93 protein-coding genes and 1 pseudogene (2 of these 94 running past the window's edge) are annotated in these 115,343 nt (G+C 70.5%); 53 read left to right on the top strand and 41 right to left on the bottom strand.

What is annotated here, in order from left to right:
* From ABEA24_RS12615 to ABEA24_RS12520, 20 genes are all read left to right on the top strand, one after another.
* Positions 1-942: the 3' portion of a sugar ABC transporter ATP-binding protein gene (locus ABEA24_RS12615; RefSeq protein ID WP_345430935.1), read on the top strand. 570 nt of this gene lie to the left of the window's left edge; the window shows 942 of its 1,512 coding nt (coding positions 571-1,512); its start codon lies beyond the left edge, outside the window; it ends in the stop codon at positions 940-942.
* Entirely contained in the window at positions 943-1,962 is a 1,020-nt protein-coding gene (locus tag ABEA24_RS12610) for an ABC transporter permease (RefSeq protein ID WP_345430934.1), read from the top strand.
* Entirely contained in the window at positions 1,952-2,995 is a 1,044-nt protein-coding gene (locus tag ABEA24_RS12605) for an ABC transporter permease (RefSeq protein WP_345430933.1), read from the top strand. The genes ABEA24_RS12610 and ABEA24_RS12605 overlap by 11 nt, the downstream gene beginning before the upstream one ends.
* 27 nt (positions 2,996-3,022) lie before the next feature.
* Positions 3,023-4,096 (top strand): rhamnose ABC transporter substrate-binding protein, encoded by a 1,074-nt coding sequence (gene rhaS, locus ABEA24_RS12600; RefSeq protein WP_345430932.1) that lies wholly within the window; start codon positions 3,023-3,025, stop codon positions 4,094-4,096.
* 56 nt (positions 4,097-4,152) lie between these two features.
* Entirely contained in the window at positions 4,153-4,473 is a 321-nt protein-coding gene (locus tag ABEA24_RS12595; protein WP_345430931.1) for an L-rhamnose mutarotase, read from the top strand.
* Between the two features lie 19 nt (positions 4,474-4,492).
* Positions 4,493-5,656, top strand: coding sequence for an L-rhamnose isomerase (gene rhaI / locus ABEA24_RS12590; RefSeq protein ID WP_345430930.1), 1,164 nt, complete (start codon positions 4,493-4,495; stop codon positions 5,654-5,656).
* A gap of 5 nt (positions 5,657-5,661) precedes the next feature.
* Positions 5,662-7,083, top strand: coding sequence for a BNR repeat-containing protein (locus tag ABEA24_RS12585; RefSeq protein WP_345430929.1), 1,422 nt, complete (start codon positions 5,662-5,664; stop codon positions 7,081-7,083).
* 49 nt (positions 7,084-7,132) lie between these two features.
* Positions 7,133-9,184, top strand: coding sequence for a bifunctional aldolase/short-chain dehydrogenase (locus ABEA24_RS12580; protein ID WP_345430928.1), 2,052 nt, complete (start codon positions 7,133-7,135; stop codon positions 9,182-9,184).
* Between the two features lie 94 nt (positions 9,185-9,278).
* Positions 9,279-11,873: an alpha-L-rhamnosidase-related protein gene (locus ABEA24_RS12575; protein WP_345430927.1), complete on the top strand. Its 2,595-nt coding sequence runs from the start codon at positions 9,279-9,281 to the stop codon at positions 11,871-11,873.
* A gap of 102 nt (positions 11,874-11,975) precedes the next feature.
* Complete coding sequence (locus ABEA24_RS12570) at positions 11,976-15,164, top strand: family 78 glycoside hydrolase catalytic domain (RefSeq protein ID WP_345430926.1); 3,189 nt, start codon at positions 11,976-11,978, stop codon at positions 15,162-15,164.
* Between the two features lie 69 nt (positions 15,165-15,233).
* Positions 15,234-16,640 carry an L-fucose/L-arabinose isomerase family protein gene (locus ABEA24_RS12565; RefSeq protein WP_345430925.1) on the top strand — a complete coding sequence of 469 codons (1,407 nt, stop codon included), beginning with the start codon at positions 15,234-15,236 and terminating at the stop codon, positions 16,638-16,640.
* 43 nt (positions 16,641-16,683) lie between these two features.
* Complete coding sequence (locus ABEA24_RS12560) at positions 16,684-18,750, top strand: family 43 glycosylhydrolase (protein WP_345430924.1); 2,067 nt, start codon at positions 16,684-16,686, stop codon at positions 18,748-18,750.
* A gap of 24 nt (positions 18,751-18,774) precedes the next feature.
* On the top strand, positions 18,775-22,710 hold the full coding sequence (locus ABEA24_RS12555) for a family 78 glycoside hydrolase catalytic domain (RefSeq protein ID WP_345430923.1): 3,936 nt from the start codon (positions 18,775-18,777) through the stop codon (positions 22,708-22,710).
* Positions 22,711-22,972: 262 nt separating this feature from the next.
* A complete protein-coding gene (locus ABEA24_RS12550; protein ID WP_345430922.1) occupies positions 22,973-25,363 on the top strand; it encodes a glycoside hydrolase family 3 C-terminal domain-containing protein in 2,391 nt (796 codons plus the stop codon).
* A 67-nt stretch (positions 25,364-25,430) separates the two neighbouring features.
* The gene (locus ABEA24_RS12545; protein WP_345430921.1) at positions 25,431-28,469 is read left to right on the top strand and encodes a glycosyl hydrolase; all 3,039 of its coding nucleotides are present in this window, start codon (positions 25,431-25,433) and stop codon (positions 28,467-28,469) included.
* Positions 28,470-28,573: 104 nt separating this feature from the next.
* Positions 28,574-30,625 (top strand): alpha-L-rhamnosidase-related protein, encoded by a 2,052-nt coding sequence (locus tag ABEA24_RS12540; protein WP_345430920.1) that lies wholly within the window; start codon positions 28,574-28,576, stop codon positions 30,623-30,625.
* A complete protein-coding gene (locus ABEA24_RS12535) occupies positions 30,622-33,123 on the top strand; it encodes a glycoside hydrolase family 127 protein (RefSeq protein WP_345430919.1) in 2,502 nt (833 codons plus the stop codon). Before ABEA24_RS12540 ends, ABEA24_RS12535 begins: the two co-directional genes overlap by 4 nt.
* A complete protein-coding gene (locus ABEA24_RS12530) occupies positions 33,120-36,272 on the top strand; it encodes a family 78 glycoside hydrolase catalytic domain (RefSeq protein ID WP_345430918.1) in 3,153 nt (1,050 codons plus the stop codon). Before ABEA24_RS12535 ends, ABEA24_RS12530 begins: the two co-directional genes overlap by 4 nt.
* Positions 36,273-36,370: 98 nt before the next feature.
* Positions 36,371-39,037, top strand: a complete 2,667-nt coding sequence (locus ABEA24_RS12525) for a family 78 glycoside hydrolase catalytic domain (RefSeq protein ID WP_345430917.1) — start codon at positions 36,371-36,373, stop codon at positions 39,035-39,037.
* Between the two features lie 215 nt (positions 39,038-39,252).
* Positions 39,253-39,777, top strand: coding sequence for a hypothetical protein (locus ABEA24_RS12520; protein ID WP_345430916.1), 525 nt, complete (start codon positions 39,253-39,255; stop codon positions 39,775-39,777).
* A 323-nt stretch (positions 39,778-40,100) separates the two neighbouring features.
* Here the strand turns inward: ABEA24_RS12520 and ABEA24_RS12515 are convergent, their stop codons facing one another.
* The 4 genes from ABEA24_RS12515 to ABEA24_RS12500 all read right to left on the bottom strand — a co-directional run bounded on the left by ABEA24_RS12515 (position 40,101) and on the right by ABEA24_RS12500 (position 42,499).
* Positions 40,101-40,571 (bottom strand): hypothetical protein, encoded by a 471-nt coding sequence (locus tag ABEA24_RS12515; protein ID WP_345430915.1) that lies wholly within the window; start codon positions 40,569-40,571, stop codon positions 40,101-40,103.
* A 44-nt stretch (positions 40,572-40,615) separates the two neighbouring features.
* Positions 40,616-40,969, bottom strand: coding sequence for an NlpC/P60 family protein (locus tag ABEA24_RS12510; protein WP_345430914.1), 354 nt, complete (start codon positions 40,967-40,969; stop codon positions 40,616-40,618).
* A 130-nt stretch (positions 40,970-41,099) separates the two neighbouring features.
* A complete protein-coding gene (locus ABEA24_RS12505; protein ID WP_345430913.1) occupies positions 41,100-42,272 on the bottom strand; it encodes a hypothetical protein in 1,173 nt (390 codons plus the stop codon).
* Positions 42,269-42,499, bottom strand: a complete 231-nt coding sequence (locus ABEA24_RS12500; protein ID WP_345430912.1) for a hypothetical protein — start codon at positions 42,497-42,499, stop codon at positions 42,269-42,271. Before ABEA24_RS12500 ends, ABEA24_RS12505 begins: the two co-directional genes overlap by 4 nt.
* Positions 42,500-42,572: 73 nt before the next feature.
* Here ABEA24_RS12500 and ABEA24_RS12495 point away from each other — a divergent pair, with 73 nt between their 5' ends.
* Entirely contained in the window at positions 42,573-43,511 is a 939-nt protein-coding gene (locus ABEA24_RS12495) for a LysR family transcriptional regulator (protein WP_345430911.1), read from the top strand.
* Between the two features lie 17 nt (positions 43,512-43,528).
* Here the strand turns inward: ABEA24_RS12495 and ABEA24_RS12490 are convergent, their stop codons facing one another.
* Positions 43,529-44,074 (bottom strand): hypothetical protein, encoded by a 546-nt coding sequence (locus ABEA24_RS12490; protein WP_345430909.1) that lies wholly within the window; start codon positions 44,072-44,074, stop codon positions 43,529-43,531.
* 239 nt (positions 44,075-44,313) lie between these two features.
* On the opposite strand from ABEA24_RS12490, the gene ABEA24_RS12485 reads away from it, so the two are divergent.
* Complete coding sequence (locus ABEA24_RS12485; RefSeq protein WP_345430908.1) at positions 44,314-44,724, top strand: helix-turn-helix transcriptional regulator; 411 nt, start codon at positions 44,314-44,316, stop codon at positions 44,722-44,724.
* Positions 44,725-44,732: 8 nt separating this feature from the next.
* Here ABEA24_RS12485 and ABEA24_RS12480 read toward each other — a convergent pair whose 3' ends face one another.
* On the bottom strand, positions 44,733-45,137 hold the full coding sequence (locus ABEA24_RS12480; RefSeq protein ID WP_345430907.1) for a DUF4145 domain-containing protein: 405 nt from the start codon (positions 45,135-45,137) through the stop codon (positions 44,733-44,735).
* 480 nt (positions 45,138-45,617) lie between these two features.
* On the opposite strand from ABEA24_RS12480, the gene ABEA24_RS12475 reads away from it, so the two are divergent.
* Together ABEA24_RS12475 and ABEA24_RS12470 are read left to right on the top strand one after the other, a co-directional pair.
* Entirely contained in the window at positions 45,618-46,217 is a 600-nt protein-coding gene (locus tag ABEA24_RS12475) for a DUF6879 family protein (protein WP_345430906.1), read from the top strand.
* A 17-nt stretch (positions 46,218-46,234) separates the two neighbouring features.
* Complete coding sequence (locus tag ABEA24_RS12470) at positions 46,235-47,002, top strand: DUF6082 family protein (RefSeq protein ID WP_345430905.1); 768 nt, start codon at positions 46,235-46,237, stop codon at positions 47,000-47,002.
* Here ABEA24_RS12470 and ABEA24_RS53495 read toward each other — a convergent pair.
* Together ABEA24_RS53495 and ABEA24_RS12465 are read right to left on the bottom strand one after the other, a co-directional pair.
* Positions 46,944-47,111: a DUF397 domain-containing protein gene (locus ABEA24_RS53495; protein ID WP_425551188.1), complete on the bottom strand. Its 168-nt coding sequence runs from the start codon at positions 47,109-47,111 to the stop codon at positions 46,944-46,946. The genes ABEA24_RS12470 and ABEA24_RS53495 overlap by 59 nt on opposite strands.
* 2 nt (positions 47,112-47,113) lie before the next feature.
* Positions 47,114-47,935: a helix-turn-helix domain-containing protein gene (locus ABEA24_RS12465; protein WP_345430904.1), complete on the bottom strand. Its 822-nt coding sequence runs from the start codon at positions 47,933-47,935 to the stop codon at positions 47,114-47,116.
* A 143-nt stretch (positions 47,936-48,078) separates the two neighbouring features.
* On the opposite strand from ABEA24_RS12465, the gene ABEA24_RS12460 reads away from it, so the two are divergent.
* Positions 48,079-48,387 (top strand): hypothetical protein, encoded by a 309-nt coding sequence (locus ABEA24_RS12460; protein ID WP_345430903.1) that lies wholly within the window; start codon positions 48,079-48,081, stop codon positions 48,385-48,387.
* A 62-nt stretch (positions 48,388-48,449) separates the two neighbouring features.
* Positions 48,450-48,809 carry a hypothetical protein gene (locus tag ABEA24_RS12455; RefSeq protein ID WP_345430901.1) on the top strand — a complete coding sequence of 120 codons (360 nt, stop codon included), beginning with the start codon at positions 48,450-48,452 and terminating at the stop codon, positions 48,807-48,809.
* On the opposite strand, the gene ABEA24_RS12450 is transcribed toward ABEA24_RS12455, so the two are convergent.
* Positions 48,806-49,780, bottom strand: coding sequence for a cytochrome P450 (locus ABEA24_RS12450; RefSeq protein WP_345430900.1), 975 nt, complete (start codon positions 49,778-49,780; stop codon positions 48,806-48,808). The genes ABEA24_RS12455 and ABEA24_RS12450 overlap by 4 nt on opposite strands.
* A 390-nt stretch (positions 49,781-50,170) precedes the next feature.
* On the opposite strand from ABEA24_RS12450, the pseudogene ABEA24_RS12445 reads away from it, so the two are divergent.
* From ABEA24_RS12445 to ABEA24_RS12435, 3 genes and pseudogenes are all read left to right on the top strand, one after another.
* Positions 50,171-50,503: pseudogene (locus ABEA24_RS12445) on the top strand (transposase); the annotation flags it as partial.
* Between the two features lie 237 nt (positions 50,504-50,740).
* Positions 50,741-51,586 carry a GNAT family N-acetyltransferase gene (locus tag ABEA24_RS12440; protein WP_345431430.1) on the top strand — a complete coding sequence of 282 codons (846 nt, stop codon included), beginning with the start codon at positions 50,741-50,743 and terminating at the stop codon, positions 51,584-51,586.
* Between the two features lie 245 nt (positions 51,587-51,831).
* Positions 51,832-52,113 (top strand): hypothetical protein, encoded by a 282-nt coding sequence (locus ABEA24_RS12435; protein ID WP_345430899.1) that lies wholly within the window; start codon positions 51,832-51,834, stop codon positions 52,111-52,113.
* Between the two features lie 133 nt (positions 52,114-52,246).
* Here ABEA24_RS12435 and ABEA24_RS12430 read toward each other — a convergent pair whose 3' ends face one another.
* Positions 52,247-52,813 carry an SMI1/KNR4 family protein gene (locus ABEA24_RS12430; protein WP_345430898.1) on the bottom strand — a complete coding sequence of 189 codons (567 nt, stop codon included), beginning with the start codon at positions 52,811-52,813 and terminating at the stop codon, positions 52,247-52,249.
* Between the two features lie 416 nt (positions 52,814-53,229).
* On the opposite strand from ABEA24_RS12430, the gene ABEA24_RS12425 reads away from it, so the two are divergent.
* Positions 53,230-53,379 carry a hypothetical protein gene (locus ABEA24_RS12425; RefSeq protein WP_345430897.1) on the top strand — a complete coding sequence of 50 codons (150 nt, stop codon included), beginning with the start codon at positions 53,230-53,232 and terminating at the stop codon, positions 53,377-53,379.
* 32 nt (positions 53,380-53,411) lie between these two features.
* Here the strand turns inward: ABEA24_RS12425 and ABEA24_RS12420 are convergent, their stop codons facing one another.
* A complete protein-coding gene (locus ABEA24_RS12420; protein WP_345430896.1) occupies positions 53,412-53,996 on the bottom strand; it encodes a DUF6879 family protein in 585 nt (194 codons plus the stop codon).
* 189 nt (positions 53,997-54,185) lie between these two features.
* Here ABEA24_RS12420 and ABEA24_RS12415 point away from each other — a divergent pair, with 189 nt between their 5' ends.
* A complete protein-coding gene (locus ABEA24_RS12415; RefSeq protein WP_345430895.1) occupies positions 54,186-55,343 on the top strand; it encodes a hypothetical protein in 1,158 nt (385 codons plus the stop codon).
* 212 nt (positions 55,344-55,555) lie between these two features.
* Here ABEA24_RS12415 and ABEA24_RS12410 read toward each other — a convergent pair whose 3' ends face one another.
* Positions 55,556-56,338: a DUF1963 domain-containing protein gene (locus ABEA24_RS12410; protein WP_345430894.1), complete on the bottom strand. Its 783-nt coding sequence runs from the start codon at positions 56,336-56,338 to the stop codon at positions 55,556-55,558.
* Positions 56,339-56,721: 383 nt separating this feature from the next.
* Here ABEA24_RS12410 and ABEA24_RS12405 point away from each other — a divergent pair, with 383 nt between their 5' ends.
* Positions 56,722-57,687 carry a DUF8094 domain-containing protein gene (locus ABEA24_RS12405; protein WP_345430893.1) on the top strand — a complete coding sequence of 322 codons (966 nt, stop codon included), beginning with the start codon at positions 56,722-56,724 and terminating at the stop codon, positions 57,685-57,687.
* A gap of 141 nt (positions 57,688-57,828) precedes the next feature.
* On the opposite strand, the gene ABEA24_RS12400 is transcribed toward ABEA24_RS12405, so the two are convergent.
* Positions 57,829-58,602, bottom strand: a complete 774-nt coding sequence (locus ABEA24_RS12400; protein ID WP_345430892.1) for an IclR family transcriptional regulator — start codon at positions 58,600-58,602, stop codon at positions 57,829-57,831.
* A 73-nt stretch (positions 58,603-58,675) separates the two neighbouring features.
* On the opposite strand from ABEA24_RS12400, the gene ABEA24_RS12395 reads away from it, so the two are divergent.
* The 4 genes from ABEA24_RS12395 to melA all read left to right on the top strand — a co-directional run bounded on the left by ABEA24_RS12395 (position 58,676) and on the right by melA (position 62,662).
* A complete protein-coding gene (locus ABEA24_RS12395) occupies positions 58,676-59,623 on the top strand; it encodes a zinc-binding dehydrogenase (protein WP_345431429.1) in 948 nt (315 codons plus the stop codon).
* Positions 59,620-60,468, top strand: coding sequence for an MBL fold metallo-hydrolase (locus tag ABEA24_RS12390; protein ID WP_345430891.1), 849 nt, complete (start codon positions 59,620-59,622; stop codon positions 60,466-60,468). Before ABEA24_RS12395 ends, ABEA24_RS12390 begins: the two co-directional genes overlap by 4 nt.
* Before the next feature lie 135 nt (positions 60,469-60,603).
* Positions 60,604-61,356: an SDR family NAD(P)-dependent oxidoreductase gene (locus ABEA24_RS12385; RefSeq protein WP_345430890.1), complete on the top strand. Its 753-nt coding sequence runs from the start codon at positions 60,604-60,606 to the stop codon at positions 61,354-61,356.
* 13 nt (positions 61,357-61,369) lie between these two features.
* Positions 61,370-62,662: an alpha-glucosidase/alpha-galactosidase gene (gene melA, locus ABEA24_RS12380; protein WP_345430889.1), complete on the top strand. Its 1,293-nt coding sequence runs from the start codon at positions 61,370-61,372 to the stop codon at positions 62,660-62,662.
* Positions 62,663-62,713: 51 nt separating this feature from the next.
* On the opposite strand, the gene ABEA24_RS12375 is transcribed toward melA, so the two are convergent.
* The 8 genes from ABEA24_RS12375 to ABEA24_RS12340 form a co-directional block, all read right to left on the bottom strand.
* Positions 62,714-63,553, bottom strand: a complete 840-nt coding sequence (locus ABEA24_RS12375) for a carbohydrate ABC transporter permease (protein WP_345430888.1) — start codon at positions 63,551-63,553, stop codon at positions 62,714-62,716.
* Positions 63,550-64,506, bottom strand: coding sequence for a carbohydrate ABC transporter permease (locus tag ABEA24_RS12370; protein ID WP_345430887.1), 957 nt, complete (start codon positions 64,504-64,506; stop codon positions 63,550-63,552). The genes ABEA24_RS12375 and ABEA24_RS12370 overlap by 4 nt, the downstream gene beginning before the upstream one ends.
* Positions 64,503-65,786 carry an ABC transporter substrate-binding protein gene (locus ABEA24_RS12365; protein ID WP_345430886.1) on the bottom strand — a complete coding sequence of 428 codons (1,284 nt, stop codon included), beginning with the start codon at positions 65,784-65,786 and terminating at the stop codon, positions 64,503-64,505. The genes ABEA24_RS12370 and ABEA24_RS12365 overlap by 4 nt, the downstream gene beginning before the upstream one ends.
* Before the next feature lie 461 nt (positions 65,787-66,247).
* Positions 66,248-66,634, bottom strand: coding sequence for a hypothetical protein (locus ABEA24_RS12360; protein ID WP_345430885.1), 387 nt, complete (start codon positions 66,632-66,634; stop codon positions 66,248-66,250).
* Positions 66,635-66,914: 280 nt separating this feature from the next.
* Positions 66,915-67,712 (bottom strand): alpha/beta fold hydrolase, encoded by a 798-nt coding sequence (locus ABEA24_RS12355; protein ID WP_345430884.1) that lies wholly within the window; start codon positions 67,710-67,712, stop codon positions 66,915-66,917.
* A gap of 114 nt (positions 67,713-67,826) precedes the next feature.
* Positions 67,827-68,753 (bottom strand): carbohydrate kinase family protein, encoded by a 927-nt coding sequence (locus ABEA24_RS12350; RefSeq protein WP_345430883.1) that lies wholly within the window; start codon positions 68,751-68,753, stop codon positions 67,827-67,829.
* Between the two features lie 84 nt (positions 68,754-68,837).
* Positions 68,838-69,260 carry a PPOX class F420-dependent oxidoreductase gene (locus tag ABEA24_RS12345; protein WP_345430882.1) on the bottom strand — a complete coding sequence of 141 codons (423 nt, stop codon included), beginning with the start codon at positions 69,258-69,260 and terminating at the stop codon, positions 68,838-68,840.
* Between the two features lie 129 nt (positions 69,261-69,389).
* Positions 69,390-70,571 carry a cytochrome P450 gene (locus tag ABEA24_RS12340; RefSeq protein ID WP_345430881.1) on the bottom strand — a complete coding sequence of 394 codons (1,182 nt, stop codon included), beginning with the start codon at positions 70,569-70,571 and terminating at the stop codon, positions 69,390-69,392.
* 194 nt (positions 70,572-70,765) lie between these two features.
* Between ABEA24_RS12340 and ABEA24_RS12335 the strand changes: the two genes are divergently transcribed.
* The 3 genes from ABEA24_RS12335 to ABEA24_RS12325 all read left to right on the top strand — a co-directional run bounded on the left by ABEA24_RS12335 (position 70,766) and on the right by ABEA24_RS12325 (position 74,578).
* Positions 70,766-71,425: a GNAT family N-acetyltransferase gene (locus ABEA24_RS12335; protein ID WP_345430880.1), complete on the top strand. Its 660-nt coding sequence runs from the start codon at positions 70,766-70,768 to the stop codon at positions 71,423-71,425.
* A gap of 224 nt (positions 71,426-71,649) precedes the next feature.
* Complete coding sequence (locus ABEA24_RS12330; protein WP_345430879.1) at positions 71,650-73,713, top strand: hypothetical protein; 2,064 nt, start codon at positions 71,650-71,652, stop codon at positions 73,711-73,713.
* Positions 73,714-73,810: 97 nt separating this feature from the next.
* On the top strand, positions 73,811-74,578 hold the full coding sequence (locus ABEA24_RS12325) for a hypothetical protein (protein WP_345430878.1): 768 nt from the start codon (positions 73,811-73,813) through the stop codon (positions 74,576-74,578).
* 88 nt (positions 74,579-74,666) lie between these two features.
* On the opposite strand, the gene ABEA24_RS12320 is transcribed toward ABEA24_RS12325, so the two are convergent.
* From ABEA24_RS12320 to ABEA24_RS12305, 4 genes are all read right to left on the bottom strand, one after another.
* Positions 74,667-75,446, bottom strand: coding sequence for an SDR family oxidoreductase (locus tag ABEA24_RS12320; protein ID WP_345430877.1), 780 nt, complete (start codon positions 75,444-75,446; stop codon positions 74,667-74,669).
* Positions 75,447-75,512: 66 nt separating this feature from the next.
* Entirely contained in the window at positions 75,513-76,091 is a 579-nt protein-coding gene (locus tag ABEA24_RS12315; protein WP_345430876.1) for a TetR/AcrR family transcriptional regulator, read from the bottom strand.
* A gap of 47 nt (positions 76,092-76,138) precedes the next feature.
* Positions 76,139-77,002, bottom strand: a complete 864-nt coding sequence (locus ABEA24_RS12310) for a helix-turn-helix transcriptional regulator (RefSeq protein ID WP_345430875.1) — start codon at positions 77,000-77,002, stop codon at positions 76,139-76,141.
* Positions 77,003-77,041: 39 nt separating this feature from the next.
* Positions 77,042-78,451 carry an RNA-guided endonuclease InsQ/TnpB family protein gene (locus tag ABEA24_RS12305; RefSeq protein ID WP_345431428.1) on the bottom strand — a complete coding sequence of 470 codons (1,410 nt, stop codon included), beginning with the start codon at positions 78,449-78,451 and terminating at the stop codon, positions 77,042-77,044.
* A gap of 253 nt (positions 78,452-78,704) precedes the next feature.
* On the opposite strand from ABEA24_RS12305, the gene ABEA24_RS12300 reads away from it, so the two are divergent.
* Entirely contained in the window at positions 78,705-79,631 is a 927-nt protein-coding gene (locus tag ABEA24_RS12300; protein WP_345430874.1) for an NADP-dependent oxidoreductase, read from the top strand.
* A 118-nt stretch (positions 79,632-79,749) separates the two neighbouring features.
* Here ABEA24_RS12300 and ABEA24_RS12295 read toward each other — a convergent pair whose 3' ends face one another.
* From ABEA24_RS12295 to ABEA24_RS12275, 5 genes are all read right to left on the bottom strand, one after another.
* Positions 79,750-80,220 (bottom strand): cupin domain-containing protein, encoded by a 471-nt coding sequence (locus ABEA24_RS12295; protein WP_345430873.1) that lies wholly within the window; start codon positions 80,218-80,220, stop codon positions 79,750-79,752.
* Between the two features lie 35 nt (positions 80,221-80,255).
* Positions 80,256-80,690, bottom strand: coding sequence for an SUKH-4 family immunity protein (locus ABEA24_RS12290; protein ID WP_345430872.1), 435 nt, complete (start codon positions 80,688-80,690; stop codon positions 80,256-80,258).
* A 25-nt stretch (positions 80,691-80,715) separates the two neighbouring features.
* Positions 80,716-82,752 (bottom strand): ABC transporter ATP-binding protein, encoded by a 2,037-nt coding sequence (locus ABEA24_RS12285; protein ID WP_345430871.1) that lies wholly within the window; start codon positions 82,750-82,752, stop codon positions 80,716-80,718.
* Between the two features lie 171 nt (positions 82,753-82,923).
* Positions 82,924-84,657: an ABC transporter ATP-binding protein gene (locus tag ABEA24_RS12280; RefSeq protein ID WP_345430870.1), complete on the bottom strand. Its 1,734-nt coding sequence runs from the start codon at positions 84,655-84,657 to the stop codon at positions 82,924-82,926.
* A gap of 101 nt (positions 84,658-84,758) precedes the next feature.
* The gene (locus ABEA24_RS12275; protein WP_345430869.1) at positions 84,759-85,511 is read right to left on the bottom strand and encodes a DUF429 domain-containing protein; all 753 of its coding nucleotides are present in this window, start codon (positions 85,509-85,511) and stop codon (positions 84,759-84,761) included.
* 167 nt (positions 85,512-85,678) lie between these two features.
* Between ABEA24_RS12275 and ABEA24_RS12270 the strand changes: the two genes are divergently transcribed.
* Positions 85,679-86,170: an LURP-one-related/scramblase family protein gene (locus ABEA24_RS12270; RefSeq protein ID WP_345430868.1), complete on the top strand. Its 492-nt coding sequence runs from the start codon at positions 85,679-85,681 to the stop codon at positions 86,168-86,170.
* Between the two features lie 65 nt (positions 86,171-86,235).
* On the opposite strand, the gene ABEA24_RS12265 is transcribed toward ABEA24_RS12270, so the two are convergent.
* The gene (locus ABEA24_RS12265) at positions 86,236-86,931 is read right to left on the bottom strand and encodes a nucleoside triphosphate pyrophosphohydrolase (protein WP_345430867.1); all 696 of its coding nucleotides are present in this window, start codon (positions 86,929-86,931) and stop codon (positions 86,236-86,238) included.
* 97 nt (positions 86,932-87,028) lie between these two features.
* Positions 87,029-87,979, bottom strand: a complete 951-nt coding sequence (locus ABEA24_RS12260) for a DNA polymerase domain-containing protein (RefSeq protein WP_345430866.1) — start codon at positions 87,977-87,979, stop codon at positions 87,029-87,031.
* Between the two features lie 143 nt (positions 87,980-88,122).
* Between ABEA24_RS12260 and ABEA24_RS12255 the strand changes: the two genes are divergently transcribed.
* A complete protein-coding gene (locus ABEA24_RS12255) occupies positions 88,123-88,761 on the top strand; it encodes an SIMPL domain-containing protein (protein ID WP_345430865.1) in 639 nt (212 codons plus the stop codon).
* Positions 88,762-88,846: 85 nt separating this feature from the next.
* On the opposite strand, the gene ABEA24_RS12250 is transcribed toward ABEA24_RS12255, so the two are convergent.
* Positions 88,847-89,113 (bottom strand): hypothetical protein, encoded by a 267-nt coding sequence (locus ABEA24_RS12250; protein WP_345430864.1) that lies wholly within the window; start codon positions 89,111-89,113, stop codon positions 88,847-88,849.
* A gap of 116 nt (positions 89,114-89,229) precedes the next feature.
* On the bottom strand, positions 89,230-90,522 hold the full coding sequence (locus ABEA24_RS12245) for an MFS transporter (protein ID WP_345430863.1): 1,293 nt from the start codon (positions 90,520-90,522) through the stop codon (positions 89,230-89,232).
* Between the two features lie 59 nt (positions 90,523-90,581).
* On the opposite strand from ABEA24_RS12245, the gene ABEA24_RS12240 reads away from it, so the two are divergent.
* The gene (locus ABEA24_RS12240; protein WP_345430862.1) at positions 90,582-91,547 is read left to right on the top strand and encodes an ArsR family transcriptional regulator; all 966 of its coding nucleotides are present in this window, start codon (positions 90,582-90,584) and stop codon (positions 91,545-91,547) included.
* Positions 91,548-91,596: 49 nt separating this feature from the next.
* Here the strand turns inward: ABEA24_RS12240 and ABEA24_RS12235 are convergent, their stop codons facing one another.
* Both ABEA24_RS12235 and ABEA24_RS12230 read right to left on the bottom strand, forming a co-directional pair.
* On the bottom strand, positions 91,597-92,742 hold the full coding sequence (locus ABEA24_RS12235; protein ID WP_345430861.1) for an epoxide hydrolase family protein: 1,146 nt from the start codon (positions 92,740-92,742) through the stop codon (positions 91,597-91,599).
* Positions 92,743-92,962: 220 nt separating this feature from the next.
* Complete coding sequence (locus ABEA24_RS12230) at positions 92,963-93,499, bottom strand: rRNA adenine N-6-methyltransferase family protein (protein ID WP_345430860.1); 537 nt, start codon at positions 93,497-93,499, stop codon at positions 92,963-92,965.
* A 538-nt stretch (positions 93,500-94,037) separates the two neighbouring features.
* Between ABEA24_RS12230 and ABEA24_RS12225 the strand changes: the two genes are divergently transcribed.
* The 6 genes from ABEA24_RS12225 (at position 94,038) to ABEA24_RS12200 (ending at position 104,842) form a co-directional block, all read left to right on the top strand.
* Entirely contained in the window at positions 94,038-96,809 is a 2,772-nt protein-coding gene (locus ABEA24_RS12225; RefSeq protein WP_345430859.1) for an alpha-L-rhamnosidase, read from the top strand.
* Positions 96,806-98,098 (top strand): ABC transporter substrate-binding protein, encoded by a 1,293-nt coding sequence (locus ABEA24_RS12220; protein ID WP_345430858.1) that lies wholly within the window; start codon positions 96,806-96,808, stop codon positions 98,096-98,098. Before ABEA24_RS12225 ends, ABEA24_RS12220 begins: the two co-directional genes overlap by 4 nt.
* Before the next feature lie 4 nt (positions 98,099-98,102).
* Positions 98,103-99,041 (top strand): carbohydrate ABC transporter permease, encoded by a 939-nt coding sequence (locus ABEA24_RS12215; RefSeq protein ID WP_345430857.1) that lies wholly within the window; start codon positions 98,103-98,105, stop codon positions 99,039-99,041.
* On the top strand, positions 99,038-99,868 hold the full coding sequence (locus ABEA24_RS12210) for a carbohydrate ABC transporter permease (RefSeq protein WP_345430856.1): 831 nt from the start codon (positions 99,038-99,040) through the stop codon (positions 99,866-99,868). The genes ABEA24_RS12215 and ABEA24_RS12210 overlap by 4 nt, the downstream gene beginning before the upstream one ends.
* On the top strand, positions 99,865-104,175 hold the full coding sequence (locus ABEA24_RS12205) for a glycosyl hydrolase (protein ID WP_345430855.1): 4,311 nt from the start codon (positions 99,865-99,867) through the stop codon (positions 104,173-104,175). The genes ABEA24_RS12210 and ABEA24_RS12205 overlap by 4 nt, the downstream gene beginning before the upstream one ends.
* Before the next feature lie 61 nt (positions 104,176-104,236).
* The gene (locus ABEA24_RS12200; RefSeq protein ID WP_345430854.1) at positions 104,237-104,842 is read left to right on the top strand and encodes a hypothetical protein; all 606 of its coding nucleotides are present in this window, start codon (positions 104,237-104,239) and stop codon (positions 104,840-104,842) included.
* A 45-nt stretch (positions 104,843-104,887) separates the two neighbouring features.
* On the opposite strand, the gene ABEA24_RS12195 is transcribed toward ABEA24_RS12200, so the two are convergent.
* Entirely contained in the window at positions 104,888-105,562 is a 675-nt protein-coding gene (locus ABEA24_RS12195) for a FadR/GntR family transcriptional regulator (protein WP_345430853.1), read from the bottom strand.
* 23 nt (positions 105,563-105,585) lie between these two features.
* Between ABEA24_RS12195 and ABEA24_RS12190 the strand changes: the two genes are divergently transcribed.
* From ABEA24_RS12190 to ABEA24_RS12180, 3 genes are all read left to right on the top strand, one after another.
* Positions 105,586-106,842, top strand: coding sequence for a CynX/NimT family MFS transporter (locus tag ABEA24_RS12190; RefSeq protein ID WP_345430852.1), 1,257 nt, complete (start codon positions 105,586-105,588; stop codon positions 106,840-106,842).
* A gap of 85 nt (positions 106,843-106,927) precedes the next feature.
* On the top strand, positions 106,928-108,199 hold the full coding sequence (locus ABEA24_RS12185; RefSeq protein ID WP_345430851.1) for a serine/threonine-protein kinase: 1,272 nt from the start codon (positions 106,928-106,930) through the stop codon (positions 108,197-108,199).
* Entirely contained in the window at positions 108,183-109,106 is a 924-nt protein-coding gene (locus ABEA24_RS12180; protein WP_345430850.1) for an MBL fold metallo-hydrolase, read from the top strand. Before ABEA24_RS12185 ends, ABEA24_RS12180 begins: the two co-directional genes overlap by 17 nt.
* Before the next feature lie 4 nt (positions 109,107-109,110).
* Here the strand turns inward: ABEA24_RS12180 and ABEA24_RS12175 are convergent, their stop codons facing one another.
* Both ABEA24_RS12175 and ABEA24_RS12170 read right to left on the bottom strand, forming a co-directional pair.
* Positions 109,111-109,920, bottom strand: a complete 810-nt coding sequence (locus tag ABEA24_RS12175; RefSeq protein WP_345430849.1) for a M15 family metallopeptidase — start codon at positions 109,918-109,920, stop codon at positions 109,111-109,113.
* A 141-nt stretch (positions 109,921-110,061) separates the two neighbouring features.
* The gene (locus ABEA24_RS12170) at positions 110,062-110,844 is read right to left on the bottom strand and encodes an SDR family NAD(P)-dependent oxidoreductase (RefSeq protein WP_345430848.1); all 783 of its coding nucleotides are present in this window, start codon (positions 110,842-110,844) and stop codon (positions 110,062-110,064) included.
* A gap of 72 nt (positions 110,845-110,916) precedes the next feature.
* Here ABEA24_RS12170 and ABEA24_RS12165 point away from each other — a divergent pair, with 72 nt between their 5' ends.
* A complete protein-coding gene (locus ABEA24_RS12165) occupies positions 110,917-111,372 on the top strand; it encodes a MarR family winged helix-turn-helix transcriptional regulator (protein WP_345430847.1) in 456 nt (151 codons plus the stop codon).
* Positions 111,373-111,409: 37 nt separating this feature from the next.
* Here the strand turns inward: ABEA24_RS12165 and ABEA24_RS12160 are convergent, their stop codons facing one another.
* The gene (locus ABEA24_RS12160) at positions 111,410-112,138 is read right to left on the bottom strand and encodes an SDR family NAD(P)-dependent oxidoreductase (protein WP_345430846.1); all 729 of its coding nucleotides are present in this window, start codon (positions 112,136-112,138) and stop codon (positions 111,410-111,412) included.
* A gap of 87 nt (positions 112,139-112,225) precedes the next feature.
* A protein-coding gene (locus tag ABEA24_RS12155; protein WP_345430845.1) for a DNA-binding protein crosses the window boundary here: on the bottom strand, positions 112,226-115,343 show its 3' portion. 1,628 nt of this gene lie beyond the right edge of the window; the window shows 3,118 of its 4,746 coding nt (coding positions 1,629-4,746); the start codon falls outside the window, past its right edge; the stop codon is at positions 112,226-112,228.

The following is a 115,343-nucleotide window of genomic DNA, read 5'->3' as shown; positions in this document are numbered from 1 at the left end:
CAGGAGCAGGGCTGCGCGCTGCTGTTCATCTCCCACCGGCTGGAGGAGATCTTCGACCTCTGCCAGCGGGTGACGACGCTGCGCGACGGCCGCTACATCTCCACTGAGACGCTCGACGAGCTCACCCCCGACGACCTCGTGCAGCGGATGGTCGGCCGCGAGCTGGACGCGCTCTATCCCAAGCAGGAGACGACACCCGGCGAGACCGTGCTGACGGTGTCCCGGCTGACCCGCGAGGGCGTCTTCACCGACGTGTCCTTCGAGGTACGCGCCGGGGAGATCGTCGCACTGGCCGGCCTCGTCGGCGCCGGGCGCAGCGAGGTCGCCCGCGCGATCTTCGGGGTCGACCGCTACGACGCGGGCAACGTTCAGGTCGGGACGACTCGGCTGCGGGCCGGCAGTCCCACCGCCGCGATGTCCGCCGGGATCGCCCTGGTCCCCGAGGATCGGCGCCAGCAGGGCCTGGTCATGGAGGGCTCGATCGAGCGGAACATCGGCCTGACCCAGCTGCGCTCCCTGCGCCGCGGCCCGATCATCTCCCGGAAGGTCGAACGCGACCGGGCCGCCGACTGGGCGATCCGGCTGCAGCTGAAGTACGCGCGGCTCAGCGACGCCGTCGGCGTGCTGTCCGGCGGCAACCAGCAGAAGGTCGTCCTCGCCAAGTGGCTGTCGACCGAGCCGTCCGTGCTGATCGTCGACGAGCCCACGCGCGGCATCGACGTCGGCACCAAGGCCGAGGTGCACCGCCTGCTGTCGGAGCTGGCCGGGCAGGGCCTCGCCGTTCTGATGATCTCCTCCGACCTGCCGGAGGTGCTCGGCATGGCCGACCGCGTGCTGGTGATGCACGAGGGCCGGCTCGCCGCCGAGATCTCCCGGGAAGAGGCCACCGAGGAGACCGTCATGGCCGCCGCCACCGGCCGTACCCGACAGGAGGCCGCGTAAATGGCTGCCGTAACGGCAGACGCCGGCGGGCGCCGGCTCGTCGACACCGTCCTGCGGGCGCGGGAGCTGAGCATCCTCGCCGCCCTGATCGTCCTCGTCGCCGTGACGACGGCGGTGAACTCCTCGTTCCTGTCGTCGCAGGGCATCAAGGACATCTTCCTCAACGCCTCGATCCTCGCCCTGCTGGCCGTCGGGCAGACGATGGTGGTCGTCACCCGCAACATCGACCTGTCCGTCGGGTCGGTGGTCGGCCTGGTGGCGTTCGCGTCCGGGAAGTTCGTCGCCGGGCACGACCGCAACGTGCTGCTGGTCCTCCTCCTCGGGATGGCCATCGGCGCGGTCTGCGGACTGGTCAACGGCGTGCTCGTCAGCTTCTTCAAGGTCCCGGCGCTCGTGGTGACGCTCGGCACGCTGTACGTCATCCAGGGCCTGGACTACTACTGGGCGCACGGGCAGCAGATCAACGCCGCCGACGTGCCCTCGTCGCTGCTCGACCTCGGCAACGGCAGCGTGCTCGGCATCCCGTACCTGCCGCTCATCACCGTGGTCGTGATGCTCGCGGTCGGGCACTACCTGCGGGCCTACCCGTCGGGCCGCGAGTTCTACGCGATCGGCTCCAACCCGGACGCCGCGCGGCTCGCCGGCATCGCGATCCGCAAGCGGATCCTCACGGCCTACCTCGTGAGCGGCGTCCTCGCCGGACTCGCCGGGGTGCTGTGGCTAGCCCGGTTCGGCACGGTCGTCGCGGACGCCGCGCACGGCTGGGAGCTGCGGGTGGTCGCCGCCGTCGTCGTCGGCGGCGTGGCCATCGTCGGCGGACTCGGCAGCGTGTACGGCGCCGCGCTCGGCGCGCTCCTGCTGACCACGATCGGCAGCGTCCTGGTGGTGCTGAAGGTGAACTCCTTCTGGCAGGACGCCATCGCCGGTCTGCTGCTGCTCCTCGCGATCAGCGTCGACCGCCTGCTCGGCCTGCGCGTCACCCGCGCCCTGCGAAGGAGGAACGCCCGCCATGGCGCCTGAAGCCCCCGCCGCCGAGGCCCGCCCCGTGCCGGCGCGCGCCGAGGCCCCCCGCCCGCTGACCCGGTTCATCCGCTGGGACGTCATCGTCACGGCCCTGCTGATCGTCGTGTTCGCCGGCGGCGCGCTCGGCACCTCGGACTTCGCCACGAGCGACAACCTGTCCTTCGCCCTGGACGACCTCAGCGAGATCGCGCTCATCGCGCTGCCGATGACACTGCTGGTCGTGGCCGCCGAGGTCGACCTGTCCGTGGCCTCGGTGCTGGGCCTGTGCAGCGCGCTGTTCGGCGCGCTGTGGGACGCCGGGTGGGCGATCGAGATGATCATCCCGCTGCTCCTGGTCGTCGGTGCGGTGGCCGGCCTGGTCAACGGCGTGCTCGTCACCCGGCTGGGACTCCCGTCGCTGGCCGTCACGATCGGCACACTGACCCTCTACCGGGGTCTCGCGTACGTCGTGCTCGGCACCAAGGCGGTCGCGCAGTTCCCGCAGAACTACGCCGACCTGGCCACCAAGACCGTGCCCGGAACGCCGATCCCGTACCCCTTCGCGCTGTTCATCCTGCTCGCCGTCGTGACCGCGATCGTGCTGCACGCCACCGGCCTCGGCCGCGCGCTGTTCGCGATCGGCGCGCAGGAGGAGGCGGCGTTCTTCGCCGGGATCCGGGTCAAGCGCATCAAGCTGCTGCTGTTCGTGGTCTCCGGGATCGTGTCGGCGTTCGCCGGCGCCGTCTACACGCTGCGGTACGGCAGCGCCCGCGCCGACAACGGCCTCGGCCTGGAACTGGCCGTCATCGCCTCGGTGCTGCTCGGCGGCGTCGACTTCGACGGCGGCAAGGGCACGCTCGGCGGCGTCGTCGCCGGCGTGCTGCTCATCGGCCTGCTCCGCAACCTCCTCATGCTCCGTGACGTCGCGACCGAGATCCAGTCGATCGTCACGGGTCTCCTCCTCATCGTCTCCGTCCTCACGCCGCGGATCGCGGCATCGGTACGCGAGGCCCGACGACATCACCGCAGCACCTCCGCCGCCTCCTCCTGAATCAGCGCCCGAAGAAAAGGAACCCCCATGATCAAGCGCCCCCTGGCGGCCGTGGCCATCGCCACCGCCCTCGCCGTCGGTGCCGCCGCCTGCGGCGGAACGACGAAGAACTCCTCGTCCGGCGACGACAAGGGTGCCGCGGCGAGCACCGGCGGCAAGGCGGACCCGAACGCGCCCCTCAAGAAGGGCCTTAAGGTCGCCTTCCTCCCCAAGCAGGTCAACAACCCGTACGAGACGATCGTCGACAACGCGGGCATCGCCGGGGCCAAGGAGTACGGGGGCGACGCGAAGGAGGTCGGCCCGTCCGACGCGTCCGCCTCCTCGCAGATCTCCTACATCAACACGCTGATCCAGCAGCGGATGGACGCGATCCTCATCGCGGCCAACGACCCGAACGCCGTCTGTGGCCCGCTCAAGCAGGCGATGACCCGCAAGATCAAGGTCGTGTCGTACGACTCCGACGCGTCCAAGGACTGTCGCGACGTCTTCATCAACCAGGCCAGCTCCGAGGAGATCGGCCGCAGCGAGATCAAGCTCATGTCCGAGCTGGTCGGCGGCAAGGGCAAGATCGCGATCCTGTCGGCGACCGCGAACGCCACGAACCAGAACACCTGGATCGGCTTCATGAAGGACGAGCTGAAGAAGCCGGAGTACTCCGGCATCCAGCTGGTCAAGGTCGCCTACGGTGACGACGACGACCAGAAGTCCTTCCAGCAGACGCAGGGTCTGCTGCAGGCGTACCCGGACCTGAAGGGCATCATCGCCCCGACCACGGTCGGCATCGCCGCCGCGGCCCGCTACATCTCCGGCTCGAAGTACAAGGGCAAGGTCGCCGTCTCCGGTCTCGGCACGCCGAACCAGATGCGCAAGTTCGTCAAGGACGGCACGGTCAAGAAGTTCGAGCTGTGGGACCCGAAGAACCTCGGCTACCTCGCGTCGTACGCCGCCGCCGCCCTCGCCTCCGGCCAGATCACCGGCGCGGAGGGCGAGAAGTTCAAGGCCGGCAAGCTCGGCGAGCGCACCATCGGCAAGGACGGCGAGGTCATCCTCGGCCCGCCGACGGTCTTCGACAGCAGCAACATCGACCAGTACAACTTCTAGGCGACCGGTGGCGGGGCCGCCGGGCGCGGCCCCGCCACGTCGCGGGAGGAGCCCTCGTGCAGCGCGTCTGTTTCCTGCTGAAGGTCAGGCAGGACCGGCTGGATGAGTACCGCGAACGGCATCAGGCGGTGTGGCCGGACATGCTCACCGCCCTGCGCGCGGCCGGCTGGCGCAACTACAGCCTCTTCCTGCGCGACGACGGGCTGCTCGTCGGCTACCTGGAGACCGACGACTTCGACGCGGCGCGCGCGGCCATGGAGCGCACCGAGGTGAACGCCCGCTGGCAGGCGGAGATGGCGCCGTTCTTCGAGGACCTCGAAGGACAGCGCCCGGACGAGGGCCTGCTGCGGCTCGACGAAGTCTTCCATCTCGACTGACGATCGGGGATCACGAACGATGACAACGGACACAGCCCAGGCCAAGGCGGCACTGCGGACGCAGCGCATCGAGACGCCGTCGTGGGCGTACGGCAACTCCGGCACCCGGTTCAAGGTCTTCGCCCAGCAGGGCGTGCCGCGCACGCCGCAGGAGAAGATCGACGACGCGGCGCAGGTGCACCGGTACACCGGCATCGCGCCGAGCGTCGCGCTGCACATCCCCTGGGACAAGGTGGACGACTACGCCGCGCTGGCGGAGCACGCCCGCGAGCGGGGCGTCCAGGTCGGCACGATCAATACGAACGTCTTCCAGGACGACGACTACATGCTGGGCAGCGTCACCAACCCCGACCCGGCGGTGCGCAAGAAGGCGCTGAACCACCTGCTCGAGTGCGTCGACATCATGGACGTGACGGGCTCGCGCGACCTGAAGCTGTGGTTCTCCGACGGCACGAACTACCCGGGCCAGGACGACATTCGCGCCCGGCAGGACCGCCTCGCCGAGGCCTTGGCCGCCGTCTACGAGCGGCTCGGCGACGACCAGCGGTTCCTGCTGGAGTACAAGCTGTTCGAGCCGGCGTTCTACACCACCGACCTGCCGGACTGGGGCACGTCGTACGCGCACTGCCTCAAGCTCGGCCCGAAGGCGCAGGTGGTGGTCGACACCGGGCACCACGCGCCGGGCACGAACATCGAGTTCATCGTGGCGTTCCTGCTGCGCGAGGGGAAGCTCGGCGGCTTCGACTTCAACTCCCGCTTCTACGCCGACGACGACCTGATGGTCGGCGCCGCCGACCCGTTCCAGCTGTTCCGGATCATGCACGAGGTGATCCAGGGCGGCGGGTACACCGACGAGATCGCGTTCATGCTCGACCAGTGCCACAACATCGAGCCGAAGATCCCCGGCCAGATCCGCTCGGTGATGAACGTGCAGGAGGCCACCGCCAAGGCGCTCCTGGTCGACGTCGAGGCGCTGCGGGCGGCCCAGAAGGCGGGCGACGTGCTCGGCGCGAACGCCGTGTTCATGGACGCCTACAACACCGACGTCCGGCCACTGCTCGCCGAACTGCGCGCGGAGATGGGCCTGGCCCCGGACCCGATGGCGGCGTACGCCCGGTCCGGTTACTTCGAGAAGATCCGCGACGGACGCAAGGACGGCCAGGCGGCCGGCTGGGGAGCGTGACGTCGATGCTCCGCAGAGCACTGGCGGTGGCCGCCTGCGCGGCGCTGGCCGGCGGCCTGGTCGACGCCGCGCCGGCGGTGTCGGCCACCCGGCCGGGGCCCTCGGCGCGGGTGGTGCGCGACACGCTGCTGGACCCGTCGGGCATCTACTTCGTCTCCTACGACGGGCTGGTGAACCAGAACCCGTTCCAGATGAGCGGCATCCTCACCTACGGCGGCTACCAGTACGTCGCCTGGTACCACGCGGACCGCTACGTCAAGATCGCCCGGCGGCGCGCGCCGGAGGGCGCGTGGCAGACCATCACGCTGCCGCACCAGCTGACGACCGACGACTCCCACAACGTCATCTCGATGGGGATCTCGCCGCGCGACGGCCGCATCCACATCGCGATGGACACCCACAACACGCCCGTCTTCTACGTCAAGTCCGTGGCCGGGCTGGCGAACCACCCCGCCACGTGGGACGCGAGCGACTTCGGACCGGTGCAGCAGACCCTCGACGGCCTCGACCTCGGCAACATCACCTACCCGCAGTTCATCGTCACGCCCGAGAAGAAGCTGCAGTTCGTGTACCGGACCGGCCAGGGCTCCGGCAACGGCGTCAACCGGCTCGCCGAGTACGACGGCGGGACGTGGCGGCAGGTCGGCACATGGTCGAGCGCGACCGGGAACTACACCGCGAACGGCGTGACCAGCACGACCCGCAACATGTACGTCCACGGCCTGGACTACGGCCCGGACGGCCGCCTGTCCGTCGCGTTCACCTGGCGGGAGGGCAACCAGGGCGTCCTGTGCGCCCCCGGCGGGCTGGACAACCACGACATCGGCTACGTCTACAGCGACGACCGGGGCCGTACCTGGCGCAACAGCGCCGGTCAGGCCGTCGGCGCCACGGGCACCGCGCCGGTGTCGATCGACGCGCCGGGGCTCACGGTCGACCCGATCGGCGTCGACCGCGGACTCATCAACCAGGAGGGCCAGGCCGTCGACTCCGCCGGCGACCCGCACGTGATCGAGAGCTACGTGCCGGCGGAGGCCAAGTCCTGCGTGACGAACTACGTCGCCGACCGTACGGCCTACGGGCGGGACTACCACCTGTGGCGGGACTCCTCCGGGACCTGGCACAAGACGCAGATCCCGGTACCGCTGAACGCCACCGGCCGGTCGAAGATCGTCTTCGACCGGGACGACAACGCCTACGTGATCATGCCGTTCGGCCGGGTCGTCGCCGCGAGCAGGGCGAGCGGCTGGACGGACTGGAAGGTCCTGTACGACGCCAAGACGCTGAACGCGTTCGGCGAGGTCGACGTCGACGCCTCCCGGCTCCGCTCCCAGGGCCTCCTGTCCTTCATGTACCAGCAGAAATCGACCGGGACGACCCCCTCGGCCGTCCGGGTCATCGACTTCCGGATCGGCGCACGCCGGTGACCACCGGCCGTTTCCCGAGCGACCCCACGAAGATTCAAGGAGTGACCTGATGACGGGCAACCCGCCCGAGGTGGACCAGCTGCTCGAGCGTTCGCACGCGCTCGGCTCCGACCCGCGCAACACGAACTACGCCGGCGGCAACGCCTCCGCCAAGGGCGTCACGCAGGACCCGGTGACCGGCGGCGACGTCGAGCTGATGTGGGTGAAGGGCTCGGGCGGCGACCTCGGCACGCTCAAGGAGTCGGGCCTGGCGGTGCTCCGCCTGGACCGGCTGCGCGCGCTGGTGAACGTCTACCCGGGCGTCGAGCGCGAGGACGAGATGGTCGCGGCGTTCGACCACTGCGCCTTCGGCAAGGGCGGCGCGGCGCCGTCGATCGACACGGCCATGCACGGCCTGGTGGACGCGGTCCACGTCGACCACCTGCACCCGGACTCCGGCATCGCGATCGCGACCGCCGCCGACGGCGAGGAGCTCACCCGCCGGATCTTCGGCGACCGGGTCGTGTGGGTGCCCTGGCGGCGTCCCGGCTTCCAGCTCGGCCTCGACATCGCGGCGATCAAGAAGGCCAACCCGCAGGCCATCGGCGTCATCCTCGGCGGCCACGGCATCACCGCGTGGGGCGACACGAGCGAGGAGTGCCAGGCCAACGCGCTGGAGATCATCCGCACCGCCGAGGCGTACATCGCCGAGCACGGCCGGCCCGACCCGTTCGGCGCGGTGATCCACGAGACGCTGCCGGAGGCCGAGCGGCGCGAGCGGGCCGCCGCGCTGTTCCCGCTGATCCGCGGGCTCGCCTCGACCGACCGGCCGCAGGTCGGCCACTACACCGACTCCCCGGAGGTCCTGGACTTCGTGGCGCGGGCCGAGCACCCGCGGCTCGCGGCGCTTGGCACCTCCTGCCCGGACCACTTCCTGCGCACCAAGGTCAGCCCGCTCGTGCTCGACCTGCCGCCGACCGCGCCCCTGGAGGACGTCAAGGCCCGGCTGCGCGAGCTGCACGAGGCCTACCGGGAGGAGTACCGCGCCTACTACGAGCGGTACGCCACCGAGGACTCCCCGGCGATGCGCGGCGCGGACCCCGCAATCGTGCTCGTGCCCGGTGTCGGGATGTTCAGCTTCGGCAAGGACAAGCAGACCGCCCGGGTCGCCGGCGAGTTCTACGTCAACGCCATCAACGTGATGCGCGGCGCCGAGGCCCTGTCCTCCTATGCGCCGATCGCGGAGTCGGAGAAGTTCCGCATCGAGTACTGGGAGCTGGAGGAGGCCAAGCTGCGGCGCATGCCGAAGCCCAAGCCCCTCGCCACCCGCGTCGCGTTCGTGACCGGCGGCGGCTCCGGCATCGGCGCGGCCACGGCACGCCGGCTGGCCGCCGAGGGCGCCTGCGTGGTCGTCGCCGACCGGGACGCCGGCGCGGCGGAGAAGATCGCGGCCGAGATCGGCGCCTCCGCGCTGCGGGCTTCCGACGTCGCGGCCGCGGTGGCCGTGGACGTCACCGACGAGGAGCAGATCGCGGCTGCGCTGCGCGAGGCGGTGCTGGCCTTCGGCGGCGTCGACCTGGTCGTCAACAACGCCGGCCTGTCGCTGTCCAAGCCGCTGCTGGACACCACCGTCGCCGACTGGGACCTGCAGCACGACGTCATGGCCCGCGGCTCGTTCCTCGTCTCCCGCGAGGCGGCCCGCGTCATGGTCGAGCAGGCCCTCGGCGGCGACATCGTCTACATCGCCTCGAAGAACTCCATCTTCGCCGGCCCGAACAACATCGCCTACAGCGCGGCAAAGGCCGACCAGGCGCACCAGGTGCGCCTGCTGGCCGCCGAGCTCGGCGAGCACGGCATCCGCGTCAACGGCGTCAACCCCGACGGCGTCGTCCGCGGCTCCGGCATCTTCGCCGGCGGGTGGGGCGCCAAGCGCGCCGCCGTGTACGGCGTGCCGGAGGACAAGCTCGGCGAGTACTACGCCCAGCGGACCCTGCTCAAGCGCGAGGTGCTGCCCGAGCACGTCGCGAACGCCGTCTTCGCCCTCACCGGCGGGGATCTGACCCACACCACCGGGCTGCACGTCCCGGTGGACGCGGGGGTGGCAGCCGCCTTCCTCCGCTGAACCACCGTGGGGCGGCGCGCCGCCACGCGCCGCCCCCACGGCCGCACATCGGGGTTGCTCAATCCGCCGGATCCCAGAGAGGGAGAGCCCAGGGATGCGACTGGCTTCGAACCTTCGACGAAGACCCTTCCACGTCCTCGCCTGCCTCGCGCTCGGCGCGACGACCACGCTCGTGGCCACCTCGCCCGCGCGGGCCGGCGCGGACACGCGGGCCGCGAACGCGCTCGCCCACCTGCCCGCGCCGAACTGGCGCCACTACGTCCAGGGGACCTCCCACCGCGAGGTGTCGCCGGTCCGGGTCGCCTCCACCGCCGGCGACGTGACCGACCCCAAGGGCCTGGTCGGCGCGGGGACGACCACCCTGCACCGCGAGGCGCCGAAGCCCAAGCCGGCCTGGCCGTCCGGCACCGCGGCCACGGCCTCCTCCTTCCACGCGCCGAACGGCGGCAACGACGGCACGCCCACCTCGTACGGGCCGGGCAACGCCGTCGACGGGGATCCCAAGACGTTCTGGAACGACGAGAACCCCGACACGTATCCGGCCTGGCTGCAGATCACCAGTCCCACCCCGGTGAAGCTGCCGGGGATCACCGTGCTGTCCAACAGCGACGGTGTCCCGATGGACTTCACCGTCGCCACGTGGAACGGCTCGGACTGGGTCACCCAGGCGACGGTGACCGGCAACACCGACGTGCAGCGCGCCGTGACGTTCCCGCAGGAGGTCACGACCGGCCAGGTGCGCATCACGGTCACCAAGGACCAGCCCAGCTCCCGGGGGGACTTCACCCGGATCAACGAGATCTATCCCGGCGTCGTCACCGATCCGGCGCAGTCGAGCGTCACCCTGGACTTCGGCAAGGTCGTCGTCGGCTACCCGAAGATCCGATTCGGTGGTGCCTCGGCCGACCATCCCGGCGTGCGGCTGGCGTTCTCCGAGACCCTGCAGTACCTCACCGACCGCTCCGACTTCACCCGCTCCGACTTCTCCGGCGGCCCGGGCACCGACCAGTACGCCCCGCCGGAGACGTCCACCACCTGGACCGACACGAAGGGCTGCCAGAGCGGTACGAAGGTCTGCGCGGACGGCCTGCACGGCTTCCGGTACCTGAAGATCAGCCTGGACGCCCTCGACAGCGACGCCCCCGCCGCGCGGCCGTACGGCACGGTGAAGATCGAGGACGTCGCCCTGGAGTCGACCGCGCTCCCGGGAGCGGCGGGCACCTACAAGGGCTGGTTCGAGTCCTCGGACCGGGCCCTCAACCAGTACTGGTACAACGCGTCCTACACGAACGAGCTGGTCACCGACACGTTCCGGCCGACCGACGTCGAGCCGCGGAACGCCGACAGCCCGAGCCTGGACGGCAAGCTGGTCCTGCACGACGGCGCCAAGCGCGACCGTGACCCGTACGTCGGCGACGTCGCCGTGTCTGGCCGCACCGACTACCTCACCCACGCGGTGCCCGAGGCCGCCCGCAACGTCCTCGCCGACCTGGCCGACCACCAGCGCGCCGACGGCTGGATCCCGCCCGCGTCGATCGGCAACTACACGCTCCCGCTGTTCGACTACCCGCTGTGGTGGGTGACCTCCAGCTCGGACTACGTGCTCTACACGGGCGACACCGCGTACGCGGCGAAGTACTACCCGAACCTGATCAAGACCCTCGATTCCTGGTACCCGTCGGTCACCGACTCCCACGGGCTGCTGTCGAAGGGCCTGAACGGCACCGGCGGCTACGGCGACTACGCGTTCCTGCCCCGCACCGGCGAGGTCACCTACTACAACGCCCTCTACGTCCAGGCGCTGAACGACGCGGCCGGCCTGGCCCGCGCCCTCGGCCACGGCGCCGACGCGGACCGCTGGCAGCAGCGCGCGCAGACCGTCGCGAAGGCGATCAACACCTACCTGTGGGACGCCAAGACCGGCGCCTACCTGGACTCCGGCACCGGCGAGGTCCGCCACGGGCAGGACGGCAACGGCATCGCGATCGTCGCCGGAGTCGCCTCCCCGGACCAGGCCGGCTCGGCGCTCGCCCACCTCGCCAAGGCGACGGCCCAGCCGTACGGCAACGCCTTCATGGACAACGACACGCTCGTCTCGGACGGCAGCAAACGGGTCTACGCCTTCACCTCCTACCCGGAGATCCAGGCGCGCTTCCTCTCCGGCCAGGCCGACTCCGCCATCGAGGAGATCAAGCGGCTCTACGGCTGGATGACGAACCACGACCCCGGCATCACCGACTGGGAGGGCATCGGCGAGAACGGCTCCCTGTACGAGGGCGCCTACACCTCGATGGCGCACGGCTGGTCGACGGGCGTCGTGCCGGCGCTCAGCAACGACCTGCTCGGCGCCGTGCCGACCGGTCCCGGCTTCAGCACCTGGGCCGTACGGCCGAACCCGGGCTCGGTGACCTGGGCCCGCGGCGAGCTGCCCACCCCGCACGGCGCGCTGCGGGTGACCTGGACCCAGGGACACGGCGCCGTCCTGACCCTGGCCGTCACCGCCCCGGCCGGCACGTCCGGCGACATCGCGGTGCCGACCGGCGGCAAGCGGGTCACCGTGCGCGTCGACGGCAAGGTCGCCTGGGACGGCGGCGCCGCGCTCGCCTACCAGGCGACGAGCGACGGCGGCCACATCACGCTGCACGGTGTCCGCGCCGGCTCGCACACGGTCCAGGTGACGGCCCGGTGACGGGGGAGGCCCGCGGCTGAGCAGACCACGGCGGGCGGCGGCCCCGGCCGCCCGCCACATCGGGGTTGTCCTTCCGCTGGATCCCAGAAAGGGAGCCCGAGAATGCGACGCGTACCAAGGTTCCGCCGACGACCACTGTCCATCCTGTCCGCCCTCACCGCGACCCTCATGACCACGACCGTCGTCGGTGCCGTGCCCGCCTTCGCCCGAGGGGCGTCCTCGCCCGTACGGGTGACGGCGACGACGACCGAACGCGAGACGAACCCGATCGGCATCGACGCCGCCAAGCCCCGCCTCGGCTGGCGGCTGGACTCCACCGCGCGCGGCCAGTCCCAGACCGCGTACGAGGTGGCCGTCGGCACCAAGGCACGCGCGGCCGACGTCTGGGACAGCGGCCGCGTCGCGAGCGGCCAGTCCGTGGACGTGTCCTACGGCGGCCCCGCGCTGCGGTCCGGCCACCGGTACTACTGGCAGGTCCGCGTCTGGGACGCCCAGGGCAGGCCCTCGGGCTGGAGCAGGACGTCGCTCTTCGAGACCGGCCTGGCCCAGCAGGACTGGACGGCCAACTGGATCGGCAGTCCGGACACGACGCCGAGCCTGACCGGCGCCCGCTGGATCTGGTACCCGGAGGGCGACCCGGCGTCCAGCGAGCCCGCCTCGACCCGGTACTTCCGCCGCACCGTCGACCTGGGCTCCGCGTCGATCAGCAAGGCGTTGCTCACCCTGACCGCGGACGACGGCTTCACCCTGTACGTCAACGGCGCGCGTGTCGCGTCGTCGCCGCAGGTCACGGACAGCTGGAAGCAGGGACAGCTCGCGGACCTCACCTCCGTCCTGCATCCGGGCGCCAACACCATCGCGATCCAGGCGGTGAACACCTCGGTGAGCCCCGCGGGCATCGTCGGGCGGCTGCACGTCGAACGCTCCGGCGCGGACCCGATCGACGTCGTCACCGACGGCTCGTTCAAGGCCGCGCAGACCGTGCCGGACGGCTGGGAGAAGCCGGGCTTCGACGACTCCTCCTGGCCCGCGGCCAAGGACGCCGCCGCGTACGGCTCGGGCCCGTGGGGGAGCCAGGTCGTCCAGCCGTCGCCGCCGGTACCATACCTACGGCACGGGTTCCAGCTCGCCAAGCCGGTCGCGGCGGCCCGCCTGTACGTCACCTCGCTCGGTCTGTACGAGGCGCACCTCAACGGCCGCCGGGTCGGCGACGACGACTTCACCCCGGGCTGGACGGACTACAACAAGCGCGTCCAGTACCAGGCCTACGACGTGACCACGATGCTGCACCGCGGGAACAACGCGATCGGGGCGCTGCTTGCGCCCGGCTGGTACTCCGGGAACATTGGCTTCGCCGGTTCGCACATCTACGGGCAGCAGCCGTGGTTCCTCGCCCAGCTCCGCGTGGACTTCACCGACGGCACCTCGCAGACCATCGGGACCGACGACTCCTGGAAGGCGGCCGCCAGTCCGCTGGCCTCGTCCGACATCTACGCCGGCGAGACCTATGACGCCCGGAACGAGCAGGACGGCTGGGACAGCGCCGGATTCGACGACCACGCCTGGCAGCCGGTCAAGGTCAACACCACCGTACGGCCGAACCTCGTCGCCCAGGCCGGTCCTCCGGTGCGGCAGGACACGGTGCTGCACCCGGTGAAGCGGACCGAGCCCAAGCCGGGCGTGTTCATCTTCGACCTCGGCCAGAACATGGTCGGCTGGAACCGCCTGACGGTCTCCGGCTCGGCCGGTACGACCGTGACCCTGCGGAACGGCGAGGTGCTGAACCCGGACGGCACGCTCTACACCGCGAACCTGCGCGGCGCCGTCGACACCGACCGCTACACGCTCAAGGGCAACGGCACCGAGACGTACGAGCCGCGCTTCACCTATCGCGGCTACCAGTACGTCGAGGTCACGGGCTATCCGGGCACGCCGAGCCTGGACGCCGTCGCCGGCGTCGTCGCGCACGCCGACGCTCCCGCCAACGGCACGCTGACCACCTCCGACCCGCTGGTGAACCAGATCCAGCACAACATCGTGTGGGGTCAGAAGGGCAACTTCTTCAGCGTCCCGACCGACTGCCCGCAGCGCGACGAGCGGCTCGGCTGGACGGGCGACATCGCCGCGTTCGCGCCGACTTCGACGTTCAACATGGACGCCGACGGCTTCCTCGCCAAGTTCACCACCGACCTGGCCGACGGCCAGACCGCCGACGGCGCGTTCACCGACGTGGCCCCGGCCGTCGCGGGGGGCTCGGGCACGGCGGGCTGGGGCGACGCGGGCGTGATCATTCCGTTCACCCTCTGGCAGCGCTACGGCGACCTGCAGGTCGTGCGCGATCGCTACCCGGCGATGACGAAGTGGATCGACTACCTGAAGGCGCACAGCACCGGGTTGATCCGGCCCGCCCAGGGGTACGGCGACTGGCTCAACGTCGGCGACGACACCCCGCTCGACCTGATCGGCACCGCGTACTTCGCGCACTCGACCGACCTGGTCGCGCAGATGGCGGACGCGATCGGCGACCACGCCGCCGCGGCCTCCTACCGCACGCTGTGGGGGCAGATCCGGGACGCGTTCGACGCGAAGTACGTCAAGTCCGACGGCACCGTCGGCGGCGGCAGCCAGACCGCCTACGTCCTGGCACTCGCCGGCAACCTTCTGCCGGACGGCCAGGTCAAGCCCGCCGCCGACAAGCTGGTCGCGAACATCGACGCCCACGGCGGGCACCTCACGACCGGGTTCCTCGGCACCGGTGAGCTGCTGCCGACGCTGACCCGTACCGGGCACACCGACGTGGCGTACCGGCTGCTGGAGCAGAAGACGTTCCCGTCGTGGGGCTACGAGATCGACAAGGGCGCGACCACCATCTGGGAGCGCTGGGACGGCATCAAGCCGGACGGCACGTTCAACGACCCCGGCATGAACTCCTTCAACCACTACGGGCTCGGCTCGGTCGGCGACTGGATCTACCAGAACATCGCCGGCATCGCCCCGGCGTCGCCCGGTTACCGGAGCGTCGTCATCCACCCGAGGCCCGGCGGATCCCTGACCAGGGCGTCGGCGACCTACCGGTCCGACTACGGCGAGATCGTGAGCCGCTGGTCGGTCTCCGGAGACCGGTTCACCCTCGACGCCACCGTCCCGGTCAACACGACCGCGGAGGTGTGGGTGCCGGCCGGAAGCGCGAATCAGGTCACCCAGGACGGCGCACGGTTCGTGCGCATGCAGGACGGCAACGCCGTGTTCACCGTCGGCTCGGGCCGCTGGCACTTCAGCACCCGAGCCTGAGAGACCGACGGCGGGCTCGCGGCACCGGCCGCCGCGGGCCCGCCGTCACCAGATCGCATGGAGGATGAGATGACCGACACGAAGGTCCGCGTAGGCCTCGTCGCGGGCGGGCTCGGCGCGTACTGGCCGCAGTTCCCCGACCTGCTGCCGCAGCTCAAGCGGTCCGCCGAACGTGTGTCCGAGCGGATGCGCGAACTCGGGGCGGACGTCGTGGACGTCGGCTTCATCTCCGACGCCCAGGAGGGCGCCGCCGCCGCGGAGAAGCTGCGCGTCGCGGGCTGCGACCTCATCGTGGGGTTCCTGACGACGTACATGACCGCGACGATGCTGGTGCCGATCGCCCAGCGCAGCGGCGCCCCCGTGCTGCTGATCAACCTGCAGCCGACCGAGTCGATGGACCACGCGACCTTCGACACCGGCCAGTGGCTGGCCTACTGCGGCGCCTGCCCGCTGCCCGAGATGGCCAACGCGTTCCAGCGCTGCGGCATCCCGTTCCGCTCGGTGTCGGGCTACGTCGAGGACGAGCGGGCCTGGGCGAAGATCGGCCGCTGGGTGCGGGCCGCGGGCGTACGGGCGGCGCTGCGCCGGGGACGGCACGGCCTCATGGGCCACCTGTACCCGGGCATGCTCGACGTCTCCACCGACCTGACCCTGGTGCCGGCCAACTTCGGCGGCCACATGGAGGTGCTGGAGTTCGACGACCTGCGGGTCCGCGTGGAGAAGGTCACCGACGCCGAGGCCGAGGCCAAGAAGAAGGAGGCCGCGGAGATCTTCGAGCTGGCCGATTCGGTCAACGACGAGGACTTCTCCTGGGCCGCGCGCGTCGCGGTCGGCCTCGACCGGCTCGTCGAGGACTTCGAGCTGGACAGCCTCGCCTACTACCACCGGGGCCTGGACGGCGAGATCCACGAACGCCTCGGCGCGGGCATGATCCTCGGGGCGTCGCTGCTGACCGCGCGCGGCGTTCCGGCCGCGGGCGAGTACGAGCTGCGGACCTCCCTCGCCATGCTGATCATGGACCGGCTCGGCGCGGGCGGCTCCTTCACCGAGCTGCAGGCGCTGGACTTCCAGCGGGGCCACGTCGAGATGGGCCACGACGGCCCGGCGCACCTGGCCATCAGCGATTCCAAGCCGCTGCTGCGCGGCCTGGGCGTCTACCACGGCAAGCGCGGCTGGGGCGTGTCGGTCGAGTTCGACGTCAAGCACGGCCCGGTCACGGCGTTCGGCATCCGCCAGGGACGGGACGGACGGTTCGCGTTCGTCGCCTCCGAGGGCGAGGTCGTCGACGGGCCGCTGCTGCAGATCGGCAACACCACCTCGCGCGTCGACTTCGGCTGCGACCCGGGGGAGTGGACCGACGCCTGGAGCGCCACGGGCATCTCCCACCACTGGGCCCTCGGCACCGGCCACCGGATCGCCGACCTGCGCGCCCTCGCGGACCTCCTGGAGGTGGAACTGATCGACGTACGCGCCTAGGCAGTTCTTTTTCGGGTCGGGGGACTCACGCATAGGAGACGGTGTGGCGAGTTTCTTCGGCATGCGCGCGATTCGCCTCGTGCTCGCGCTGACCATGGCCGTGGGCGGGCTGCTGATCCTCACGGCGCCCGCCGGGGCCGCGGTCGACACGGACCTGACCAGTTTCGACGCGGCCGGGAACCAGGTGGTGCGGTTCGACACCGACGGCAACGCGGTGGACGCGCACGACGGCGCGATCGAGCGGTTCGGCGGCACGTACTACCTGTACGGCACCAGCTACGACTGCGGCTACCAGTGGCAGAACAACGACACGTTCTGCGGTTTCAAGGTCTACTCGTCGCCCGACCTGGCGCACTGGACCGACCGCGGGCACGTCGTGGCGCCCCGCTCGTGCCGGTACTGCTTCCGCCCGCACGTCGTCTACAACAGGGCGACCCGCAGGTACGTCATGTGGGTCAACGACCAGGACGCCGCCGACAAGTTCCGGGTCTACACGAGCCGCACGCCTACCGGGCCCTTCACCGAGCAGCCCGTGCCCGACCTGCCGGACCAGACGCACTGCACCGCCGACCTCGCCGTGTTCGTCGACGACGACGGGACGGGCTACCTCACCTGCAGCAACGCCGGCTGGCACATCGCGGTCATCCAGCTGACCGCCGACTACCTGCGCGCCGCCGGACCGTACGACATCACCGGCGTCACCCGCGTGGAGGCGCCGTCGATCTTCAAGCGGGACGGCACGTACTACCTGACGATGTCGGACCCGAACTGCGGGTACTGCACCGGCACCGGCACCGCCTACCTGACCGCGAAGAGCCCGCTCGGCCCGTGGCGCGGGCGGGACGCGTGGACGGCCGAGGACGGCGCGCTGACCGTGCGCGGCGGGCTGTACGGGCTGTCCCAGCAGGGCGAGGACTGGAGCGACTACACCTTCTCCTTCGACGTCGCGCCGCTGCCCACCACCTCGGGCACGTCGGCGCAGGCCGGGTTCTCGGTGCGGATGAACCGCGACGACTACGGCTACCTGTTCCTGTTGACCGGTTCCGGGACGGCGAACGGGAAGCTGAGCGTGCTGCGCCGGGCCGGGGCCACCACGGCGAGCCACGCCGTGACGCTGAACAAGCCGATCGTCGCGGGGGAGTGGCACCACGTCTCCGTGACGGCGGCCGGTTCGACGCTGACCACATCGATCGACGGCGTGCAGGTGGACACCTACACCGACACCACGTACGCCACCGGCAAGGTCGGCTTCCGCGAGTGGAACGGCGCCAACCTCGAGTCCGCCCGATTCGACAACGCCACGGTCACCTCGGCGGACGGCCGGACGCTGCTGTCGGACGACTTCTCCGGCGACTTCTCCCGGTGGGTCGTCCCCACCAGCGGCATCAAGATCAGTGACAACTCCTGCGGAGGCCAGCCCGCGCAGGTCGCGACGCTGCCCTCCCGCCACGGCGCCCCGACCTACCTGTACTTCAGTGACCTGTGGGACTTCCACACCAACGAGGCGCTGGCCAACTACTACTGGCAGCCGCTCTCGTTCGGTGCGGATGGCGCGATCAATCCGCTGACCTGCGCGAACTCGCGGATCCACCTCGATCCGGGGCACCTCGGGCGGCAGCGGCCGATCCGGGCGCTCGACCAGACCAGCGGCGTGACGGGCTTCCGCACCACCTGCGACATCGCCGGGTCCACCCGGCGTGAGCAGGGCTTCACGGCCGGGCGCACCGGCCGGCTCACCTCGCTCGCCGTGACCGTCTTCAAGGACGGCACCGAGACCGGCCGGGTCCTCCGGACGCCGCCGTCCGACCCGCTCGACGTGCGGCTCGTCGACCGGCGCACCGGCACGACGGTGTGGTCGGCGTCGGTGCCGGCGAGCACGGTCGGCTGGTCCGCCCGCGACCTGACCCTGAAACCGGGCGTCCGGGTGCGGCGCGGCGCCGAGTACGCCCTTCGCCTCGGCACGTCGGCCGCCACCGGCTGCTACGGCGTCGCTTTCAACGACCAGAACCCCTACTCCGGCGGTGCCTCCGCCACCAGCACCGACGGCGGCGTGGACTTCGCCCCCGAACCCGCCCGGGACCTGAAGTTCCACACCTCCGTCGAGCGCTGACAGCACCAGGAGACGAGGAGCCCCATGAGGTTCATCCCGGCCTGCGCGACCGCGGTCGCGCTGGCCCTGACCCCGGGCCTGCCCGCACACGCGGACACCGGCCGGCTGGGCGTCACCGGCCTGCGCACCGACGCGCTGGACACGGCGCTGGGCATCGACGACACCACGCCCACGCTGAGCTGGAAGCCCACCGCGACCGGCCCGAACGAGGCGCAGGCCACCTACCAGGTGCAGGCCGCCTCCGACCCGGACCGGCTGGACCACCCCGATCTGTGGGACTCCGGCAGAGTCGCCTCGACGGCGGTCAGCGCCGTCTACAAGGGCACGGCGCTGAAGTCCCGGCAACGGGTCTGGTGGCGCGTGCGGGTCTGGGACGGCGCGGGTCACGCGTCCTCGTGGAGCCGCGCCGCCTGGTGGGAGATGGGCCTGCTCGCCACGGCCGACTGGTCGGCGAAGTGGATCGGCGACGACCGGTGGGTGAACCACAAGCCCACTCCGGTCACGGTCAAGGTCCCGGCGCAGGACGCCCGCTACGTCCGGGTCGACGTGACGAAGCTCGGGCTGCCCATCACCGAGGGGAGTTCGCTCGTCTCCCGGCTGCAGCTCGCCGAGATCGTCGTCGCCGACTCCGCACACCCGGACGAGGACGTGGCCAAGGGCGCCGCCGTCACCGCCTCCGAGATCGGCAACTACCCCGGCAAGTGGCAACCGGCGTACGTCACCGACGGGTCGCTCACGACAGAGCAGGCGCCGTACGGCTACACCAGCCCCTCGTACAAGTCCCAGGACCCGGGTCACCACATCTGGCTGCAGCTGGACCTCGGGCAGAGCCGGCACTTCGACCAGGTCGTGCTCTACCCGCGCACCGACGTGATGACCGACGACGAGAAGACCCCGAACTTCCCCGTCGACTTCACCGTGCAGACCGGGAACGACGCCGCGAACCTCGCCACCGCCGCGACGGTCACCGGCCAGGAGCCGCCGCCCGCGTACCACACGGACTTCCCGCCGCTGCCGCTGCTGGCCCGGCAGTTCGACCTGGAGAACGGCGTGCGCAGCGCCCGCCTCTACGTCACCGCGCTCGGCATCTACGACGCCACCGTCAACGGCCGGCCGGTCAGCGCCGCGGTGCTCGAGCCGCCGAACACCGACTACCGCAAGCGCGTCGTCTACTCCACCTACGACGTCACGAGGCTGCTTCGCAAGGGCGGCAACGCCATCGGCGTCCGGCTCGGCAACGGCACCTACAACGTCGCCCCCACCGCCGACCGGTACACCAAGTACGTCGGCGCGCAGGGCCCGCCGCGTCTGCTCGCCCAGCTCGAGGTCACGCTGAAGGACGGCACGACGCGGCGGATCGCCACCGACGGCTCCTGGCGCACCGACCTGGGCCCGACGACGTTCTCGCAGTGGTACGGCGGCGAGGACGAGGACGCACGGCGCGACCAGCCGGGCTGGGACCGGCCCGGCGCGGACCTGAGCGGCTGGAAGACCGCTGCGGAGACCGCCGACCCGGGCATCGCCGTCGCCGCGCGGATGTCCCCGCCGATCGTCCCGGTCGGCCGCGAGCACACCGTGCGGATCACCCGGCCGGAGTCCGGCACGTACGTCTTCGATCTGGGCTCGAACGTCTCCGGCTGGCCGGTGCTGCACCTCAGCGGCCCGCGCGGCACGACCATCACCGTCAAGCCGGGGGAGCGGCTCGGTGACGACGGCCTCGTCGACCAGGGCACCATGATCGCCGGCGGCAGCCGGCAGCCGCCGGTCGAGGACCACTACACCTTCTCCGGGAACGGCGACGAGACCTGGCATCCGCGGTTCGTCTACCACGGATTCCGGTACCTCCAGGTGACCGGCCTGCCGTCGGCGCCGGACAAGGACACGGCCGAGGCGATCGTGCTGCGGGCCGGCAACGCGACGGCGGGCACGTTCGCGAGCTCCGACCTGCTGCTGAACGACATCCACCGGATCGTTCAGGCGTCGATCGCGGGCAACATGTTCAGCATCCTCACCGACTGCCCGGACCGGGAGAAGCTCGGCTGGCTCGAGCAGACCCACCTGGTGCAGGGCTCCGTCGCCCGTGACTTCGACGTCGAGGCGTACTACCGCGACTTCCTGCAGAACGTCGCCGAGGCACAGCTGCCGGACGGGCACGTGCCCGACATCGCCCCCGAGTACGTCGTGTTCAGCGGAGCGGCCCGCGACGACCCGAACTGGGGCAGCGCCATCATCCTGTCGGCCTGGCAGCACTACCAGTCGTACGGCGACGCCGAGACGCTGCGCACCTACTTCCCTGCTATGCGGAGGTACTTCGACTACCTGACGTCGAAGGCGAGCGGGAACCTGCTCGACTACGGCTACGGCGACTGGGCCACCACCGACTCCTCCACGCCCGTCGGGCTCGCGGCGAGCTACGGCTACTACCGGGACGCCGTCGCCCTCGCGAAGATCGCCAAACTGCTCGGCGAGGACGCCTCCGGGTACGAGAGCGCGGCGCAGAAGATCGGCGCGGCGTTCAACGCGAAGTACCTCAAGGACGGCAAGTACGGCTCGGGCAGCCAGGCGAGCGACGCGTTCGCCCTGGACTTGGGCGTCGTGCCCGCCGACCAGCGGCAGGCCGTCACCGACCATCTCGTCAAGGGCATCGAGGCGAAGGGCTACCACCTCACCGTCGGGGAGATCGCGCTGCCGTCGGTGTTCCGGGTGCTGTCGGCGGCGGGCCGGGACGACGTACTGCTCAAGGTCGCGCAGCAGGTCACCGCGCCCAGTTACGGATACCAGGTCGTGCACGGCGCGACCACGCTGACGGAGTACTGGGACGGCCCGACCGGCTACGGCTCCCAGGACCACTTCATGCTCGGCGCGATCGACGAGTGGTTCAACGCCGGCCTCGCCGGAATCCGGCAGGCCGACGGCGGAGCCGGCTACACGAACCTGGTGATCCGCCCGGCGGTCGTCGGCGACCTGACCCACGCGAGCGGCACGTACGAGACGCCGCGCGGCGAGGTCGCCAGCTCCTGGCGGCGCGACGGCCGCACGCTGCGGCTCGACGTGACGGTCCCGCCGGGCGCCCCGGCGCGCGTCGAGGTGCCGCTGCTCGGTGGCGACCGGGTGGCCGCGCCCGCCGGCGCGACGTCGATCGGCGCGCAGAACGGCTACGGCGTCTACGAGGTCGGCTCCGGTCACTGGTCGTTCACGGTGACCACCGCGTCCGCCGCCGCCCCCGACCGGACGCAGCTGGCCGTCGAGCCGTCCTTCGGCGTGAACGTCCCGGTCGTGGCCGGTCACCCGGCGTCCGCGCGGTTCCGGATGACCAACCTGGAGGACGACGCGGTCACCGTACGGCCGCGGGCCACGGCGTCGTCCGGCTTCGCGGCGACGGTGTCCGGCGCGCCGGTACGCGTCCCGGCGCACGGCTCGGCCGAGATCCCGGTCGCGCTGAAGCAGGAGGACGCGAACGCCACGTCGGGGACGGTGACGCTCGCCGTCGGCGACGACAGCGCGTCCGCGCCGGTCGCGGTGACCGGGAACCTCGTCCGCCTCGCCACGATGACGGCCTCCAGCACCCACAGCGGCTCCGACCCGGCCTGGACCAATGACGGCGGGACGGACTCGGAGGTCTGGCTGAACGGCGTCGGCGGCTGGAACGACGACACCGCCGCCGAGTGGCCCGACACGCTCACCGCGACCTGGGACGCGCCGGTCACGCTCGGCCGGATACGCGTCTTCACGCTGAACAGCAGCAAGTCGTCCGCCGCGAAGACCGGAATCCGGGACTTCGACATCGAGGCGCGCGTCGGCGACACCTGGCAGACGGTGTCCAGCGTGCGCGGCAGCGTCGCCGGGATAGTCGAGCGCACCTTCGATCCGGTCCAGGCCTCCGCGCTGCGCGTCGTCGTCCGCGACTCGAACGACCACAAGTACAGCCGGGTGATCGAGCTCGAGGGCTACGCCTCCTGAGCTCCAGCGGCCGCGGGCATTTAATTCAGCGAAAGGACAAAAATCATGACTAATAACTTCAAATATCCGCCTTATTGTCCACTTCCTGGAAATGTAGCCATTCCCTCTTCTTTTCGGTGAAATCGCCCCGTACTGTCGACCGCGCGTTCGATGTCGCCGATGACCTGCGTCGTCGGCGACTAGGACGACCCCAGTAACCGGGTGATCGAGCCGCGGATACCGCGCTTTTCGCGGTCCCCGGCTCGGCACGAAGGAGGCACGCATGAGGAGATTCGGCAGAGGCCGCGCCGTCGTGGCGGCGGCGGTCTTCGCCCTGCTGCCCGCGGTCGCCGCGGGCGGCACCGCGGCGGCGACGACCGCGCCGCGGTCGCACGTGGACGGGCTCATCGCCAAGATGACGCTCGACGAGAAGCTCTCGTTCGTGCACGGCGCGACCGACCCGAAGGACCTGGGCGAGGCCGGCTACATCCCCGGGGTCCCGAGGCTCGGCATCCCGGAGCTTCGCCTGACCGACGGGCCCGCCGGCGTGCGGGTGCGCGAGCACGCCACCGCGATGCCCGCGCCGGTCGCGCTGGCGTCGGCGTTCGACCCGGCGCTCGCCCTGCGGTACGGCGCGGTCATCGGCCGCGACGGGCGGGCGCTCGGCCAGGACGTCCTGCTGTCACCGATGGTCAACACGATCCGTGTCCCGTACGGCGGCCGTAACTTCGAGACGTTCAGCGAGGACCCGCTCGTGTCCTCCCGCACCGTCGCCGCCGAGGTCCGCGGCATCCAGTCGCAGGGCCTGATCGCGACGGTGAAGCACTACGCGGAGAACAACCAGGAGACCGACCGGCAGACCGTCGACGTCAAGGTCGACGAGCAGACGATGCGCCAGATCGAGCTGCCCGGCTTCCAGGCGGCCGTCGACGCGGGCGCCGGCGCGGTCATGTGCTCCTACAACAAGGTGAACGGCGACCCCGCCTGCGGGAACGCCGAGCTGCTCAACACCATCCTCAAGGAGCAGTGGGGCTTCGGCGGCTGGGTGATGTCCGACTGGGGCGCCACCCACAGCACCGACGCCATCACCAAGGGGCTCGACCAGGAGATGCCGAGCGGCACCTACCTCGGTGACGCGCTGAAGACGGCGATCCAGAAGGGCACCATCCCCGAGTCGGCGCTCGACGGCGCGGTCAAGCGGATCCTCGGCCAGATGGAGCGCTTCGGACTGCTCCGCAAGCACCCGCCGTCCCGCCCGTCGCGGGACGCGGCCGGCGCGGCTCAGGTCGCGCGGTCCGTCGCCGAGCGCGGCGCGGTACTGCTGCGCAACACCGGGAACGCGCTGCCGCTTTCGGGGAGCGCGGCCAAGGACGTCGCCGTGATCGGCCCGACCGCCCAGACCCCCAAGGTGACCGGTGGCGGCAGTTCCCACGTCACCCCGGACCACGCGGCCGCGCCGATCGACACGATCCGCGCTCGCGCCGGCAAGGACGCCACGGTGACGTACGCGTCCGGCGGCGACCTGACGGGAACGCCGGTCCCCGCCTCGGCGTTCTCCCCGGCTCCGCCGGCGACGGTCCCGGCCGGCAAGACCACCTCCTACTCCGGCAAGCTCACCGTGCCCTCCACCGGCGACTACCGGCTCACGCTCACCGCGGACAACGGCCTGGCGTTCGGCCAGGTCGCCGGGCAGACGCTCTTCTCCGGGAACCTCTTCGGGCAGAGCGGCGTGTGGGTCCACCTGACCGCCGGCACCGTCCCCTTCACCCTCTTCGGCCAGGCCGACGCCGGAAAGGACCTGCACCTGGGCGTCGACTGGGTGACCCCGGACAAGGCCAGGGCGCTCATCCCGCCGGCGGTCGCGGCGGCGAAGAAGGCGAAGACCGCCGTCGTGTTCGCCTACGACGACGGCACCGAGGGCGCCGACCGCGCCTCCCTCGCCCTGCCCGGCTACCAGAACGACCTGATCACCGAGGTCGCGAAGGCCAACCCGAACACGATCGTCGTCCTCAACACCGGCTCCGCGGTGAAGATGCCGTGGCTGTCCGGCACCCGGGCCGTCCTCGACATGTGGTACCCGGGCCAGGAGGGCGCCGCCGCCACGACGGCCCTGCTGTTCGGTGACGCCGCCCCGACCGGGAGGCTCACCCAGACCTTCCCGGCCGACGAGGACCACACCCCGGTCGCCGGGCATCCGGAGCGCTTCCCCGGCGTGAACGGCGAGCAGCAGTACTCCGAGGGCGTCGAGGTCGGCTACCGCTGGTACGACAAGGAGGGCGTCAAGCCGCTGTTCCCCTTCGGGTACGGCCTGTCCTACACGACGTTCGGCTACGGCGGGCTCACCGCCCACCGCGTCCACGGCGGCCTCGACGTCACCGTGACCGTGCGCAACACCGGCCACCGGGCGGGCACCGCGGTGCCACAGGTCTACCTGGGCGCGAGCCCGGACGTCACCGCGCCGCAGGCGGCCCGGGCGCTGGCCGGCTACACGACGGTCACCCTGCGTCCCGGCGAGTCCCGTCAGGTCCGGATCCACGTCGGTGAACGTCAGCTGCAGTACTGGGACACCACCCACCACCGCTGGAGCCTCGGCACCGGCGCCCGGGCCGTGTGGGCCGGGCCGTCGTCGGCCGAGCTCCCGCTCCGCACCACCGTGAAGATCGACAACCGGTAACCCGCCGGTTGCCGGTGGGGAGGGCGGCGTCCGCCCTCCCCACCGGATCCCCTGAATGCGAGGAACGATGCCAGTCAGCGACACCAGCGACGCCGTGGGCGGAGCGGGCTTCACGCGCCGCGGCTTCCTGTTGACGGCCGGGACGGCCGCGGCGGGAGCGGCGGTCGTCTCGGGTACGCCCTTCGGGGCCGTCGCCCGTGCCGGCACGGCCGGCCGGTTCGCCCTGCCCGACGCGGCCGTGGCACCGAAATTCCGCTGGTGGTGGCCTGACGGCAACGTCGACCCCGCCGAGATCCGGCGCGAGGTCGACCAGATCGCCGACGCCGGCTTCGGCGGCGCGGAGATCGCCGCCGTGCACCACAGCATCGCCGACAAGTCGGTGCTGGACGCCGCCGGCCACGGCTGGGGCAGCCCCGCGTGGGTCGACGCCGTGGAGGCCGCGCTCGACCAGGCCCGCCGGCGCGGCGTGACCATCGACCTGACGATCGGCCCGGCCTGGCCCGCCGCCGTCCCGACCATCACGCCGGACAGCCCGGCGGCGGTCAAGGAACTGGCGTACGGCTCGGCGACCGTCGCCGCCGGCGCGACGTACGACGGCCCGGTGCCCGCGCCCGCGATCGCGCCCGCCGCGGCGGTGACCGCCCAGAGACTCCTGCTCGTGCAGGCCGCACGGATCAACACCGCCAACTCCACGCGCAAGGAGACCGGCCTGGACCTCGCGTCCGTGCAGGAGCTGACCGCCACGGTCGCCGACGGGCGGCTGAGCTGGACCGCTCCATCCGACGGCTCCTGGGTGGTCATCGCCCACTGGGAGCGCGGCTCCGGCCAGACCCCCGAGTCCGGCCCGCACACGGCCCCGGCGGCGTACGTCGTCGACCACTTCAGCGCGGCCGGCACCCGGGCGGTGACCGACTACTGGGAGTCCCACATCCTCACCCAGGACGTGCGTCGCCTGCTCCGCCGGGCGGGCGCGACGCTGTTCGAGGACTCCATCGAGATCGAGACCAAGGCGCTGCCGTGGACGCCGGACCTGCCCGCGGAGTTCGCCCGGCGCAAGGGCTACGCGCTGCTGCCGTACCTGCCGGCGATCGTCCAGAAGAGCGGCAACCAGGTCTTCGCCTACGAGGCCGCGCTGACCCGGCACGTCCGCCACGACTTCTGGGACGTCGTGTCCCAGCTGTTCAACGAGCACCACGTCACCGCGCTGAAGAAGTGGGCGCACTCCATCGGCCTGGACCTGCGCGCCCAGCCGTACGGCCTGCAGACCGACGCGATCGCATCCGCGGCGATCCTCGACGTCCCCGAGGGCGAGTCGATCGGGTTCAAGAACCTCGACGACTGGCGCTGCCTCGCGGGCGGCCGGGACATGGCCGGGACGACCGTGCTGTCCGGGGAGATCGGCGCGTACAACGGGGGCGCCTACAACACGACGTGGAAGCGCTTTCTGCTGACGGTCGGCGGGGCGTACGCCGCCGGGCTGAACCGCGCGGTCATCCACGGCTTCTCCTATGCCACCGCCCCGGGCGTGAAGTGGCCCGGCTTCGCCGCCTTCACCCCGTACAACGGCACCATCGGCTACAGCGAGTCCTGGGGGCCGCGCCAGCCCACCTGGCGGCACGCCGAGGACATCTCCGGCTACCTGAGCCGCGTCCACCAGGTGCTGCAGTCCGGCACGGCCCGCGCCGACGTCGCGATCTTCCGGCAGACCGGATACACGGCGACCGGCATCGGCGCGTCCTGGTTCACCGCGAGCGGCGTCCCGCTCGGCTGGAGTCACCAGTTCATCAGCGAGCCGCTGCTGACCCTGCCGAACGCCACCGTCTCCGGCGGCCGCCTCGCCCCGGACGGGCCGCGCTACAAGGCGATCTTCGTCGAGGGCGACTTCTTCGCGGGCTCGGAGTGCACGCTCACCGTCTTCGCCGCCGAGCGGCTGCTGCGGTACGCGAAGGCGGGCCTGCCGATCGTCCTGCTGGGCGACTGGTCCGCGCCGACCGTGCCGGGCCTCGGCTCCGACGCAGGGGGGTGGTGGGGCGCAGCCACGGGGGTGGAAACAGAGAACGGACGCCTGCGCGGGGTGGTCGCCGAGCTCGTGAAGCAACCGAAGGTCCGGGTCGTCGCGGACAAGGCGAACGTGCCCGCCGCGCTCGCCGACCTCGGTGTCGCCCCGGACGTGACGTACGCGCAGAGCTCCACGCTGCTGAACGCCCACCGGTACGACGACGGCGTCGACTACTACTACCTGTGCAACGGGCGGCACGCCGAGACGGTGAAGCCGCCGGTGGCCGCGATCGACCACGCCGTGTCGTTCACGCGCACGGCGAAGGACGCGGTGCCGTACGCGCTCGACCCGTGGACCGGTGAGGCCGAGCGGATCGCGACCTACACCGAGGACGGCGACCGGGTCACCGTCCGCGTGGCGCTCCAGCCGGGGGAGACGACCGTCGTCGCGCTGGCCCGGCCGGGCCGGTTCGGCACGGGCGGCGGGCGGGCGCACGTCACGAGCACCGAGGCCGCCGAGGCCCGGTTCGCCGACGGCGACCTGGTGATCCGCGCGATCGCGGCCGGGACGTACGCCACGACGCTGTCCACCGGCCGGACGGTGCGGACGACGGTCGCGGACGTCCCCGCGCCGATCGTCCCGGGGACGTGGCAGCTGGAGGTCGAGAGCCGGGAGCCGGGCGCGTCCGCCACCGAGACGGCCACGGTGACCCACCGGCTGACCCTCGACGCGCTCAAGGCCTGGCCCGACATCCCGGAGCTTGCGGACGTCTCGGGCATCGGCCGGTACACCACGACGGTCGACCTGCCCGCCTCCTGGACCCGCGCCCACGGCGCGTACCTGCAGCTGGGCCAGGTCTTCGACACCTGCCGGGTCACGATCAACGGGCGGCGGCTGCCGGCGGTCGACCAGATCAACCCGGTCGTCGACGCCGGGCCGTACCTGCGGCACGGCACCAACACGATCGAGGTGGAGGTCGCGACGACCCTGAACAACCGGCTGCGCGTCTCCGACCCCTCGGTCTACGGCGGCGCGCCCCGCCAGGCGTACGGACTGCTCGGCCCCGTGCGCCTCGTGCCGTACGTGCAGGCGGCGATCGCCGGCTGACCCGCCGGGCCGGCGCGGGGATCCTCCGTCTCCCCGCGCCGGTCCGGTTCTCCACCCACGTCCTGTCCCTCTATCCGCCCTGTCCTGTTCTGATGCGAGGTCGCATGAGCTCCTGGAAGCGACGTCACCGTCTCCCTCTCACCGCCGTAGGACTCGCCGCCCTCGTGGCGCCGGTCCTGTCCATCCCGCCCGCCACCGCGAATCCCGCGCCGTCCCGGTCCGCGGCCCGGCCGTGGGACGCCTACAACCTCTCGCCCCGGACCCGCACCGTACGGCCCGTCGCCGTCTACAACACGAACGGCACCGTGACCGACCCGTCCGCCGTGCTCACCGGCCGGCGCACCCGCCTGACCGGTGTCGGCTCGTACGTCACGCTCGACTTCGGCAAGGACGTCAGTGGACTGGTCACGCTGCGCTTCGCCGCCTCCGACGGGGCGCAGCGGGTCGGCCTGGCGTTCAACGAGTCCCCGGACTACGTCGGGACCAACTCCGACACCTCGACCGGCGGCCCCCGCAGCCGCGACGGCGTGCTCGACGTCGACGTGAACGGCGCGACGACCTACACGATGCCCGCCCAGTACCTGCGCGGCGGCTTCCGCTACCTGACCGTCTTCCTGGAGTCCGCCGGGAGCGTCGACCTCGACCGGGTGTCCCTGCACTTCACGCCCGCGCCGACGATGAAGCACCCGGCCGACTACGCGAACCACTTCTACTCCAGCGACCCGCTGCTCAACCGCATCTGGTACGCGGGCGCGTACACGATGCAGCTCAACACGATCGATCCCAAGACCGGCCGGGTCTGGGAGCCACCCGCGGAGCTCTGGAACAACACCGGCGACGTCGGAGTGGGCGACACGATCCTCGTGGACGGCGCCAAGCGCGACCGGACCGTGTGGCCCGGCGACCTGGGCATCGAGATCCCCGCCGCGTACGCCGCCTTCGGCGACACGGTGTCGGCGCGCAACGCGCTCACCACGGTGTACCAGCACCAGAAGGACACCGGTGAGCTGCCGTACTCCGGGCCGATGATGAACAAGTACGGCTCCGACACCTACCACCTGTGGACCCTGTCGGCGACCTACGACTACTACCGCTACACCGGCGACACGGCGTGGCTGGCGAGCGTGTGGGACGCTTTCAAGCACGGCGTCGACTACAGCACCGCGAAGGTCGACGCGAACGGGCTGCTGTCGATCACCGGTACCGGCGACTCGGTGCGCATCCTCGCCAAGGGCGAGAACCTCATCGCCAACGTCCTGCTGTGGCGCGTGCTCAGCACTGGCGCGGAGCTGGCCACCGTGCGCGGGGACACGGCCCTCGCCGCGTCGTACGCGAGCCGGGCGGCCGCGCTGCGCACCGCCATCGACGCGAACTTCTGGGACGACGCCGCCGGGGCGTACAAGTTCTACCCGAACTCGACCATCCACCCGCAGGACGGCAACGCCCTCGCGGTCTGGTACGGCCTGGCCGGCCAGGACAAGGCCCGCCGGATCAGCGCGTCGCTCAAGGGCAACTGGAACGACGTCGGCTCCACCGCGCCGGAGAACAAGGGCAACCCGGGCGTCTTCTCCGGATCCATGGAGGTCAACGCGCACTTCGCGGCCGGCGGCCCGGCCGCCGACCAGGCCGGCGTGGACCTGATCCGGCGTCAGTGGGGCTACATGCTGACCAGCCCGCACGGCACGCAGAGCACCTTCTGGGAGTCCTACCGGGCGGGGGAGTCGTGCGTGTTCTGCAGCACGTACGTCAGCCTCGCGCACGGCTGGGCGACCGGCCCGACACCGGCGCTGAGCTTCTACGTCCTCGGCGTCGCACCCGACTCGCCGGGCGGCCGTACCTTCCACTTCGTCCCGCACCCGGCGGACCTGACCTTCACCGAGGGCCGAATCACCACCGAGTACGGGCCGGTCGACGCCTCCTGGCGCGTCGACCACGGAGCGTTCCGGGCGCGGCTGACCGCGCCGCACGGGACGACCGGCCGGGCGGGCGTGCCGACCTTCGGCGGCAAGGTCCGGGTCTTCGTCAACGGGCGGCTCGCCTGGACCGGCACGCGTGCCACGGCGTACGGCGCGCACGCCGACGGCGACTACGTCTACCTCGAGGGCCTGCGCGCGGGCCACTACACGATCACGAGCGAGCGAGTGGGGGAGCGATGAGCACATCGTTCAGCCGACGCGGGTTCCTCGGCGTCGCGGGCGGCGCGGTGGCCGCCGCCGGCCTGTTGGATCTGCCGGGGCGGGCGGCCGTCGCCGCGACCGGCGGGGGTCCGGCCGTGGCGCCGTTCCCGCTGCGCGGCGTCACCCTGCTGGAGAGCAGGTTCCGCGACAACATGGCGCGGACCTGCTCCTACCTGACGTTCGTGGACCCGGACCGGCTGCTGCACACGTTCCGGCTCAACGTCGGGCTGTCGTCGGCGGTGCAGCCCTGCGGGGGCTGGGAGGCCCCGAACGTCCAGCTGCGCGGCCACTCCACCGGGCACCTGCTGTCCGCCCTCGCCCAGGCGCACGCGAACACCGGCGACGACGCGTACGCGGCCAAGGCGCGCTACATCGTCGGCGAGCTGGCCAAGTGCCAGGCCGCGGCGCCGGGAGCGGGCTACACGACCGGTTATCTGTCGGCCTTCGAGGAAAAGGTTTTCGACCAGCTCGAGGCGGGCGGTCGGCCGTGGGCGCCGTACTACACCCTCCACAAGATCATGGCGGGGCTGCTCGACCAGTACCAGCTCAGCGGGAACCGCCAGGCCCTCGACGTGCTGCTCGGCATGGCCGCCTGGGCCGACGCGCGCACGTCCAAGCTGACGAGCGAGCAGATGCAGTCGCTGCTGGGCGTGGAGTTCGGCGGCATGAACGACGTGCTCGCCGCCCTCTACCTGCAGACCCGCGACCCCGCGCACCTGCGCACCGCCCGCCGCTTCGACCAGGAGGCGGTCTTCGGCCCGCTCGCCGACCGGCAGGACCAGCTGGCCGGCCTGCACGCCAACACCCAGATCCCCAAGATCGTGGGTGCGGTCCGGGAGTACGAGGCCACCGGGGATCCGCGCTACCTCGACATCGCGGCGTTCTTCTGGGAGACCGTCGTCCGCCACCACACCTATGCCATCGGCGGCAACAGCAACGCGGAGATGTTCTGCCCGCCGGACCAGATCGTCTCCCAGCTCGGCGAGAACACCTGCGAGAACTGCAACAGCTACAACATGCTGAAGCTGTCGCGGCTGCTGTTCTTCCACCGCCCGAGCCCGGCGTACATGGACTATTACGAGTGGACCCTGTACAACCAGCTGCTCGGCGAGCAGGACCCCGACTCCGCCCACGGGTTCTGCACGTACTACACCGGCCTGTGGCCGGGCACGCAGCGGCAGGTCAAGGGCGGTCTCGGCGCCGACCCGGGCAGCTACAGCAGCGACTACACCAACTTCTCCTGCGACCACGGCACGGGCATGGAGACGCACACGAAGTTCGCCGACTCCATCTACTTCCAGACCGGGCACACGCTGTACGTCAACCTGTTCATCCCCTCGGAGGTGACCTGGGCGGAGCGCGGGATCCACGTCCGACAGGAGACCCGCTACCCGCAGGAGGACACGACACGGCTGACCGTGCGCGGCGACGCGCGGTTCACCATGAAGATCCGCATCCCCGGCTGGACCCGCCATCCCCGCGTCCGGATCAACGGCCACGAGGCGGGCCGGGCCCGGCCCGGCACGTACGTGACGATCGAGCGGCGCTGGCGCGACGGCGACACCGTCGAGGTCACCCTGCCCATGGCGCTGACCTGGCGGAAGGCCCCGGACAACCCGAACGTCCAGGCGGTCAGCTACGGCCCGGTCGTGCTGGCCGGCGGGTACGGCGGCCAGACGCTGAAGACGATCCCGGCGATCGAGCCGCGCTCCGTGCGCGCAGCCGAGGATTCCCTGCGCTTCACCGCGACGGCGGACGGCACGGACGTCACGCTCATGCCGTTCTCGGAGATCCAGCACCAGCGATACACGGTGTACTGGGCGACCCCGCCGGACCGGTCCCGGCCGCGCCTGATCGCCCGCTACTCCTTCGGGGAGGGGACCGGCACGACGGCGGCGGACGCGACCAGGATGTGGCCCGCCGCGACGCTCGCCGGCGGCGCGACCTGGACCGGCGACGGCGCCGTCGCGCTCGACGGCAAGGACGGTCACGTCGCCCTGCCGCCCGGCTTGATCAGCGGCCTGGACGCCCTGACCATCGCCGCCTGGGTGCGGCCAGAGGAGCTCGCCAACTCCGCCCGCGTCTTCGACCTGGGCTTCCACAAGATGACCTACCTGTTCCTGGCCGTACGGACCGGCACGGGCAAGGCGCGCTTCGCCATGAAGATCGCCGGAATGGACGGGGAGGACTTCATCGACGCCGCCGGCCCGATCCCGGCGGGCACCTGGAGCCACGTCGCGGTGACCATCGCCGACGGCAAGGGCGTGCTGTACGTCGACGGCGCCGAGTCCGGCCGCAACGACGCGCTCGTCATGAGCCCGCTGCTGCTCGGCGCGACCACGCAGAACTACCTCGGCCGATCCCAGAACCCCACCCACCCCTACCTCCACGGCCAGGTCGACGACTTCCGCGTCTACAACCACGCCCTCACCGCCGCCGACGTCGCGGCCCTGCACGCCCAGGGACGGAACGCATGAGTCCGCTACGACGGCTCGCCGCGCCGATCGCCGCGCTCGCCGTGGTGTTCGGCACCGCCGCGCCCGCGCACGCCGGTGAACGCCCCGGCGTCACCGGCCTGCGCGCCGCCGACCTGACCGAACCGCTCGGCGTTGAGGACACGACCCCGCCGCTGACCTGGCGGCTTCGTGATGCCGGGCAGAACGTCGCCCAGACGGCGTACCAGATCCAGGCCGCGACGAGCCCGAACGGGTTCGGCCGGCCCGACCTGTGGGACACCGGCCGGGTCGCCGCCGCCGACCAGCGCGTCGACTACGCCGGGAAGGCGCTCGGCAGCCGCACCCGCGTCTACTGGCGGGTGCGCGTGTGGACGGGCTCCGGCGGCGCGTCGGAGTGGAGCGACCCGGCCTGGTTCGAGACCGGCCTGACGTTGGCGTCCGACTGGTCCGGTCAGTGGATCACCCATCCGGACTGGCGGTTCAAGGAGAAGCAGCCCACCCCGATCGCGGTGAAGCTGCCCGAGACGACCGCCCGGTACGCCCGGCTCAACGTGACGAGGCTCGGCCTGCCGCTCGTGGAGAACCTCCCGGACAAGACCTGGCGGCTGCAGCTCGCCGAGATCGAGGTCCGCGACTCCTCCGGGACGAACCTGGCCGCCAACACCACCGTGACCAGCTCCGACACCGGCAACCAGGTCAACCACAAGTGGCTCCCGCGGTACCTGACCGATGGGACCGAGACGACGAACCAGGAGCTCGCCGGCTGGTCCAGCTCGGCGTACCCATCCGACGACGTCTCCGCCAAGCCGATCACGCTCACCGTCGACCTGAAGTCCGCCAAGGCGTTCGACCAGGTGCTGCTGTTCCCGCGCACCGACGTCCCGGCGGCCGGCGACAAGGTCCCGTACGCGCCCGTCGACTACTCCGTCTCGACGGCCGACGCCGCCGCCGGGCCGTTCACGACGCGGCAGACCGTGACCGGCCAGGAGCCCCCGGCGTCACCGGTCCCGGAGGCGATGCCGATCTTCGCCAAGGACTTCGCGCTGCCGTCCAGGATCCGCTCCGCCCGCCTGTACGTCAGCGGCGTCGGCGTCTACGAGGCCGGGGTGAACGGCCGCAGACTCGGCGACGCCGTGCTCGAACCGGGCAACACCGACGTCACCGACCAGGTGCCGTACGCGACGTACGACGTCACGCGGCTGCTACGGTCCGGGCGGAACGCGATCGGCGTCCGGCTCGGCAACGGCACCGCCAACGTCATCTCCACCGCCGACCGGTACCGCAAGTTCAGCGGCACGCAGAGCGACCCCGAGCTCATCGCCCAGCTCGAGGTCACCCTTGCCGACGGCAGCGTGCGCCGGATCGTCAGCGGCGCCGACTGGCAGACCACGCTCGGCGGCACCACCTTCTCCAACTGGTACGGCGGAGAGGACTTCGACGCGCGCCGTGAGCCGCCCGGCTGGGACCGCCCCGGCGCGAAGCGGCCGGGCTGGGGGTCGGCGACCGCGGTTCCCGGCCCTGGCGGCAGGCGTGCTGATTCCAGCCCCCTAACGGGGGCCCGCCCCCTCCTCGCGGGCCGCCTCGAGGAGCCGGTCCGCGTCCAGGACACCCTCCAGGGCACGCAGGTCGGCTCCGGCGACGGCTACCAGGTCTTCGACCTCGGCCGGAACATCGCCGGCTGGCCCGAGCTGACGATCACGGCCCCCGCCGGGACGACCGTGCGGATGTACCCGGCCGAGAGCCTCAATAACGGCCGGGCCTACCAGCTGACCAGCAACGTCGGCGCGCCGATCTGGGATCAGTACACGACGCGGACCGACGGCGCCGAGACCTGGCACCCGCACTTCGCCTACCACGCCCTCCGCTACGTCGAGGTCCGCGGCCTGCCCGCCGGCGCGACCGTCTCCGTCCGCGGCCTGGCGCTACACGCCGACAACCCCTCGGCCGGTTCGTTCTCCTCGTCCAACGACCTCCTCGACGGGATCCACACCCTGATCCGCCGGGCGGTCGAGAACAACATGCAGAGCATCCTCACCGACTGCCCGAGCCGGGAGAAGCTCGGCTGGCTCGAACAGGACCACCTCGTCTTCGGCGGCCTGGCCTTCAACTACGACATGGCGGCCCAGCTCCGCAAGGTCGTCCGGGACATGGCCGAGGCGCAGACCGACACCGGTCTGATCCCGTCCACGGTGCCGGACTACACGGTGCTGGCCGGGGCGTACCGCGACGATCCGAACTGGGGCGGCGCGTTCGTGGTCGTGCCGTGGGACCTGTACCTCACCTACGGCGACGCCGACACCATGCGCGCCTACTACCCGGCGATGCGGAAGTACGCCTCCTACCTGGAGGCCCGGGCGGTGAACGGGCTGACCGACTACAGCCTCGGCGACTGGATCACACCGGACCGGACGTTCCCGAAGTTCGTCTCCGGGACGTACGGCTACTGGCGGGTCCTCGACACCATGTCCAAGATCGCCGGTGCGCTCGGGAAGACGGACGAGGCAGCGTCGTACCGGGCCAGGGCGGACGCCAGCGCGAAGGCCCTGTCCGAGAAGTACTACGACGCGGCGAGCGGCACGTTCGCCGGCGGCGGCCAGGGCGCCGAGGCGATCGCCCTCGACATGGGCGCCGTCCCGGCCGACCAGCGGCAGCGCCTGCTCGACCACCTGGTGGGCAGCGTCGAGGCGGCCGGGTACCACCTGCAGCTCGGCGAGATCTCACTGCCCAGCGCGTTCCGGGTGCTGCCCGACGACGTCATCTACAAGATCGCGACGCGGACCGACAGCCCCAGCTATGGCTACCAGGTCGTGCACGGCAACACCACGCTCGGCGAGGGCTGGGACGGCGGCAGCGGCCAGTCGCAGGACCACTTCATGCTCGGCTCGATCGACTCGTGGTTCACCGGGCGGCTCGCCGGCATCCAGCAGGCCCCCGGCTCGGTCGGCTACCGCAGGCTGCTCATCGCCCCGGCCGTCGTCGGCGACCTGACCCAGGCTTCGGCCACCTACCGCACGCCGTACGGCGAGGCCCGTACGGCCTGGACCAAGACGGACGACGGCATCCGGCTGAAGGTCACCGTGCCGCCGGGCAGCGCCGCCGAGGTGCACGTCCCCGGCTCCGGCGAGGTGCGCCAGGTCGGCTCCGGGACGTGGACGTTCCGGTCGAAGTGACCGGCGCGTGCTCCCGCCTCACCGGGGGCGGGAGCACGCGGCGCCGGGTGGGAGAGCACGGCGGCCGACCCGGCCGTGATTTCAGAGAAGGAGTGAGGATGAAGAACCGTCTCCCCGCGGCCTTGACGGCCGCAGGAGCCGCGGCCACCCTGGTGGCCGCGCTGACCGCGCCGGGGACCGCCCCGGCGTGGGCGGGGGTGGACCACGCCCCCCTCGCGCCGTCGGGCCTGACCGTCGGCGACCAGACCCGGCCGCTGAACGTCGAGGGCCGTCCGGCCTTCGGCTGGCTGCCCCGCGACGTCGACCCGGGCGAGGTCCAGACCGCGTACCAGATCAGGATCTCCGACGGCCGGAAGACGGTCTGGGACAGCGGGAAGGTCGCCTCGTCCCAGGAGTCGTACGTGGCCGGGCCGGACAACCTGGCGCACGGCACGAGCTTCACGTGGACCGTCCGCACCTGGGACCGCGCGGGCAGGACGTCGCCGTGGGCCAGGGCGGCCGCCTTCGACACCGGCATCGCGGACGCCGACTGGCAGGCGAGCTGGATCCGCCGTACGACGGGGGAGAAGGACGACTACACCTACGCCCGCAAGGAGTTCGCGGTCGGCCGCAGCCCGGTCGTCCGCGCCCGCGTCTACGTCGCCGCGAGCCAGCAGTACGACCTGTACGTGGGCGGCCGGCTCGTCGACCGGGGCGCGGCGTTCTCCTACCCCGGCGAGGGTTACTACAGGACGGTCGACGTCACGCGCCTGCTCAAGCCGGGCGGGACGGCCGCCGTCGGCGCGCTCTACCACTGGTACGGCCCCGGCCAGGGACGCCCGTCGGGCGAACCCGGCCTGCTGATGCGCGTCGTCGTCGACCACGCCGACGGCACCCGCCAGGTCGTCGTCACCGACGGCTCCTGGAAGGTCGGCCGCGCGCAGTGGAAGACCACGTCGTACCGCAACGGCGACGGCCGCGACTACATCGAGGACGTCGACGGCACCGCCGAACCGCTCGGCTGGGACCGTCCCGGCTTCGATGACGCGTCCTGGACCGCGCCGCAGGTGGTCGGCGCCCACCCGGCGGGCGTCTTCACCCACCTCCAGGGCCAGGAGTCCGCGCTCGCTTACGAGACCGTACGCCCGGTCAAGGTGACCAAGCTGTCCTCCGGCGCGGTCGTCGCCGACTTCGGCAAGATCATCCCCGCGGTGCCGCTCCTCCGGTTCCGGAACGGGACGAAGGGCACGGCGCTGACCATGACCGCCGGGTACGTGCTGAACACCGACGGCACGGTGTCCAACTCCAAGCACGACAACCAGGAGACCGACCTCACCTACCGCTACACCGAGCGGGACGGCGACCAGACCTTCCGCGCCTTCACGTACGAGGGCTTCCGCTATCTGCAGCTCAGCGCTCCCGCCGACGACATCGCCGCGGTCGTCCAGCACACCGAGGTCCCGTCCCGGGCCCGGCTGCGCACCTCGAACTCCGGCGTCGACGCCGCGTACGACCTGATGCAGCGCTCGGCGCTGTACGACTCGCAGGAGCAGTTCCTCGACACGCCGACCCGGGAGAAGGGCCAGTTCCTCGGCGACTCGGTCGACGTGTCCCTGGCCACCATGTCCGGCTGGGGCGAGCGCCGCCTCACCCGCAAGGCGATCCGCGAGTTCATCGCCTCCCAGGCGCGCTACTGGCCGGACGGGCGGCTCAACGCCGTCTACCCGAACGGCGACGGAAAGCGCGACATCCCCGACTACACCGAGATGTTCCCGGGCTGGGTGTGGGAGTACTACCTGCAGTCCGGCGACGCGACCACCCTGAACGACGCCTACCCGGTCATGACGGCCGTCGCCGACTACGTCCGCCGCTACATCGACCCGGCGACCGGCCTGGTCACCAAGCTCGCCGGCGGGTCGGGCGCGTACCAGTACGGCATCATCGACTGGCCGAACCGCTACGGCTACGACACCGACACGGTGGCCCGGACCGCCGTCAACGTCCTCGCGGTCGACGTCCTGAACGCCACCGCCCGCGCCGCCCAGACCCTCGGCAAGGACCCCAGCGCGTTCCAGCGCGACGCCGTCCGTTTGAGCAGCGCGATCAACGGCAAGCTGCGCCGCGCCGACGGCGTCTACATCGACGGCCTGGAGGCCGACGGCTCACAGAGCACCCACGCCTCCCAGCTCGCCAACGCCTTCGCCGTCGCGTACGGCCTCACCTCGGACGCCGCGGTGGTCGACTACGTGGCGAGCCTGGGCCTGCAGATGAGCCCGATGACCGTCCACTGGCTGATGACCGCCCTGGCCACCCGCCCGGACGACTTCGTCACCCGCCTCACCGACCCGAACAGCATCGGCTGGGCCAAGATCCTGGCCTCGGGCGGCACGTTCACCTGGGAGTCATGGGAGGCCTCGGACACAGGGGCCAGCATGTCGCACGGCTGGGGCGCGTCCCCGGTGATCGACGTTCAGCAGACCCTGCTCGGCGTCACCGTCACCGCCCCGGGCGCGGCCCAGATCCGCGTACGCCCGCCGGCGTCCGGCCTCGCCTCGGCGTCCGGCACGGTTCCCACCCAGCGCGGCGACGTCCGGGTGTCCTGGCACCGGTCGGGCGGCCGCCTGACCCTGTCCGTCGACGTTCCCGTCAACGTGAAGGCCGAGATCGACCTGCCCACCACCGGCAAGGTTTGGGCGACCGGCGACGCCCGCTCCCTGGGCGTACGCGACGGCCACACCGTGTACGAGGCCGGCTCCGGCCGCGTCACCTTCAGCGCCCAGAGCTGAGTCAGCCCTGACCGCGGACCGCCCGCCTCTCCGACCCGGAGGGTGGGCGGTCCTCTCCATGTCCAGACATCGGTGCGCCTTCTGGGAACCACCCAGGCCACGAGTCCATCTATTTGATCACGCCGGTGGATGCCGCGAATCGCGGATGCCCCAGGGGCAGGCCGAGCCCTGCTTCAGGGCAGGTGCCACCAGCCGGACGATGGGATGGGACACAGATGCGAGAGCGGGACCATGGCGTGCGCGCGTACCTGGCCAGGATCGGGCCGGTCATCGGGGCTTACGTCAGCACACTTCTCGTCGTCTTCCTCATTCTCCACAGCTGGTTCCTGGTGCTCCTCGTTGCGAGCGTCGCGTACCTCATCACGACGGCCGTTCTCGTCGCCCGCAAGCTTCGCCTGGCCGCGCTGACTGCTCTGGGGTGCACTCTTCTGTCCTTCGTGGCCTTCTTGGCGGCGGCGGTGTCCGCCATCCGATGGACCGGCAAGGAACTGGCCGAGGCGAAGTCATGCACCGCCACCGTCCTGGACGTGGACGACGGCCACCGGAGAACTCGTGGGACCTACGACGTCAAGGTACGGGTGGAACCACAGGGCGGCAGCGCACACAACGAGACACTGACCGCCGACATCAAGCCTCTGCGCCTGAGCCGGATCGCCGCGGGGGAGAACCGCTACGCCTGCAAAGAGAGCCGCAAGCGCTCATGGAAGATAAAGATCTATTGGGACAGCCCGGCCAAGTGACCGAGCGAACATGACGCGGCGGCGTACCTGCGCTGTCGCCAGGCCGGCGCGACCGATCCGACCCGTCCTTGCCGTCAATAGTGACGGCGCGAACAGCACAATTGGGACCGGACAGGGTCCGCAGCGGCGTCAATGTGACAACGACGACGGCAATGTGGGCCATGCCCGTGCGCAGCCATCGGAGCTGGACCGACCAAGGCTCGGCCGGCGCCCTCTTTCGCCGAGACTAGTCGGGGTCATAGGCCCGACAGCCCTCGGCGAGCGCTGCGCAATTTCCAGGGGCGACGGCCCCGGCATCCGCCGGGGCCGTCTGTACGGGGCGGTCAGAGGATGTGGTTGTAGCGGTAGGCGGTCCAGCCGATTCCGTTCCGCGGCTGGTCCGTGCTGAGCTGGTAGATCTGGTGCGCAACCGGGGTCGCGCCGAAGTCGTAGGCCCAGTAGGTGCCCGCGCGCTGGTCCGCCCACTTCTCGAAGAGGCGGACGTGACCGGCGGCGCCCGCCGTGCCCGAGCTGAGAATGCCGGTGTAGTCACCGGGCCGCATGGCGGTCCGGGAGACCTGCGTTCCGACGCCCGGCAGCGTCACCCTGGACAGGCTGCTGGTGAGGTGCAGGGCCATCGACACGTAGCCCGAGCAGTCCTGCCGGTACGTGTGGTCCGCGCTGTCCGGGTCCCGGTAGGAACTCGCCCAGTCGTACGGAATGCTGTCCCGGTTGTCGTACCAGTACTTCGCCCGGCTGATGACCTCCGCGCGGGAGATCTCGCCGCCGAGAGTGCTGCCCTTGGCCTCCGTCAATCAACGGGCGTAAGTGGTTCATCCGTCACTCGCTGAGCCGGCACCTACGCCGGCCGAACCTGACGTACGACGCGCTTGATCCCTATCACGCTTCGATACCGGTCTCGCGCGGCAAAATCGTTCATGCGCCACACGGCCGGACATCCGACCTCAGAACTGAGATGAAGAACCTGATCATCACCGACCCAGACACCGACATGAGCACCCCAAGCGTCGCTCGTGGCGTTGAAGAGAATCAGATCCAGCGGTCGGGCGGCCGAGACCCGTGTCGTCGCCCCCGTGTCGGCCCACAACTCGCTTGATCGCAACGCGGGCACCTCAAGCCCGAAGTGCCTGAGCACCTCATACGCGAACAACTGGCAGTTGGCGCCATCAGCGATGCCGGGATGCTCGGCCACCGCCTGCGATCCCGGATACCGGGCTCCGACATACCGGACAACCCAGAACCCGGGCGGAAGTTGAGTCAACAGCCCGCTCACGACACCCCATCCAGGTACTTATCCATGCCCGGGAGCTCCTGCACCGGGGTCACCAGTCGCGTACGGAGTCCACGCCGGACAGAAGGCTCTCTCGGGCCCACGGCAGGTCCCTTCCGAGGGTGTGTTCGGCCTCGGTCATGATGAAGTCGAGGGCCGCGAAGAGCTCTTCACGCTCCACCGTCTCGATGAACGGCGTGCGGGCGTCCAGCGCGTTGAAGCCTTCGCCATAACGGCGCCCGATCTCGAACAGCCGCGACGCTCGATCGTCGGTATCACTTTCGGCGAGCGCCGTCATGACCTCTCGTCGGATCGACTTGTACATCGTCAGCGCCTTCTTGTAACAGGCCTTGCCGATGTGCTCGCGGCCGTCCCAGTCGCGCAGCGGGTTGGCCTGGTTCTCGGCGATCCATTCGGGCCGGCGTGCGGCGGTGATGCGGACCTGGGTGCCGTGACGGATCTGAGGGCGCCAGGTCGAGCGCATCGCGGTGGCGTACACGGCCGGGACGCTGTGCAGATGCAGCGACTCCAGGGCGGGCACGCGTAGGGGCAGCAGGCGGTCCGACACGTCCATGCCGAAGAGGTCGCTGATGAGAATGCTCTTCAGCGACGTCAGCTCGTTGAGGTGCGACGCGTTGGAGAGCAGGCCCATGTCCCCGTGCAGGCGGAGGCGCGTCAGGTCGGGGAAGTGCTCGACGAGCCGGGCGCAGTCGAGGGACGTTATCCGTGTCACGGACAGGCTCCGGATGTGGCGGCGAGGCTCAGCCGGCTCGCTCAGGGCCTGGCTGATCTCGGCTCCGGTGCCGCTCATCGCATGTGGATCGGACCAGTCCCCTCGATCGCCGCCATCCCAGCGCCGTTGACGGGCGAGCTGCTCACCGAGCGGCCATCCGGAGGAGTAGGCGTTGGCGCGCTCGGCACCCAACAGGGGGAGTGAACCGATCACCTTGCAGCCGCGCGGGAGGAGCCATTCGTAGTTGCAGTGCGACAGTTGGCCGTCCCAGCTGTGGTGGGTGAGCCGGAGAGGCGCGACGTCACCGAGGCCGGCCGTTGACGCGGGCTCCGGGCCTGACCAGTCCAGCTCGAGCACGGTCGCCGTCTTCGACGCGGGGTCGAGGCTCGTGATCTGGGCGGCCGTCCACGCACCGAGAGCGTCGGAGAAGGCGGCGACGATGTCGCCGGCCGCGATCGGCCTCGGCGGCGTGGGCGTCGTACGGCTGGTCATGCCTTGGGATGGTAGGACCCGCTGACCGCATTCCGCCCCGGCGCCATGCCGTTCGTTCTGGCGCAGTGGGGGCACTGGATGTCGTGTCCGCCCGCGGTGAGTCCCTTGCCGTCGATGCCGTAGGGAACCAGGACCATCTGAAGCCGTCCGCAGGCGCAGCGGCTCCAGACCACGACGCCCTCGCTGGTGGTGTGCCGGGAAACGATGGTGTTCGTGTTGGTGTTCATGGCAGCAGCATGACCCCGGACGACCGTTGCGGTCTATTGCACGTTTTGCGGGTTATATGTGCAGAATGGTTTCATGATTGACCTGCGCCGGCTTCACATGCTCCGCGTGGTGCACCAGCAGGGCACGGTCACCGCGGCCGCCGAGGCCCTGCACCTCACCCCGTCGGCGGTCTCCCACCACATGCGCGAGCTCGCGCGCGAGCTCAAGGTCCCGCTCCTGGAGCCGCAGGGCCGCGGCATCCGGCTGACCCCGGCCGGGCGCCTGCTCATCGACCACGCCGACGCGCTGCTGGCCCGGTGGGAGGAGACGCAGGCGGCGCTGGAGTCGTACCGGGCGGGCATGACCGGACCGCTGCGCATCGCGGGCTTCACCACCGCGATCAGCGGCCTGATCGCCCCTGCGGCCGGGCGGCTGCGGCACAGCCATCCCGACCTCCTGGTGCAGGTGCGCGAGTGCGACACCGCGGAGAGTCTGGACCTGCTGGTGGCGGGCGAGGTGGATCTCGCGGTCGTGGAGCCCATCGAGGGCGGGCCGTCGCCGGATGACGCGCGGTTCGAGCAGAGCCCCCTGCTGGAGGAGCCGTACATCATGCTGGTGCCCGCCGACCACCCGCTGGCGCGGGCGGTGTCGGTGCGGCTGGAGGACGCGGCGGCCGAGGACTGGATCGTCGCCGACCCGGGCACCTGCGACCACGCCCAGCGGGTGCGGGTGCTGTGCGCGGCGGCCGGGTTCTCGCCGCGGATCGTGCACGCCGCCGCCCACTGGCCGGCGATCTGGGCGCTGGTCGGGAACGGGCTGGGCGTCTCGCTGGTCCCGCGGCTGGCCGAGGGCCCGGCGGGCCAGGCGGTCGTGCGGGTGCCGGTGTCGAGCGAGAACATGCCGACGCGGCGGATCCTCACCTGCGTGCGCCGGGGCAGCCGGCGGAACCCGCTCATCGACCTCGGGATACGGGCGCTGGAAGAGGCGGTGCGCGACCACCAGACCATGGACGACTGGCCTCGATCCGCCTGACGGCTCACCCGCTACGGCTAGGTCGCAATGCTGAGGCAGACGGGGCACGTCGCCGTGCCGTTGAGAGTCACCCAGCCGAAGACAGAGGGCGCGAAGGGAACCGAGCCCAGCTCCTTTCGCACCGCCGCCCGATATGCCCACGCGGCGTCCAGGTAGGGGTGGTAGACGTCGTGGAAGTCGCGAGACGACCAGGAGGCGCCGCCGGCGACGGCTCGTCGTAGGTCACGGAGCCGCTCGTACAGGGTCTGGCCCGCGGCGGCCACGTTCTCGCTGGCGTCGATGAAGAGACGTTCCCGGATCTCATGGATGCCCGCTTCGACGAGCGCGTCCCGGGTGGCCGTGTCCAGGTCGGGCCGGCTGCCGGGGTTCTGCGCGAGCCGGCGCAGCCGGGTGTGGCAGATCCCGGCCGCCACGATGAACTCGACGTACAGGTCCCGGGCCCGGGTCTGGCGGCCGCGCCGGGTCTCGCGGCGGTCGCGCAGGTGGTCGTTCAGAAGAGTGCCGGTGAGTGCGATGACCGCGCCGCTGCCCGTCGCGATCAACGTGGTCCACTCGAACGCCATCGCATCTCCCACGATTCTCGACTGTCGCCGCGCAACCATTACCAGGACATCATGCGGCCGAAGACGGCGATGGACGGCGATGTCGGACAGCCGCCGACGGTCACAGTCGTGGTGCGGTGGATCAGTTCATGCGGGGCGACTGATGGCCCGCGACGGTTTCGCCTGCGGAGACCTCGCTTCCAATGACAGCCTGACGAGGCGTACCATAGATGTTACGCTCATTCTTGGGGGTGAGTGCGATGACCAGCCTGTTCTGGAAGGATCTGGCGACCGACCTGGAGGATCCGGAGTTCCTCCGGGAGTACGTTCGCGAGTCGGTCCGCATCGCGACCGTGGATGCGATCATGAATGCGCTGGACCAGGCGCGGCTTGCCGAGGGCCTGTCCAAGGCCGAGGTGGCCAGGGCCATCGGAGCGGAGCCCGCGGTTGTTCGTCGCTTGTTCGCGGCGGGCAACACCAACCCCAATCCGACACTGGGAACCCTCGTCGACGTGGCCGCGGCCCTGGGACTGCGTATCAAGGTCGAGCCGCTGCCTGACGAGGAGCGGGAAGCGGTCACCGATCCGTTGCGGAGTGGCTCGGTCAGCCCGGCGGCGATCGAGCGGCTCGTCGCGTTCCGGTCCCAGCATGAGTCGACGCAACCTGCCTGAGCGCCGAATCAGCCGAGCGAACGCGGATTGCGCGCCAGATACTCGTCGCTTAGCCGGCGCACCCGGGCGTAATCGGCTGCGCGCACGTCACCCCAGTGGGAATGGACGGCCCGATTACCTGAAATACGGACATGGCCGAATGTCTGACGGACCTTTGGGACCAGGACCCCGGCGTTGGCGAGCGCGCGGATCCGGGCATCCTGCGTATTCCGCTGTACCGGCGTCTGTGTGCGGCTGACCAGCAATTTCGCCAGAGTCTCGGTGAATCGCCTAGCCTTTGCCATGGCGGTATCGGGATCGCTGTACAGGTACGACTCGGCGGCGGCCCCGTCCATCACCACCAGTGGCTCATGCTGCAGCAGGAAGCCGAAGTTCCGCGACCGTGCCGCCAGCTCATCGATCGGTTGCGTCATGACCCTCAGTCACTCCGGGAGTTGCGGAGAACGTTGCAGGATATACCTAGTCGTCGCTTCTGCCCAGTGGTTTCGGAAGCACCCCCGGAAGACCTCCTGAGCTGGGATAGGGGATGATGGTCGCGGCTGCATCCGCGCCGACCCCGATATCGCGAACTGTTCGCCTTGCTTGTCTTCGCATCCAGTGGGATCCTTCGGATAGCAGAGGCCAGGGGGCGGCGATGACTCGGTGGAGCGTAGATCCCGACGCAACGTTCGTGCGGCGACTGGGAAAATCTGCGGAAGAGTTGGGAAACATTAGTCAGGGCAAGACCTGCCCTGACATATGGGAGCTGAGTAACGGCGACATCGCCGTAGTCGGAACAGATATGACAGAGGCCTTCGCAGATCGTCTACCTAGCGATGTATCCGTCGGAGTCAATGAGCGCTTGGTCGTGATCCCGCGTAATATGGCCGTTTCGGCCAAACCGGAACTTCCTGATGCTTGATCAGATAGTCGGCCTGCCCGGTCCCGAGTTGGACCTGGCTTCCTATTCGGATGCCTATGACGAGGCGTACAAGCAGATCACTTTTTGGAAGCTGGAGCGGCGTCAGATCTTCCGAGAGCCGGGCTTTCCGAGCTGGGAGGCCTTCGCGGCGGGTAACTGGGAGCGTGCTCTCGAACTCAATGAGCGCGAACGTGACACCGTGAGAGCGAAGGTAGCGGATGACGACCGCCTCGGAGTCGAGTCGCGAAGGCTTCGGGTCGTGGAGCATCCGGTCACGCCGTACCTTCAGTGGGAGATGCAGTACTTTCGGCTACTGGCTGAGGCGGGCGAGGATCTCCGGGTGGTCGATGCATCCCGGGTCCAGCATCTGGAAGCCGACCGTCCGTTGCCGGAGATCGTGATCCTCGGGGACCGCGTCCTGTTCGAAGTCCTGTATGACGCGGAGGGGACGGCGTCCGGCGCTCGCCGTATCGACGCTCCGGAGGTCATCGCAGAGGCCGGCAGGGAAGTCGCTGACCTGTACACCACTGCCGAACCATTGCTCGACTACTTTGCGCGAGAGATCGCACCGCTTCCTCCGCCGACCCCCTGACGAGGGAAGTCATCGGTATGCGGCGCGGCGCGCCGAGGTCCACCAGGATCTCGCTGGTTGTTACCCTGCTGCTCATTGTGGTGCTGAGCGTTGGCCTGATAGGCGTTTCCCCGCTTGCGCTCGACGTCTTCCACGGTTCGGCGAGCCACTGGAATCGCCTGAGCTCAATCGGCCAGACTTACGGTGCCGCGTCGGCGGTCCTTTCAGTGCTGGCCGTGATCGGTGTCGCCGTGACGCTGGTTCTCCAGGCGCGCGACTCCAGGTCTATCCGGCTGCAGGCGATTCGCGAATCTCATACGCGTCTGCTGGAGATGGCGATGAACGACCCAGAACTGAACAAAGTTTGGGGACCATCTGGACTCTCTGATCCGTTCGTTCAGCAGCGTCAGAGCATGTATGCAAACATGATCGTCTCTCAATGGGAGATGTCCTACGCGACGCGTACGCTGACGGATGACCACCTCAGGCTGCTCGCTGCGGAATTTCTCTCCGGAACCATTGGAAGAGACTTCTGGACTCTTGCGCGCCGTGCCCGTTTGGACACGTCCGAGAGCAAGCTAAATCGACGTTTCCATGAGATAATTGACGAGGAATATCGGCGCTTGCTCAATACGCCAGCGATGCCACCTCCTGAGCCTGGGGAACTACACAACAACGCTCGGGACCGCCGGTGGAATCCTCTCGCCATCGGCCTGGCGGTCGCGGGCCTTGGGATAGTGATCCGGCTTATCCGGCGTCAGAAATATCGTTCGTTTCAGGTCGAGCAACGGCGTGATCGATTGTAGCCAGATCATGGCGCGCGCTCGATAGCTTGGCCACCTCGACGCAGTCTGCACCGCCCTGAGCGCTGCGGGTGCTCTTGCGCCATTGGGTAGCGATGAAGCCGCCTGACATCGTCATCTCAGGTTCTCCAACATCTTCGTGATCATTTTGATGGACTCACTCCGGGGATAGGACTCACCCATGACGAGGTCGAACCGCATGCGGTACTCGTTCACCGTAGTCGGATCCTGCGAGAGTTGATTGACGCCCGGTCCCTCATGGTAAGCGATCTCCGTATCGTCGCCGAGGGTCAAGATGATGAACATCCCGTCGAGGCCGGCTCCGATGATGGATTCGAACGGAAGTACCCGCACGTGGATGTTGGGTGAGCTGATCAGATCGCAGAGTCTGGCCAGCTGTGCCCGCATGACCTCGGGGCCGCCGACCGCACGGTGCAAGACCGCCTCGTCTAGGACGAACCACCCGTGTGCAGGTGTCTCGCGATCGAATACTGCGGCCTGGCGCTCCATACGAGCAGACACCCTCTCGTCGATCGTGGCAGGACTCTGGCCTGTTCTCGTAAGCGCTCGCGTGTAGTCAGCCGTTTGTAGCAGGCCAGGAACGATCTGTGGGGCGAACGCGCGGACGAGGGTGGCCTGTGCCTCCAACTCGATGAACTTGGGAAAACCTGGCAGGAGAACCCGGGTGCGGCGGTGCTTTCGGATCTTCTCCCAGTGCCGGTGAAACATCCCGTTCGCCGCGAAATACGTATCGAGATCTTGCGCGAACGCCTCAGAGGGAGGCTTCTCGCAGGACTCGACCTTTCCGATCCATTGCGGAGTGCAGCCGAGAGCCTCGGCGAGCTTGTTGCGGGAAAGGCCAGCCTCTTCGCGCCGAAAGCGCAACTCATCGGCGAAGGTCTCGAGCAGTGGGTCTTGGTCGCGCTGAGTCGGCATTGGACGTCTCCTGGTTTCCGCACCCACCGATCATGATTCCTGTCATGGGTGCCGTATGGGGGATTGGCGGTTCGTAGCTCACCGTAACCGATCCTGTGATTGTGGTCACTGGAATCCGAACGGCACATCGACGGGAGTCGCGGATGAATCGGTACACATCGGAAGACATTCGTGCATATGCGAAGTGGTTGACCCAGGAATGTCTGGCCGCGGGGCTGAGTGCCGAGGAGTACGGCGCCGAGATCTTCATACATGGAGCGAGTAACCACCTCAGCGAGAGAATCATCTGTAAGCTGGACGACCAGGGCCATCTCCGGTGGCACTGGTCGTGGGGAGTGCCGATCGGCCGCCTCAACGACTCGTCCCAGCTCCTTAGCGTCGACGACATCCAGGAGCTGATCCGGTCGATCAGCAAGGTTGTCTGCGTTCCGCTGCGACGAAGTGGGATGTGACGGTGACTCCCGAACAACGGCTTATGCAGTCGCTTCCGGCGCTCCGCGCACTCGTCGATTCCTTGGCGACGCGATCACCGTCGGAGGCGCGGGAACTGCTTCAGCTCGACTTCCTGGTCCGGAAGTATCCGGCCGCCGCACGGATGAGCCTGCAGCGCCGACTGCGGACCCACACGGATCTGCAAGCGCCGCCGGGATGGTGGCCAGCGTTGGACACGGGCGGGCTGCCGCTCTGGAGGTGGGCCAGCGGCCAGGTCTGCGTGGCGACCACAGACACCGACCAGCTCCGGTTCCTCGAGGTGGCCCTGGCACGGTTCGACGAGATGACCGCCGAAGAGCTCCACGGCTACCTGTTGTGCGGACCGGCCACGAGCGGGATCGAAGGCGAGCCGTACCGCACGGGCGGTGATGGAGAAACCTAAGGTCCCAGCAGGACGGGGAGGGCATCGGTGCCGTGCTGCACGAATCCGCGCGCCCCGTAGTAGAAGCTCGGCGGCGAGTCAGGGTCCAGGCGCACGTCCGGGCAAGCGGCGAGCAGTGCGGTCAGTGCGGCGCGCGCCTCGATCCGGGCCAGCGGGGCGCCCACACAGTAGTGCGGTCCCAGGCCGAACCCGAGATGACCGCCGCGCCGATCCAGGTCGAACCGCTCGGGGTCGGCGAAGGCCTCGCGGTCGAAATGTGCGCCGGCGGCACAGAGATAGACCATACTTCCCGCGCGCAGATCGGTTCCCGCGATCCGCGTGTCCTTCTGTACGAGCCGGTAGAACCCGGCCGACGGGTTGGCCCAGCGGAACGCCTCGTCGACCGCGGCGTCGATAAGGCTGACGTCGGCGCGGACGCGCGCGAGCGACTCCGGGTTGAGCAGCAGCGACGCGAGGGAGGACGACAGCATCTGGATGGTCGTCTCGAACCCGCCGAGCAGCAGACTCACCACGGCGACCGTGACCGTCTCCGGCGTGTACGCGTCCTCGCTCAGGTACGCCCGGATCACCTCGCCCAGCAGGTTGTCCCCGGGGTCCTCCCGCTCCTGTTCGACGAGTCGCCTCGTGTAGGCACTTAGCGCCGAGAAGGCCTCTTGTCCAGGACCGGCGAGTTCCTCGCGCATCGGCGAGCCCAGCCAGGTCACGGTGGCGCGCACCCACCGCAACCCTTGATCGCCGAGTTCGTCGGAGATGCCGAGCAGCGCGAGGAAGACCTCCATTGGGTACCGGGCGATCACCTCGTGGACGAGGTCCACCTTCGACTTGGCGGCCAGCGAGCCGAATACGCGCTCGGCGATCGGCGCCACGATCTCCGCGTACCTGGCGCTGGCCACCGCGCTGAAGAAACGATTGTGGATGCGGCGCTGTCGTCGGTGCTCCGCCCCATCATGGGCGATCATGGCGGAGCTCATCGGGCCCATGCCATAAGGCCGGGTGCTGAACGTGGCCGTATCCCGGAGAGTGGCCGTGACGTCGCCATGGCGTAATACGAGCGGTGCGCCCATGAATTCGTCGAAAATGATCGGATGTTCGCGGCCGAGCGCGGCCAGCCTGCGCCCGAAGGCCGCCGGGGAGTCGGAACGGAAACGGAATACGCTGTCCGCACTGGCGATCATTGGGCTCCCCCTGTCGGCCTGCGCGTCCATTACAACCGCCGCAACCGTTGCCGCACAACGGACCGTGGCGGCAGATAGCGGCCACGAAAGCCACCGATACATGGCCCCTTCGCCAGGACCCCAGCGATCGCACCTACGTCGGCCTGGCCGACCCTGTGAACAAGCCGGTGAGGAAGTTCTGCCGGCGAGCGCGATCTGTCCGGCACCGACTACGTCTACGTATGGGCCGACGGCATCCACCTGCGCATACGCCTCGAGGAGGCGAAGTCGTGCGTGCTCATGCTGATGGGTGTGCGCGCGGACGGCACCAAGGAGCTGATCGCCATGAGTGACGGCTACCGCGAGTCAGCCGCTTCCTGAGCCGACCTGCTGCGCGACTGCCGACGGCGCGGGATGCGCGCTCCCGTCCTCGCGGTCGGTGACGGCGCGCTCGGTTTCTGGAAGGCTCTGGCCGAGGTCTTCCCCGAGGCCCGCCATCAGAGGTGCTGGGTTCACAACCCCGTCGCCCTCGTCCGCGCCGGGGCCCGCTTCGAACGCGGCCAGCTCGTTGAACGGCCGCAGACAACCGCGGCATGAATAGGGTGGCGGACCTGCCTCGCAGTTCGAGATCATCCGGGCATGTCGGATGGCGCGCCAGGACAGGGCCTTCCGGTCGGCTTCGGGTTCCGGCCGTACCGCGGCGACGAAGACCACGGCGCCATGGCCGTGGTGCGGCTGGGTTGTGCTGAACGGGACCGGGTCGATGCCCATTCGGTCGTGGAAGGGCTCCCGACAGCGGCCGAGATCGCCGAAGCCTCTGCCAAGCTGCCGGAGCCGTCCAAGAACCAGATCCTGGTGGTGCACGACGGGAGCGTCGTCGGCTACTCGACGATCCGGTGGTGGCAAGAGCGGGACGACACGTGGCTATATCTGCACCGCGGCTACCTCTTGCCCGAGCATCGCCGCCAGGGCATCGGCTCAGCCATGCTGAGCTGGGCCGAAGAGCGGATCCGCCAACTCGTCGAACAGCATGGAACGGCACGGACGGCAGTAATCGGCGCGAACGCCATGGCCTCCGAGCAGGACGCCACCGCGCTACTGCTCGCAGCCGGCTACCGACGTGTCTTCAGCCTGGTCGAGCTGGAGCTGGGCAATCTACAGCAGTTTCCCGAGCGGGGCAGCGGACTGCCAGCCGGGATACGGACGGGACCGATCGGGACAAGCCACTACCGTGCAGCCTGGCGGACGGTCGTCGATTCGTATGCGGACAGCGGTTTCACTCAGAAATGGCCTTTCCAGGACTTCGTCGACACCGCCGACCCGGCATGCTGGAGGGCCGCCTGGAACGGGCAGGACATGGTCGGCGTCGCCCTCTGCTCCATCCGCCGCCACGACCACACCGTGGGCGAGGTCGAAGAGCTGAGTGTCCGGGCGGACCAGCGACGCCTCGGAATCGGCCGGGCCCTGCTGCTAGACGGGCTGCGAAGCCTTCGCGAGCAGGGTGCAACGACCGCCCGGCTGTTCACCGGCGCGACAAATCCGCACAGGTCCTACGATCTATACGAGAGTGCGGGGTTCCGACGGCAGAACGAGTACGTCCGGTACCGCAAGCCGCTTGCTTGATCGACCGGTCATTGGACTGTCCGGTCAATCCACAGGATTTGACAATTCATCCTTAGCACCTGCTCGTCGACACGAAGGAGCAGACCTTGCGACTCGCTTGCTTCCCGTTCCTGGTAGGCCTGCCAGCATTCGAGCAGACGGTCGTCTACGCGTCGCCTGTCGAGCGGGTGTCCCGTGTGCTGATCGTGTGGGACAGTGCGGCTACCTCGACACAGTCCGCGCCGCCTTGGCCGGCCGCCGCCTAGATGAGCCTGCAACGCCGGCAACGGGCCCAAGCCGACCTGCCCACGCTCCCCGAATGGTCACCGGTGCCGGACACGGGCGGGCTCCCGCTGCGGCGGTGGGCCGACGGCCCGGTCTGCGTGGCGACCGGCGACACCGACCAACTACGTTTCCTCGGCGTGGCTCTGGCGCGGTTCGACGAGATGACCGCTGACGAACTCCACTCGTATCTGCTGGCTGATCTGGCGGCCGCCGATACGAAACGCGGACCGCGTCGTACGGGCGGCGACAGGAAGGGCCGGTAGATTCCTGGTGCTTGAGCAGATAGCCGCGCGGCAAGCGATTAATCGGATACACGCGGCAGGCTCCTCGCGCGAACGAGTACCGCGGACCGGTCGGCGCGCAGTGCTCAGGCTTGCTAATCCGCCCACCACGCGGCTAACGCTTTTGTCTTTCAAGCCTGTGCACGTAGCGCAGCGAAACGTCCCGTAGGTCGATGCTGAGGGGGTAGGGGTCGTGCTCGTCCAGGAGCAGTCTGCGGAGGAACTCGACCATGCCGCAGGGGAAGAGTGTGAAGTCCTCGTCAGTGTGTCGGCCGCAGACCAGGACCGGCCACTGGTCGGGGTCGGGATCAGTGGTCAGCCAGCACAGGATGTCGGGGCCTGAGGTGACGCCCCAGGCGAGGATGTGGTCCGGGTCGATGTCGAGGCCTTCCTGACCGCCCAGCATCTCCCAGATGTCACGGGCGTTTTGCGTCTCCTCCTCGAAGGTCTCATCGTCCAGGTAGATGCTCTCCTTGGGCAACGGCATGAGGATGACGCCCCCGCCACGCCTGTCGGCGGCGTCGAACGAGCCAGCGCCATAGATGGACATGAAGGCCATGTAGTCGCGTGGGAACCGCGTGCCCCATCGCACCTCTGCTGCCGACCAATCGATTTCCTCGTCCGCACCGAGATCTGAAGGCAGGATCTTGGTCAGCGCTGCGATGCCCGTCAGGTCTTCCACGGCAATCCCTTCGTCAACGTGGCCGCGAGCCTACGAGGTCGCACCGACAAGCGCCGTAACAGACGCACTGGCGGGTCGGCGTGCAGGCTCGCTTCGCTGCCCTGCAGGTGGCTTACGGTCATCAATCGACAACTCTGCGCGAAACCCCTGTCACGCCGTCTTTCTGTTCGCGCGGGGGAGCACTCCACTGCGGACGCCGGTGAAGACACGTATTCCGGGGCCAGGTCCGAACTCCGCCAGGTGTCAGGGAGAAGCCTGGTCAATGAGGGCGCCGTGGGAGCCCGTCACAACTCCCTCCGGGCGGGCTTTGAGTCGGCGTTGTTCGCGCCGGGTATGCCAACGTCTTCGCTCACCTATCCGACGCGTCGGACACGGGCGGGCTCCCGCTGTGGCGGTGGGCCGGCGGCCAGGTCTGCGTGGCGACCGGCGACACCGACCAACTACGTTTCCTCGGCATGGCTCTGGCGCGGTTCGACGAGATGACCGCCGACGAACTCCGCTCGTATCTGCTGGCTGATCCGGCGGCCGAAGAGATGAAGCCCGACGATCCACGGCGGACACACTGACCCCGACGGCCGGGGAGGGCTCGCGACGTCTATCAAATCGGCAGAGGGCCGTGCTCAGAGCGACCGGGTCGGATCGATGCCAGATAGGTCTGTAGCGGGACGGCTGATCGGTGGAGCGTCGTAATCGTCTGTTCGAGTGTGGCGATGACCTCCGGTTCATGCGTGAGCCAGCCACCTGTCTGCAGGCCGACCTTGCGGACGCCGTAGTCGTGGATGAGGGTGGTGTGCCGGTTGAACAGGAGGAAGTCGAAGTGGTGCTCGTCCGGAAGGCGTAGAGCCGCATCACAGACGACGACTTCGATGCTCTCGCCCATGTCGGCGCGGATGCGGTAGCTCAGGAGCTCATAGGCGAGATAGTCGGTCAACGGTTCTTGCACGAGGCGCACCCTTGCGTACTCGATGCCTCGCCGGCGGACGTCCTCGTACAGCGGCCGGTCGGCTTCCGCCTCCTGCCGCAGGAGCGTACAAGCGGCCTCGATATCGCCACGCTCGTACGCCGCTTGTGACGCGCTTGCCTCGAGTTCCCGGTACGCCTGCCGGCATTCGAGCTTCAGGAAGCGTGACTCGATCCGCGACCACGCATCCGCGAACGCACTGCCGAACTCGTCGAGATCCAATCGAATGCTCTTTGCGAGCGCCCATGCCGGTGTGCGCATCTGGCCTTCCAAGATTCGTATTTGTGGCCGATTCGTTGGCGCAGCCGCCACTGCATCGATGTTAGGCCGGTGACCGGACCGGTGCGGGTGGTTACCTCCAATGCTCCGACCGTCAGGACGTACGATGATCGCGGACAGGTGGGATGCCGAGTGGACCGGTTGAGTTGGCGGGCAGGGGCCGGAGCCCTTGAGGATTGGCTGGCCGAGATCTTCGATCGCTTCGCCGCATCACCCGAGGGATTCTCGGTGCAGCGCGGCGGAGAGAAAACACCGCGCTTTGGCGGACCGCCGAACGGCTGCGACTACGACCAGAAGATCAGCTACACCTCTCCCCGCACGATCGACGCCCTGGTATCCGATCTCGCCGACGACAACGTGCTGGAGGTGGGCTTTACGGTCCACTCGCCGGATTCGTGGTGGCTGTGGGCGACCCCGCGCGACCGCGTCAAGACCGACTGGATCAAGGTGACCATGCCCGGCACGCGCATGTCGAACTGGCCGCTGCCCGCAACGCTGCGGGACGACCGCGATCTTCGCCGGGTGCTCGTCACGCTCGCCGGGATACTCGGTACGGAACCGCCCGACTACGACCCGGGAAGCGCGCGTGCGCGGTATCCCCAGCCGGTCGAGATCAAGAGACATGTCCGCTCGGACGAGTACTTGCTGTGGGTCACCGGGTGGGGACACGAGACGCTCAGCCTCCGTGGGGAGACCGTTCAGCTTGTGGACGACCTGGTCCGCCTGTTCCATCCACGGGACACGACGCCGCTCCCGCTCCGTTCGCTCGGCGACCTCGCCCACGTGTACGAGACGCTGATGGTCGAACTCGGCCGCCGGTGGGCGATTCAATGGGCCGAGCCGCTGCCGATACCAGGCGACGTCCGCCTACCGCCCGACACCCGTCTCGCCGTGACCAGGACGGTCGGCGCGGAACCGTCCTTGCAGGTCACGGCGGACGAGCTGCTCGTCGAAGCCGATCACCCGGCCCACTCGCTGCGGGAGAGGATCACGCTGCTGCTGTGCCCGCAGCTGTACACGCCCTGCGCGCCGGCCGACCTGCCGGCGTGGCTGCGGTCGCTGGAGAAGGGCGTGTTCGGCAGGTCGGGCATCTGGACGGTACGCGGCCGAGGGTGGCGGCCGCCGCGACATCGGGGCGCCGCCATGGTGGCTCGCGCCCTGCTCGAACAGGGCGTGACCGGGCACGCCTCGGTAGGGCTGGCATGCGCGGAGTTCCTGACCGTACAGGGCCTGCTGCTCGGCGGTGAGCCGGTGGAGCTGGCGGGACGGAGCAGAATCAAGAGCCGGTGAGCGCTGTTCGCCCTGCCGCCACGGACACCGCGCTTTCGGCCGGACCCAATGCGGCTGCCGACCGAGGGGGGCGAATGCTACTTGCGTTCACCCAGCGGGTTGGTCGGGCCTGTGCTATGTGATCCACATCGCGCGTCAAGAAGGCTTTCATGCCTTTTCGGTCGGATTAAACGCGGCGATCGATTCGACTGCGGTGGATGCACTGGGGGAGGTCATGAACAGTCAGAGTGGTGGGCGTAGGGCAGGTCTGGACACTGTCGGCACACAAAGAGGTAAATGCCTCCCATGTCGCCAAGCATCACGCCTGGCGCACGCTGGATCCGCCGCCGCTCTTCGTAGGGGAGGTCCAGGACGGTGCCCGAGGCGGGAGCGTCCTCTACGGGCAACCAGGTCTTCCAGGACTCTCCGTCGAACTCCGCGCTCTTCACGGTGAGCAAGTGGTCCATGCGCCGACCGCAACTTGTGCAACTAGGCCAGAACGGCTCCTGGGTCCAGCTCGGGTATCCACCGACCTTGATGCCGGGCGCCACCGACAGGTGGGACCAGTACGACCAGTCGCTGTCGTCCTCCAGTTCCTCGAACCGCTCTTCCAACTCCTCGGCGAGTTCCTTCGGGAGATCCCAGTTGGGGTATTCGACGACCTGTTCCGGGTGCAGCACACACGGATCCGGGAGGTACTCCTCGCAGGCGCCTTCGGGCTGCGGCGGAGTACTGAGCACCGGGCCGCGCATGGAGCTGTCCTGCCAGAACAGCTCCGGGCGGGGAACGTAGCCGTCCTCGTGGTCGAAGGGGCACCACAGGAGCTGCAGCACGTCCTTTCCTGCGGGAAAGGGCAGGTCGGGGACGTCCGCGGCGAACAGCTGGAGCACCGGCACCAGAGGCTGCGGACCCGCATGTGGAGGGGCGTACGCGGTGGGCGGGTGATCGTCACTGCAGTAGGGCCAGGGCTGAGACTGCGGCCAGAGCATCGGCCCGCCGACCGAACTGTCCCGCATCCCTGGTGCCCCGACCCGCGGATGGAGCCGGAGGGCATCACGGCGGAAGGCTGCGACCTCAGGAAAGAGAGCCTCCACCTCGACAGGACGCGGCGGGGTGGTCCGAGTCATCGCAGGCAACTCCCGGGGATGAGATCAGTGAGAACCGGGCACTCTCCTCCGATCGTCCTGGTCACGTCGGATGAGGTCGCCACCAGCGTGACCATATCGCCCGAGCACTGGCCACATGGGTGAGTGCCGCGACATCCGCCGACCGGGTGAACCATGCGTGTCCACGGTGAAGACGGGCTGCTTCTGGCGGGCGTACGGACACCTGGCGAGGCGACGACCTGCGACGTCCCCGTATGATCGCGGTGTTTCGGCCTCGCTTTTATGGAGTTTTAGTGCGATACGGGATCGTCCTCACAGCCGTCGCCGTCGGTTCGCTCGTCGCCGGGTGCGGTGGTGGCGGGACCAAGCAGAAGACCGCACACTCGTCGTCGCCGAGCGCCTCGCCCGCGGCCGCCACCCTGACCGAGGCGCAGGCGCGGGCCGTCTTCGCCAGCTACGAGAAGGTGAACAACGAGGCGAACTCCAAGGTCTCGGACGCGCTGCTGCGCCAGAACGAGACCGGGCCGATGCTCGAGGTCGACCTGGCCGGCAACAAGCGCATCCGGGCCAAGCAGGAATCGAAGATCAAGCCGTTCTACTACAAGAGCCCCCAGTTCTTCATCCCGCACGGCGTGAGCCCGGCCTGGTTCGCGGTCCTCGCGCCGGTGACCACCGGTGACAAGGAGTATGTCGTCTTCGCCGACACCGGCGGCGGCAAGTACAAGGCGGCGATGGGCGCCTGGCTCGCGAAGGGGCAGCAGTTCCCGTCGATCGCGCGGGGCGCGGACGGCTCGGTGACGGCCGTGACGACCGGACCGGCCCTCGACGTCGGCACCCGGCTCTCCTCGTACCTGTCGTACGTCGCGGCCCGTCAGAAGGCTCCGGAGGGGTTCGCTCCCGGCCCGCTGACCTCGAAGCTCGGTCAGCGCTGGGCCAAGGACGTCTACAAGATCAACAGCGGCAACCGGTGGCGGGGCCGCTCCGAGTGGGCGCCCCGGACGCAGCCCGTCTACGCGTTGAAGACCACCGACGGTGGCGCGCTGGTCCTGAGCCCCTCGGTCCAGGCGCTGGTCTACACGGCGATCCAGCCGAACGTGTGGTACAAGCCGCCTACGGACTTCTACGGCCTGGGACCGAAGCGCTACTACCACCGCTTCAGGGGCGAGTGGCTGTGGACGTTCGCGACCCACGTGCCGCCCCAGGGCCAGGCATCCGTCGTGGCCAGCGGCGTACACGCGATCAGCGCGACCGGGAGCTGACGCGCACGACCGCGCGCGGAGTGCCGAGAATGAGCGCAGAGGTATTCCGCTATACGGAATTCATTTCCAAAATATCCAGTCACGGCGAGTGACCGTTGGTGTCGGTGCGGGCCGTCGCGGCGGCGACCGCCGCTCCATTCGTCAGTCGACGTGGCGATCGATCTCCTCCGTCACGACCTTCCGGAGCAGCTCGGCCGCCTGGGTGAGCCGGGCCGGCGGGAAGCGGTCCTTCGGCGCGGTGACGCTCACCCCGGCCGCCGGGACCGTGCGCCCCAGGAAGACCGGGATCGCGGCGCAGCGCACGCCCTCTTCGCTCTCTTCCATGTCGAGCGCGTACCCCTGCTCACGGATGCGCCGCATCTCCTCCGCCAGCGCCGACGCCGAGGTGATCGAGTGCCGGGTCCTGGCGGCCAGTGGCCCGTTGGCCTTGGCCCAGAGCCGGATCGCCTCGTCGGTCGGGTAGGTCCAGGCGAGCAGCGCCTTGCCGACCCCCGTCACGTGGGCCGGGTTACGTCCCCCGATAACCGAGGACATGGTGATCGGGTGGATCGCCTCGACCTTGTCGACGTACACGACTTCGGCCTCGTCCAGCACCGCCATGTGCACCGTCTCGTTGAGCTCCTTGCGCAGCCGCACCAGGACCGGCTGGACCAGCGCCCGTAGGTCGAGCCGGTCGTGGAAGCGGAACGCCGCCGCCATGAGCTCGCTGCCGAGGAAGTAGGGCCCGTTGGGCTCGGGCTGGGTCGCGAACCCCCGGTGCTTGAGTGCGCCCAGCAGCCGGTGCAGCGAGCTGCGGGGGAGGCCCGAGCGGACCGCGAGATCCTCCAGGGTCATGCCCTGCCCGCTGTGGGACAGCAGCTGGATGATGCGCAGCGCGCGGTCGACGCTGCCGACGGGCGACTGTTTGTCGGTCATTCGCTTCGGCTCCTCGATTCCGTATAGCGGAATCCTAGCCCGTATTGCGGATTGCTGCTACATTCGCGGCGTGATGAAGGCACTGGTCTTCACCGCACCGAGTGTGGTGGAGCTCTGCACGGTCGATGAACCCTCCCCCGACGCCGGCGAGATCGTCCTCGAGGTGGCCACCGCCGGAATCTGCGGCAGCGAGCTCCACGGGGTGCGCACCCCGGGCTTCCGTACGCCCCCGCTCGTGATGGGCCATGAGTTCGCCGGGACCACCTCCGACGGCCGCCGCGTCGCGGTCAATCCCATCATCTCGTGCGGCCGCTGTGACCTGTGCGTCCGTGGGCGCGGACACCTCTGCCGCGACCGGGCGATCCTGGGCGTCCACCGGCCGGGCGGCTTCGCCGAACGCGTCGCGGTGCCCAGGTCCGCACTGCACGACCTGCCCGACGGCATGTCCTGGACCGCCGCCGGCCTCGTCGAGCCCGTCGCCAACGCCGTGCACGTCTGGAACCTCGCCGGCCGGCCCGACGGCGCCCGGGTCGGGGTGATCGGCTGCGGGTCGATCGGGCTGCTGTGCATGCGGATCGCCCGTGCGTGGGGGGCTTCGTTCATCGCCGCCGCCGACACCTCCGAACAGCGCCGTGCGGTGGCGCGCGAGGAGGGCGCCGACCGTACCGGACCGGCGTTGGAGGGCGAGTTCGATGTGATCGTCGACGCCGTTGGGCTGCCCGTCACGCACGCCGCCTCCCTCACACGGCTCGCCCCCGGCGGTACCGCCGTCTGGGTCGGCCTGGCCAGCCCGGAGGGCGGATTCGACGCGACCGAGCTCATCCGCACCGAGAAGCGGGTGCTCGGGTCGTTCGGCTACACCGGCGAGGAGTTCGCCCAGGCGGTCGAGGCGGCGGCGGAGTGGGACCCGGGCTGGGTGGACACCTTCCCGCTCACCGACGGGGCCGCGGTGTTCACCGGCCTGATGAACGGCGGCGCCGAGCCGGTCAAGGCCCTTCTCTCCCCACGGAGCGACCGATGAACGTCAGTGACGGCTTCCGCGACCTGCGGGTCCCGCCCGGGATGGTGGCGATCTGCGCGCTCGGGCAGGCCGGCTTCCTGGTCAAGGGCGCCGCCGGCACCGTGGTGGCGATCGACCCCTATCTGTCCGACCGGCTCGCCGTGAACTCCGAGTTCGGGCCGCCCGGCCGGTGGGCGCGGCGTTTCCCTCCGCCGTTCGCCCCGGCGGACCTGGACGCCGACATCGTCGTGATCACACACGAGCACGCCGACCACTTCGACCCCGACACGCTCGCGCCCGCGCTGGCACGCCGCCGCTTCACCGTGGTGGCCCCTCCGGTGCTGGAGGCCGACGTGGAGCGGCTCGGCGCGGACTTCCAGCCGGGCCTGGCAGGACGCGACCTGGAACTCGACGGCGTGCGGATCCACCCCGTACCGGCGGCGCACGCCCCTGACTACACCGGGCCGGACTGCTACGACGTCATGGTCCAGGACGGCGCACATCGCTTCCTCGGCTACGTCGTCGAGGTCGACGAGGGCGTCACCGTCTACCACGCGGGCGACACGGTCCCGCATCCGTCGATCGACCGCGCGCTGACCAGGCTGCGGCCCCGCGTGGCGCTGCTGCCGGTCAACGGCCGCGACCGGATCCGCGAGGAGATGGGCATCGTGGGGAACCTGACCATCGGGGAGGCCGCGCACCTGGCGGGCGCCGCCGGTGCCCGGTGGCTGCTGCCCAGCCACTACGACCTGTTCGAGGTGAACTCCGAGTCGATCACCACGTTCGTGGACGTGCTCGACCGGCGGTTCCCCGATCAGGAGTACCTCGTCCCCAAGGTGGGGCGGCCCATCGTCCTGGGAGTGTGAACATGTCACGACAGGCCATCGCGGTGCCGGCCCGTACGCCGGTGGCGATCGGGCTGCTCGGCATCCTCGTCGAGATCGACGCCGTCCTCTACCTGCCCGGCGAGGGACCATGACCGCCCGAGGACGGATGCGCTGATGCGGGGACTCGACGGCAAGGGTGTGCTCATCACGGGCGGCACCAGCGGTATCGGCAGGGCGACGGCCCGGCGCTTCCTCGAGGAGGGCGCACGCGTCTTCGTCTGCGGGCTGGACGGCGTCGGCGAGACCGTCGTGGAACTGGCGGAGCTCGGCGAGATCGCCGGGACCGCCGGCGACGTGTCGCGGGAGGACGACGTCGCGCGGATCGTCGCCGAGGCGACGGACTTCCTCGGTACCGTCGAGGTGCTCATCAACAACGCGGGCACCGCCTGGCGCGAGCCGTTCCTGGAGATCACGCCGGCGCACTGGGACGCGCTGCTCGCGGTGAACCTGCGCGGCATGTTCCTCGTCGCGCAGGCGGTGAGCCGGGCGATGGTCGCCCGGGGGACCCGCGGCGTGGTCGTCAACATGTCCTCGACCAACGGCATCGGCGGCGAGGCGGAGTACGCCCACTACAACGCCAGCAAGGGCGGCGTGCTCCTCCTGACCAGGACGATGGCGGTCGAGCTCGGCGTCCACGGCATCCGGGTCAACGCGGTCTGCCCCGGCTACATCCGGACGCCGCTGAACGCTTCCATCACGCCGGACAAGGGGTTCGTCGCCGCGTACGAGCGGGACCACATCCCTCTCGGCCGAGCCGGCCGCGCCGACGAGGTCGCGGCGGTGTACGCCTTCCTCGCGTCCGACGACGCGTCTTTCATCCACGGAGCCGAGCTGGTCGTCGACGGCGGTCAGCTGGCGATCATGTAAGGAACCCCCGGTCATGGCACGCATCGTCTTCGTCGGCGCGGGCAGCGTCGAGTTCACCAAGAACATCCTGTCCGACATCCTCACGCTGCCGGGTCTCGGCGACTCGACCCTCGTCCTCACCGACATCGACCCCGAGCGGCTGGCCACCGCCGAGGCCATGGCGAACTGGATGGTGCACCACCTCGGCCTGCCCGCCAAGGTGGAGGCGCACGCGGACCGGCGGCGCGCGGTCGACGGCGCCGACTACGTGATCAACGAGATCGCGGTCGGCGGGTTCGCCGCCACCAAGATCGACTTTGAGGTGCCCGCGCGGTACGGGCTGCGGCAGACGATCGCCGACACCCTCGGGATCGGCGGGATCTTCCGCGCGCTGCGCACGATCCCGGTGATGGTCGGGCTCGGCAACGACCTGGCCGAACTCGCCCCGCACGCCCTCCTGCTCAACTACACCAACCCGATGTCGATGATCCCGAAGGCGGTGTACGAGGGCACGCCGTTCCGCAACGTCGTCGGGGTCTGCCACTCGGTGCGCGACACCCAGGCCCGGCTCGCCTCGCTCGTCGGCGTGCCGGCCGAGGAGGTCGGGTTCGTCACCGCCGGCGTCAACCACCAGGCGTTCGTGCTGCGGTTCAGCAAGGACGGGGAGGACCTGTACCCGCGGCTCGCCGAGGTCATCGACGCCGACCCCGCGCTGCGGCGCACCGTACGCGCCGAGGTCTTCAAGCGGTTCGGGTACTTCCCGACCGAGTCGAGCGTGCACGGCTCGGAGTACCTGCCGTGGTTCCTCCGCCACGACGACCAGGTCGAGCACTTCGGCATCCAGGTCGGGGCGTACCTCGAATGGTCGCGGGAGAACCTCGACAGCTACCACGAGACCGTACGGCGGCTGGAGGCCGGCGAGGGCGTGGAGATCGAACCGGCCTCCGAGCTCGCCTCGGAGATCATCCACTCGATCGAGACCGGCGCCCGGCGCGTCGTACACGGCAACGTCCGCAACGGCGGGCTGATCACCAACCTGCCCGAGGACGCCTGCGTGGAGGTGCCCTGCCTCGTCGACCGGTCCGGGGTGTCGCCGACCAGGATCGGCGACCTGCCGCCGCAGCTCGCCGCGCTGAACCGGACCTTCCTGGGCGTCGGTGAGCTGACCGTACGGGCGGCGCTGGAGGGGCGCCGCGACCACGTCTACCACGCCGCGATGCTCGACCCGAACACCGCGGCGACGCTGCCCCTCGCGCGGATCCACGACCTCGTCGACGACATGATCGAGGCGCACGGCGACGCGCTGCCGGCCGGCATCCGGCGGTAGCGGCGAGACGATGCCCCGGCCCGCCCTCACGGCGGGCCGGGGCATCGGCCGTCAGCCCTTGACCGCGCCGGCCAGCGCCTGCACGAAGCGCCGCTGACCGATGATGAACACGATCAGCACCGGCACGGTGGTGAGCACGGTGCCGGCCATGATCTGCGGCCAGTCCGCCTGGTGCGCGCCCTGGAAGGTGGTCAGGCCGACCTGCACCGTGTACCTCTCCTTCGACGTGATGGCGATGAGCGGCCAGAACAGGTCGTTCCAGGCGTAGATGAAGGTGATCACGGCGAGGGCGGCCAGCGCGGGGCGGGCCACCGGCAGCACGACCCGGAAGTACACGCCGAACCGCGAGCAGCCGTCGATCCGGGCCGCCTCTTCCAGCTCCCGGGGGAAGTTCTGGAAGAACGAGGTCATCAGGTAGACCCCGAGCGCCGACGCGAGCTGCGGGACGATGAGCGCGCCGAGCGTGTTGATCAAGTGGATCTCGTGGAAGATCAGGAAGGTCGGGATGACGGTGAGCTGGAACGGGATGAGCGTGGTCGAGATGACCAGCGCCAGCGCGACCCTCCGCCCCGCGAACCGCATCCGGGCGAAGGCGTACCCGGCCATGCCGCACAGCACGACCTGGGAGACCACGATGACCCCCGACACGATGAGGCTGTTGAGGAACCAGCGCGGGAACTGCGAACTCGACAGCAGCTCGCGGTAACCGGTGAGGTCGATCCTCCCGGGCACCAGCGGTGGCGGGAAGCGGTTCAGCTCGGCCCTGGTCATCACCGAGCTGACCAGCATGAGCAGGAAGGGCGCGACCATCAGCAGGGACAGGGGGGCGAGCACGAGGTGCCGCGCGCTCGGCCTGCGGCGTCGTCTCGCGGGGAGCGTGGAGGTGGTCACGACAGGAACCCCTTCCGGCGGCCGAAGGCCAGGCCGACGACGATCGCGAGCAGGCTCCCGGCGAACAGCACGTACGCGACGGCGGCGCCGTATCCCGCGGTGAAGTACTGGAACGCCAGCTGCCAGACGTAGTAGACGATCGTGATCGTCGAGTTGAGCGGGCCGCCCTTGGTCGTGGTCAGGATCAGGTCGAAGAACTGAAGGCTGTCGATCAGAGCCCAGACCGTGAGGAACAGCGAGATCGAACGGACCGAGGGAACGATGATGTGCCGGAAGGTCGCCCACCGGCCCGCCCCGTCGATCGCCGCGGCCTCGAGCACCTCGGCGGGCAGTTCCTGCAGCGCGGCCAGGTAGATGACCACGTTGAAGCCGAACTGGGTCCACACGAAGATGCCGGCGATCACGTACATCGCCTGGGCGGGGCTGTCCAGGAACCCCTGGGCGGGCAGGCCGACGCGGGTCAGCAGACCGTTGACCGCCCCGAAGTCCTTGTCCAGCACGAAGCTCATCAGCAGGCCCTCGGCCGCCGCGGAGGCCACGAACGGGACCAGGAAGCAGGAGCGGTAGAACGCGCTTCCCCTGATCGGCTTGTTCAGCAGCAGCGCCACGAGCAGCCCGAGCACCAGCGAGACCGGGATGTAGATCGCGATGAGCGTCAGGGTGTTGCGGATCGACTGCCAGAACACCTCGTCGCCGGCGAGCGCGCGGTAGTTGGCCAGGCCGACCGAATGACCGGACGTCACCAGGTCGGAGTCGGTGAAGGACAGCCGCAGCGCCCAGGCCATCGGCAGCAGCGAGAAGCCGAGCACCAGCAGCGTCGACGGCCCGGCGAACGCCCAACCGGCAAGGTGGTCGCCGAGCCGGTTGCGCGAGCGCCTTCGGCGCCGCGCGGGCTCGCGCCCGTGGGCCTGAAGACGGCCGTTCGTGTCGCTGGTCACCGCCGGTGCGCTCATGCGCCCGGCACCCGGAGGAGGGCGTCGGACTTGCGGGCCGCGTCGTCCAGGGCGGTCTTGGGATCGGACCTGCCGAGCAGGACCGACGTGATCGCGCCGGCCACGTAGGCGGAGACGCGCGGGTACCTGGTCGACGCCGGACGGACCTGCCGGGCATTGGCCAGGTTGGCGGTGACCACATCGACGCCGGGGTACTTCCGCAGGTACGCCTGGTATCCGGGGAGCTTGGCGATCGACTGCCGGGTCGGCAGCGCGCCGGTGTCGTTCATCCAGACCAGTTGCTGTTCGGGTGCGGTCAGCCAGGTCAGGAACTCCGTCGCGGCCTTGACCCGCCGGGACCCGTGATCCAGGACGGCCCAGTCGTCGGGGCCGGAGATCGTCTGATGGTCGCCGTTCGTGCCGGGCAACGGGGCGATGCCATAGTCGATCTTCGCGGCCTGGACGTCGGGGAGCACCCACGGGCCCGCCAGGAACAGGCCGAGCCGGCCCGACTCGAACAGCTTCTGTCCCTTCTCTGCCGGGCTCGAGTCGATGTACACCGACTTGTCCTGAACGGCCATCTGCTGCAGCAGCGTGAGACCCTGAACGCCGGCCGGGCTGTCGAAGGCGGTGCGTTTCATGTCGGGGGACAGGATCTGACCGCCGTTCTGCCAGACCAGCGGCCAGTAGGTCCAGGTGGTCTCCTCGCCACCGCTGACCGCCCAGGTCGTGCCGTACGTCTGCGTCGCGGCGTCGGTGAGCCTGTGCGCCATGGTCCGGAAGTCGTCCCACGTCCAGTCGGGTCCGGGTGGTCGCAGCCCGGCCTTGGCGAGCAGCTTCTTGTTGTACAGGACGGCCAGGTCGTCGACGTTGGCCGGGAATCCGATCACCTTGTGGCCGACCGTGGCGACCTGCCGGGTGTTCGGCCAGAAGTCGTTCCAGCCGATCTTCGGGTCGCGGACGACCTTGCTCAGGTCGGCGGCCTTCGGACTGTGCGCGACATTGGGCGCCCAGGAGCCGTAGAGGTATGCGATGTCCGGGTACGTGCCCGCGGCCAGGGCGGCGGTGACCTTCGGCAACATGGCGTCGGCGGTGGCGCCCCCGGAGTCCGTCCTGACCTTGATGTTCGGGTGCGTGCTGTTGAACTTGGCGACCAGCCCCTCGATCGACTTGGCCGCGATGTCGGCCTGCCCGTGCCAGATCGTGATCTCGACGGGACCGGAGGACTCGGTGCGGCCGCCTGACGAACAGGCGGCCGCACCGACGAGCAGCAGGGCGAGTATCGGCGCGATTCTCTTCATGGGGGTCCCTTCGCCGACGCCTCCGCGATCCGCAGCACCGGCCGCTCCCCGGGCTCGACAGGTTTCCGCGATGCGGAATGCTATTCCATAGTGCTCGCAAAGCTACAGCCGTGCGCCCGGAGGGTCAAGATTTCCGCTGGTCCTTGACTGATGGTCTGCACCGAGCCGACACCGGACCCTGAGCGGCGACGGTGCCCGCCGACTACGGCCGGGGGCGCGGCCAATGGGATCGTGGCGGGCCGCGTGTACCGGCTTCACCGGACGGCCGTACCGAACGCTCGGCGATCGCCGTCGGATAACGGGATGAGCGCCTCGATCCGAGGTCTCCTGCAGACTTTCACCGAGCATTCCGGTCCGCCTGCCCGGTGCCCGGCGCGGCCGGGCGGCTCCGAAGCCTTCGCCGTCCGTGGCCATCGCGCAGGTCCCCGCCCTGACGGGGGACCTGCGCGCCAGGATTCGATTCAGTAGCTCAGCTTGCCCTTGATCGTGCCGCCATATCCCTGGCCCAGCTCAATCTGGAAGCATGTGCCCTTCTTGATCGTCTTGGTGGTGAGACGATAATTCCCGCCGACCTTCAGGTTGTACTTCCAGCTGCCGAGCGGCGTGCGGGCGGCGTTGCACTTGACCACCCGAACGTAGGCGTTGCCGCCGGGCTTCTGCTTCTTGAGGTACGTGACGCGAAGCCAAATGTTCTTGGGGCTGGTGGTCTTGTGATACTCGCGGCTGAAGCCGTAGTAGTCACCAGAGAAGAAATCGTAGAAGTTCGATGTCGTGGCGCTTGCCGGAAGCGCGGTTCCCACGGTGAGTGCCGTCGCGGCGACGGCTCCCGCCGTCAGCGTGCGCAGCATCCTGCCTCGAGTGGTCATGGGCTCTGCCTCTCTTGTTTCCGGGGGATCGGGGGCAAGAGATCCCGGAGCGCCATGCTGGCCGTCCCTCTCGATGCGTCGCTAGATCCGCAAGTCCCGTCGCACGCCGCGTCCCTGGGCCCTACGACCCAACCCGCGGCGGGCACGGACGTCCCGCTCTCGGCGCCCGGCGAGGACCGGATCAGGCGACCACCGCGCCGTCGACGACGACCTCGATCGCCGAGGACGGACCGCCGGGGCGTCCGCGGACGCCCCGGTGGACTCACGCCCGCTGCGGGAGCGGCGCGTCAAGGAACGGGACCACGGCGGCCGGTAGCGCCGGGGACGTGGAGATGTCGTAGTGGGTGGTGCCGGGTAGGATCGCGAGCCGTGCGGCGGGGCGACCTGAACCGTCCCAGCCGGCGTCGCGCAGGCCGCCGCCGAGCAGCGCGAAGAACTCCATGATGTGCGCGGGCCGTACGGAGTCCGCGTCGGCGAAGACCAACATGGTGGGCGCGGTGAGCGCCGCGACCTCCGCCGACCAGTCGAAGTCACGCTTCAAGGACTCACTCGTCTTGCCGATCAGGGTCGGCCAGTCCTCCACCCGCGGTGCGAGGCGGGCGTACAGCTCGTAGACGGGGGACTGCTTCATCGGCTCCGCCAGGTGCGGGCCCATCTGGTCCATCGTCGCCCTGACCTCCGGGAACCACCCGTCTCGCTTGCAGGGAATGGAGACCAGGACCAGGCGGCGTACGGCCTCGGGGTGTTGGATCGCCGTGCGCAGGGCGACCTTGGCGCCGAGGGAGTAACCCATCACGTCGGCGCTCGCCAGGCCCAGGTGGGCGATGAGCGCGGCGACGTCGTCGGCCATCGTCTCGGGGCGCAGCGGCCGGTCGACGTCGGCCGTACGACCGTGCGCCTGCAGGTCGACCGCGATGACGCGCCGGTGCTCGGCCAGCGCCGGAAGGGTCGGGCCGTACGCCTCTCCCGCGCCGAGGCCGCCGTGCAGCAGTACGAGCGGCTCCCCGGAGCCGTGCTCCTCGAAGTACAGCGACAGGCCGTTCACGTCGGCGTGGCTCATCACGTCACCCTCTCATCGGGTCCACGGCCGGTGCCGTCGCGCCGACCAGAACGTAGAACGACGGAGCGACGGGGGACTCATCGGTCGCCGGGAGCAGATTTTTTTCGGAGCGCGCTACGCCACGTCGTCGCCGATGCGATCCGCCGCATGCAGGGCCTCGCCGGAGATGAGGGCGGTCGAGCCCGGGGCCGTACAGGCGTAGGCGCCCGCCACCGCGCCCAGGCGCGCGCACTCCCGTACGTCCCGGCCGGCGAGCCTGCCGTACAGGAAACCGCAGACGAACGCGTCGCCCGCGCCGTTGGAGTCCACGATCGGTGCGGGCGGTACGGCGGCGGGGACGTGCTGCGGGGTGGGGCCGCCGTCCCGGGTGAGGAGGTAGGCGCCGTCCGCGCCGGCCGTCGCGACCACGGTCTCCGCGCGGCCCTCGCGCAGGATCTCCCGCATCAGCGCGGGGGTATGCTCGCCCGCGCCCGCGGCACTGAGAAAGACGAGGTCGGAGCGGAGGGCGAACTCCCGGTGGTGGTCGGCCAGCCCGTCCCAGTCGTGCAGGTCCGTGGAGACGGGGACGCCGAGCTCCTCGATGTCGTCGTACAGGAAGCGCGCGAAGTTCATGATGGACAGATGGACGTGGCGGGTCCGGCGCAGCCAGGGCAGATAGTGGTCCCTCGGCATCCGCAGGCCGGCCGGGTCGCGGCCGTCGTAGAAGGACATCCGGCGGCCGGCCGCGTCGACCAGGTTCACGGCGCGGCGAGTGCCGGCGGGGGAGATCAGCGGCGCGAACTCGACCTCGCCTTCGGCCAGCCGCTCGCGCACCTGCGCGCCGATCCAGTCGTCGCCGATGTAGTCGAGCAGCGCGACCGTCAGGCCGAGCGCCCCGGCGCCGAGGGCGACGTTCCCGCCGGTGTGGCCGGGCCATTCCCGGATCGGGCCGACAGAGACCGAGTCGGCGAGCGGGACCGGCAGCGAGCCGACACGGACGACGGTGTCCACGCCGCTGCCTCCGACCACCACGACGTCGTACGCCGCCTGCCGTGGGACCACCCGCTCCGCCTCTCCTCACTCCGGCTCTGCCTTGTCTCGGGGCAGAGCGTGCCTTCCCGTCCGCGATGCCGGCCCGGCCGGCCGCTAACTGGTCGGCTGGTCGCTGTCCCGGAAGGTGCCCCAGCCGTGCCAGACGTCGATCTCGATCCAGGCGCTGATCCGGCGGCGCTCCCGCTGAGGGTACGGCCGGCCCGTGTAGTGCCGCGACAGCCGGTCGATGTCGGCCAGGCCCTCGTCGTCCCGCATCTCGGCGACGTGTCCGATCAGGGTGACGTGGGAGTACCAGTCATCGCCGTCGAGGACCGTCAGCGTGACCCTGGAGTCGTTACGCAGGTGGTCGAGCCGCTTGCGGCTCTCGTCCATGTTGATCAGCACCCGGCCGTCGTCCCAGAGATACCAGGTGGCCGTGGACACCGGCTGTCCGTCGGATCGGAGGGTGGCGATGACGGCGGGATTGGGCCTGCTCAGCATGGCGACTTCGGCCTCAGGGAGCGGCGGCTTCGACATGAGTCCTCCTGGTGTGCGCATGGCGATGGATCACGCCGGGGTGATCCCGGGACGGGTATCCACGCTGCCACACCCCCGGGAGAGGCTTCCGCACCGCCCCGTGTCATGCGCGGACTCGGTGGGTGGGTCTCAGCGGCGGGCGGTGACGTTGGTCGGCAGGGTGGCGAAGCCGCGGTTGTTGGTGGAGTGGATCCGCCGCAGGCCGTCGGTGTCGATGTCGTAGTCGGCGACGACCTTGACGATCTCCTCCAGGGCGATCCGGGTCTCGAGGCGGCCTAGGTTGGCGCCCAGGCAGTGGTGGCGGCCGCTGCCGAAGGCCAGCGACGAGCCGGTGTCCCGGTCCAGGTCGAAGCGGTCCGGGTCGGGGAAGACGCGTGGGTCGCGGTTGGCCGAGCCGATGAGCAGCAGGACCCGGGACTGCGCCGGGAGGGTCGTCCCGTGCAGTTCCACCTCGGCGGTCGTCGTACGGGCGAGGGCCTGGGGCGGCGGGTCGTACCGCAGGGTCTCCTCGATCCAGTCCGCCACCCGGCCGTCGAAGGCCCTGGCGCGTTGATCCGGGTGCCGCCAGGCGGCGTACCAGGCGTTGCCGAGCGTCAGCATGGAGGTCTCGATGCCCGCGCCGACGAGCAGGATCGCCACACCGACGATCTCCTCGAGGGTCAGCCGGTCGTCCCCTTCGGCCGCGTCCAGGAGCCCGGACAGCAGATCGTCCCGGCGCCCGCGGGCGCGCTCCCTGGTCAGCTCGGCGTAGTAGCCGACCAGCGCGCCGATCGCCTGAAGCGCCTCGGGAGGCAGGTCGGTCGACTCCTCGTCGCGGTACATGATGGCGGCGCCCAGCCGGCGTACCTCACCGCGATCGGCCTCCGGGACGCCCACCAGCTCGGAGATCACGTCCGCGAGGAAGGGCCCGGCGAAGTCGGTCATGAGGTCGAACGGCTCGCCGTCCAGCAGTGGGTCGAGGTACGCGCGGGCGAGCTCCCGCAGCCGCGGCTCCAGTTCCTGGACGCGGCGATGGGTGAACGCCCGCGACACCAGGCCGCGCACGCGCGTGTGCCTGGGCGGGTCCATGGCGACGAACGAGAAGAACCGCTCGGCGTCCGGCCCCCAGAACGCCGGCTCGATGCGCAGGCCGTTGACGCTGGAGAACGTCGCGGAGTCGCGCAGCGCCGCCTGGACGTCGGCGTGCCGGGACAGTACCCAGACGTCGTCCGGCTCGTTGCGGAAGACCGGCGCCTCCTCGCGCAGCCGCGCATAGACCGGATAAGGGTCATTGTGAATGCCGAAATCGTACGGGCTGTAATTCAGATCCACCGCATGCCGTCCTCGTCGCCGCCATTCATTGAGGTGAGCATTTCGCGGATATGCGCGTGCCGCCACCGCGCGGACCGGGATCGCCGAGGATCGTCGGGGCCAAGGGACGACGATCCTCGGCCATATGCCCCCACCCCGGCGGAGGCGCGAAAAGCAGATGCGGTCGAAGGGCGTGGTCTTCCACAATCGTGAACATGGTGTCGTCACACTGGCCACTCTTCGATCTGCGGCTGAGCACGCCGCGGCTGCGGCTCCGGGTTCCGACCCTGGAGGATCTGGACGCGCTGGCCGACGTGGCGGTCGACGGCGTCCACGACCCGGACGTGCAGCCGTTCGCCATGCCGTGGACGGATGCCCCGCCGATCGAGCGGGCGCGCGGGACCTTGCAGTATCACTGGTCGCAGTGGGCGGCCTGGAAACCGTCGGCGTGGGTGCTCAACCTGGTGGTCGAGTTCGACGGCACGATCGTGGGGACCCAGGGGATGACCGGGAAGGACTTCGCGGTCCTGCGCGAGGTGTCGACGGGGTCGTGGCTGGGACGGCGATATCAGGGGCAGGGGATCGGCACCGAGATGCGCGCCGCGGTGCTGCATCTGGCGTTCGCCGGGTTGGGCGCGGAACACGCCGTCTCCGCCGCCTTCGCCGACAACGCGGCCTCCTTCGCGGTCTCCCGCAAGCTCGGCTACGAGGACAACGGGATCGATCGCTACGTCGTGCGCGGGCGCCCCGTGGTGTGCCGCCGGTTGCGTCTCGATTGCGCTCGCTGGCAGGCCCGGCGGACCGTGCCCGTCACGGTCGACGGTCTGGCCCCGTGCCTGCCCCTGTTCGGCCTGGACGACGCCGACGCGTCTTGATCGGCTCATCCCGGGACCGTTCCACGCCGGTGACGCGGAGGCGAGATCCGATGTGGAATGCCGATTGAGGGCGGCTGCAAAGGTTGATTTCGGTCGCTTCTGGGGGGCGGCGCGAATCTGTTTTTAGTCGTCTTTGCGGGTATTTGTCAGTGTTTCTCCGGATGGTTTGTTCGCTGGTACGCGCTGAGTCTTGGACCCTCAATCCAATGTCCTGAGGAGGGCGCGTGGAACAGATCGTTCCGGCGGCGACCGCGGTGATCGGTCAAGATCTTCCGGAGCCGACCAGCTACCGCGGACAGCACATCATTTCGCTGCCGGTGGACTCCGATGCCTGGCTGACCTTCCCCGGGATCAGTTACTGGCTGGATCCGGTCGTCGAACCCGGACTGGAGGGAATGTGCAAGATCTACCTGCTCGCCGATGAGGGATTCGACCTCACCTGCGCCGCTTACGACGAGTCCGGCACGCGACTTCCACTCGGGGTCGTGACGGCCGACAGCGGTCACGAGATCCTGGCGATCCAGCTCAAGGTGAACCAACAGGGCGGGGGTACGGCGGACCAGGTCCACGGCAACTCGCTCACGTTCCGCCTGAACTACCGCGGTAGCGGCAACGTCAAGGACGTGGTCGTCCCGATCGACTTCGGCCAGCCGGTCGTGCAGGCACTCGCCGGGCGCCACCTGTACTTCCGGTTGACCGACCAGCCACTGGCCTTCACCAGCCTGGCGGAACAGGACCGCCTGCGGCCGGAGCCCAAGACACCGCTGATCTATCTGCACGGCTACGAGGATCCCGATACCGGCGTCGAGACGATCGGAACACGGCTCCCGCCGATCGCGCTGACCCGCGAGCGGATCGCCGCGGCATGGCAGACCGCCAAGTCCACCGGCTACTTCGATCCGGTGATATTCCCCAACGTGGCGGGCAGCGAGGATCAGGCCGGCCGTGCAGGGGTGCTACAGGCGATCTCCGGCCTGGACGAGGCCACGGTGGTGCAGCAATTTCTCGCCGGCGCCCGCCTGGTCGTCAGCCGCGCTCCCACCGGTGAATACACCTACCGGTTCCTGGCCGCCCCTGAGCACTGCCGTCCCGGTCTCGTGCTGGTGGAGTACTACCGGCTGACGTCCTTCCCGGCCCGCTACGGCGCCGGCCGTACGATCAAGACCTTCTCGCTGCTCCCCGGTGAGGAGACGAGCATCCGGATCAGCACGTACAAGCGTTCGGCCGAGAGCATGCAGAACAGCGCCTCGATCCTGGACGCCACCAACAGTGAGACCCAGAACGAATTCGCCCGCACGGTCAACTCCGAGCAGTCCAACCAGTCGAACGTCGGCAAGAGCTTCGAATATCGCGCCGAGGCGGAGGCGGAGGGCCAGGCGAACTGGGGCTGGGGCAGCGCCAGCGCCAAGGTCAGCGGCGGCGTGTCCGGCAGTTCCAACAACGCTCGCGAGGAACTCACCAAGAACCTCACCAACGCCGTCAGCCAGAACACCGCCCGCGCATCCTCCCGCCGCGACGTGCAGATCGACACCAGCATGGACGTCAAACTGGAACAGGGCGAGGAAACGGCGGTCGAGCGGACGCTCGAGAACATCAACGTCAGCCGCACGCTCAACTTCGTCTTCCGGCAGATGAACCAGGAGTACGTCACCCTGTTGCATCTCGTGGATGTACGGGTGGCGTTCTTCAACGGGCACGCCGAATCCCGCGATGAGGTGCCCCTGACCGACCTGGACCGGCTGCTCGGTGACTGTATGCGGCCGGAGAGCATCGCCAAGGTGCGGGCCGGCATCGTCGAGGCGCTGCAGACGATCAATGACTACCGCGGCCAGGCCCAGCCGGGCTTCATCACGACGCTTCCGGCCGAGAAAGACCAGCCGGGCACCGTGCGGATCACGCCGGACTTCACCTCGTCCTACACCGGTCCCGACGGGCGTGAGCACATCGTCCCCGGCATCGTCGTCTCGGCCGATCAGTACGTACTGCGCACCGATGGCGTCACCGTCGACTCTTTCCTGGGCGACGGGAACGCGCTGGACGACTACTCCACCGGCCTCCAGGAACAGGCGGTACGGGCACGGCAGGTCGACAACGACCGGCAGCAGGCCGAAACGGAAAGGCTGCGGCTGGCCCTACGGCTGATCGATCAGGGTGACACCGCGGGCGCCGAGTTGTACCGCACGCTGTTCCCGACCCCGCAGGTCGTCAACCAGATCGACCACGCCGCGCTCACCGCCGTCGAATCCAACGGCCAGAAGCCGGCCCAGCCCCCCGCCACGGCGGGCTGACCGGGGCACGACCGTCATGGAGCCGTTTCGCGACGACAAATCCGCCGGTGAGGATCTGCCACTCGGCGACCAGAATGACATCACGCATGATAGAGCGATGGAGAAGGAAAACGCCGCCACCCCGACGGCGCCGGTGACCGCCAAGAAGAAAAAGAAGAAGAAGAAAAAGAAGAAAGGTGGCGCTGCTGAGGACTACGTACCAGTTCCGGCTGGCCCAAGAGCTTTGATCTACGATGCGTCGATCCCTCTAAAAGGGAAGAACATCCACAACTTCCGTGAAAGCATTCCCAACTGCAGATTCGCGCAGGAGGCCATTCGCGTCTACAGCATCGCCGATGCGGTCAAGAAGCTGCGAGAACGCGACACGCTGTTCGGCTGCGTGGCCTTCTGTGGACATGCGACCCACGGCCTCTTCGGAGTCGCCGGGAACACCGACCCTGCCACCGGGTTGCAGCGGGAGGAGTACGACCGCAGATACGACTTGAAGTACACACGGCTGCAAGACGTCTCCGGAGAGTTGCTGGAACTCCGCTATGCGCTGGACGATGACGCCGTCGTCGTGCTCTTCGGTTGCGACGTCGCCTCGGATACCGACAAAGAACAAGGGACGAAGCTGCTGACCAGGCTCAGCCTCCATCTGCCCGATGTGTGGGTGGCGGGCACGATAGAGGAAACCGCTCCGCTGTACGAGGTCGGGGACAAGCGGGTCGAAGTGCATTACGCCCGGAACGATCTGGATCTCGGAGCTGTGACCGCCGATGCGTTGCGGGTCGCGTTCAACGGGAAAGAGGAGACGGATCGGGATGCCTGGCCTGACGCGCTGACGCTCGGCACGGTCGCTTACTGGCCGGCAAAACCCTACTGATCTGTCCGCTGAGGGCGTACGCCCGCCGCTCCGCGGCCCGTACGCCCTCGATTTCGGCCGCCTGGCGTTCGTTAGGCGACGGCCTCGGTCAGACGGTCTTGATCACGCCGCCGTCCGCGAGGTAGTCGGCGCCGGTGAGGTTGCCGGCCTGTGGGGAGACGAGGAAGGTGACCAGCGCGGCCGTCTCCTCCGGCTCGGTGAGCCTGCCGGTGGTGATGCCCATCCGCTCGGGGACTCCGGCGAGGAACTCGTCCAGGGCCATCCCGGCCTCGCGGGCGAGTTCGCCGGCGTAGCCGTCCGGGTCGCCCCAGTTCTGTGTCCTGGTCGGTCCCGGGCTCACCGTCAGGGCGCGCAGCCCCTGCGGCCCGAACTCCTCGGCGAGGGCCTTGCTCAGGTTCGTCATCGCCGCCTTGGCGGTGCCGTAGTCGACCGGCTGGAACGCCGCCCGCGCCCCGATCGAGGAGATGTTCACGACCACTCCACGGCGCCTCAGCAGGCCCGGCAGTAGCGCCCGCGTCACCCGTACGGTGCTGAAGAGGTTGAGCTCGTACGTCCGCTGCCAGGCGTCGTCGGGGACGCCGAGGAAGCCTCCGGCCCGCATGCTCGCGTCGACCACGCCGCCGAGGTTGTTGACCAGGATGTCGGCCTCGCCGACCCGGGCCGCCAAGATCTCGGCGCCGTCCGGGGTGGCCAGGTCCACCGGTATCGCGGTCACGGCGTCGCCCAACCCGGCCAGCTCCGGGCCTGCCGTTCGGGCGGCGGCGATCACCCGGACGCCCTCGCCGACGAGCGACCGGACGATGGCCAGCCCGATGCCCTTGCTCGCGCCGGTGACGACGGCGACCTTCCCGTTCAGCTGCAGATCCATTAGCGCTCCATTCTTGAGTTACAGCTACAAAATTTGGGCATGATGAGACACTCGCCGAGCGGTGCCTCAGAGCGCGCGCAGCGCGGTCTCGGCCATCGTCGCGAGCCGCTTCGGGCTCGGGTCCGCCTTGGCCAGCACCCGGATGCCGTTGATCGTCGCGAGGAAGAAGGCGGCCAGGGCCGTCGCGTCGAGGTCCCGGTCGATCTCGCCGGCGCGCTGGCCCTCCTCGATCGTGCTGCGGAACGCCGCCTCCTGCCGATCGAAGATGCGGCACACCAGGTGGTGCACGATGTCGTCCTTGCCGGCGAACTCGACCGCGGCGTTGGCGGCCATGCATCCGCGCCGCTCCCGGTCATCGAGGGCGGCGGTGACGACCAGGTCGAGGGCGGCCCGCAGTCGTGCCCGCGGCGATCCCGGCCCGTCCAGGACCTCGATCAGCCGGACGGTCTCGCGCTCGTAATAGCGGCGCAGCGCCCGCTCGTACAGCGCGTGCTTGCTGGTGAACGCGTTGTACAGGCTGCCCTGGCCGATGCCCAGCGCCTCGCCGAGCCGCCGTGGAGTGGTGTTCGCGTAGCCGTTGGCCCAGAACACCTCCATCGCCGCGTCCACCGCTGCGTCAGGGTCGAATCCCTTGGTGCGTGCCACGTCGGCGACCGTACAGCAATCTGGAGCTGTGATTCAAATATCGGTCGTCAGCGGCGTTCGGGGGCGGCGGGGGTGAAGTCGTCGTGGCCCAGGACGCGCAGCAGGCTCAGGTGGTCGATGTTGGACGTGCCCGGCGGCGGTGTGAAGATGGTCAGCCGCTGGTCCTCGGCCGGGCTCAGCAGCATCTCGCACTCGAGCTCGATGGGCCCGATCGCCGGATGGTCGACGCGCACCCGGCTGGCGTGGCGCACCGCGACCTCGTGCAGCTCCCACAGGGCGGCGAACTCGGCGCTGACCTCGCGCAGCCGGGCGACCAGGCGGGTGGAGGCGGCGTCGTTGCCGCGCCGGGCGACGGAGGCCCGCAGGTCCGCGACGTTGGCGCGGCTGTTCTGCTCGCGCTCCTCCGGTGAGTAGATCCGCCGGATCGTCGGGTCGGTGAACCACCGCCAGACGAAGTTGCGGTCCTGCTCGCGGACCGAGCAGATGCAGCCGAGGAGCGCCTCGGCCATGGTGTTGCGGGCGAGGAGGTCACCGAGGTCGTTGGTGATGTGCGCCGGGGCCTCCTTGAGCTGGTCGAGCAGGTACAGCAGGCTCGGCCGTACGTGGTCGCCCGCCAGCCGGCCTGCGGGCGGCCGGTGCCCCGCCAGCAGGTAGAGGTGGTCGCGCTCGTCGTCGGTCAGGCGCAGCGCGTGGGCCAGCGAGCTGAGGATCTGCGGCGAGGGCTGGGGGCTTCTGGCCTGCTCGAGGCGCATGTAGTAGTCGGCGGACATCCCGGCGAGCTGGGAGACCTCCTCGCGCCGCAGCCCGGGTGTACGGCGGCGCGGTCCGGCCGGCAGGCCGACCTCCTGGGGGCGCAGTCGCTCCCTGGAGCGACGGAGGAAATCGGCGAGCTCGCGGCGGTCCATCTGCATAGCGCCATCATCGCCGAGGTTGTCCACGGCTCCGGATGCTCAGCCAGGGATCCGCGATCCTAGTGCCGCATCAACCTTCGTTGGTCGTGTTTGACCATCATTGGTTGATCCTCGCAAGGCGAGCGACTCCCCACTGGGTGGTGGGGCGGGCCGCGGCCGGCCAATGGGCCCGTTGACGGTGCCGTGATGGGGGCGTCGTCTGGGGTCACGCCGGGCTGGTCCGGTACCGGGGAGGTGCCGTCCGGCTCGACGGTGCGTGATCACCACCGGAAACTTGGTCTTGGTGGTGATGGGTCCGCCCGGTCCACGCCGGGCGATGTTGGCGCCGCCGACCAAGTCGCGGTGCCCGCTGAAACCACAATGCAAACAGGTGAAGATCCGGCCGGTGGGTTTGGGAACCCGCCGCTCGCAGGCCGGGCAGGTCGAAGACGTGCCACGCTCATCGACCAGCACGACGCGGATCCCGGCCTGTTCGGCCTTGTCCTTCAAACAGCGGATTAGATACCCGACCCGCCAGTCCCGGACGCGCTGGTTGTGGCGCCGCCCGGCCTTGAGGTCCAGCACACCGCGCGGGTCACCGACCACCAACGTCCCGACCCGGCGCTGCACCGCCCAGCCGATCACGGTCTTGGCGGCCTCATGCTGCGCCTGCCTCACCCGCCGCTTGTGCCGGGCCTCGAGTTTCCGCTGGCGAGCCCGATACTTCCGCCACCGCCGCGACCCCGCCTGCCCCGGCTTAGGGCCCCGTGCGGCCATCTTGCGGCGGCGGTATTTGGTGTCTTTGAGGTGCAGGTGGCTCTCGGCGCGGATCGCCCGTCCCGACACCACCAGGCCCTCCCCACCCGGTCCAGCCACCGCGAACGGATGGATCACCCCCGGATCCACCCCAGCCACGCGACCCGGATCCGGCCCACACCCCCGCTCATAGGTAGCGACCGGGACCTCGGCGGTCACCTCCATGAACAACCGGCGACCCTCGTTGAGCAAAGTGACCGACCGGACCTGCTCCACCGGGTAGGGCACAGGGCGATCCAGCCGGACCCACAGCGGCGGGCACCCTCGTGCGGTCGCCAGCCGAAGTCGCTGACCGTCGAAAGCGAAATAGCGATAGCGGAACCGCACCGGGAGCAGGCGACGCTTACGGCGCGGGTACCGCGCGGTGGCATCACCGCTCTGGCGGCGCTTGGCGGTGGCGAACCACGCCTCGCTGTAGCGGCGCAGCACGCCTTCGGCACAGGTGGAGTTCAACTCCCCGAACGCTCCAGGCCCAGCCTTGTGGAGTTCCCGGCACAGTTGCTGGAAGTTCGTGATCGCATGCAGGCCGCGCTGGCGCCGCCACCGGTTCATATCCAGCGCACAAGCCCACACGTCCCCGGCTGCCACGAGCAATCCGAAGCACCGCCGCCGCTGGGCGGGCGTGAGGCGCAGGCCGACCCGGGCGGTGCGCATCACCACCCGGTGAGCATCCGGATCAACACGTCGAGGCACGAGATGATTACAACAAGTGCCTACGACAAAACAGCGCCACCAGCCATCCGTGGGTGACCTGATCACCGAAGAGCCTGATCGTCGAGGCCGATCGGGCAAACAAGGACACGGAATCCTAGGAAGAACCGTCCGCTCGTCCCGGCCGTGAACGCTTGGCAGCCTGGTCGGTGTCCGGCCTCCACCGGCCGGAGAAGCCAAGATCAGGGAGATTGCGATGCCGAAAGCAGTCAGGTTCGAGGAGTACGGCGGGATCGATGTTCTCCAGGTGGTCGATGTGGACCAGCCACTTCCCGGGCCCGGAGAGGTCCTCGTACGGGTGAAGGCCGCGGCGATCAACCCGGGTGAGGCGATGATCCGGAAGGGGGCGCTGCACGAGCGGTGGCCGGCGACGTTCCCCTCGGGCCAGGGCAGCGACCTGGCCGGGGTCGTCGAGGAGGCCGGCGAGGGCGTCACGGGGTTCGCGGCCGGTGACGAGGTGATCGGCTTCACCGACGACCGGGCGAGCCACGCGGAGTTCGTGCTCGTCGAGGCCGAGAACCTCATCCACCGGCCGGCGGGCGTCCCCTGGGACCAGGCCGGGGCGCTGTTCGTCGCGGGGACCACGGCGTACGCGGCGGTACGCGCCGTCGCGGCGGGACCCGGCGACACGGTCGTGATCTCCGGCGCCGCCGGGGGGGTGGGGACGCTCGCGGTCCAGCTCGCCCGCAACGCGGGGGCCCGGGTGATCGGCCTGGCGAGCGAGGCCAACCACGCATGGCTCGCGGACAACGGGGCGATCCCGGTCGCGTACGGCGACGGCGTCGCCGACCGGATCAGGGCCGCCGCCGCACCCGACGGGAAGGTCGACGCATTCATCGACACCTTCGGTTCCGGCTACGTCGATCTCGCGATCGACCTGGGAGTGGCTCCCGAGCGGATCGACACCATCATCGACTGGGCGGCCGCCGAGAAGCACGGGGCCAAGATCGAGGGGAACGCGGCCGCGGCGAGTGCGGACGTACTCGCCGAGCTGGCCGCGCTGATCGACAAGGGGCAGCTGGAGATCCCGGTCGCCCGCGCCTACCCCCTCGACCAGGTCCAGGACGCCTACCGCGAGCTGGAGCAGCGCCACACCCGGGGCAAGATCGTCCTCAAGCCGTGAGGTGCCGAGCGAGGCCGTGCGCGCCACGACCGCCGCGCACGGCCTGATCGGCCAGGCTCAGACCCGGCCGTCGCGGGCGGCCGAGGCACCGTGGAAGCCGGGCACCGCCGGTGCGGCTTCAGGGAGGTGGATAGGGCGTGGTCTGGAAGCGCGCACGGAACTCGGTGAGGAGTTCGTCGGTGACCTCCGCGCCGGCCTGCACCTCCGCGTGCACCTGCCGGAAGTAGTCCTCGTATCCCGCCGGTGTGTACAGGCACAGGCCGCGCACCGGCACGTCACCGGCGTTACGGAAGCCGTGCGGGGTCCCGCGTACGGCGGCCAGCAGATGCCCGGGCCCTGCGGTGATCTCACCGTCGCCGTTGTGCAGCGTCAGTTCGCCGTCGAGGACGTAGAAGTACTCGTCGTGGCCGTGGTGGACATGCGGCCGTGCGCCCAGCACGCCGGGGCCCAGCGTGAACTCCTCGAAGGCGAACCGGCCTCCGGTATGCGTCCCGGTGAGCCGGAAGAGATGGTCGACGCCGGCCACCTCGATGAGTTCGCCTTCACCCGGCGTGCGCAGGAGCGGACGGCCCTTCGCGGAATCGGTCATGATCGCATCCTGCCCGATCACCGGGCCGGCCGCCTCTACAGGCCGTAGCCGAGTTCCTCGGCGGCGACGGACCACACCTGGTTCTCGTCCCGTACCGCGTGCGGGTCGATCTCGGCGAACGCGGCGAGGGTACGGGCGGCGATCGCCTCCAGTTCCTCGTCGTCGTCCTCGGCCCTCTTCGCCTCGCGGCGAGCCTTACGGAACACCTCGGCACAGGCGACCAGCAGCGCCGCCGACCGGTTGACCGGCCGCGGTCCCTCGTCCGCGCCGACGATCAGGACCTCGCCGCCGTCCCGGTCGACGCCGAGCAGCGAGATCCCGGAATCCTCGCAGACCACGGCCACCGTCCTGCCGTCGAGGAGGTGGTCGGGGAACGGCGGCTTCCGCCACCGTCCCTCGACCGGGATCTTCGCGTAGGTGATCGGGCGCAGCGGGGTGAGGGCCCGCTCGATCGCGTCGTCGGATTCCACGAGCGAAGTCTGCCACCGGATGACGTCAGTCGACCTCCGCGACGGCCTGGGCGAACTGCGCCTTGTAGAGGCGGGCGTAGGCGCCGTCGGCCTTGAGGAGCTCGTCGTGGGTGCCCTGTTCCACGATGCTGCCGGATTCCATGACGAGGATGAGGTCGGCGTCGCGGATGGTGGACAGGCGGTGGGCGATGACGAAGCTTGTCCGTCCCTTGCGCAGCGAGTTCATCGCACGCTGGATCAGCACCTCGGTGCGGGTGTCGACCGAGCTGGTCGCCTCGTCCAGGATGAGGATCGTCGGCCGGGCGAGGAACGCCCGGGCGATGGTGATCAGCTGCTTCTCACCGGCGCTGACGTTGGTGCCTTCGTCGTCGATGACGGACTCGTACCCGTCGGGCAGTGTGCGGACGAACCGGTCGACGTAGGTCGCGCGTGCGGCTTCGACGACCTGTTCGTGGGTGGCGTCGGCGGCTCCGTAGGCGACGTTGTCGGCGATGGTGCCGCCGAACAGCCAGGCGTCCTGGAGCACCATTCCGGTCCTGGCGCGTAGGTCCTCGCGGGTCATGGCGGCGATGTCCACCCCGTCCAGGGTGATCCGGCCGCCGGTGACCTCGTAGAACCGCATGAGCAGGTTGACCAGGGTGGTCTTGCCCGCGCCGGTCGGGCCGACGATGGCCACCGTCTGGCCCGGTTCGACGGCCAGGGACAGGTCCTCGATCAGCGGCGTGTCCGGGTTGTAGCGGAACGACACGTGCTCGAAGACGACACGCCCGCGCACTTCCTCCGGCCGCATGGGCGTCTCCGGGTCGGGCTCCTGCTCCTCGGCGTCCAGCAGCGCGAAGACGCGTTCGGCCGAGGCGACCCCGGACTGCAGCAGGTTCGCCATGCTCGCGACCTGGGTGATGGGCTGGGTGAACTGCCGGGAGTACTGCACGAACGCCTGCACGTCGCCCAGCGACAGCGCGCCCGACGCGACCCGCAGGCCGCCGACGACCGCGACGAGGACGTAGTTGATGTTGCCGATGAACATCATCGCGGGCTGGATCAGGCCGGAGATGAACTGCGCCTTGAAACTCGACGCGTACAGCGTGTCGTTGTGCTTCCGGAAGGTCTCCACCGACTCCTTCTGGCGCCCGAACACCTTGACCAGCGAGTGGCCCGTGTACATCTCCTCGATGTGCCCGTTCAGCCGGCCCGTGGTGGCCCACTGCTTGATGAACTGAGGCTGCGCCTTCTTTCCGATCCGGGAGGCGACCACCATCGCGATCGGCACGGTCACCAGCGCGATGAGGGCCAGCAGCGGTGAGATGAGGATCATCATCGTGAGCACGCCGACGATGGTGAGCAGGGAGGTCAGCATCTGGCTGAGGGTCTGCTGCAGCGTCTGGGCGAGGTTGTCGATGTCGTTGGTGACCCGGCTGAGCACCTCACCGTGCGGCTGACGGTCGAAGTAACTCAACGGCAGCCGGGCCAGCTTGGTCTCCGCCTGCTCACGCAGCCGGAACATCGCCCGCTGCACGATCGTGGTCGTGAGCCGGCCCTGGATCAGGCCGAGGACCGCGGCCACCGCGAACAGGGCCAGCGCGGCCAGCAGCACCATCCCGACCTTGCCGAAGTCGATGCCGTGCCCGGGCACGACGTCCATCGAGCTCAGCATGTCCGCGAGCCTGCCCTGGCCGGTGCTCCGCAGATGCGCGACCACCTCGGCCTTGGAATGGCCGGCGGGCAGTTGGCGGCCGAGGACGCCGGCGAAGATCAGGTCGGTGGCGCGGCCGAGGATCTTCGGGCCGACCACCGTCGTCGCGACGCTCGCCGTGGCCAGGAGCAGCGTGCCGACGATCAGCGGCCGCTCGGGCCGCAGCATGCTCAGCAGCCGCCGGCTCGATCCGCCGAAGTCCAGGGACTTCTCCATCGACCGCCCGGCCATGAACGCCGCCGGCCCACGGGCCATGCCCGCCCCGCCGGCCGGTCCCGGCCCCCGCTGGGGCACCGCCCGTTCGCCGTTACCCGAGGGCGCGGGCCCGCTCCCGTTCTGCCCCCCGCTCCCGTTCTGTCCTCCGCTCATACGGCCTCCTTCGTCGGAGGAGTGACCAGGCGCGCTGTGCTTTCGATTCGCTCGCTACGCTCGCTCATGCTGTGTCCCCCGCTCGCCTTCGCGGCGCCCCGAGACGCCGCCTTCCATGACTTCGGTCGTCGCGCTCCCCGGCCCGGACCGTGTCGCGCCCCTGCGGCTCGCTCACGCGGCCTCCTGCTCGGTGAGCTGGGACAGCACGATCTCCCGGTAGGTGGCGTTGGTGTCCATCAGCTCGTGGTGGGTGCCGGTGCCGACGACCCGGCCCTCGTCGAGGACGATGATGCGGTCGGCGTGCCGGATGGTGGAGACCCGCTGCGCCACGATGACGACGGTCGCGTCGGCGGTCTCGGCCGCCAGTGCCGCGCGCAGGGCGGCGTCGGTCGCGTAGTCCAGGGCGGAGAACGAGTCGTCGAACAGGTAGATCTCGGGCCGGCGGACGAGCGCGCGGGCGATGGCCAGGCGCTGGCGCTGGCCGCCCGAGACGTTCGTGCCGCCTTGGTCGATCTTGGCGTCCAGGCGGCCTTCCATGCGTTCCACGAAGTCCTTGGCCTGGGCGATCTCCAGGGCGTGCCAGAGGTCCTCGTCGGTGGCGTCCGGTTCGCCGTACCGCAGGTTGGAGGCGACGGTGCCGGAGAAGAGGTACGGCTTCTGCGGGACCAGCGCGACCGCGTCCGACAGTGTCACCGGGTCCAGTTCGCGGACGTCGACGCCGTCGACGAGCACGGTGCCGCCGGTGGCGTCCATGAGCCGCGGGACGAGGTTCAGCAGCGTGGTCTTGCCGCTGCCGGTCGAGCCGATGATCGCGGTGATCTCACCGGGCCGCGCGACCAGGTCGACACCGGACAGTACGGGCTCCTCGGCGCCCGGGAACCGGAACTCGACGTCCCGCAGCTCCAGATGGCCGTGCACGTTCAGGGTTCGCACCGGGTCGGCCGGCGGGACGACGCTCGACTCGGTCTCCAGGACCTCCTGGATGCGCTCGGCGCACACCTCCGCGCGCGGCACCATCATGAACATGAAGGTCGCCATCATGACCGACATCAGGATCTGCATGAGGTAGCTCAGGAACGCCGTGAGCGCCCCGACCTTCATGGACCCGTCGCTGATCAGGTGACCGCCGAACCACAGGACGGCGACGCTGGAGACGTTGACCACCAGCATCACCAGCGGGAACATGAAGGCCATCAGCCGGCCGGTCGCCAGTGACACGTCGAGCAGTTCGGTGTTGGACGTGCCGAACCGCCGCTGCTCGGGGGCGTCCCGGACGAAGGCGCGGATGACCCGGACGCCGGTGATCTGCTCGCGCAGGATCCGGTTGATGGTGTCGATGCGTTCCTGCATCAGCCGGAACAGTGACCGCATCCGCGTGATGATCAGCCCGATCACCAGGCCGAGGATGGGGACGATGACGAGCAGCAGCGAGGACAGCGTCACGTTCTGGTTCAGCGCCAGCACGATGCCGCCGACGCCCATGATCGGAGCCGCCACCATCATGGTGAAGGTCATCAGGGCGAGCATCTGGACCTGCTGCACGTCGTTCGTGGTCCGCGTGATCAGCGACGGGGTGCCGAACCTGCCCACCTCACGGGCCGAGAAGGCCTGGACGCGGGTGAAGATGGCGGCCCGTATGTCGCGGCCGACGGCCATCGAGGTACGGGCGCCGAAGTAGACGGCGCCCACCGAGCAGACGATCTGGACGAGGGAGATGGCGAGCATGACGCCACCGGTGCTCATGATGTAGCCGGTGTCGCCCTTGACCACCCCCTTGTCGATGATGTCGGCGTTCAGGGTCGGCAGGTAGAGCGTGGCGAGCGTCTGCACGAACTGCAGCGCGACGACGAGCGCCAGCGGCCGGCGATAGGGGCGCAGATGGGCGCGCAAGAGTCGGATCAGCACTCGGGACTCTCTCCGCGAGGGGATGGTGAGGGAGGGGAACCGCCCTACGGTGCCAAATCGCCTCAGGCACGTGCAACCGGAAAAAGTATGAAACGGGATGCTTACGCTCTGGGCCGAAGGCCGGCCAGAGGACTCGTGGGCAGCGCGATCCATCCCTCGGACGTCGCCGCCTCGATCTCACCCGGTCCCGGCGCGGCGGTGAGGCCGCGGTACGCCGCTCGCGCGGTGAGTGCCGCGATCACCGCGTCCGTGGCGTCGTGGGAGCGGCGGCAGAGTGCATCGCATGCGCCCAGATCCAGCCAGGGTGCCGCTTCCCGCAGGGCGTCGACCAGCCGTCCGAGGGCCGCGAGGTCGCCCGGGCGCTTGTAGCCGCGGTGCGGCAGCCCCCACAGCTTGAGGGACGCGGCCGGGTAGACCTCGGCGACGACGCCGCTCCCGGAGCGGTCCACCGGGCTGCCCGCCCGTGCGAGGCGGGCCAGCAGCGCGGCGCAGCGCATGGCCGCGTGGCCGATCCGATCGGCGGAGACGCTCAGCGGGGTCAGGCCGGTGCGGTCGTGGACGACCCGGTCGGTCAGCCGAAGCGCGAGGTTCCGGCGCCAGTCACGTCCGCGCGTCGCCGCGGGCACATCGACGTTCCCCGACCGGTGCGCCGCGACGAACTCGACGAACGGGACCGGCCACCCGAACGGGCAGTCGATGCCGGCCTTGTCCGCCGACAGGAGCGCGTCGACGAGCATTTCGTCGTCACAGCCGCAGTGGACCTCGCGAACCGAGCAGCCGTCAGGGCCCCACTCCAGCCATGCCAGCGCGGTGTTGGCCGCCTCCGCGGCGAGATCGACTCCAAGAGCGAGCACGGGTTCACGATAAGCCGCGTTCTTCGGACCGCCGGCCGTCGTACGGGAGGCGCCACGCGCCCTTCGGACGTTGGGCTTCGGGAGGGATCTGAGGCGCCGCCGCCGGTGTGATCGACCGCGCCGCGGGGACGCTTCTGCCGTTGAGGACGATCGGTCAGGGAGGCGCCGTGAAGTTTCTGCTGCGTGAGCGGGTGTTCGGCATCGGCGAGGATTTCTGGGTCGAGGACGAGGCGGGCGAGCGCGTCTTCCTCGTCGACGGGAAGGCGTTGCGGCTGCGTCAGACCTTCGAGCTCAAGGGGCCCGGGGGGGAGGTGCTCGCCGTCATCCGCAAGAAGATGGTCAGCATCCGCGACACGATGGTCGTCGAACGCGACGGAGAGACGGCGGCCAAGGTGCACAAGAAGCTGTTCAGCCCGCTCCGGCACAAGATGCTGATCGAGCTCGCCGACGGGCGGGAGTGGACGGCGAGCGGCGACCTCATCGAGAAGAACTACGTGATCGAGGGCGATGAGGGCGTCGTCGCCCAGACGTCCCGCAAGTGGTTCCGGCTCCGCGACACGTACGGGGTCGAGGTCCACCACCCCGACGTCCCGCTGGTCCTCGCCGTCGCCGTCGCGGTCGACGAACTCGCCGCGGACGCGCGGCGCGAGGACGACTGACCGCCGGGCGTATCCCGTGACCTTCCGGATCGCCGGAGAACCGTCCGAGCCGCGTGGCGGTGGGCTCACTGGTCCTCGGGGCGGCGCAGCACCTGGCGCTGTGCGAAGGATCCGTTCCGGGCCGCCTTGGCGGCTCGGAGACGGTCGAGGTCGTCGGGCTCGACGCCGTTCGCGGCCGCGAGGGCGTAGACCACTTCGAGGATGTCGGCGAGTTCCTCCACCGCGCCCGACTCGGCGAACTCCCCGACCTCCTCGTACAGCTTGGCGTGCAGCAGCATGCGGTACTCGCCGTCGCCGGCGACCCGGACCTCGGGGACGCGGCCGGCGGCCCGGATGAGCTCGGGCACTCGGTCGCGTACGAGCTTCTCCAGCCGTCCGGGACCGGCCTTGGCGTGGTGCGTCAGGTCGCCGTCGCGGCGGTCGAGGGCCTGGACCCACTTGACCGCGACGGCGGCGGTCTGGACCAGCTCGGTGCGCAAGGCTCGCGGGTCGGTCTCGGCCAGCGCCTCGTGGAACTCCTCGGCGAGGATGTGCCGCCAGGTCAGCCGGGCACCGCGCCAGGCGTCCCGGCAGTCGCGCTTGGCGGCGTCGGCCGCGGTGGCGTGCTCAGGCCCGGTGCCGTCGGGGAAGTCCTGGACGCCCCACATCACATCCTGGGCCGCGCGTTCGGCGGCCACGTCCGCCAGGACGCGGTCGAGAGAGCGTGGCGTCCCGCTGTCCCCGTCGGACGGGTCACCGTAAGGATTGTCGGCATGGCTCATGCGGTCAGTCTGGGGCGCGGGGCGGCAGCGCGTGTCAGGTTCGGGCTGGGAGGGGGCGCCTCGCGCTGATGTTGGACATCAGGTTCCGTACGGTCGATCAGGTCTCGGTGCGGCGGGCGCGAGCGCGGCGCTTGCCTTCGTGCATCGCCTGAACGCGGGCGACCGGGATCGTGCGGCCCTCCGCGACCAGGCCGGGATCGAGGGACTGCGGGCCGGGCATCCGCTCCGCCCAGGGGTCGCCGTCGGCGAGTAGGGCCCTCGCCGTGCGCATCGTGAAGTCCGCCGGGGTCACCTCGTCCAGGTCGTCCCAGGCGACCGGGAACGAGACCGGCGCCCCGGGCCGTACGCGCGGGCTGTAGGCGGCGACGACGGTCGCCCCGCCGGCCCGGGTCGAGTCGATGAAGACCTTGCCGCCGCGGTCCTCCCGGATGAAGGCGGTGGTGGCGAGCACGGGGTCCAGGCGTTCGGCGCGGGCCGCGATCGCCCGGGTCGCCGCGGCGGCCTCCTCCACCGTCGCCTGCTCGTCGATCGGGACGAAGACGTGGACGCCCTTGGCCCCGCTGGTCTTGACGGCGCCGGTCAGGCCGGAGTCCGCCAGCACCTCGCGGACCAGCCGGGCCGCGCGGACGGCCCGGTCGAACGCCCCGGCCTCCGGGGGGTCGATGTCGAGGACGAGGTGGGTCACGTGGTCGCCGCGCAGGAGCGTGGGGTGGTACTCGACGGCGCGCTGGTTGGCGAACCACAGTAGCGTCCGGCGGTCGTCGCACAGCGCGTACGTCACCTGCCGGTGCGAGGCCTCCGCCCACATCCGCACGCTCGGGATCCACGACGGGGCGTAGCGCGGCAGGTTCTTCTGCATGAACGGCTCCTGGCCGCGCAGCGCGCGGATCACCGACAGCGGCCGGCCGCGCAGTGCCGGCAGGATCCGGTCGGCGACCGCGTCGAGGTAGTCCACCAGGTCCCGCTTCGTCGCCTCCGCGCCCTCGAACAGGGGCTGGTCCAGGTTGGTCAGCGTCACGCCGTCCCGCTGCTCGCCTTCGCCGCTCATCGCTCAACCCTCCGACGTCCGGACGAATTCGACCATGCCCGGGCCGGAGCCCGCCATGCCGCCCGGTGCCATTGTCGCGAAGGTCCGGGCGCCGCCGTCGAAACGCCCGCTCCTCGCCGGGCACGACTGATTAGATCATCGGCATGCAGATGGTGGAACGGCCCTGGGGCATCGCCACGTACGGTGCGGCGAGTGTCAAGGCGATGCCGGATCTCGTCCGGGCCAGATTCAAAGTGATCAGGGTGGAGCAGACGCCGTCGAAGGCCTTCGCGAGGGCGAGCGACGCGGTGCGGCTGGTGCGTCGGACGTTGCGGAATCACCAGGTGCCCGACGCTGCCGTCGAACGCTCACAGCTCGGCCTCAAGAGCTCCTGGAGTTATGGGAACGAGCGCAAGTTCCTCGGCTATGAGTGCCAGGCCTCCTTCGTCGTCGAGTCAGGTCGGCTGGACGACATCCAGTCCCTGCTGGTCGACCTGGTCGACGACGGGGCCAACGAGATCCAGTCCGTCGACTTCGACGTGTCCGCGAAGGGGGAACTGAGAGCCGAGGCCCGACGGAAGGCGGTCGGCGCGGCTCGCCGGAAGGCCGAGTTGTACGCCGAGGCGGCGGGAGTCCGGCTCGGTGCCGTCCTGCACATCGACGACGTCGACCCCCAGCAGGTCGGGCATGAGCGGTATCGCGGCCACGGCGGCGGTGGTGAGGCGTCGCCCCAGGACCTCGCGCCCGGGCATGTCGTCGTGTCGGCGGCCGTCATCCTCGGTTTTTCGATCAATCGGGACTGATTCGGGAAGAACCGGGGTGACCGGAGGACCGCCGGAAGGGGGAGCCTCCGCTCCCCCTTGGCCTCAGGCCGTAAGCGGTGAAATGTCAGCGGCGGTGCACGCAGCCTCGCGGCAGCCAGTAGCCGGCCATGAAGACCCTTCCTCGGCGGGTGTGCACCCAGTGCCCGCGTACGTACTTGCGGCATCGGGGACGGCTGTCGCGATTCGCGGCGACGGTCGCCTCATGTGCCGCGCCCTGCGCGGAGGCGGTGACCTTCCCCTGGCCGGTGGCCGCGTTCGCCGGTGTGGCCGCGAGGGTGATGCCACCTGCGAAGACCAGGCCCGACACGACAAGTCCCATGGGTACCTTCATCGATGTGACCTCCTCGGGATTTCGGGATCGGATGGCCGCCGGACTTCTGCGAACGCGTTTCCGGCCCGACCGGCGCGCATCACGGCGCACTGACGGTCGTTCTTCCCCGCTGGAAATCACTGCAATTCGCTAGACAGCAGACTTGACTCACTTTTCGGCTTTTCGTGGTCACTTATTTCGGTCGTCTCCGGACGGACATTACCTTCGGCGGTATCCGCCCCTGAAACGTCCGGGGAGGCGGTGGTTCGGGGATCGCCGCGCAGGCCGGGGGCCAGCAGGACGGTGACCGCGACCGAGGCGACCGCCATCGCGGCCATGGCCAGGGCCGGGGACGTGTGCTGGGCGACCGCTCCGGCGAGGGTGGCGCCGACGCCCTGCATGGTGAGCATGCCGGCCGAATGCAGCCCCAGCGCCTGCCCGTGCACGTCCTTCGGCGTGAGCGCCATCAGGCGTTCCTGGAGGAGCAGCGTGGCCGAGTACCCGATGGAGGCGAGCGTGACGGCGGCCAGGGCGACCGGCAGCGCCGGGTGCGACGCGAACACCAGGTACGGCGCCGCGAGCAGCAGGCGCAGCGGGGCGTCGAGCCGCCGCCTCCACCGCCCGGGGACGAACCGGCCGGCCACCGTGTCCCCGATCAGCATCCCGCCGGCCGCGAACGCGAACAGCAGACCCGCGTGCCGGGGCTCGTACGCGACGAACAGCGACTCACAGCCGACGATCAGCCCGTTCGGCACCCAGAGCGCGAGGTAGACGTAGCGGCGCGGCGGCGACGACCAGAGCCGCGCGTTGGTGCGCCAGGTCGCCGCGACCGACGGCCGCCCGGCGGCGCGCGGCAGGCGCCCGGTGAGGCCGAACCAGGCGACGGCCGCCGTGACGAGGTTGAGGGCGGCGCCCGTCAGCAGCGTGCCGCGCGGGGACATGGCCGTCAGCAGCGCGCCCCCGGCCGCGAACCCGAAGATCTGCATGGTGCCGACGGCCATGTTGAGCACTGAACGGCCGAGCAGGTAGCTCTCGCCGGGAAGGATCTCGCTGAGCAGCCCGTACCGTACGCCACCGCCCACGGAGCCGATCAGCCCCAGCGCCGTGATCACCGCGAACACGGCCCAGATCGGGAGCCCGGGGACGGCCAGCACGGCGGTGCCGAGGCCGAAGGCCAGGGCCAGCCCCGCCGTGGCCGCGCGCGGCGGCAGCCGGTCGGCCGCCGAGAGCAGCGTCGCCGCCCCGATCACCTGGACGAGCGAGGGGCCGAACATGCTGAGCGCGGACAGCAGCGGCGAGCGGGTGTCCGCGTAGACGAGCGTGCCCAGCGCGAGCGAGCTCAGAGTGGACGCGGCGACACTCGCCGACGCGCCGGCGAACATGGGCGTGAACTCCGGCGTGCGGAAGAGACCGCGATAGGTGAGGGGCATGATCGGGAGTGTCGGGGCGGGGCTCGCGGGCCCACTAATGTTTCGCGGGGAGGCGAAACATGGGCTGGTGGCGGATCAGCACGGACACCCTCGCCGAGAGCCGGTTCGTGGTCTCGCCCCTGGCCGAGACCAGCGCGTGCCTGCTCGCGATGGCGAAGGGGACGGCCGCGCACCCCGGCGAGCGGGCGTGGCTCGACGCCCGCCTGCCCGCCTTCCGGGCGCGGCTGGCCGACGACCCGATCACCGCGCTCCTGCTGCGGGCGACGTTTCGTCCCCGCTACATCGCCGACTTCGCGACGCCGACGCCGACCGGCGAGCCGGACCCCGGCTTCCATCAGGAGCTGGCCCGGATCCGCGAGACGCCCGCCGACCAGGTCCACGCGCACCTGGAGGTCGCGCTGGGCGGCCCGGTCCCGGGCGAACTGCGCCGCTCAGACCTCGCCGAACGCTTCGCCGGCCTGCTGGAGTGGATCTGGACGGAGATGGTCCGGCCGGACTGGGCCCGCCGCCGCCGGATCATCGAGGCCGACGTCGTGGCGCGGACCGGACAGCTGACGCACGGCGGATGGGCCGCCGCGCTGGACGCCATGCGTCCGGGAATGCGCTGGCTCGGGGAGGGGCGGCTTCAGGTCAACCCGCACGACTACCCGCCCCGCGACCTGTCCAGCGTGCGGCTGCTGTTCGTGCCGGTCACGCCCGGCGTGGGGTGGGTGTCCTGGGAGACCGGCCGGTACGCCGTGATCTACCCGTGCTCCGGCGTGCTGGCGACGCCGGACCCCGCCCCGGTGCCCGGCGCGCTCGGCGCGCTGCTTGGGCACGCGCGGGCGAGGGTCCTCATGCTCCTGGACACGCCCAAGAGCACCACGCAGCTCGTGGCCCTGACCGGCCAGGGCCTCGGCTCCGTGGGCCGTCACCTGAAGGTGCTGCTCGACGCCGGGCTGGTGCGGCGGCGCCGCGCCGGACGGTCGGTGCTGTACTACCGCACGGCGGCCGGGGACGTCCTGGTGACCGCGCAGGCCCGGTGAGACTCAGTAGGGGGTCCCTCGCGGCGGCGCGCCGCGAGGGACCCGGACCTCAGCGCAGCGGTCCGAAGAACGCGCGCAGGTCGGTGACCACCTGCTCGGGTTCCTCATGCGCCATGAAGTGCCCGCCGCGCTCCGCCCGGTGCCAGTGGCGCAGATCCGGGTAGATCCGCTCGGCGAGGCTCTTGGGGAAGGTGCGGAACGCCGGCTCGTTGCTCAGGGTGACCGCCGCGGGGACGGTGATCCTCGGGACCGGCCGGTTCCGCGGATAGTCGTAGTACTGCCGGAAGGACGAGCCGATCGTGCCGGTCGCCCAGTACAGGGTCGCGACCGTGCACAACGTGTCCTTGTCCCAGCGGCTCTCCAGGTCCCCGCCGCAGTCGGTCCAGTCGCGGTACTTGTCGACGATCCAGGCGGCGAGCCCGGCGGGGGAGTCCATCAGCGCGGCGGCGATCGTGTCCGGCCGGGTCAGCATGATCTCGCTGTAGCCTCCGTCCTTCTCGTCGTACGCGTCCAGGTCGTCGAGGAACTTCTGTTCCTCGACGGTCGGGGGCCGGTCGGCGAAGTCGGTCGTGACGACCGCCGAGGTCGTGTGGACGCCCGCGACCTCACCGGGGTACAGCGCGCCGAGCCACTGGGTGACCCCGCCCCCGATGTCGCCGCCGAATGCCCCGAACCTCTCGTAGCCGAGGGTCTCGGTCATCAGCGTGTGCCAGATCTCCGCGACGCCCCTGCGGGTGAACGGCCCGGCGGGCAGGTCGGAGAACAGGAAACCGGGCAGCGACGGGATGACGACGTCGAACGCGTCGGCGGGGTCGCCGCCGTGACTCGCCGGGTCGGCGAGCCGCCGGGCGACCCGCAGCATCTCCACGAAGCTGCTCGGCCAGCCGTGCGTGAGGATCAGCGGCAGCGGCGCGGGCGCCCCTTCGGCCCGGACGCCCCGGATGTGGATGTAGTGCACCTGCCGGCCGGCGACCTCGGCGACGAAGTGCGGGTAGGCGTTGAGCGCGGCCTCGGCGGCGCGCCAGTCGAACTCGTCCGCCCAGTAGGCGACGAGCTCGCCGAGGTAGCCGGGGTCGGTGCCGGCCGCCCAGAAGGTGGAGTCGGACGCCGTCGTGAGGCGCGTACGGGCCAGGCGCGTGCGCAGGTCGTCGAGGACGTCGTCGGGAACAGCGATCTGAAAAGGCGTTACGGTCATGATTCCTTCACTGCGGAGTGTGTACGGACGGACACTCCCCGGCGAGGATCAGACAGCCGCGGCGGCGAAGAGTGCCCGGAAAGAACTGGTCATCGTCATCGGGCTCACCTCCTCGCGTCGTCCCGCTTGCGGAGGACTGTACACGACATTCGCCCGCATCGGCACAGACGTGATCACAGACATCCGCCTGCGCCGTCCGCCGCTGGAAGCAGGCGGCCGATCACCGTCGGCGCACCACGAGGACGGCGGAGTCGACCTTCGGCGGTGGCCGGAAGGCGCGACGGGGGAGCGACCGGCCGGCCCCTACGGTCCAGCGGCCGGGCACGCGCGCGGCCGACCGGCCTTCGGCGTAGCGGCGCACGACGGCGCGCTGGAGCACCAGGTCGGCGGCGACGAGCCGGGACCGGGGTGCCAGCAGCGTGCGGAGCAGTGCGCTGGAGATGCCGTACGGCGGACTGGCCACCACGCGGAAGGGCCGGTCCGGCAGGCGCAGCGACCGGGCGTCGGCCTCGACGACCGTCAGCCGCGCCCCGGCGAAACGCTCGCGCAGGCGCCGGGCGCGGCCGGGGTGCAGCTCGACCGCGATCACCCGGGCGCCCGCGTCGAGGAGATGCGCCGTCAGCGCGCCCTCGCCGGCGCCGATGTCGAGCACCAGGTTTCCGGGGCGCACGCCGGCGTCCGCGACGACGCGCGCCGCCCATTCGTCAGTGAGCGGGTGCCAGCCCCAGGCCCGCCGCGAGTTCCCGGAGGCGGGCACGGCGGATCACGTTCATGTACATCGGCATGGACGCCACCGTAGGGAGCCGGACGGCGCGGCGAAACCGATTTTCGGCGCGCGGGGCCCGCCGCCGCGAGGAGGTCCACGACCGGCGAGCCGATCGCGGCCCGGAGCTCACCCGGCGGGTCGGCCGGGCCCTTCCCGCGGGGCGCTGGGGCCGCCCCGAGGACGTGGCCCGCCTCGTCCGGTGGCCGGTCTCCGACGAGAGCGCCTGGATCACCGGCCAGGTCATCGACTCCGAAGCGGCTGCCGCCGCTGGGTCATGTGACGCTCCGGTCACGCTCCGAGATGGTTAAGTAAACATCCCTCGATGTGATTTCTCGCAGCCCGACCGGCGGCCGGGCGGCGGACGCGTTCGTCGCGCCCTCCGTGCGCCACTGCCCCACCTGCGGTGTTACGAATTGGTCGCTTCCTCTTGACGTGGGAAACGTGGATGTTACAAGCTCTGTGATCTGCGGCACGGATTCATGCGAACAGTGCGGCAATCAGTGTTATATCTCTGTCGTCCCTCCCAGCGATGGAGGATCATGTGACCGAGGGCGGCTCGCAACGCCACTCCCAACGATCCCACGGGCTCCGGCCGTACGCACTGCGCTGCGACCACCGGACGACACCGCTGGGCATCGGAGAGTCGGCTCCGCTGCTGTCGTGGCGGCTCGCCGCGGGCGAAAAGACGCCACGCGGCAACGCGCCCGTCGCCTACCGGGTCGACGTCGCGGAGGACCCGGACGGGCCCTCTCACTGGGACACCGGACGGGTCGAGGACACCGGCGCGACCGGGGTCGGCTACGCCGGCCCGCCCCTGCGGCCGCGGACGCGCTATCACTGGCGCGTCACGGTGTGGGCGGCGAGCGGCGGTGCCGAGAGCGCCGAGTCGTGGTTCGAGACGGGGCTCGGCGAGGGTGAGTGGCGGGCGTCCTGGATCGCCCGCGACTGGACCGCCGTGGACGTCGTCGACCCGCCGGAGGAGGGCGAGCGCGCGCTCGACTCCCACGGTCTGTCGCCGTCTCCGCTCCTGCGGCGCGAGTTCACCGCGCCCATGACCCCGGTCCGGGCACGGCTGTACGTCAGCGCGCGCGGGCTGTACGAGGTCCGCGTCAACGGCGAACGGGCCGGGGACGCCGAACTGGCCCCCGGCTGGACCGACTACCGCCACCGGATCCAGTACCAGGCGTACGACGTCACCGAGCTCGTCCGAGAAGGCGCGAACGCCCTGGCGGTCACGCTCGCCGACGGCTGGTGGAGCGGGTACGTCGGGTTCGACCCGCGGCGGGCCGGTGCCCATTACGGAACGTTCCCACAGCTGATCGCGCAGCTGCACCTCGACTACCCGGACGGCTCCGCCGACGTCGTCGGCACGGACGAGACCTGGCGTGCCGCCCGTGGGCCGATCCGCTACGCGGACCTGCTCATGGGCGAGTGCCACGACGCGCGGTACACCGTCGACGGCTGGGACCGGCCGGGCTTCGACGACGGCGGGTGGGAGGCCGCCCGGGTGGCCGACACGGACACGAGCCTTCTCGTGGCCTCCGTCGACGAGCCGGTGCGGGCGCTCGGCGAGCTGCCCCCCGCCGAGATCCGGAAGGTCGGCCCGGAGACGCATCTCGTCGACTTCGGGCAGAACTTCGCGGGCCGGGTGCGGCTGACCGTACGCGGCCTGGCGCCCGGCCGCCGCGTCGTGCTCCGGCACGCGGAGGCCCTCGACGAGGACGGCTCGCTCTACGTCACCAACCTGCGCACGGCCGCGGCGACGGACGTCCTCATCGGACGCGGCGACGACACGGTGGTGTTCGAACCGCGCTTCACCTACCACGGCTTCCGGTACGCCGAGGTGACCGGGCTGCCCGAGCTGGACGCGGCCGACGTCACGGGCGTCGTCCTGCACAGCGACACGCCCTGGGCGGGCGCGTTCGACTGCTCGGACCCCGGCGTACGGCGGCTGCACCACAACATCACGTGGGGGCAGCGGTCCAACTTCGTCAGCGTGCCGACCGACTGCCCGCAGCGCGACGAGCGCCTGGGGTGGCTGGCCGACGCGCAGGTGTTCCTGCCGACGGCGTGCCTCAACGCGGACGTCGCGGCGTTCTTCGCCAAGTGGACGCGGGACGTGCTGGACGCGCAGTCGCCCGATGGCGGATTCCCGAACGTCGCGCCCCGGCTGGCGGGCGTCGCCGACGAGGGCGCCCCGGGGTGGGGGGACGCGGGCGTGCTGGTCCCGTGGCACCTGTACCGCGTGTACGGCGACGAGCGGTTCCTCGCGTGCTCCCTGGACGCGATGGGCGCGTGGGTCGACCTGATCCACCGGCACAACCCCGATCTGATCTGGCGGACCAAGGTCGGCCCGCACTTCGCCGACTGGCTGTCGCTGGGCCGGCCGACCCCCCGCGAGGTGGTCGCGACCGCGTACTTCGCGCGCAGCGCCGAGCTGACCGCCCGCGCCGCGCGCGTCCTCGGCGACGGGCGCGCGGACCGGTACGCCGCCCTGGCCGCGGACGTCCGGCGGGCCTTCATCGAGGAGTTCGTCTCCGCCGACGGGCGGATCGAGGGCGACACGCAGACGGCGTACCTGCTCGCGCTGGCCTTCGAGCTGCTGCCCGGAGAGCTCGCCGACCCCGCCGGGAAACGGCTCGCCGCCCTGGTGGAGGAGGCCGGGCCCCGCCTGTCCACGGGATTCCTCGGCGTCGGCCTCATCGCGCCGGTTCTCGACGGGCTGGACCGCCCCGACCTCGTACACGCGCTGCTGGGCCGTACGGAGCAGCCGTCCTGGCTGTACCCCCTGCGGCACGGCGCGACGACCATCTGGGAGCGTTGGGACGGCTACACCGACGAGGGTGGGTTCCAGGCCCCGGCGATGAACTCCTTCAACCACTACGCGCTCGGCTCGGTGGGGGAGTGGCTGTACCGCGGTCTGGCCGGGCTCGACCAGGCGCCGGACTCGGTGGCCTACGGCGACCTGGTGATCCGGCCCCGCCCGTTCACGCCGCCCGAGGTCTCGGGCGCGGAGCCGAGCTGGGCGGAGGCGGCCTACGAGTCGCCACGCGGCCGGATCGGCGTCCGCTGGGAGCGCGCGGACGGCCGGTTCCAGTTGGACCTGACCGTGCCGCCGGGCGCGACGGCGACGGTGCACCTGCCCGTCCCCCGTACGTGGGACGTGCGGGAGGGAGACGACCCGGTCGGCGATGCCCCCGGGGTGGAGATCGTCGGCAGCGAGCCGGCCGCGGAAGAGCGGTCGTTCGTGTGCCGCGTGAGCTCGGGGGAGTACCGATTCTTGGCGAGGAGGACGGAATGACATCGCGATTCGAGCGGATCGACCGCAGAGGGTTCCTGCGCGCGGCCGGTGGGCTGGCGGCCGTGGCGGCGCTGCCCGTCGGGCTGGCGGCCTGCGGCGGATCCTCCGGCGCCGGCGGCTCCGGCGGCGGGAAGACGCTGCGCCTGGTCGGCGTCGCGGACCAGCAGAAGGCCCTGGACGAGCTGACCAAGCTCTACACGCAGGCGAAGTTCAGCACGTCGTACGCGCCGACGGACCAGGTGGAGACGTCGCTGCGCACCCAGCTGGGCGCCGGCAACGCCCCGGACGTGCACGTCGTCTACCCGGGCAACGGCAGCGCCATGGCGATGGCGCAGATCGCACAGGCAGGGCTGCTGGCCGACCTCGGCTCCCAGTCGTGGACGCAGCTGATCCCGGCCAACTTCAAGCCGGCGTTCCAGCTGCAGGGCAAGACGTTCATCTACTCGGCCGGGTCCAGCGTCATCGGCGCGATCTACAACAAGAAGGTCTTCCAGAAGGCGGGCGTGCAGCCGCCGAAGACCTGGACCGAGCTGCTCGACGTCTGCGGGAAGCTGAAGAAGGCCGGCGTGACGCCGATCGCGCTCGGCGCGCAGACGCCCTGGATCACCCAGCTGATCACGTACGCGCTGGTCCCGTCGACGGTCTACGCGAAGAACCCGCAGTTCGACAGCCAGATGCAGGCGGGGTCGACGAGCTTCGCCCAGTCGGGCTGGCGCGACGCCTTCACGATGTACCTGGACCTGCAGAAGCGCGGGTTCTTCAACGACAACCCCAACGGCACGACGTTCGAGCAGCAGACCTCGATGGTCGCCACCGGCAAGGCCGCGATGGCCGTGCAGGTCTCGGCGGTGCTGCCGGACTTCCGCAAGGCCGCCTCGAGCCCCGACGACCTCGGGATGTTCCCGTTCCCGGGCGCGGACAACGCGGACGGCGTGTGGATCCCGGCGGGCGTCGTCGTCGGCCTCGGCGTGAGCGCGCGCAGCCGCAACGCCGACGCGGCCAAGGCGTTCATCGAGTTCCTCGGGAAACAGGAGAACATCAACCGCTGGGCCGAGGCCGTCGCCTGCATCCCGCTCCACCGCGACGCGTCCTCCAAGATCGACCCGGTGCTCGAGCCCTTCCTGCCGTTCATCGAGGGCAACAAGGCCGTGCCGTTCATGGACCAGGCCTGGCCGAACGCCGAGATCCAGCCCACCCACTTCGCCGTCGTCCAGGAGCTGCTGGGCGGCAAGACGACGATCGACAAGGGCCTGGCCAAGATGGACCAGGTCTACCGGAAGAAGTCCTGACCTGATGACCGTGACCACCCCCCGAAGGGCCCGTCCGGCGACCGCGCGTCCTCCCGCGCGCGGTCGCCGGAGGGGCTTCCTCACGCCGCCGTGGTGGTTCGTCGCCCCGGCGCTGCTCGTGTACGCGTTCGTGGTGCTCTACCCGAGCATCTCCGGCGTCCTGTACGCCTTCACGAACTGGAGCGGCATCGGCGCCAAGTCCTTCAACGGCCTGGAGAACTTCAAGACGCTCTTCCACGACGAACGGGCCGTCGGCGCGCTGAAGAACACGCTGCTGCTCACCGTCGCGATCGTCGTCGTGCAGAACGGGATCGGGCTGCTGCTCGCACTCGGCGTGCACGCCCGGATCAAGTCGCGCACCGCCCTGCGGGTGATCTTCTTCGCGCCCGCGGTGGTCAGCCCGGTGATGGTCGCCTTCCTCTGGAAGTACGTCTACAACCCCGACCCGCACGCGGGCCTGAACGGGCTGCTCGGCGCGTTCGGGCTCGGCGGGTTGAAGCAGGACTGGCTGGGCGACCCGTCGCTGGCGCTGTGGTCGGTCGCGGGGATGGTCGTGTGGCAGTACGCCGGCTACTCCATGGTCATCTTCCTGGCCGGGCTGGAGGGCGTCCCGGCCGACCTGCACGAGGCGGCGATGATCGACGGCGCCGGGCGTTTCCAGCGGTTCCGGTATGTCACCTGGCCGCTGCTGGCGCCCGCGCTGACCATCAACGTGATGCTGTCCACCATCGGCGGCCTCAAGCTGTTCGATCAGGTGTACGCCGCGACGGGCGGCGGTCCCGGCTACTCCAGCGAGACGTTGTCGACCGTGCTGTACAAGCAGGCGTTCGTCTACGGCAAGTTCGGTTACAGCACCGCGATCGCGCTCGTGCTCGCGCTGTTCGTCGCGGCCGTGTCGATGGTGCAGATCGCGTACCTGCGCGGCAGGGAGGTCCAGGCATGACGCACCTGCGGTATGGCTTCCGTACGTTCCTGCTCGAGCTGGTCATGGTCGCGGCGGGCCTCGCGTTCCTGTTCCCGGTGTACGCGCTCATCACCCTGTCGCTGAAGAGCAGCAAGCAGATCGCGAGCGCGCCGCTGTCGCCGCCGACGTCGCCGACGATGGCCAACTTCTCGCGGGCCTGGTCGGCGGCGGGCCTCGGCTCCGCGCTCGTGAACAGCACCCTCATCACGATCGCGAGCCTGATCTGCCTCATCGCGCTCGGGGCGTTCGCGGCGTACTTCCTGGCCCGCTGCGCCTCGCGCCTCGGGTACGGGCTGTACGTGCTCTTCCTGCTCGGCATCGTGCTGCCGTTCCAGCTGGGGATGATCCCGCTGTTCAAGCTGGTCGACCAGTTGGGGCTGCTCGGGACGTACCAGGGGATGATCATCTTCTACACGGGCATCCAGCTGCCGTTCACGATCTTCCTCTATACCGGGTTCATCCGGGCACTGCCCCGTGACTACGCCAACGCCGCGCTGATCGACGGCGCGACGCACCTGCAGGCGTTCACGCGCGTGGTGTTCCCGCTGCTGCGGCCGATCACCGGCACCGTGCTGATCCTCAACGCGGTGTTCATCTGGAACGACTTCTTCACCCCGCTGCTCTACCTCGGCGGCTCGGCCCGCGAGACCGTTCCGGTCCGCGTGTTCTCCTTCGTCGGCCAGTACGTCTCCGACTACGGCCTCGTGTTCGCCGGCCTGGTCCTGGCGGCGCTGCCGATCCTCGTGGTCTTCCTGCTGCTGCAGCGCTACGTCATCCGCGGGTTCGCCAGCGGGCTCAAGGGATGACGGTGCTCCCGGCCCGGCTGGCGGAGGTCCTGGACCGTCCGCCGGCCGGGTTCTCCCCGGCCGCGATCTGGTGGTGGAGCGGCGAGCCGCTCGACCGGGCCCGCCTGCGGTGGCAGCTGGAGCGGTTCGTCGCCGGCGGCGTGCGCAACCTCATCATCTTGAACCTCGCGCCGTCCGGCCCGATGTTCGGCTCCGACGCCGACGAGCCGGCGTTCTTCTCCGAGCCGTGGTGGGAACTGCTCGACGGCGTCTGCGCCGACGCCAAGGAACTCGGCGCGTCCCTGTGGTTCTACGACCAGCTCGGCTTCTCCGGCGCCGACCTTCAGGCCCGCATGGTCCAGGAGACGCCGTCGTACGCCGGGCGGTGGCTGGAGCGGCGGGACGGTGAGGTCACGGTCGTCACCCGGGGCTTCGACTACCTGTCCCCGGACGCGTGCGCCGCGCTCATCGACCGCGTGCACGGGGAGTTCGAGCGGCGCCTGCCGCACTGGCTGGGCACGGTCCTCGTCGGCTCCTTCCAGGACGAGCTGCCCGCCCTGCCGACGTGGTCTCCGGCGTTCGCGGAGGAGTTCGAGCGGCGGCGCGGCTATGACCTAACGCCTTGTCTGCGCCTGCTGTGGGCGGGAGAGGAGGGCCCGGACGGCCCACGCGTCCGCCGCGACTACCACCGCACCCGCGCCGAACTGGCCGAGGAGGCCTTCTTCCGCCCGCTCGCCGCCTGGCACGACCGCCACGGCCTGCTGCACGGCTGCGACCAGCAGGATCCGGCCCGCGCCGGGCACCCGGTCGACGGCGTCCGGCTGTACGCCGACTACGCGCGCACCCACCGATGGTTCGGCGCCCCCGGATCGGACCACCACGGCGACGCGCGCATCCACTCCTCCCTGGCGCACCTGTACGGGCGGCCGCGCACGTGGATCGAGGCGTTCCACTCCAGCGGCTGGGGCGGCACGCTGGAGGAGACGTTCGACTGGCTGCTGCCGTGGCTGCGGTCCGGCGCGACCCTCTACAACCCGCACGCGGTCTACTACACGACCAAGGGCGGCTGGTGGGAGTGGGCGCCGCCGTCGACGGACTGGCGCCAGCCGTACTGGCGGCACCACGGCGTCTTCGCCGACGCCGTCACCCGGCTGTGCGCCGCGCTGTCCCTGGGCCGCCACGTCTGCGACGTCGCGGTGCTGCTGCCGACCGCGACCGCCCAGGCGGGCACCCGGCTGGACGGCGTCGACGAGGACGCCGAACGCGCCCAGCGGATCTACCGCGAGCTCGTCGGCGACATGGCCTGGTTCCGTACGGTCCCCGGCGTGCTCGACCGGCTGGGCCTGGACGCCGACGTCATCGACGACGACTCGGTCGCGCGGGCCACGGTGGCGGGAGGACGGCTGCGAGTCGCCGGCGAGGCGTACGCCACGGTCATCCTGCCCGGCTGCACCGTGCTCGAGGAGGCCACCGAACGGCGCCTGACGGAGTTCGCCGCCGCAGGCGGCCGGGTGATCGCCGTCGGCACCGACCCCGGCGGGTCGTCTCGCCGGGGCGCCGCCGGCGCGGGAGCGTCCGGACCGGGGCTCGGCGCCGACCCCGGTGGTCCGCCTCGCGGACGAGTCGCCGGAGCTCGTGCGCCCGGACAAGAGGACGGCGTGGTCCCCGGTGCCGGTCGGGACGAACCGCATGAGTTCGCCGGCTCGCCGGACGCGCTGACCGGCCCGCCGCGCGTGGACGTGCCGGGACAAGGCATCGGCGCTGTCCCCGGTGCCGGCGGGCCCGGCGGACCGTACGAGTTCGTCGGCTCGCCGGAGGAGCTGAGCATCGCGCTGACGGGCTCGCCGCGCGTCGAGGCACCGGTGCCCGCCCTCGTCCGCGAGGTCGACGGGGCGACGTTGGTGTTCCTCACCGCCGCCTTCCCGCGCGCCAGTGACGTGTCCGTGGGCCGTCCGGACGAACGCGGGATCGAGCTGGGCTGGCTCGACGCAGTCTGCGACTTCGACCCCGGCCGGTACGCGGCCGAGATGTGCGTGCGCGTCCGCGGTACGGCGGGCCGACCGCTGCTCGTGAGCCCGTTCGGCGGCCCACCACGGCCGCTTCCGTACGCGCGGGAGGGCGACGTCACCGAGGTCGTCGTCCCGTTCGACGACGGCCCGGCCGCGCTTCTCGTCTTCCCCGGCACCGCCGACGGTCTTCTCGGCCCGGGGGAGCCGGACGCCGACAGACCTCCCGGCACCACGGGCTCGGACGTGCGCGCCTTCGCCGCTCCCGGAGGGCCGGATGTTGACGGTCTTCTCAGCGAGGACCCGGACGCCGACGGGCCTTCCGGCGAGGGCCCGGACATCGGCGGCCTTTCTGCCGCGGGTCCGGCCGGCGGCGGCTCCTCCGGTTCCGGAGAGCCGGGCGCTGGCGGTCTTCTCGGTATCCAGGGCCCGGACGGGGGTGGCTCCGCCGATGCCGAGAAGCGGGACGCCGGTGGCCATCCCGGCGGTGCGCCCGGAGATACCTGGATCGAGCCGGGGCCGACGTGGGAGATGGAACTCGTTCCCACGCTCGACGACACCTGGGGCGACTTCGCCCGTCCCGCCGGACCGCGGCCGCCGGTGGAACGGTGGGGGCTCCGGCACCGGGTCGAAGGCGACGGTGACGACGGCCTGCGCGACGGCTGGGCGGCCCCCGGTCACGACGACACCGCCTGGGAAGCCGCGTACGCGACGTTCGGACCCCACGCGCTCGCCGCCGGCCCTCCCCGGCCCGACGGGCTTCCCGGGCCCTGGCCCGAGGACGGCGCGGGCTGGAGTCCGGTTACGTACTCCACGTCGCGGGGCATCCACAAGGATCCGATCCACCGCGCGACGCTCGGTCCCAAGGGGCATGTGCCGGAGGAGTTCATGGACCTCGGCGACGTGCCGGCGGGCCAGGCCGTGCACGTCCGTACGGAGCTCACGGTCCCGGAGACGGTCGCGGCGACGCTCGCCGTCGGAGCGGCCGCCGCCAAGACCGCCTGGCTCGACGGCACGCGCGTACCCCTGGACGACGGCGGCCACCTCGCGATGGCGCCGGTCCGGCTGGACGCGGGCACGCACGTCCTCGACCTGCGCCTGACGCCCGACGAGGACGTACGGCTGCGAGCGCATGTCGCATTCGTCCGGGACGCCGACCGGTACCGGCGGCCCGAATGGATCGCCGCCGCAGGGCCCGCCCAACCCGGGGCCCGTGTCACCCTCACCACGACGATCCACCTGGACGCCGTCCCCGAGCGGCCCGTCCTCCAGGTCGCCGCCGTCGAACCCTGCCGGGTGCTCGTCAACGGGGCCGAGGCCGGGCGGCAGGGCGGGTTCGACCCCTACGCCGAGCACGAGGCCCCGCGCGTACGGCGGTACGACATCGCCGAGGCGCTGCGCGCCGGTGCGAACGATCTCACCCTCGAACTCACCGAGCGCGATGCCCCCGCAGCCGTGCTCGCCGACGGGGACGTCGCCGTGACGGCGGCATCAGGCTGGCGGGCGACCAGGGACGGCGCATCCGTTCCGGTGACCGCGTGCCGTCGCCCGTTCGGCGATCCGGCGGCGCTGCACCTGCGACGCCGGCCGCATCCGCTGCCCGGAGCGGCCTGGCTCGAGGACGCCCCCGCCGACGGCTGCGTCCTTCCGGTCGTGCTCGCCGTCCCGCGTGCCGGCGCCGAGCGGGTCGAATGGTTCCGCTTCGCCGTCCCGCCTGGCGCCACCCGCATGGACCTCCTGGTCCACGGAGAGCCGCAGATTTTCATCGACGGCGCCTGTGTGCTCGTCGCCTGCGAGAGTCCGGCGGAGGACGGGGAAGGGGAAGAGGAGCGGCCGGAGCGGATCTCCGTGGAGCTGCCGCCCGGAGGAGGCGTACGCACTGGAGTGGTTCGGGTCCGGACGCGGCCGGGGTACGAGGGCGGTGCCGCGTTCGCCGCGCCGATCCGGTTCGAGGTGGGCACCGGGCGGATCGAGCAGGGCGACTGGGAGAGCGTCGGCCTGGCGGAGTACAGCGGGGGAGTCCACTACCGCACACGCGTCGAGCTGACCGTCGCCGGCCGTACGGTCCTCGACCTGGGACGGGTGCGCGGGACCGCCGAGGCGTTCGTGAACGGCCGGAGCGTGGGCGTTCGGGTCTGCTCCCCGTACCGCTTCGACCTGACCGACGCGGTACGGGAGGGCGACAACGACCTCGAGATCCTCGTCTTCGGCACTCTGGCGCCCTACCTCGACGCGGTCAGCCCGACGCACTTCGTCTTCCCCGGCCAGCGGACGTCGGGCCTGTTCGGCCCGGTCCGCATCCGGCGCGTCCCCGGCGGCTGAACGCGATCGCCCGCTCGTGGTCATGGCCCGTCGTCGGCGGCGCCATGAGAGGCTCCCGCGCATGGAGTATGGAACGCGCCTTGAGCACGCCATCACGGAGCTGGAGAGTTGCGGCGACATCGAGGTGGAGCGGCGGCCGCCGGACCCGGACCTGACCCCGGAGCGGCTGGAGCTGGTCGCGGAAGCCGATGAATACCATGCGGACTGGGCGACCACGGACGGGCGCGTGTCCGGTGAGTTCTGCGTGCGGAACATCCACGGCTGCCTGGTGAACGGCGACCTGCCGCTGACGGACGAGGGCCTCGAGCCCGGCGAGCGGCGCGTGCTCCGCGAGCTGAAGATCTTCGACGAAGCCCCTTTCGGCGGTGCGGGCAGCGTTACCGGCCTGCGTGTCCTGCCGGAGGGAGGCGTGCCCGAGATCTGGCATTACGTGTCGACCCGGACCATGCTCCACCGGCTGCACCTCGACTACGGCACGTACCTGGACACCCTGCTGATCACGAAGGGCGCGACGGGCTGGCAGTATCTCTTCGCCGACGTCGACCTGACCGAGCCGAAGCACGCTGATACGGCCGGGAACCTGACCGCGATGCTCGACATCTTCCCGGGACTGTTCCCCGGCCACGACTACGAGCCGTTGCGTACGCGGCTGCGGGAGCGTCTCTGATCCGTGCGGCCAGGGTGACGCGCTCGCATCACCTCGCGGCGCCGGTCAGCGGGCGACGCGGCAGCCGGTGTGGTGGGACGCGGCCTCGGCGGCGGCCGTGTCCGAGGCCCCGGCGCGGATGGCGTCGAGCAGCCGGGAATGGTCCATGTACTCCGCGGGGGACAGTTCGGCCCCGAAGTGCTCGCGGAGCGAGTCCCGGATCACCTGTCCGAGGTCGGCGTACAGCTCGGACAGGACCTCGTTGTGCGAGGCGGCGACCACCGCCAGGTGGAAGGCCGCGTCCGCGTCGACGAAAACGTCCCGGTCGCCGGATTCCCAGGCCTCCTCCCGCCACTTCAGGAGCGCGTCGAGCCGCCGCAGGTCGTCGTCCGTCCGCTGCTCGGCCGCGAGCCTCGCCGCCGCGGCCTCCAGGGCGCCCCGCACCTCGGCCACGTCGCGCTGCTCGGCGGCGGCGAAGCGGCGCTGCATCACCCCGGCCAGCTCGCTGGTCGCCACGACATAGGTGCCCGAACCCTGGCGGATGTCCAGCATCCCGTTGTGCGCGAGCGCCCGTACGGCCTCGCGCACGGTGTTGCGGGCGACGCCGAGCTGATCGACCAGCTCGGGTTCGGTCGGGATGCGCGACCCGACCGGCCAGGCGCCCGAGGTGATCTGCTGCCGCAGCCGGGCGATCACCTGGTCGGACAGAACCGCCCGGCGGGGGACTGGACCGAGATTCATCCCATCATTCTACGATTAGCGTTATGTCGAACAATGAGGCGGTTCGTCCGCACTGTGCCGAACCGCCGGCGGACCGGACCCGGCCCGCTCTCGGGAGGCGTCACCTGGCGGCGGCCGCCCTGGTCCTGGCCGCGCTCAACCTGCGTCCCGCCGTGACGAGCGTCGGCCCGGTGCTCGAAGAGATGCGTGCCGCGCTCGGGATGAGCGCCACCGTCGCCGGGCTGCTCACCTCGCTCCCGGCGCTCTGCTTCGCGCTGGTCGGGTTCGCCGCTCCCCGCCTCGCCCGCCGCCACGGAGCCGACGGCGTCATCGCCATCGGCGCCCTCGTGATGACGGTCGGCCTGGCCACACGCGCCTTCGCTCCGGATGCGCCCGCGTTCGTCGCGCTGAGCGCCGTCGCCCTCGCCGGGATCGCGCTCACCAACGTGCTGCTGCCGGTGGTCGTCAAGCAGCGGTTCCCCGACCGGGTCGGCGCGATGACCGGGCTGTACTCCATGGCCCTCAACGTCGGCGCCTCGACCGCCGCCGCGGTGACCGTTCCGCTGGCCCGGGGGTTCGGCGGCGACTGGCGGGCGGGGCTGGGCGCCTGGGCGGTCCTCGCCGCCGTGGCCGTGCCCGCCTGGTTCCTCCTCGCCCGCCGCCGCGCCGCCGTCGCGCCGGGTGTGGACGTCCCCGTGCCCGCAACAGGCGGCTCCGCGCCGGACGCGGGCGTGCGCGTCGGCAGGAACGCCACCGCCTGGGCGCTCGCGGTGTTCTTCGGCCTGCAGGCCGGCGCCGCGTACGTCATCATCGGCTGGCTGCCGCAGATGTTCCGCGACGCCGGGCTGTCGGCGGAGACCGCCGGTCTGCTGTTCGCCGTTACCTCGCTGCTCGGCGTGCCCCTGTCCTTCGCGCTGTCCGCCGTCGCGGGCCGCCTGCGGAACCAGAGCGGCCTGGCGGCCGTCCTCGCGGTGTGCGGTCTTGCCGGATACGCCGGGCTGTGGGCCGCGCCGGCCACCGGGGCATGGTTGTGGGCCGTGCTCCTCGGCCTCTCCAACTGCGCCTTCCCGCTGGTCCTGACGATGATCGGGATGCGCGGCCGGGACGGCGCGACGGTGACGCGGCTGTCCGCCTTCGCGCAGAGCACCGGCTACCTGCTGTCGATGCCCGTGCCGATCCTCGTCGGGACGCTCTACCAGCACAGCGGCGGCTGGCGCGCTCCGCTGACGCTGATGGCGGCGCTCATGCTGCTGCAACTGGTGGCCGGCCTCGTCGCGGGCCGCGACCGCCGCATCGGCTGAGGACGCCCCCTGCGGGACTGGGCGGTAAGGCCCAGGCGCTGTAGGCTCCACTGGCTGCGGAGGTCGATCACGGAGGTGTGCGTCGGTGGAGCCCCTGCGGGCGAGCGATCCACGTGAGGTGGGCAAGTATCGTCTGTCGGGTCGGCTTGGCGCGGGCGGTATGGGTGAGGTGTTCTTCGGCCTGACTCCGGGGAGACGTCCGGTCGCGGTCAAGGTCATCCATCAGGTTCACGCTGCAAACCCCGAGTTTCGACGTCGGTTCCGGCTGGAGATCGAGGCGGCCCGAAAGGTCAACGGCCTGCACACCGCCGGAGTGGTCGATGCTGACCCTGCGGCCGATCCGCCCTGGATGATCACGGCCTTCATTGCGGGTCCCTCCCTCGAACGCGCCCTCGCCGAATATGGCCGGTTCCCGGACGACACCCTGCGTGTGCTGGGCGCCGGGATCGCCGAGGCACTGGAGGCCATCCACGACGCCGGTCTCATCCATCGAGATCTCAAACCCTCCAACATCCTTCTCGCTGCCGACGGTCCGCGTGTGATCGACTTCGGCATCGCCCGTGCCACGGACGCGTCCCAGACAACCGCCCTGGTAGGTACTCCTGGGTTCATGTCTCCCGAGGTGCTCACCGGTGAGCCGCTGACCCCCGCATCTGACATCTTCGCCTTCGGTCTGGTTCTGGCCCACGCCGCAGGGGTGCGGCCCTTCGGCGAGGGTCCTCAGCAGGCTCTGAGTTATCGGATCGTCCACCAGGAGCCCGATCTCGCCGGGCTGGAGCATGGCCTGGGTGAACTCATCGCCCGGTGCTTGGCCAAAGACCCCGCCCAGCGGCCCACGCCCGCGCAGATCCTTCAGGCGCTCGCTCCCCCCATCGTGGGCGGGTCCTGGCTTCCAGCCCCGGTCCAGACCATGGTCGACCAGCAGGCGCTGCTTGAGCCGCCAGGTCCGCAGAGTCCGGCCAATGTGTCGGGCCGGACCGCGCCTCAGCTCCCGACCTCGCATCTCACCGCACGGCCACCGCGCGGGACACGGCCTCCCTGGTTGCTACCTCTGCTCGCTGCGACGGTCCTCATTCCGAGCCTGGTTTTCCTCGCCCTCGGGATCTCACAAAGCCAGGGCCACTTCTGGGGCCGCTCCTGCAGCCTCTTCTCAACTGGCATGAACGTTGCCGTGCCGAACCAACACAGGGCCTCAGTCCTGGCGGCTGAAGCCTGCCCGGATACCACCATCCCGAGAACGGAATTCCTTCTGGGCGTGGTCGGCGTGGCCCTCAGCGTCTCTTTGATCGTTATAGCCATTCGTCGTCATCGGGAGACGGCGGCTTGGAAAGGCGGGGCGGATGGCCGACGGCGCTGAGCCGCGACTGACGGAGGTTGCGCCGGGAGTCTTCGCCTGGCAGCAGCCGGACGGCTCCTGGTGGATCAACAACGCCGGGGCGGTGCACGGCGCCGACGGCGTCGTCCTCATCGACACCTGCGCGACGGCCGAACGGACCCGACGGTTCCTCGGCGCGGTGGACGCGGCGACCGGGGGAGCCCCGGTGCGGATGGCGGTCAACACGCACCTCCACGGCGACCACGCGTACGGCAACGCGCTCCTTCCCGAGTCGGCCGTGGTGGTCGGGCACCGGGTGACCCGTCAGGGGCTCCTGGCGGACTTCATCCTGAAGTCCACCCCGCCGATCTGGTCGCCGTCGCCCGACTGGGGCGTCTCGCGGATCCGGCCGCCGACCGTCGTCCTGGACGACGAGCTCACGCTGTTCACCGGGGAGCGGCGGATCGAGCTGCGGCATCCGGGGCACCCCGCCCACACCGGCGGCGACGTCGTCGCCTGGCTGCCGGAGGAGCAGGTGCTGTTCACCGGCGACCTGATCTTCCACGAGGTGACGCCGCTGGTGTTCATGGGGTCGGTCGAGGGGGCGCTGCGCTCGCTCGACTGGCTGGCCGGCTTCGGCGCGCGTACGGTCGTCCCCGGCCACGGCGTGCTCATCACCGGAGACCTCGCGCCGGTCCTCGCGGCGCACGAGGCGTACTACCGCCTCATCCTCGACACCGCGCGGAACGGCCGGGCGAAGGGGCTCACTCCCCTGGAGGCGGCGCGGGAGTGCGATCTCGGCGCGTTCGCCGAGTGGCCGGACCGCGAGCGCGTCGTCCTCAACCTGCACCGCGCGTACGCGGACGCCGAAGGCGGCGAGCTGGACCTGCTCGCCGCCTTCACCGACGCCATCGACTACAACGGCGGGCCGCTGCGCTGCGCCGTCTGAGGGCTCAGTGCCGCCCGGCCAGCGAGCCGCGCGAGACCGGGAAGTCGAAGTAGGTGTTCGGGAACGGCTCGGGCTTGTAGGTGAAGTGCCACCACTCCTCGGCGAGGTTGACGAAGCCGGCGGCCTCCATGCTCTTCTTCAGCATGAGACGGTTCGCGTGCTGCTTCCCCTTGATCCGCGGGTCGAGGGTGTGCGCGAGCGTGTCGAAGCAGTCGAAACCCGTCCCCATGTCGATCGAGTTGTCGGGGAAGCGCTGCGCCTGCGGGGCGTAGCAGGGGACCAGGCGCTGTCCCGGCCGGTACGGCGCCGTCGGCCGGGCGGGCAGCTTCACGACGGTCAGGTCCATCGTGCTGCCCCGGCTGTGCCCGGACTTCTCGGCGATGTAACCGTCCGCGAACAGCCGCGACTTGTCGACGCGCGGGTAGAACTCGGCCTTCATCGACGTGGCGTTCGTGTCCTTCGCCCACCGTACGAAGTGGTTCACGGCGCGCTGCGGGCGGTAGCAGTCGTACACCTTCAGCGAGTAGCCCTGGCGCAGCAGCTTCCGCTGGACCTTGTGCAGCGCCTGCGCGGCGGGCTTGGTCAGGATGCAGATCGGCTGGCGGTACCCGTCGATGCGCCGGCCCACGAAGTTGTGCACCGTGTAGTAGCGCATCTCCTGGATGATCGTCGGGTCGACGTCGCTCAGCGCGACGAACTCTTTGGGGGCCTTCGGGTCCGTGCGCGCCTGCGCCGCCGGAGACACGGCGGTGACGGCGAGCAGCGCCGCGACTGAGACGGCGAGACGACGGAGTGCGGTGGCGGGTCTCTGCATTCCTCTGGCCTATCAGGTCGCCCCCTCCCGGGGAAAGCCGAAGAAGATCATTGGCAGGCCGGTGCGTCCATGGACCGGACGGCCCCGGGCGCGAGCACACCGGAAACCGCGATGGGGCCCTCCGCGCTCGGTTCGTCCTCCTCAGTGGCCGTACCGGGTGGCGGGGGTCGGGCGGTTGCCGCCCATCAGGAGGGCGGTCTCGGCGGTCAGGAGGGCATCGAGTGCGGCGGTCCGGTCCTCCAAGCCGGGGACACAGACCGTCTCGCCCAGGCGCAGACCGGCCAGTCCGGCCTGGGCCACGCCTTCCGCGGTCATGGCGAAGGGGACGCCGAGCCCGGAGCCGTCGTTGAACTCCGTCGCCACCAGGCCCGGGCAGACCACCTGGGTACGGATGCCGGTGCCGGCGAGCTCGTGGGCGAGGGTCCGGGTGAAGGCCACCGTGGCGGCCTTCGCGGCCGCGTACAGCGTGCGCGGTGGCAAGTGCGGGTTGGTCTGTCCGGCGCTGAAGGCGAGCAGTGAGGCGACGGTGACGATGGCGCCGTCGCCGGCGGCCAGCATGCCGGGGAGGGCGGCGCGGGCGAGCTGGACGGACGCGACGGCGTTGAGGGTGAGCAGGCGGTCGATCTCGTCCGGGTCGACGTCGGCGAGAGGGGCGTAGCCGCCGGCTCCCGCATTGCTGATCAGCAGCCGGACATCGCCGGCGGCCAGGCGCTTGGTCACCGCGGCGAGGCCGTCGGACGTCCCGAGATCGGCGGGCAGGACCTCCACGGTGGCGTCGGCCGCGCGGAGTTCGTCCGCCAGCTCGGAAAGGCGATCGGCCCGACGGGCCACCAGCACGAAGTCGTGGTCGGTGGCGAGCAGGCGGGCGTAAGCGGCGCCGATGCCGGACGAGGCACCGGTGATGAGAGCGAGAGTGCGAGACATGAGTCCAGGGTTGCTCAAACGCTTGGCTACTGTCAAACGTTTGATACGTGCCCAGGGTCTTATTCTTGCGGTGTGAGACAGGACGACGAGGGGCCGGTCGCCGCCGACGCACTGGACCGGGTGACCTGGGCGCTGCGGCGGACGGAGTCGGCCGTGCAGGCTCTGAAGGAGCAGCGGCTGCGGCCGCTGGGCATGGCGGCGGCGCACTACTCCCTGCTCATGAGGGTGCACGCCGATCCCGGGCTGACCGGCGCGGAGCTGGCCCGCCGCCTGAACGTCACCCCGCAGGCGGTGGCCTCCCTGGTGGCCCGCCTGGAGGACCGGGGCCAACTCGAACGCCGCCCGCACCCGCGCCACCGCCACGTACAGGAGCTCCATCTCACCGACGCCGGCCAGGACGCCCTGCGCGTGGCCGATGCCGTGGTCGCGGAGATCGAACAGCAGATCACCGACAAGCTGGGCCCCGAGGACGCAGCCCGGCTGACGGCCCTGCTCGGTCAGGCGGCCGACGCGGTCCGGGAGACGTAACCGGTCCGGAACCCCGCGAACGACCGTCGGCCGCCGATCAGCCGAAGCGCGCGGCGAGGAGACGGAACAGGCCCGGTGCCGCACCTCTCACTCGCGACGGCACCCGAAGCCAGCCCGGCACGTACGTCTCGGCGCGGCCGTGCTCGATCGCGGACACGACCGCCCGCGCCACCCGCTCGGGAGGGACGGGCCGCGGCCATCGGCGCGCGTACGGCATCCCCCGCCGGTCGAAGAACGGCGTGTCGACGACGCCGGGCAGCACCACCGACACCCCGACGTCGCGCAGTTCGTGACGCAGCCCCTCGGCGAAGACGATCAGCCCGGCCTTGGTCGCGGAGTACACCGCCTCCTCCCGCACCCCGACCGCGCCCGCGATGGAGGCGACGAACACCACGTGGCCGCGACCGCGCTCGACCATGCCGGGCAGGAGGAGGCGCGTCAGCAGGATCGGCGCGGTGAGGTTCACCGTGGTGAGCCGTTCGACGGCCTCGCCCGGCATCCGCGCGAGCGGCCCCGCCCAGCCCGCCCCGGCGTTGCTCACCAGCACGTCGACCGGCCCGGCCTGGGAGGCCAGCCCGGCGGCGTCCGTCGCTAGATCGCCCACGACGGCCCGCCCCCCGGTCTCGGCGGCTACGGACTCGAGCCGGCGCCGGTCACGCCCCATCAGGACGAGCCGGGCCCCGGCCTCCGCCATCTCCCGCGCCGTCGCCGCCCCGATGCCGGAGGACGCCCCTGTGACCAGCACCCGAGCCCCGCTGAGTCGCATGCTCGATGACTTCCCCTGCGGCCCATTCCGCAACCGGTGACCTGGGCCGATCGGACCCCGCCGCCACCAGCGCGGCGGAGACGGCGGTCACTCGTAGCAGGGGGCGTCGCCGTCCTGGACACGCCGCCAGACCCGCCGGAAAAGGTCGGCCACCGGCTCCGTCGGCAGGATCGTCCCGAGCGCCGTGCTCTTCTCGCCTCCCCAGGTCAGGCTCGAGGTCACGCCGAAGAGCGGTGCCTTCCACGTCTCCAGCGGAAGGTGAGGGGCCTTCAGCGCCTCCCAGCCGCCGGGCAGGAACAGGGACCGCCCGGCCCGCGCCCGGCGTCCCTCGACCACCAGGTCGGTCGCGGCCAGTTCGGCGCGGGCGGCCTTGAGCCGAGCCGGCTTCCATCCGGTCCACCGGGCGACGTTCCGATCGGTGGGATCCGGCAGGGCCAGCAGGATGAGGTAGAGCGCGGCGGTGTCCTCGGTCAGGGTGTGTTCACCGGCCAGCTCGGCCACCAGCTTCGGGACCGAACGGGCGGGGTCCTGCGGCCACCAGGTGCCGTCCTTGTCGCGTTCACCGGCGGCCGGATCTCCCGGGTCCGCGAGCAGCGCCGCGAACCGCGGATCGTGGACCAGGCGCAGCGCCTCCGCGCACGGGTCCGTGCGGGGACCGGTCACGTCACCGAGTCCGTACCGGATCGGCAGGTTCGGGTCTCCGCCCTCGTCGTCCAGCAGCGCCGTTCGGATGATCGGCCGCGTCGAGTGGTCGTGGTCCGGGACGATGATGGCGCCGTACCGTTGCCAGCCGTGATCGCGCCGATGCCACTCTTCGTCCGGTCCACCGGTCTCATCGGGTTCCCCGACCGCCGCGCGGAACGGCGGCAGTTCGAACAGGCTCCCCAGTCCCAGCAGCATGCCGGGAGCGGCCAGCCGATCCCGCGCGAGCGCGAGCGCGGTCGGCAGCGCGCGGCGCAGCGGGTCTCCGGCGGGCAGCCGGTGCGCCAGCCAGCACGCCGTCGTGACGGTGCCGACCAGTACCTCACCAGTGAACCCGACGGTGTCCGGATCGGCCGGGACGATCTTGACGTCCTCGACGACCCACCGCAGGTCCCGGGTCAGCTCGGCGCAGCCGGCCGGGTCGCCCATGGCTTGGACCGCCTCGCTCGGCGGCCAGGGCCGCCTGTCGAACCCCCAGTACGTCTGGCGCCCGGCCTTCGCGCCCTCGGTGAGCAGCGCCTCCGGCACCGGCGTCCGCCGGCCCACCGTCGCGTTCCACACCTCCGCGGCGGCGGCGATGTCCGGCCCCTCCGTCCACAGCCGGGCCGGGTCCTCGGGAAGCAGCGCCCCGACCGCCTCAGCCGGGATTCCGCGGACACCGAGTCTCGCCACGTCGCCGGAGAGCACCGCGGCCACGGCCGGGTCCAGTGAGAGGCGGGTCCGCAGCTCCGGCGACGGGAACTCCTCGCGCTGTGACTCCGGGAGCCCGGCCACCAGCAGCCGGGCCAGCGTCGGGACGACCCCGGTGAGCCGCGCGAACTCCTCGGCGGCCGGCTCCTTCCAGGTGACCGGACCCCGCTCGGCCCACTCGGTCAGGAACCGTCGCAGCCAGCCCGGCTCGCGACCCGTGCCGATCGGCGTGGAGGACCTCACGGTGTACGGCACGGGCACCTCGAAGCGGCCGGCCGGGTCGTGGAACAGCGCGACGAAGTCGCACCCGTACTCGTCCCGCTTCGGGCCGCGCACCGGGTTGTTCGCCTCGACGAACGCCAGGAACGCCCCGTCCCCGAGCGACAGCACGCCGCGCATCCGATCGTCCCACTCGTCCCCGCCACCGGCCGCGGCCAGCGTGCCGGCGTCGAGATGCAGGTCGAACCGGCGCCAGCGCCCCGTCCGGGCCGAGTCCAGCCCCAGCGTGTCGACCAGCGTCAGCAGCCGCCGCAGCGCCTCGCGTTCGGCAAGCGGGGTCGTGTCCGCCGCGGCCCGGAACGCGATCGCCGCGCACCCGCCGAGCACCTTGTCCCATACCACCGAACTGGAACGCAGGCCCGGCCCGTCGAGGTGCAGCCGCCCGGCCGGGGCGTCAGCGCTCTCGTCGTCGGTGAGCGCCCGGTGCATGGCGCGCAGCTGAGGAAGGGCCAGCACCACGCCGCCGATCCGGTGGAACCCGACCGCTTCGGTGTGCCTGTTGAGGTAGAGCCCGCTGAGCGCGCTGCCGAGCAGGTCGTCACGAGGGTCGGTGCGCGGATCGCCGACCTCCGGTTCCGGCCGCTCGCGGCCGTCGGCGGACAGGCCGGCCAGGAACGCGCATCGCTCGGCGGCGAAGCGGGCGACACCGGCCACCCCGGCCGCGAGCGTACGGTCGCTGATCTGCGGGATCAGCCTGCGGACGAGCGCCGGCAGGTCCTCCTCACCGGCCAGGGCGGCTTCGAACAGCGCCGCCGCCGTCTCTCGTCCGACCCCGCGCAGCGCGACCGAGCCGTTCGGGTCGCGCGGCCGCAGCATCGTCCAGTACGCCTGCGGCGGCAGGTGCGGGGCGTTCGCCGCGAAAGGCCCATCGTCGGTCGCCGTGACCACCCCGTCCGGATCGACGAGGTGGGCCGGCCCGAAGCCATGCTCGTTGCGCAGCAGTGCGCGGAGCCGTTCGTCGCCGGGCAGCGTCAGCGCGGCGAACGGGTAGGTGGTCCCGTGGCCGCCTCGGACCGGCCGGGCGATGGTGACGGTACGCCCTGCGAGGTCCTCACCGCGTACCGCGCCGCCCGGCAACTCGGTCACCCGCCAGCCGAGCAGGCCGTCCACCGGAGTGCCCAGCGGTGTGGCCGCATCGGTGTCCGCCGGCCGTATCCAGCTCTGTTTGGCCACCGGCGTGCCCTCTCCCGCCTTCGCTACGAAGACCGGCGGGGACGCGGTGTTCCGTGCCCCGGTGGCCGGGTCATAGCCGACCCATCGGGAGGTCCGGGTGTCGAACGCCCAGAACGACGAGCCGTCGCCGATGACCAGATGCGCGTCCGGTACGGCGGTCCCGCCGGGGCGCAGTACGGCGCCTCCAGCGGTCCGTCCGCCACCGGGCACGGGCAGCGTCATCGCGGCGGACAGGCCTCGTCCCCACTCACGGCTGATGCTGAAGGCCTCATCGTCGGGGGCGGCGCCGGCGAGCGGCGCCGGAGCGGGGTCCGGCCGCCCGGGGACGTGCCAGTAGCCGGCCGCACGGCCGTCGAGGGTC

Origin of the sequence: Actinoallomurus vinaceus (assembly GCF_039542055.1) — a bacterium.
Taxonomy (GTDB): domain Bacteria; phylum Actinomycetota; class Actinomycetes; order Streptosporangiales; family Streptosporangiaceae; genus Actinoallomurus; species Actinoallomurus vinaceus.
This window is presented reverse-complemented; position numbering and strand designations above follow the sequence as displayed.

Bases quoted from the DNA above. Each gene is read 5' to 3' on its own strand.
- ABEA24_RS12610 (WP_345430934.1), top strand. From the start codon at position 943: ATGGCTGCCGTAACGGCAGACGCCGGCGGGCGCCGGCTCGTCGACACC.
- ABEA24_RS12605 (WP_345430933.1), top strand. From the start codon at position 1,952: ATGGCGCCTGAAGCCCCCGCCGCCGAGGCCCGCCCCGTGCCGGCGCGC.
- rhaS (WP_345430932.1), top strand. From the start codon at position 3,023: ATGATCAAGCGCCCCCTGGCGGCCGTGGCCATCGCCACCGCCCTCGCC.
- rhaI (WP_345430930.1), top strand. From the start codon at position 4,493: ATGACAACGGACACAGCCCAGGCCAAGGCGGCACTGCGGACGCAGCGC.
- ABEA24_RS12585 (WP_345430929.1), top strand. From the start codon at position 5,662: ATGCTCCGCAGAGCACTGGCGGTGGCCGCCTGCGCGGCGCTGGCCGGC.
- ABEA24_RS12580 (WP_345430928.1), top strand. From the start codon at position 7,133: ATGACGGGCAACCCGCCCGAGGTGGACCAGCTGCTCGAGCGTTCGCAC.
- ABEA24_RS12575 (WP_345430927.1), top strand. From the start codon at position 9,279: ATGCGACTGGCTTCGAACCTTCGACGAAGACCCTTCCACGTCCTCGCC.
- ABEA24_RS12570 (WP_345430926.1), top strand. From the start codon at position 11,976: ATGCGACGCGTACCAAGGTTCCGCCGACGACCACTGTCCATCCTGTCC.
- ABEA24_RS12565 (WP_345430925.1), top strand. From the start codon at position 15,234: ATGACCGACACGAAGGTCCGCGTAGGCCTCGTCGCGGGCGGGCTCGGC.
- ABEA24_RS12555 (WP_345430923.1), top strand. From the start codon at position 18,775: ATGAGGTTCATCCCGGCCTGCGCGACCGCGGTCGCGCTGGCCCTGACC.
- ABEA24_RS12550 (WP_345430922.1), top strand. From the start codon at position 22,973: ATGAGGAGATTCGGCAGAGGCCGCGCCGTCGTGGCGGCGGCGGTCTTC.
- ABEA24_RS12545 (WP_345430921.1), top strand. From the start codon at position 25,431: ATGCCAGTCAGCGACACCAGCGACGCCGTGGGCGGAGCGGGCTTCACG.
- ABEA24_RS12540 (WP_345430920.1), top strand. From the start codon at position 28,574: ATGAGCTCCTGGAAGCGACGTCACCGTCTCCCTCTCACCGCCGTAGGA.
- ABEA24_RS12535 (WP_345430919.1), top strand. From the start codon at position 30,622: ATGAGCACATCGTTCAGCCGACGCGGGTTCCTCGGCGTCGCGGGCGGC.
- ABEA24_RS12530 (WP_345430918.1), top strand. From the start codon at position 33,120: ATGAGTCCGCTACGACGGCTCGCCGCGCCGATCGCCGCGCTCGCCGTG.
- ABEA24_RS12525 (WP_345430917.1), top strand. From the start codon at position 36,371: ATGAAGAACCGTCTCCCCGCGGCCTTGACGGCCGCAGGAGCCGCGGCC.
- ABEA24_RS12520 (WP_345430916.1), top strand. From the start codon at position 39,253: ATGCGAGAGCGGGACCATGGCGTGCGCGCGTACCTGGCCAGGATCGGG.
- ABEA24_RS12505 (WP_345430913.1), bottom strand. From the start codon at position 42,272: ATGACCAGCCGTACGACGCCCACGCCGCCGAGGCCGATCGCGGCCGGC.
- ABEA24_RS12500 (WP_345430912.1), bottom strand. From the start codon at position 42,499: ATGAACACCAACACGAACACCATCGTTTCCCGGCACACCACCAGCGAG.
- ABEA24_RS12495 (WP_345430911.1), top strand. From the start codon at position 42,573: ATGATTGACCTGCGCCGGCTTCACATGCTCCGCGTGGTGCACCAGCAG.
- ABEA24_RS12490 (WP_345430909.1), bottom strand. From the start codon at position 44,074: ATGGCGTTCGAGTGGACCACGTTGATCGCGACGGGCAGCGGCGCGGTC.
- ABEA24_RS12485 (WP_345430908.1), top strand. From the start codon at position 44,314: ATGACCAGCCTGTTCTGGAAGGATCTGGCGACCGACCTGGAGGATCCG.
- ABEA24_RS12480 (WP_345430907.1), bottom strand. From the start codon at position 45,137: ATGACGCAACCGATCGATGAGCTGGCGGCACGGTCGCGGAACTTCGGC.
- ABEA24_RS12475 (WP_345430906.1), top strand. From the start codon at position 45,618: ATGCTTGATCAGATAGTCGGCCTGCCCGGTCCCGAGTTGGACCTGGCT.
- ABEA24_RS12470 (WP_345430905.1), top strand. From the start codon at position 46,235: ATGCGGCGCGGCGCGCCGAGGTCCACCAGGATCTCGCTGGTTGTTACC.
- ABEA24_RS53495 (WP_425551188.1), bottom strand. From the start codon at position 47,111: ATGTCAGGCGGCTTCATCGCTACCCAATGGCGCAAGAGCACCCGCAGC.
- ABEA24_RS12465 (WP_345430904.1), bottom strand. From the start codon at position 47,935: ATGCCGACTCAGCGCGACCAAGACCCACTGCTCGAGACCTTCGCCGAT.
- ABEA24_RS12460 (WP_345430903.1), top strand. From the start codon at position 48,079: ATGAATCGGTACACATCGGAAGACATTCGTGCATATGCGAAGTGGTTG.
- ABEA24_RS12450 (WP_345430900.1), bottom strand. From the start codon at position 49,780: ATGAGCTCCGCCATGATCGCCCATGATGGGGCGGAGCACCGACGACAG.
- ABEA24_RS12435 (WP_345430899.1), top strand. From the start codon at position 51,832: ATGAGCCTGCAACGCCGGCAACGGGCCCAAGCCGACCTGCCCACGCTC.
- ABEA24_RS12410 (WP_345430894.1), bottom strand. From the start codon at position 56,338: ATGCGGGACAGTTCGGTCGGCGGGCCGATGCTCTGGCCGCAGTCTCAG.
- ABEA24_RS12400 (WP_345430892.1), bottom strand. From the start codon at position 58,602: ATGACCGACAAACAGTCGCCCGTCGGCAGCGTCGACCGCGCGCTGCGC.
- ABEA24_RS12395 (WP_345431429.1), top strand. From the start codon at position 58,676: ATGAAGGCACTGGTCTTCACCGCACCGAGTGTGGTGGAGCTCTGCACG.
- ABEA24_RS12390 (WP_345430891.1), top strand. From the start codon at position 59,620: ATGAACGTCAGTGACGGCTTCCGCGACCTGCGGGTCCCGCCCGGGATG.
- ABEA24_RS12385 (WP_345430890.1), top strand. From the start codon at position 60,604: ATGCGGGGACTCGACGGCAAGGGTGTGCTCATCACGGGCGGCACCAGC.
- melA (WP_345430889.1), top strand. From the start codon at position 61,370: ATGGCACGCATCGTCTTCGTCGGCGCGGGCAGCGTCGAGTTCACCAAG.
- ABEA24_RS12370 (WP_345430887.1), bottom strand. From the start codon at position 64,506: ATGAGCGCACCGGCGGTGACCAGCGACACGAACGGCCGTCTTCAGGCC.
- ABEA24_RS12365 (WP_345430886.1), bottom strand. From the start codon at position 65,786: ATGAAGAGAATCGCGCCGATACTCGCCCTGCTGCTCGTCGGTGCGGCC.
- ABEA24_RS12360 (WP_345430885.1), bottom strand. From the start codon at position 66,634: ATGCTGCGCACGCTGACGGCGGGAGCCGTCGCCGCGACGGCACTCACC.
- ABEA24_RS12355 (WP_345430884.1), bottom strand. From the start codon at position 67,712: ATGAGCCACGCCGACGTGAACGGCCTGTCGCTGTACTTCGAGGAGCAC.
- ABEA24_RS12345 (WP_345430882.1), bottom strand. From the start codon at position 69,260: ATGTCGAAGCCGCCGCTCCCTGAGGCCGAAGTCGCCATGCTGAGCAGG.
- ABEA24_RS12335 (WP_345430880.1), top strand. From the start codon at position 70,766: ATGGTGTCGTCACACTGGCCACTCTTCGATCTGCGGCTGAGCACGCCG.
- ABEA24_RS12325 (WP_345430878.1), top strand. From the start codon at position 73,811: ATGGAGAAGGAAAACGCCGCCACCCCGACGGCGCCGGTGACCGCCAAG.
- ABEA24_RS12320 (WP_345430877.1), bottom strand. From the start codon at position 75,446: ATGGATCTGCAGCTGAACGGGAAGGTCGCCGTCGTCACCGGCGCGAGC.
- ABEA24_RS12310 (WP_345430875.1), bottom strand. From the start codon at position 77,002: ATGCAGATGGACCGCCGCGAGCTCGCCGATTTCCTCCGTCGCTCCAGG.
- ABEA24_RS12305 (WP_345431428.1), bottom strand. From the start codon at position 78,451: ATGCGCACCGCCCGGGTCGGCCTGCGCCTCACGCCCGCCCAGCGGCGG.
- ABEA24_RS12300 (WP_345430874.1), top strand. From the start codon at position 78,705: ATGCCGAAAGCAGTCAGGTTCGAGGAGTACGGCGGGATCGATGTTCTC.
- ABEA24_RS12295 (WP_345430873.1), bottom strand. From the start codon at position 80,220: ATGACCGATTCCGCGAAGGGCCGTCCGCTCCTGCGCACGCCGGGTGAA.
- ABEA24_RS12285 (WP_345430871.1), bottom strand. From the start codon at position 82,752: ATGAGCGGAGGACAGAACGGGAGCGGGGGGCAGAACGGGAGCGGGCCC.
- ABEA24_RS12265 (WP_345430867.1), bottom strand. From the start codon at position 86,931: ATGAGCCATGCCGACAATCCTTACGGTGACCCGTCCGACGGGGACAGC.
- ABEA24_RS12260 (WP_345430866.1), bottom strand. From the start codon at position 87,979: ATGAGCGGCGAAGGCGAGCAGCGGGACGGCGTGACGCTGACCAACCTG.
- ABEA24_RS12255 (WP_345430865.1), top strand. From the start codon at position 88,123: ATGCAGATGGTGGAACGGCCCTGGGGCATCGCCACGTACGGTGCGGCG.
- ABEA24_RS12250 (WP_345430864.1), bottom strand. From the start codon at position 89,113: ATGAAGGTACCCATGGGACTTGTCGTGTCGGGCCTGGTCTTCGCAGGT.
- ABEA24_RS12245 (WP_345430863.1), bottom strand. From the start codon at position 90,522: ATGCCCCTCACCTATCGCGGTCTCTTCCGCACGCCGGAGTTCACGCCC.
- ABEA24_RS12240 (WP_345430862.1), top strand. From the start codon at position 90,582: ATGGGCTGGTGGCGGATCAGCACGGACACCCTCGCCGAGAGCCGGTTC.
- ABEA24_RS12235 (WP_345430861.1), bottom strand. From the start codon at position 92,742: ATGACCGTAACGCCTTTTCAGATCGCTGTTCCCGACGACGTCCTCGAC.
- ABEA24_RS12225 (WP_345430859.1), top strand. From the start codon at position 94,038: ATGGAGGATCATGTGACCGAGGGCGGCTCGCAACGCCACTCCCAACGA.
- ABEA24_RS12220 (WP_345430858.1), top strand. From the start codon at position 96,806: ATGACATCGCGATTCGAGCGGATCGACCGCAGAGGGTTCCTGCGCGCG.
- ABEA24_RS12215 (WP_345430857.1), top strand. From the start codon at position 98,103: ATGACCGTGACCACCCCCCGAAGGGCCCGTCCGGCGACCGCGCGTCCT.
- ABEA24_RS12210 (WP_345430856.1), top strand. From the start codon at position 99,038: ATGACGCACCTGCGGTATGGCTTCCGTACGTTCCTGCTCGAGCTGGTC.
- ABEA24_RS12205 (WP_345430855.1), top strand. From the start codon at position 99,865: ATGACGGTGCTCCCGGCCCGGCTGGCGGAGGTCCTGGACCGTCCGCCG.
- ABEA24_RS12200 (WP_345430854.1), top strand. From the start codon at position 104,237: ATGGAGTATGGAACGCGCCTTGAGCACGCCATCACGGAGCTGGAGAGT.
- ABEA24_RS12195 (WP_345430853.1), bottom strand. From the start codon at position 105,562: ATGAATCTCGGTCCAGTCCCCCGCCGGGCGGTTCTGTCCGACCAGGTG.
- ABEA24_RS12190 (WP_345430852.1), top strand. From the start codon at position 105,586: ATGTCGAACAATGAGGCGGTTCGTCCGCACTGTGCCGAACCGCCGGCG.
- ABEA24_RS12180 (WP_345430850.1), top strand. From the start codon at position 108,183: ATGGCCGACGGCGCTGAGCCGCGACTGACGGAGGTTGCGCCGGGAGTC.
- ABEA24_RS12175 (WP_345430849.1), bottom strand. From the start codon at position 109,920: ATGCAGAGACCCGCCACCGCACTCCGTCGTCTCGCCGTCTCAGTCGCG.
- ABEA24_RS12170 (WP_345430848.1), bottom strand. From the start codon at position 110,844: ATGTCTCGCACTCTCGCTCTCATCACCGGTGCCTCGTCCGGCATCGGC.
- ABEA24_RS12160 (WP_345430846.1), bottom strand. From the start codon at position 112,138: ATGCGACTCAGCGGGGCTCGGGTGCTGGTCACAGGGGCGTCCTCCGGC.